Origin of the sequence: Bradyrhizobium sp. (genome assembly GCF_016219575.1) — a bacterium.
Taxonomy (GTDB): Bacteria; Pseudomonadota; Alphaproteobacteria; order Rhizobiales; family Xanthobacteraceae; genus Bradyrhizobium.
The window spans coordinates 113,138-228,480 of the sequence record NZ_JACRMG010000001.1 but is presented as its reverse complement, the minus strand read 5'-3'; the positions used below and the strand labels follow the sequence as shown (position 1 = coordinate 228,480).

Below are 115,343 nucleotides of genomic sequence, written 5' to 3'. Positions count from 1 at the left end.
AAATCGGCGGCCTTCAGCGGAAATTTTGGCGCGCTCCAGCGCTGCGGCAAGTCCGCCAGCTGGCGCCAGTTGCCGGCATCGCCGCCCCCTGCCCGCGCCCAGGCCAGCATCAGGCGATCGCGGTAAGCCTCCGCGCCGAGGCGGTAGAGCCGGCGCTTCGCCGTCGCCTCGTCCATTCCGGCCAGCCGCCACCAGCGATGGCCCATGGAATCGAGCGCCTTTGCCTCCGCATTGGACAGCCGCAGCCGCGATGCGACGCGCCTCGCATCCTCCGTGACCGCCACCGCAAGCGCGGCTAGCCGGCGCATCGCATCGGCCGGAAAGCCAAGCATCCGTTCGACGTCGATCATGGCGCCGAGCGGCCCGGTATAGGCAACGCCGCCGACGATCTGCTGCAAGAGCCCGCTCTCCGCCATCGCCGATATCGAACCCGCAGCACCCCGAGCCACCATCAGCTTCAGCATCTCCATGCGCACGCGTTCGGCCGACAGGGTCGCAAACCCGGCGCGCCCGCCGATGCAGGCGAGATAACCGGCGCGATCCGGCTCGCCCGCGCCGTAGGCGGCGTGGATGCGGAAGAAGCGCAGGATGCGCAGGTAATCCTCGGCGATGCGCTCGGTGGCATTGCCGATGAAGCGGACGCGCCGCTCGGCGATGTCGGCAAGCCCGCCGACATAGTCGTGCACCAGGCCGGCGGCATCGACGGAAAGCCCGTTGATGGTGAAATCGCGCCGCTCGGCGTCGCGCATCCAGTCGCGGCCGAACGCGACCTTCGCCTTGCGGCCGAACGTTTCGGTATCTTCGCGCAGCGTGGTGACCTCGAAGGGATGCTTGTCGAGCACCAGCGTCACCGTGCCGTGGTCGATGCCGGTCGGCACGCTCTTGATGCCGGCGGCCTCGGCGCGGCGGATCACCTCTTCCGGCAGCGCCGTGGTGGCGATGTCGATGTCGGCGACGGGCAGGCCGAGCAGCGCATTGCGCACGGCGCCGCCGACCACGCGCGCCTCCTCGCCGCCGTCATTGAGCAGCGCCAGCACGCGCCCCGCGGGGCCCGACTTGAGCCACGGCGCATTGGCCAGCACCCGCGCCTCGGTCATTTCGCGGCCCCCGGCCGTTCGACGCCCGGCACCAGCTTGCCACCTTCCATGTGGGCGGGCTCGTAGGTCGATTCCGGCGGCGCTCCGGAGAACTCGGCGAGGAACAGAAAGCTGATGATGACGAGCAGCAGCGAGCCCAGCACGAGCTTGGCGACGAGAGGCAACGGCCAGGAGGATTGGTCGAACACGCCGGAGCGCGTTGCGATCAGGAACATCGCATAGACCGCAAAGGGGATCAGGAAGATTCCGATTTCGGTCAGGACCGGGCGGATCATGCGAGATAGATCCGCTCGTAGAGCACGCGCAGGATTCCGGCGGTGGCGCCCCAGATGTAGCGCTCCGCGAACGGCATCGCGTAGTAGGACCGCTCCATGCCGCGGAACTCCTTCATGTGGACCTGGTGATTTTCCGGATTCATCAGGAAGGCGAGCGGCACCTCGAAGGCGTCGTCCACCTCGTATTCGTTGATGGTCAGCTTGAAGCCGGGCTTCACCCTGGCGACCGTCGGCAGGATGCGGAAGCCGAAGGCGGTGCCGTAGACGTCGAGATAGCCGATCGGCTCGATGAACTCGCGCTTCAGCCCCACTTCCTCGTCCGCCTCGCGCAGCGCGGCATCCATCGGCGAGGCGTCGCCGGCATCGATCTTGCCGCCGGGAAAGGCGATCTGTCCCGCGTGGCTGCTCAGATGCTCGGTGCGCTGGGTGAGAAGCACCGTCGGCTCCGGATGATCGACCACGGGGATCAGCACTGCGGCGGGCCGTACCGGCTGCTCCTGCGCGACGATCTCCAGCATGCGATCATTGCCGGAATCGCCGGTGCGCGGAACGATGTTGGGATCGATCAGCCCTGGCGGCACGTCGAAGCCGAGCCGCGTGCGCGCGCGGGCGAAGAACTCCTCCGCGTGGATGGTCGCTGGCCTTGCCTGCAGCGCCTGCTCGTTCAACGCGCGTTCCTCACCTGCTCCGCATCGGCCATCGCGAAGAATTCGCCGCCGGATTCGACCCCGAACATGTCCTCGCCATCGATCATCCGCTCCTCGCCCATGTCAACCAGATCGTAGTAGAGCGCGCGGGTCACCTTGGCCCAGAGGTCGGCGCGGACATGCAGATAGGGCGTGAGCCCGCCATCCGCCGCCCGCTCGAAGCGCAGGGCGTGGCCCGGCTCGCACGCCACCCAGTCGTCGACATTGGTGCGAAAGCGGAGCAGCCTGCCGCGCGCATCGGCCTCTATCCGCATTTCTACGGCCATGAAGGGCGCATCGTCGACCCGGATGCCGACTTTCTCGACCGGCGTGACCAGAAAGTGCTTGCCGTTCTCGCGTTTGAGGATGGTCGAGAACAGCCGCACCAGCGCCGGCCGGCCGATTGGCGTTCCCATGTAGAACCACGTACCATCACCGGCGATTCGCATGTCGAGATCGCCGCAGAATGGCGGGTTCCACAGGTGCACCGGCGGCAGCCCCCGCCCGGCAGGCGTAGCGTTGGTTGCTTCGCGCGCGGCGATGGTCAGCCCTTCGAGGTTGGTGCGGGTTTGCCCTTGGTTCGCCATGGTTTACCCCAAAGGTTTCATCAGCCGATTTGGCACGATTGGTGCAAGTCCGGGTTGGTCAGGCGAAACGCGAATTCTCGCCACAACGTGATGCGGTTCATACCCCCAATACCGATAATGTGGGGATAGTTTAATTCAACAAATACATGGCCTTCGCATACGTTTAGCATGAGGTCCATGACATGACGACCGAACGGATGGCACTTCCATTCGACAAGTAAGCCTCAAAGGAGCTGACGGGAATGGCAGGTTCAGAGAGTGTCGAGAAACTCGAGGATGGCATCGTCCGTTCCGCCGAGCAGGTTTCCGGACAGATTCGCGCGGCGAAGGAGGCTATTTCCACCGTCATTTTCGGCCAGGACCGCGTCATCGAAAACACGCTGGTGACGATCCTTTCAGGCGGCCACGCGCTCCTGATCGGCGTGCCCGGCCTCGCCAAGACCAAGCTGGTCGAGACGCTCGGCATTACGCTCGGGCTCGATGCCAAGCGCATCCAGTTCACGCCGGATTTGATGCCCTCCGACATCCTCGGCGCCGAAGTGCTGGACGAGAGCAGCGCGGGAAAGCGCTCCTTCCGCTTCATCTCGGGCCCTGTGTTTGCGCAGCTGTTGATGGCGGACGAGATCAACCGCGCCAGCCCGCGCACCCAGTCGGCGCTGCTGCAAGCCATGCAGGAACAGCACATCACCGTTGCAGGCGCGCGACATGACCTGCCAAAGCCGTTTCACGTGCTGGCGACGCAAAACCCGCTGGAGCAGGAAGGCACCTATCCCCTTCCCGAGGCGCAGCTCGACCGCTTCCTGATGGAAATCGACGTCGACTATCCCGATCGCGACGCCGAGCGGCGCATCCTGTTCGAAACCACCGGCGCCGACGAGACGCTCGCCAAGGCATCGATGAACGCCGACACATTGATCGCGGCGCAACGGCTGGTGCGCCGGCTGCCGGTCGGCGACTCCGTGGTCGAGGCGATCCTGTCGCTGGTGCGCGCCGCGCGCCCGAGCGGCGAAGGCGAGAAGCTGATCGCCTGGGGGCCCGGTCCCCGCGCCAGCCAGTCGCTGATGCTGGCGGTGCGCGCCCGCGCGCTGCTCGACGGGCGGCTTGCGCCTTCCGTCGACGACGTGCTCGATCTCGCCGAGCCCGTGCTGAAACACCGCATGGCGCTGACCTTCACGGCGCGCGCCGAGGGGCGCACCATTCCCGACGTTATCAGGCAACTGAAGACGCGGATCGGTTGATGGCCGCACCCGACAAGAACGAGGCCCTGGAGATCACAGCAATCCGACGTGCCGATGGCGAAAGCCGTACGCTCGCCGCTTCGCTGCCGCGCCTCGTCCTTGAAGCCCGCCGCATCGCCGCCAACGTGATCCATGGCCTGCACGGCCGCCGCCGCGCCGGCGCGGGCGAGAACTTCTGGCAATACCGCCGCTTCGTTTCCGGCGAGCCCGCCGCGCGCGTCGACTGGCGCCGCTCGGCGCGCGACGATCATCTCTATGGCCGCGAGCAGGAATGGGAAGCCTCGCACACCGTGTGGATCTGGCCGGACCGTTCGCCCTCGATGGCGTTTGCCTCGCGCGAGGCGCGCGACAGCAAGCTGGAGCGCGGCCTCATCGTCGCCTTTGCGCTCGCCGAGCTGCTCGTCGCCGGCGGCGAGCGCGTCGGTATTCCCGGGCTGATGAACCCGACCGCAAGCCGCGCCGTGATCGACAAGATGGCGCAGGCGATGCTGCATGACGATGCAACGCGCGCCAGCCTGCCGCCGTCCTTCGTGCCATCGGCGCTGGCCGAGATCGTCGTGCTGTCCGACTTCTGGTCGCCGATGCCGGAGATCAGGGCGATGCTGGCGGGACTGTCGTCGTCGGGCGCGCACGGCACGCTGATCCAGGTCGTCGATCCCGCCGAGGAGACCTTCCCCTATTCAGGCCGCGTCGAATTCGTCGAGCCCGAGGGCGGCGAGACCATCACGGCCGGCCGCGCCGAAAGCTGGATGAACGACTATGTCGCGCGCGTCGCGCTGCATCGCGACGAAATCCGCGCCGAAACCAACCGGCTCGACTGGCTGTTCTCAACCCACACCACCAGCCGCTCGGCGGCGGAGCTGCTCTTGTTCCTGCACGGCGGCATGATGGTGAGCAAGGGCGGCACGCGCTCGACCGTGAAAGTGGGGCGAAGCGCATGATGGGCCTGCCCCTCACCTTCGCTCAACCGTTGCTGCTGCTGGGGCTGTTGAGCCTGCCGGTGCTGTGGTGGCTGCTGCGCGTGATGCCGCCGCGCCCGCGCCGCATCGAATTCCCGCCGACCAGACTGCTGTTCGAGATCGCGCCGAAGGAAGAGACGCCCTCGCGCACGCCGTGGTGGCTGACCTTGATCCGCCTCGCCGCCGCGGCGCTGCTGATCATCGCCGCCGCGGGCCCGATCTGGAATCCCGCAACCGGGCTCGGTGCCAGCAATGCCCCGGCCGTGATCCTGCTCGACGACGGCTGGAGTTCGGCCGCGAGCTGGGAGACCCGCATCAAGGCCGCCGACGAGCTGATCGCGAAGGCCGACAACGACCGCCGCGGCGTGGCGCTGGTCGCGCTCTCCGAGACTGCGCGCGACATCACGCTGCTGCCGGCCGGCACTGCGCGCGTGGCATTGCGCCAGATCTCGCCAAAACCGTGGTCGGTGGAGCGCGTCGAGACGCTGCCCGCGATCGAACGCTTCCTGAAATCGACCGGCGATGCCGAGATCGCCTGGCTCACCGACGGCACCGATACCGGCCGCGGCAGCGAATTCCTCGAAGGCCTGTCGAAGACCATCGGTGAGCGCTCGCTGACGATCTTCGAGGGTGCGCCGGCGCCGCTGGCGCTTGCCGCCGCCGAGAACGCAGCCGCCAAGATGACCGTGAAGGTGCTGCGCCCTGCCGGCCGCGCTTCCGTCGGCACCGTGCGCGCGGTCGATGCCAAGGGCTCGCCCATCGGCGAAGCACGCTTCGTCTTCACGGGCAGCGATCGCGAGACCGAAGCTTCCTTCGACCTGCCGGTCGAGCTGCGCAACGACATCGCGCGGCTGGAGATTGCGGGCGAACGTTCCGCCGGCGCGGTGCAATTGCTCGACAAGCGCTGGCGGCGGCGCGCCGTCGGCGTGGTGTCCGGCGCGACCAGCGACACCGCGCAGCCGCTGCTCGCCGCCAACTTCTATCTCGCCCGCGCGCTCTCGCCCTTTGCCGACGTGCGGCTGGGCGATCGCGGCGCGCCGCAACAGGCGATTGCGCAGTTCCTCGACCAGAAGCTGCCGATGATCGTGATGGCCGACGTCGGCACGCTGTCGCCGGAAATCCGCGAGCGGCTCAACACCTGGATCGAACAGGGCGGCGTGCTGGTGCGTTTCGCAGGGCCTCGCCTCGCGCAGGCCGACGACGACATGGTGCCCGTAAAATTGCGCCGCGGCGGCCGCACGCTCGGCGGCAGCCTGACCTGGGAGAAGCCGCAGCACATGTCGGCCTTCGCCGGCGACGGACCGTTCGCGGGGCTGGCCGTGCCGAAGGACATCACCGTCAGCCGCCAGGTGCTGGCCGAACCTGACGCCGCACTCGCCACCAAAACCTGGGCGCTGCTGGAAGACGGCACGCCGCTCGTCACCGGCGAGCGCCGGGCCAAGGGCGTGGTTGCCCTGTTCCATGTCGGCGCCGACATGCGCTGGTCGGACTTGCCAATGTCCGGCAGCTTCGTCGAGATGTTGCGGCGGATCGTCGACATGTCCGGATACACATCGACGCCGGGCGCCGGTGCCGCAGGCGAAGGCGCCGTCGAGATGGTGGCACCCTTGCGCACGCTCGACGGATTTGGCGCGTTCGGGCCGCCGCCCTCGACCGCCAAGCCGATGCGGGCGGATTATCGCGACCGCGCCACGCCGGAACATCCGCCCGGTCTCTATGGTCCGGCGGAGGGCCCGATCGCGGTGAATACGCTCGCCGCCGCCGACCGCCTCGCCGCGCTCGATACGTCTGCGCTGCGCGCGCAGCGGGCGACCTACACCAATGCCGAGCCGCGCGACTTGCGCGGCATCCTGCTCGCCTCCTCGCTCGCGCTGTTCCTCATCGATGCCGTGATCGTGGCGCTGCTCGGCGCCGGCCTTGCCGCGCTGCTGCGGCGCTGGCGCGCGGCACCGGCCTCGCTCGCGCTGGCGCTGGTCTTCGCGCTGACAACTGTCTCGCCCTCGCAAGTGCGCGCCGACGCCGCCAGCGACGACTTTGCGATGCGCGCGGTCTCGCAGACGCGCCTGGCCTATGTCGTGACGGGCAATGCCGACGTCGATGCAATCGTCAAGTCCGGGATGGCCGGGCTGACGCTGTTCCTCGCCCAGCGCACGGCGCTGGAAGCCGGCGATCCCGTCGGCGTCGATCCCGCGCGCGATGAGCTTGCCTTCTTCCCGCTGATCTACTGGCCGGTGATGCCCGGTGCGGCCAAGCCTTCGCAGGACACCCTCAACCGCATCGACGCCTACATGAAGCAGGGCGGCACCGTGCTGTTCGATACCCGCGACGCCGTCGAGGCGCCCCCCGGCGAGAACGGCGCGACGCAGACGCCGGGCATGCTGACGCTGCGCAACATCCTGTCCTCGCTCGACGTGCCCGAACTCGAGCCGGTGCCGCGCGAGCATGTGCTTACCAAGACGTTCTACCTGCTGCGCGATTTTCCGGGCCGCTATACCACCGGCCAGACCTGGGTGGAAACCCTGCCGCGCAGCGACGACGACGAGGCGGCCTCGCGTCCGGCACATGGCGGCGACGGCGTCTCGCCGATCATCATCACCTCCAACGACCTCGTCGGCGCCTGGGCGCTGCGTCCCGACGGCCAGCCGATGCTGCCGGTCTCGGGCGGCGACATGCGCCAGCGCGAATTCGCCTTCCGCGCCGGCGTCAACATCGTGATGTACACGCTGACCGGCAACTACAAGGCCGACCAAGTGCACGCGCCGGCGCTGATCGAACGGCTGGGGCAGTAGCGATGCAACTGCGCGCCCACCACAACAAGATCGTCATGCCCGGGCTTGTCCCGGGCATCCACGTCTTCTTTCTTGCCGAGCTGCAAGTCGTGGATGGCCGGGCCAAGCCCGGCCATGACGATGGGGAGGGCTTGGCGTAATGCAGTACGGTATCGCGTTCACCCCCCTCGTCCCGACGATCGTGCTGTGGATCGCGCTCGGCGCCATCGCCGTGATCGGCACGTTGCTGCTGCTCGGCCGCTCGCGCGGCGCCGCGGTGCGCGTGTTCGCGCTGGCGCTGGTGCTGCTGGCGCTCGCGAACCCGTCGTTCACCCGCGAGGAACGCGAGCCGCTGTCCTCCGTCGCCGCCGTCGTGATCGACAAGAGCCCGAGCCAGAATTTCGGCGAGCGGACAAAGGAGAGCGCGCAGGCGCAGGAGGCCCTCGTCGATGCGCTGAAGAAAGTGAAGGGACTGGAAGTCCGTCTCGTCGAGGCCGGCCAGGCCGACGGCGAGACCGACGGCACAAAGCTGTTCGGCGCTCTCGCCTCGGCGCTGTCGGACGTGCCCGTCGACCGCGTCGCCGGTGCCTTCCTGATCACGGACGGCCGGGTGCACGACATTCCCGCCAATGCGGGCGCAGTCGGCTTCCAGGCGCCGGTGCATGCGCTGGTCACCGGCCGCAAGGACGAGCGCGATCGCCGCATCGCGATCTCGGCCGCGCCGCGCTTCGGCATCGTCGGCCAGCCGCAGACCATCACCTACCGACTCGACGACCAGGGCGTCACCGGCGAGCGCGCCAGGATCACCGTGCGCCGCGACGGCGAGGTGATCAACGAGCGCACGCTGGCGAGCGGCCAGACCGCCAATGTCGAGGTCGACATCAAGCATGCCGGCCCCAACATCGTCGAGATCGAGGCCTCGCCGCTCGAGCGGGAGCTGACGCTGGTCAACAACCGCGCCGTGGTCGCCATCGACGGCGTGCGCGACCAGCTACGCGTGCTGCTGGTCTCAGGCGAGCCGCATTCCGGCGAACGCACCTGGCGCAACCTGCTGAAGTCCGACGCCGGCGTGGGCCTCGTGCATTTCACCATTCTGCGGCCGCCGGAGAAGCAGGACGGCACGCCGATCAACGAGCTGTCGCTGATCGCGTTCCCGACCCGCGAGCTGTTCCAGCAGAAGATCAACGAATTCCAGCTCATCATCTTCGACCGCTATGCGCGGCAAGGCGTGCTGCCGATCGCCTATTTCGACAACATCGCGCGCTATGTGCGCGGCGGCGGCGCGGTGCTGGTGTCGGCGGGTCCCGACTACGCCTCCACGACGAGCATCTGGCGCACGCCGCTGGATACAGTGCTGCCGGCCGAACCCGTCGGCGTGACGGAGAAGCCGTATTACGCGCACATCTCCGACGCCGGAAAGCGCCATCCGGTGACGCGCGGCCTGGAAGGCTCCGCCAGCGAGCCGCCGCGCTGGAGCCGCTTCTTCCGCACCGTCGACACCCGCAACGCTATCGGGTCGCCCGTGATGACCGGCGCCGACGGCAAGCCGCTGATGCTGCTGTCGCGCTTCGGCGAGGGCCGCGTGGCGCTCTTGCTCACCGACCACATCTGGCTGTGGGCGCGCGGCTATGAAGGCGGCGGGCCGCATCTCGACCTGCTGCGCCGGACCTCGCACTGGCTGATGAAGCAGCCGGATCTCGACGAGGAAGCACTGCGGCTGCAGATCGCGGGCAAGGATCTCGCTGTCATCAGGCAGACCATGTCCGACACGGTTGCGCCGGTGACGGTGACCTCGCCGAGCGGCGCCACGCGCGAACTGACGCTCTCGCCCGGCGAGCCCGGCGAATGGCGCGCCACGCTGCCGGCCGGAGAGCTCGGCCTGTGGCAGGCGACCGACGGCACGCTGAAGGCGCTGATCAATGTCGGCCCCACCAACCCGAAGGAATTCTCGGAAGTCACGTCCACCACCGACATGCTGAAGCCGTTGGCGCAAGCCACCGGCGGCGACGCAAGGCGCGTGATCGACGGCGGCAGCCTCGACATGCCACGCATCGTGCCGGTGCGCGCGTCCAGCTTATTCCGCGGCGATGGCTGGATGGGCGTGAAGATGCGCGACGCCAGCGTGGTCAAGGGCGTCGGCGTGCTGCCTGTCTTCACCGGCCTGATCGGCCTGTTGCTGCTGCTCGGCGCCTTCGCCGCGACCTGGCTGCGCGAGGGGCGGTGAGGCGCAATCGCGCCCGGGCGTTGCCTCGATCCCACACCTTCAGTTGATCTGACACACCGTTAGCCGCCTTGCGGTTGACAGCGTCGTCCCCGTCCGATGTTATAATGTAACATCGGTGATCCCATGAAGTGGTTCCGGCGACATATCAAGACAGGTTCGCGGCTGGCGCTGTTCGCGCTGGCGCTGCAATTCGTGCTGTCGTTCGGGCATTTCCATTTCGATGCCGCGCAGGCGGCGGCCGCCATTCAAGGCCAGGCCGATCTTGCTCACGCGCAAGCTCCCGCCCCTGACGCGGCGAGCCAGGCGCAACGGCAGCCGTCCGGCCACGACGACGGCCAGCCGGCGAACGAGCCGTGCGCGATCTGCGCCGTCATCTCGATGGCAAACCAGATGCTGGTCGCGGCGCCGGCGGTGCTGCCGCTGCCGGATGCGGCCGAACAGGCTTTCCTGCTAGCCGGCGCCGAGTTTGCGCTTCCGGGCACTCCGCGGCCGGCGTTCCAGCCCCGCGCTCCTCCCGTTTCCTGACGATTGATCGACGTCCTCCGGCGATCGCTGCGCCAACTGCGCACGATTCCCTCAAGGACAATTCGCAATCGTCCGTCGCCAGCGCGACGGCATCGGAAACGGGACAATGAGAATCCTATCGACCAAGACACTGCTCGCCGCCGGCGCTAGCTGGCTGGTGCTGAGCGCGGAGGCGCTCGCGCAAGGTGCGCCGGCGGCGCTCCCCGACGTCAACGTCACCGCGCCGAGCCCGATCGTGAAACGAAAGCCCGTGGCGGTACAGCGACCGGCCCGCATCGCGCGCGCCGGCACCGGCACCAATCGCGGCGCTGCCGCGCAGGCGCAGCCGGCGCCATCGGCGCCGTCGCCGCAACAGGGCGTGCAGCCCGTCGTCACCGACCAGTTCGCCACCGTCACCGTGGTGCCGAACGAGGAACTGCGCCGTTCCGGCGGCGCCACGCTCGGCGATCTCCTGTTCGCCAAACCCGGCATCACCGGCTCGAGCTTTGCGCCCGGCGCCTCCAGCCGGCCAATCATTCGTGGCCTCGACGTCAACCGCGTCGGCATTGTCGAGAACGGCACCGGCGGCGGCGGCGCCTCCGATCTCGGCGAGGATCATTTCGTGCCGATCGATCCGCTCTCGACCAACCAGATCGAGGTGGTGCGCGGCCCCGCCGCGCTACGCTATGGCTCGACCTCGATCGGCGGCGTGGTTAGCGCCAGCAACAACCGCATTCCCGAGGCGTTGCCGGTTTGCGCGACGCCGTTCAAGGCCTATGGATTGCCGGCAAAGGCGCCGCTGGCGGATGCTTCGTCGGCGCCTTGCGTGACGGCCGAGACGCGCACCGCGGTGAGCTCGGTCGATCGCGGCACCGAAGGCGGCATCCTGCTCGATGCCGGCGGCGGCAACTTTGCAATTCACGCCGACGCCTATGGCCGCAGGTCCGGCGACTACAACATTCCGGCCTATCCCTATCTGTTCGACCAGACGCGGCCGGTGAGCGGCCGCCAGCCGAATTCCGCGGCACAGACCGACGGCGCCTCGATCGGCGGCTCCTACATTTTCCACGGCGGCTTCATCGGCGCTGCGGTCACGCAGAACAACTCGCTCTATCGCATCCCCGGCATCGACGGCTCGGACCATCAGACCCGGATCGATGCGCATCAAACGAAATTCACCGCCAAGGGCGAATACCGCCCGGATGCGGCGGCCATCGAGGCGGTGCGCTTCTGGGCCGGCGCCACCGACTATAAACACAACGAGATCGGCCTTGCCGATGCGGCCGATCCGTCCTCGCTCGGCGTGCGGCAGACCTTCACCAACCGCGAGCAGGAAGGCCGGCTCGAGGTGCAGCTCGCGCCGTTCGACGCGCGCTTTGCAGCGATCACCACCGCGTTCGGCGTGCAGGCTGGCCATCAGGAACTGAACGCGCCCGGCGATGCTCCCGGCACGCTGTTCAACGGCCTGTTCGATCCGAACCGGAACAACCGCGTCGCAGGCTACGCATTCAACGAGTTCAAGTTCTCGGACACGACGAAAGCGCAGATCGCCGGCCGCATCGAGCATGTCGATTTGCACGGCGCGACGCCGAACTTCCCGGCAGACTTCCTGCCGAACGGCGATCCGCAATTCGCGGTCGCGCGCAACCGCTCGTTCACGCCGAAGAGCGGCAGTGTCGGCCTGATCCAGAACCTGCCCTGGGATCTCGTCGCCAGCGTCACGGCGCAATATGTCGAACGCGCGCCAAAGCCGGCAGAGCTGTTTTCGCGCGGGCCGCACGATGCGACGGCGACGTTCGACATCGGCAATCCGAACCTGACCATCGAGACCGCGAAATCGGTCGAGATCGGGCTGCGCCGTGCGAGCGGTCCGTTCCGCTTCGAGGCCACGGCCTACTACACGCGCTTCAACAACTTCATCTATCGTCGCCTCACCGGCGTGATGTGCGACGAGGATTTTGCTTCATGCGGTACACCCGGCGCGGAGCTGAACCAGGCGGTCTATTCGCAGAAGGACGCCACTTTCCGCGGCGGCGAGTTCCAGAGCCAGCTCGATGTCGGCCCGCTCAACGGCGGCATCTGGGGCGTCGAGAGCCAGTTCGACGTCGTCCGCGCCACCTTCGCCGACGGCACCAACGTGCCGCGCATCCCGCCGGTGCGCGCCGGCGGCGGCCTCTTTTGGCGCGACGCAAACTGGCTGATGCGCATCAACCTGCTGCACGCGTTTGCGCAGAACAACATCGCGCCGATCGCGGAGACGCCGACGGCGGGCTACAATCTGCTGAAGGCGGAGATCAGCTACAAGACGAAGCTCGATCCGAGCTGGTTCGGCGCGCGCGAGATGACGGTCGGCCTCGTCGGCAACAATCTGCTGAACGAAAGCATCCGCAATTCCGTGTCCTACACCAAGGACGAGGTGCTGCTGCCGGGCCTCGGCGTGCGGGCGTTCGCGAATTTGAAGTTCTGACTCCAGCTGTCATCGCCCGCGAATGCGGGCGATCCAGTATTCCAAAGACCGATCGAGACTCCCTGGGAAGCCTCGGCGTACTGGATGCCCCGCTTTCGCGGGGCATGACAGGAGAGAGTGCGCGGCGACCTACTTCGCCTTGCTCCAGTCCGGCCGGATCGCGCCGGAGACGCCGTCGAATGCGCCGTCGACGAGTTCGGCGACCAGCAGGCGGCTGTAGTCGACCGGGCCGGGCATGGTCGCCCTGCCCTTCGGCACCGCCTTGAAGCCGACGCGGCCGTAATAGGGTTCGTCGCCGACGAGGAGGACGAGGCGATGTCCCGCCTTCTTCGCATCATCAAGCGCACGGTCGAGCAGCGCGCGGCCGACGCCTCGCTTTCGGAACGGCGGCTCGACCGTCAGCGGACCCAGCATCAGCGCCGGCGTGTCGCCGATGCAGATCGGCAATTGCCTAACCGAGCCGACGAGAAGCGTGCCGATCCGCGCGGTAAAGGACAGGTCGAGCAGATGATCGACATGCTCGCGCAGCCGATAGGCGCTCAGCACGAAACGGCCGGGCCCGAAGGTGCGCTCGTGCAGGCGCTCGATCGCGTCGGCGTCGTTGGGCTTTTCCGGGAGGATGGTGAGGGAGAGATCGTTCATGGCAGGGCGTTTTCAAGCGAAGTGGGCACCGGTTCGCGTCAAGAAAACGCGTCAGACGAGGTTCTGGGGGATAGCATCTGCGGCGGGCCGGGTCCATCGCCCCGCACGTGCCGATTTGGGTTCAGCGCTTGCCGACCGGCGGCTGGGACAGATAGGCGAGCAGCTTGATCTCGCGCCGGCCGCGCGTGACGGTATCGAGCACGAGTCCCGATGAGACCGACAGCATGGCAACGATCATCAGGCCGGTCGACAGCACTGCCGTCGGCAGCCGCGGCACGACGCCCTCCTCCAGCCAGGTGATGACGATCGGGATCGCGAGGCCGATCGACACCAGCATCAGGAATACGCCGATGGCCGAGAAGAAGCGCAGCGGCTTCTCCGACCGGTAAAGTCTGAGGATGGTGCCGAGGATGCGAAAGCCGTCGCGCCAGGTGTTGAGCTTGCTGAACGAGCCCTCGGGCCGCGCGTAATATGGTGTCGAGATCTCGGCGACCGGCAGCGCGAGCTCGAGCGCGTGCACGCTGAGCTCGGTCTCGATCTCGAAGCCATCAGACAGCACCGGGAATGATTTCACAAAGCGGCGCGAGAACACGCGGTAGCCGGACAGGATGTCCTTGAATGCCTCGCCGAACACCGAGGCAAGGAACGTCGTCAGCATCCAGTTGCCGGTGCGGTGGCCGGGCCGGTAGGCCGCGACCGACTGGTCGACGCGAAGGCCGACCACCATGTCGAGATGCTCGGCGAGGAGCTTTTCGATCATCTTCGGGGCGCTGGGTGCGTCATAGGTGGCGTCGCCGTCGACCAGCACATAGATGTCGGCGTCGATGTCGGCGAACATGCGGCGCACCACATGGCCCTTGCCCTGGTGCGTCTCGCTGCGCACTTCGGCGCCCGCCTCGCGCGCCACCGCGACGGTGCGGTCCTTTGAATTGTTGTCGTAGACGTAGATGGTCGCGGCAGGCAGGGCTTTGCGGAAATCGGCGACGACTGTCGCCACCGCCGCCTCCTCGTTGTAGCACGGCACCAGCACGGCAATGCGCAAGCCTGCCGCCGTCATCGCCCTGCCACCATCGAATCAGCCCTTTCCATGGACGCTTATACCGCAATCAGGCTTTGGCCGGTTGCGCAGGCGCGGGGTTATCCGCGGCCGTCTCGCGCGGCGCGAGGGTGGCGAACAGGAGGCTCCACAGCGACAGCATTGCGATCGGGACGGTGTAGTACGGCGTGAACACCGGGTGGGTCATGAAGAAGATGATGTTGACGGCAAGATTTGCGGCCACCACCAGCACTGCCGGCCGCGCACCGCGCCGGCGCCAGATCGCGACGGTCCAGGCGACGGCGGCGACGAGCAGGAAGAACTGGACGTCGACCAGATAGGACCGCAGCACCGTCATGTCGATCCCGGGCGGCACCGCGTCGACGCCGCCATATGTGGTTGCGAACGGGCTGCCCGCATTGACCCAGTTCGATGCCAGCGTCGGCGCGATCCCGACCAGAAGGGCGACGCCGAAGGCAAGCCCCTCGAAGAATGTCTGCCTGCTGCGCGCGAGCAGGAATGCCGCAAGGAAGAAGATGCAGTAGCCCGCCGATAGAAACAGGTTCGGCAGGCGGAAGGTGGCGGAGAGCCCGATCAGGAAGCCGACGACAGCCGCAAGCCACAGCCGTTCACGCCAGGCGGCGGAAGCGAACAGCCTCGCGGTGAAAAAGCCGGCCAATGCGCAGACGATCATGGTCGGCGCCATCGAATAGCTTGCCTTGGTCGGGTTGATCATCAGATAGAGCGCAGCGAGACCGAAGATCGCTGAGAGCGCCAGCGTCGCCGGCGAGGACGCGCGGAACAGCGCCACCAGCGCCATGGCAAACACGGCGAGGCTCGCCGTGACATAGAGCGGTATCACCTGGAATCCGGCCGGAAACAGCGCCAGCACGGCGCCCGTCCCGGGCGGATATTGCAGCACGTTCCTTTGCGTCCGCTCGATGAAGGGATGGCAGGGCGCCATGGTGGGAACGTTCCACTGGTCGAACCCGATCTCGCGCAGCTTGCCGGCAAGATAACGGTCATCGTCCCTGGTGACGTTGGTGTCGAATCCGGCGAGGCCGAAGCGCTGGAACAAGTGAGCCTGCCTGAGATAGCAGACGTCGTCATAGACGCCGCGGCTCTCGTTCCAGCGCGAGATCGCGAAAATGTTGCTCGCCAGCACCGCAAGGAAGAGGACGCCGACGATGATCTTGGCAAGCTTCATGGCTCGGTTCCGGCTACGTGCCGCCAGCTTCTAGGGGCTGCATCCGCCCGGCGCAATGGCTTCAGCGCCAGGTCGAGATTGGAGTCTTGCCGTGGACCACTTCGGCAATCCGCCGCTGCGTGCCCTCGGTGGTGTCAGCCGGCAGCGCATCGACCGCGAAGAAGCCGCAGGCCGAGATTTCACGGTTGGGCTCGGGCATCCGGTCCTGGCGGAATTCCCTGATGACGTAGATGGCGACATGGTCGCGGCGCGAGACGTGGCTGTTGAAGAACAGCCCGTGCAGGACAGGCTCGGCCAGAACCTCGATCCTGCCCTCCTCCATCAATTCGCGCCTGAGCGCATCCAGGAGGGTCTCGCCCGCTTCGACGCCGCCGCCCGGCAACTGCCAGCCGGAGACATAGGTGTGATGGATCAGGAATACCCTGCCCTCGGCGTCGAGCACGACGCCGCGCACCCCCAGCGTCATGCCGCGGGCCAGTCGCCAGTAGAGATGGAATATCCGGCGCAGCAGCGGCTCAAGCCGCCTGCGCAAGGCCGCCAGGTTCATGTCGGGCGCATTCTCCGGTTACCTTGCGATTGATCCTTGCGCGAAGCGGGCCTCCTTGCCAATAGAGGGGGAGAGCAATCCGGCCGGACTTTCAGCCAATGGCGTTCACACTGGCGCATTTGTCGGATCCGCATCTGCCGCCATTGCCGGCGGCGCGGCTGCGCGATCTCGCGAGCAAGCGCGCGCTGGGCTATCTGAACTGGACGCGCAACCGCCACAAATACCATCGCCGCGAGGTGCTGGACACGCTCGTCGCCGACATCCGCGCGCAAGCCCCGGACCACATCGCCGTCACCGGCGATCTCGTCAACCTGGCGTTGGAAGCGGAATTCGCGCCGTCCAGGGCCTGGCTGGAAAGCGTCGGCGAAGCCGAGCGCGTCACCGTCATCCCCGGCAACCACGATGCCTATGTGCGCGCCATGAGGCATCGCGCGGCGGAAGCGTGGGACGATTATCTGCGCGGCGATGTCGATGGCGGCAATGGCGCCTTCCCCTTCGTGCGCCGGCGCGGGCCGGTGGCACTGATCGGCGTATCGTCGGCGGTGCCGACGCCGCCCTTGATGGCGACGGGCAGCATCGGACAGGCGCAGATGCAGGCGCTCGACAATATCCTGGCGCAGCTCGCCTCCGAGCAGGCCTTTCGCGTGCTGCTGGTGCATCATCCCCTGCACTCGACGTCGCGGGTGAAGCGGCTCACCGACAGCCGGCAATTGCGCGCGCTGATCGGGCAGCATGGCGTCGAACTGGTGCTGCATGGGCACGACCACATCCACTCGACGATGTGGCTGGAGGGCCCGCGCGGCGAGATACCGGCGATCGGCGTGCCGTCGGCGTCGGCGGTTGCGCATCGGCACTATCCGGGAGCCGCCTTCAACATGTTCCGAATCGAGCGCACCGACGGCGCATGGCGCGTCGAGCAGACCGTGCGCGGAATCGACCGGGATATGCGGGTGAAGCAGATACGCCAGGTCCGGCTGATTTAGAAGTTGCGCAGGCTCGCATACAACGCGACGCCGAACAGCGCGGCGGCGCCGAGCAGGAAGCCGAGCAGGAACATGCCCCAGCCGCGGCGCGGCTTGGCCTTCGCTTCCGGTTCGGGCTCGGGCGTGGCGACGAGGGCGTGCTCGCGCTCGATCATGCGGCGGGCCACATAGTCCGTCACCGCATCGACAATGGCGTGCACGTCGTGCGATTCGGCGAGCACCATGCGGCCGTAGCGGGTGTCCTGCACGAACCGGTAGATGCGCTTGTCGCGGCCCATCAGCACATGGGCAACGACATCGATCCACAGCCGCGGCGTTTCACCCTGGCTGATGCCGCGGTCGAACAGGTCGACCTTGTCGGGCACCAGCGCGAACAGGGGATCGAGCGCATCGTTGAGGATTTCCAGCCGCGCGACCTCGGCATCGCGGAGATCGACGACCACGCCGGTGCGGTCGGCCGCCTCGATGCGCGCCCTGCGCAGCGCATCGCGCAGCCGCATCGGGCTTTCGCTGGGGCTGGCGGCGTTTTGCGCATCGGACATGAGCGGGCCTTGTAACTCGGGGACTTCGTGACGTTAACCTAGCAGTAACCAATGGTTCCGCAAAGGGCGTTTTCTTTCAAGGGGTTAGAGGAAGCTTCACAGCGCCATGGGCCCCAACATGCACTCGGCCCCGCCTGGCTTGCGCCGGACGGGGCCGATTTGCCCTTGGACGTTATTGGCTTGCGAGCGCAGAGCCGATCAGGCTTTCGCCGAGCGATCGGGCTCCTCGACGATGGTGTAGCGGACGCCTGCCTTGTGGCGGTTCTCTTCCGAGACTTCCTTCCAGCAGTCTTCCGCTTCCTTGCGGCTCTTGAACGGACCTTTGACCTGGGCCGAGCCTTCCACGAGCTTGTGGAAGTTCATCGAGCCGAACTCGCCGCCAATAACCCAGAAAAGGCTGCCCTTGGTCATTCCGTCGTCTCCTGTTGTCCGAGTAGCTGGTCAGCTTGTAACCGACCAGCCCCGGACTTATCAATTCCGCCGTTAGCCGAACTGGTTCATCGTGTTGTGGGCACCGCCCGCCTTCAGAGCGGCTTCGCCGGCGAAATATTCCTTGTGATCGTCGCCGATGTCGGATCCGGCCATGTTCTGGTGCTTGGCGCAGGCGATGCCCTGACGGATCTCCTGACGCTGAACATTCTTCACATAGCCCAGCATGCCCTGCTCGCCGAAATAATCCTTCGCGAGGTTATCAGTCGACAGGGCTGCCGTGTGATAGGTCGGCAACGTGATCAGATGGTGGAAGATGCCGGCACGCTTCGATGAATCGGCCTGGAAGGTGCGGATTCGCTCGTCGGCTTCGATCGCCAGCGGCGTATCGTCGTATTCCGGCTTCATCAGCTCGGCGCGGTTGTACTTGCTGACATCCTTGCCGGCTTCCTTCATCGCGTCGTACACCTGCCAACGGAAGTTGAGCGTCCAGTTGAACGACGGCGAGTTGTTGTAGGCCAGCTTGGCGTTCGGAATGACCTTGCGAATGCGGTCGACCATCTTGGCGATCTGCTCGATATGCGGCTTCTCGGTCTCGATCCACAGGAGATCGGCGCCGTTCTGCAGCGAGGTGATGCTGTCGAGCACGCAGCGGTCTTCGCCCGTCCCGGCACGGAACTGATAGAGGTTGCTGGGCAGCCGCTTCGGACGCATCATCTTGCCGTTGCGGTTGATGATGACATCGCCGTTCCTGGCGTTGGCGACCGTCACTTCCTCGCAATCCAGGAAGCTGTTGTACTGGTCGCCAAGGTCGCCGGGCTTGTGGCTGACCGCGATCTGCTGCGTCAGGCCGGCACCCAGCGAGTCCGTGCGGGTGACGATGATACCGTCTTCGACGCCGAGCTCAAGGAAGGCATGGCGGCAGGCCCGGATCTTCGCCAGGAAGACCTCATGCGGCACGGTCACCTTGCCGTCCTGGTGGCCGCACTGCTTCTCGTCGGAGACCTGGTTCTCGATCTGCAGGGCGCAGGCGCCCGCCTCGATCATCTTCTTGGCGAGCAGATAGGTCGCCTCGGCATTGCCGAAGCCGGCGTCGATGTCGGCGATCACGGGCACGACATGGGTCTGGAAGTTGTCGACCTTCTCGATCAGTTCCTTTTCCTTCGCCTTGTCGCCTGCCTTGCGGGCGGCGTCGAGCGCGCGGAAGATATCGTTGAGCTCGCGGGAATCCGCCTGACGCAGGAAGGTGTAGAGCTCTTCGATCAGCGCCGGCACCGAGGTCTTCTCGTGCATCGACTGATCGGGCAGCGGTCCGAACTCGGAGCGCAGTGCGGCGATCATCCAGCCGGAGAGATAGAGATAGCGGCGATCGGTCTTGCCGCCGAAGTGCTTCTTGACCGAAATCAGCTTCTGCTGCGCGATGAAGCCGTGCCAGCAACCCAGCGACTGGGTGTACTTGGTGGGATCGGCGTCATAGGCAGCCATATCGGCGCGCATCAGCGCCGCGGTGTAGCGGGCGATGTCCAGGCCGGTCTTGAAACGGTTCTGCAGGCGCATGCGCGCCACGGCTTCGGCGCTGACGCCGTTCCAGGTCGGCTGGGTCTTGAGCAGCGCTTCAGCAGCCTTGACCTCGCTCAGATAGGTCGCCGGTCCCTGGATGATCCCACGTGGCTGGTAGTTCATGTGCGTGATTCCTTCTCTTCGCCCTGTCTTGCGACATTCTTGACAGTGCATTGCGAAATACGTGGCGAGAGCTAAACGCCAGATTCCTTAGGCCGTATAGAGGGCTTGTATTTTATTGGTGATGTTGTGTAACATCTGAACTTGTAATAGATGTTATTTTGTAAAGTTAGTCACAAAATTGGGTCAGAATGGCTGACGTGGTTCCGCGCGGTTTGGACGGAGCTTTTGCGATTTCCGCCCTATCCGCGTCGTCATCCGGGCTTGTCCCGGGCATCCACGCCTTCCCTGGCTCGCGGCAGCAAAGACGTGGATGGCCGGGACAAGCCCGGCCATGACGGAAACCTGGGAGGCCCGCCATGGCATCCGACTCCGGAAAGAAACTGTTCGTCGGGCCGAGATTCCGGCGCATCCGGCAGCAATTGGGGCTGTCGCAGACCCAGATGGCCGAGGGGCTGGAGATTTCGCCGAGCTACATCAACCTGATCGAGCGCAACCAGCGCCCGGTGACGGCGCAGCTCCTGCTGCGGCTGGCGGAGACCTACGACCTTGACCTCCGCGACCTCGCCACCGCCGACGAGGACCGCTTTTTCGCCGAACTGAACGAGATCTTCTCCGACCCGCTGTTCCGGCAGATCGACGTGCCCAAGCAGGAGCTGCGCGACCTCGCCGAACTCTGCCCGGGCGTCACGCACTCGCTGCAACGGCTCTATGCCGCCTATACCGAGGCCAGGCGCGGCGAGACGCTGGTGGCGGCGCAAATGGCCGACCGCGAGGGCACCCAGTTCGAGGCCAACCCGATCGAGCGGGTACGCGAGCTGATCGAGGCCAACCGCAACTATTTTCCGGAGCTGGAGACGGCGGCGGAGAATTTGCGCGACGAGCTGAACGTCGCCCCCGACGCCCTGTTCGCGGCGCTGTCCGAGCGGCTGCGCGAAAAGCATTCGGTCGTGACCCGCATCATGCCGGTCGACGTGATGCGCGAGACCTTGCGCCGCTTCGACCGGCATCGCCGGCAGCTGCTGATCTCGGAACTGGTGGACGGCGCCGGGCGCACCTTCCAGCTCGCCTTCCAGATTGCGCTGGCCGAATGCGGCCCCGCGATCGAGGGGATCGTCAGCAAGGTCGGCCCGCTCGACGACACCGCGCGGCGGCTCTACCGCATCACGCTCGCCAATTACTACGCTGCGGCTGCGATGATGCCCTATGCGGCGTTCCATGCGGCGGCGGAGGCGCTGAGCTACGACGTGCACGTGCTGGCGCAGCGCTTCAACGCCGGCTTCGAGCAGGTCTGCCACCGCCTCACCACCTTGCAGCGGCCGAACGCCCGCGGCGTGCCGTTCTTCCTGCTGCGGGTCGACAATGCCGGCAACGTGTCGAAGCGATTTTCCTCGGGCACCTTCCCGTTCTCGAAATTCGGCGGCACCTGCCCGCTGTGGAACGTGCATTCGACCTTCGATACGCCGGATCGGCTCTTGAAGCAGGTGATCGAGCTGCCGGACGGCACGCGCTATTTCTCGATCGCCCAGATGGTGCGCCGGCCCGTCGCTCCCCATCCGCAGCCGCAACCGCGCTTTGCCATCGGGCTCGGCTGCGAGATCCGCCATGCGGCCAAGCTGGTCTATGCCACCGGCATGGACCTGGAGAAGGCGGAAGGCACGCCGATCGGCGTCAACTGCCGGCTCTGCGAGCGCGAGAACTGCAGCCAGCGCGCCGAGCCGCCGATCACGCGCAGCCTGATCCTGGACGAGAACACGCGGCGGGTGAGTTCGTTTGCGTTTTCCAATGCAAGGGAGCTGTAGGGCTTCCGTCAACGGCCGAAATTCTCCAGCGCCCGTATCATCGCCGTGCTGAAGGCGCCGTCGATCGGCCCTTGATAGATGCGCTTCTCCGCCAGCTTCTGCTGCAACAGCCGGCGCGTTTCGAGGCTGACCTGCTTGCCGCGCTGGTCGATGAGAATGTGCCGGCAGGCGAGCTGCTTCTGGCGGAAGCATTCGAGAAAGAGATCGGCTGCCTCGTTGGGATCGCGCGCCGTGCCGCGTCCGGCATCGACCAACAGCGCGAGGAGCTGCATGCCATTGGCATTGCCCGCGCGGCGGAAGAGCGCCGCGGCCTGCGCATCGTCGCGGGGAACGCCGCGCGCGCCCGCCAGCATGATGCCGTAATTGGTCATCGCATCGGGATGGCCGAGCTCCGCACCGCGACGGTACAGCGACGCGGCACGCACATCGTCGCGCGGGACGCCGTTTCCGGTGGCGTAGAGATTGCCGAGATTGTTGGCGGCATCCGCGGTGTAGGGACCTTGCGGAAAATCGTCGAGGAAGCGCTGCCATTCCCACGCGCTGTTCGAACCTGCAGCCGCCGCCCAGCGGCTCGCCTGCACATCCAGTCCCGCCGCCGGGGTCCGCGTCTCCGGCGCGACGGCTGCGGCCGGTGGGGCGGCAGGCGCCGGGGCAATCGCGGCCGGCGGCGCAGGCTCGACCGTGAGGGTGCCCTCGAATTTGAAATAGAAGCGCCCGGTGAGCGAGGAAGTGTCCCACGGCACCTGCTTGCCGTTGGTGGTACGGATCACCTCGTTGCGCACCTCGATCATCAGGTCGGACAACGACAGCCCGGCCTGGTCGATGAACTTCAGCAGCGCCGTGGTGAAGGGACTGTTGCGGCCCTCGCCGTCCTGCGCAACGCTGTCGGGCGCGGTCGCATAGGCAATGTAGGTGCCCGAGATCGAGCGCATCGGGCTCAGCCCGCGACCGAGCGCGCCGATCGCGCGCGTTCCCATCGAGCGTGACAGCCCCTGCGAGAACGGATTGTCGCGGCAGGCATCGAGGATCGCGATGTTGACGCGGCTGCCGCGCGACAATTGCTGCATGACGATCGACATCGGCACCAGCGAGATGTCGAGTTCGGCCTCCGACTGGACCGATGCATCGACCGGCACCAGATAGTTCTGTCCGTTCACCTGCAGGCCGTGACCGGCATAGAACACCACGGCGACGTCGGCATTCTCGGCGGCCCGCCCAAAGGCGGTCACGGCCGAGATCATGGCGGCGCGGTCGAGGTCGGCGCCGCCGAACAGCTGGTAGCCGAGGCCGCCGAGCTTGCCGCGGACATCGCCGGCATCGTTCTTCGGATTGGCCAGGCGCGGCACATGGGCGTATTCGCTGTTGCCGATGACGAGGGCAACGCGTTTTTCGGCGCGTGCGGGCGATGCCGTCGACGCCAGCATCAGCACGGCAAGGGCAAGGAGAGAGACAGCAAGGCGACGCATGATATCCACCGATCGGAACAAGCCGCAGCCTAGCAGCCATGCCCCGTCCCGCGTTTGAGCCGCGTCAAGGTCGGCATGCCCGCGCGACGGACCGGGTCTTATTCCCGGCACAATCCGCATGCTTCCCCGTACCATCTTCGTCCGCGTTTCAAGGAAACTTGCTGCCGGCAGCAACAGCCAGGTGGCCTGGCACGCCCTCAGAACCCGACGCGCACGCCGCCCTTGCCGGCGACGCTGTAGGCGGCATCGTTGGTCGCCATGGCTTCGCCGCTAAGGAAGAAGCTGACATTGCTCTTGGGCCGCCAGTCGAGGCCGGCATTGATGACGCCGCCATAGGCCTCGCGGCGGCCCGGGGTGGTGAAGGCGAGGTTTTGCGCCAGCAGCACGGCGTTTACATTGTTGTCGCCGAGGCGCTGCAGGCCGACCGCGGAGAAATCGACGCTGCCGCGCACGGTGCCGGCGCCGAGCGCGGTGATCGTGGCGAACTCGATGCCTAGCCGTTCCTCGATGTCGCTGAAATGGCGGCTGCCGATCACGAGCCCCTGCGCCGAGCCGGTCTCGGTGTAACCATCGAGCGTGCCGCCGACATAGCGTACGCGCGCCTTCGGCGTCACCGTGCCGAGCGCGTTGTACATGCGATAGCCGAAGGTGACGTCCGGGCTCACGAACCAGCCGTTGTAGCTGGCGGTCGCGACCTCCAGGCCGTTGGCGACGAGGTTGTTGGCGACCTGGCGCGTGCTCTTCGAATTGAGCCCGCCGGCAAACAAAGCAAAGTCGACATAATAGTCGCGGCGGTCCCAGCGGCCGTAGCCGCCGCCAAAGCCGTATTCGCTGTCGACACTCTGCACGTCGAAAGCGGCGCGCAGCTTCGAGGCACCGCCGCCGGCGAACAGGCCGAACCGCAGCTCCGGCGTAAACTGCCGGTCGACGCCGATCGTGCCGCCGTAAGCAGTGTCGCGCGCCGCCTGCACGGGCTCATAGCCACTCTGCCGGCGCTCGCCGCCGAAGCCGGAGGTCCACACCGTGATGTCGTAGACCGGCACGGCGGCCACCGGCGCCTTGGTGTACGCCGCGTTGGCGTTGCGCAGGCGGCTATCGTCGCTCGCATAGGACATCGACAGCGACGAAAGGCCTGCGAAGGCATCGTGCGCGGCATCGAGGCGGGCAGCGGTATCGGGCGCCAGAGAAGGCGCAAAGGCAAGCGGCGTTGCGCGGCCCGCGCCGCCGGGAATGACCATTCCGCCAAAGCGGTCCTGCAGCATCGAGGAGACGCCGGCGGTGAAGTTCATCACCGAGCGGTCTTCGAGCGCCAGCACCGTGGGATCGAGCACCGCGACCGTATTGCCCGACACCACGAACGGCGCGCCGTGGGTATTGATGTTGACGCCGCTGAGCGAAGCGAGCGTGTAGAGATAGTTGCCGCCGATGAATTCGAGCGTCTTGTTGTTGGGGCCGGTTATCGAGATCGATCCTGATATCCGCGAACCCGCGATGTTCGTCAGCGTGGCACCGGCCGAGGCCGAATTGACGTTTACGCTGCCGCCGATGAAGCCCGCATTCGTGATGGTGGCAGTGCCGTTGGCGCTGTTCACCTGGACGTTCGCACCGGGACCGATCGAACCTGAATTCGTCAGGTTCACATTGCCCGCCGCACTGTTCACCAGGACGGTCGAGCTGCCGATCGAGCCCGAATTGGTGAAGCTCACATTCCCGGTGGCACTGTTGGCCTGGACGATGTTGGTGTTGCCGATCGAGCCCGAATTCGTGAAGCTGACGCTGCCAGTGGCGCTGTTGGCAAGGACGGACGTGTTGTTGCCGATCGAGCCCGAATTGGTGAAGCTCACATTGCCGGTGGCACTGTTGGCCGTGATGTTCGAGTTGCTTCCGATGGAGCCTGAATTGGTCAGGTTCGCATTGCCGGTGGCACTGCTCGCCAGGACGGTCGAGCCGCCGCCGATCGAACCCGAATTGATCAGGCTCGCAGTGCCGTTGACGCTGTTGGCCGTGACGTTGGAGCCGCCGCCGATCGAACCGGAGTTGGTCAGGCTCGCGCTGCCAGTGCCGCCGATGGAGTTCGCGGCGACGGTCGAGTTGCCGCCGATCGAGCCCGAATTGACCAGGCTCGCATTGCCGGTGACGCTGTTGGCCTGGACGCTCGATCCGTTGCCGCCGATCGAGCCCGAATTCGTCAGGCTTGCATTGCCTTGCGTCGCACTCGCCAGGATATTCGAGGTGCTGCCGATCGAGCCAGAATTCGTGATCTCTGCGGTGCCCGCTATTGCGATGGCCTGGATGATCGCGCTGCCGCCGATCGAGCCGGAATTGGTCAGGCTCGCATTGCCCGTCGGACTTGCGATGGCCTGCACGATGGATTGGGTGCCGATGCTGCCGGAATTGGTCAGGCTGGCGTTGCCGTTGGTTGTGATGGCGGAGACGATCGACTGGTTGCCGATGCTGCCCGAATTCGTGACGATGGCGTTGCCGGGACCGGTGATGGCGCCCACGATCGAGTTGTTGCCGATCGAGCCGGAATTGGTCGTCGTCGCGGTGCCGTTGGCGGTGCTGGCCTGCAGGATGGTGTTGTTGGCGAGCGCGCCGGCGTTGGTGCAGGTAACGTCGGTCCCGACCGTGACGCACTGCGCCAGCGCGGGGGAAACAAGGACGGTGCCGAAAACAGAACCGAGCAAGGTGGCCGTAAGAACCTTAAGAGTATGCGGCGGCACCGGAATTCTCCAACAACCGGGTTGGCAATATGTGGCCAGAAATATCATGCAGGCTCCGGCAGCGCTGTGACCGGCAGGGCACAGCTGCAACTTTCTGCACGGAACCGGGCACAACTGCCGGTAGGCGAAACACACGCGGTTGTTGGTGGGCTGCCGTCCGGGCCGGCAGCGAATCGCCGACTCAATCCCGGCACAATCGCCCGCGTGCGCCGTGTTATCTTGGCCGGCGAATCAGGGAAAATCGCATGGCCGACAGCGACAGCCGGATTGCCTGGCACCGGGCGCAATTGAAGAAGAACCGCGAGGCGCTGAAGGCGCTGGAAGTCTCGCGCTTCCGCGGCCAGCACGACAAGGTCGGCGACACCGAGAAGGCGATGGCCGAGCTCGAGCGCAAGGTCGCGGAGTCCGAGAAGTGCATCGCCGCCTACGAGCGGCAGAAGCGCCGACCGCTGGCGACGGATTTTTCCAGCCTCAAGAACGTGAGCTGGAAGAACTGGAGTGCGCATAAGTAAGGGGCGCGTTGCTGCCAGGACTCCCTCGCCCCGCTCTTGCGGGGAGAGGGATGGGGTGAGGGGCTTTCTCGACATCGGGACTCGCGGAGGGTCCCCCTCACCCGCCGCGCTGGCGCGCGTCGGCCTCTCCCCGCATCCGCCTTCGCCCGAAGGCGGGCTTCGGCGGACAAGAGAGCGGGGCGAGGCGAACCGGGGGCGCCGAAGCAGTTTGCATAACCTAAACACACGTCATTATCCCCGCGGCGCGTTTTGCCCGGGTTGTTGCGGTCTCGTCGGCCCTCTCCGGAAGAAAGGGCGCAGGGAAGGCCGGGCGCCGACTGCGCCCGCAGCACCGTGTGCGAAGAGTGCTACAGAAAGTGCACACGGCTTTGACAGGTACAGCCGGGACATCCCGGCCTTCCCCGCGCAATGGCTTTACGGCTTATGTCGTGCTCTCCCCGGGGAACGGCCTGTCTTGCCCCCGTTGCCAGGCCCGCACAGGCGGGCCGGATAGACGCCAGGGTCGCGGCGCCAGGACCACACGATTTTGCCGTACGCTGCGAACGTTTTCGTCCGGCATGTTGTTTGGGCGTGATCCTTGCCGGAAAACCGGATTCCACTTTTCCGGGATCACGCCGCCACGCCTGACGCCGCAGCGTCCATCGCATCCCACCGCACGGTCCGTGACGATCGCGAGCCGCCCCTTTGCCGGGTGGGACAAGCGGGTTATGGCACGGAATCTCTATTCTGAAAAGCGGAATATTTTTCGCCGCGGGGCTTGACCGGCCGATGGTGTATTCGGCCTTTCAGAAACACTAGCCCTCGTTTCGTGCGGCCCCGCCGTCAGCGGGCGAGCGGCAGATGCGGGGCCATGGTTGCGGAGTTGTCCGCCTGGAAGCCGTTGACCAGCAGGAAGGAGCCGGCCAGGACGACGGCCACCAGGCAATAGATCAGCCAGGAAGACCGTCCGGACTTGCGTTCGCTCATGTCGTTGGATCCTGTCCCGGCCAACCGGCCGCTCAGCTCTTGGTGGCTGTCTTGGAGAGTTCGGCTTCGACGCCGGCGGCGCAGGCCCTCGCCAAGGAATAGTCCATGCTGTTGGCGGCAACCGTCTTCACGTACTCGCCGATGACGTTGTCCCGCGAATAGGAACTCGCCGCCTTGAACCTGGTGACGGCGCCGTCGGCCGCCGTGAACTGCGCAACGCACATCGGCACCAGCACCGACATCCGGCCGCTGCTCTCCGCCATGGCGGTCATGCTTCTGGCGGTGCCGCCGGTGACCCAGCCGCCCCAGAAAAATCCGATCGTCATCGCCGCAACGGCGCCGACGGCGATGCCTTGAAATAATCGTGTGCGAGACTCACCCTGCAGGATTGCGGGCATATTCATGATGGCCTCCTTGTTGGCGCACGGATGCGCGATCGCAGCCGCGAGATGCCGCAGGCATCCGCGCTTGGTGACGTATCGGGCTTGTCAGATTGCGCCTTCCGATGGCACGCCAGCTGCCGCTACGATGGCAAGCAGCGACTTCGGACGTCGCCGCTTCATGGACAGCTTTTGGGTGAGCAACTGTCACCCTGTCGCGCGACGGTAGACTGTTGTCCTGGTGGTGTACAGCACGTTCTCGTCTTCGGGCGGAAACGGGCTGGGCGAACGATCGCGGCATAGACCGCAGCCCTAGCGTCATCCCCGCTGCTCACAGCCACATCTCGTGCGTTGCGCCCGCGAGCGGCTGCGGCTGTAATCGCACCCTGGAACACGACCATGGGCACCAAATCGCGCGAGAGAATCTGGGGCGGGGCGCTGATCGGCGCCGACATCCGCGCCCGTGCCGCGCGCGAGCAGGCCATGGCCGCAATCCGCGCCGCCGATCGCGCCGAGGCGGAAGCCTGGTCGATCCGGATGGAAGGTTTTGGCGGGCCGGCACAGCCCTCGCCGACGCTTGGCCAGTGCCTCAACGGCGGCCTCGGCTTTCTGGAAGTCGAGTGCAACCGCTGCAACACCCGCGCCAGCCTGCCGCTTTCCGCCATCCGCCGCCCGCGCGACACGCCGCTGTGGAAGCTGGAAGCCTCGCTGAAATGCCGCGCCTGCCGCAACGGCCGCCACGCGCCGCCGGTGCACATGATCAAGCTGAGAACCGCGAGATCACGCCGTACAAGTGGGTGCATCCGACGGAGGATAGGTGAGGCCCAATCCCTGCATCGAACGATTGCGCTCGTCGCACCCGCTTTAGTTGCAATCGTATCGTATCCGACCTATGATATTTGTAGGACGTTGGTCCGCGGGGGCCTGATGCGAACGAAAGCAAGGCAGAGAACTTTTCGCGAGAGGCGAGACCGTTTGTCGTTTTCAAATTCTAATATTTGGAAGAGCTATAAATCAGGGAAAGATGGCCTCAGTCAGCATCGCAACGCAGCGGAATTGCTCGCCTCAACGCTTTGGCATTTGGAACTCGCGCACCTACTCGGTCGCGAAGTGTGGCCCGATGGTTCTCAGTTCCCTAACGAAACGATGGATGAATATCGGCGTAAGCATTGCGAAGAACAGAGCAAAGACCTGCCTTGGTATCTGTGGTCAAGACAGCAACGCGAACCGACCGTCAAGATCGATCAGGTCTCCTCACGCCTAAGCATTGACTACCAGTTCGACAGCCCCATCGATCACTCGTTTGCATACCTCCTTCAGTCGACTTTGATTGCGGATGCCGCGCTCAGACTTGCTGCGGCCAGAGAGGTACTGAGGGCACTCCGAAACCGTCCCGGCTCACCACCTATTAATCCCACATCACCAAACGAACTCGATGTACTCTATGCGGATAGGGAACTTGATAATCTGGCAGAGCAGCAACCCAATGATGGCCTAGCTTTTCTGGTAAGGGTCATCATCGCATTTCGCGATCGATACATGCATGCTGAAATTGCAGACAAAGAAGGCACCCGATTCCAAAAATATCGAGAGACGATGCATTTGACACTGAGCCTGCACGATGTGTACGAGGCCTGCCTGGTCGTATGGGACGTCTTATTCGAGGCATGTTCTGAATACATCAAGACATCTGCGGCACAGGTTGGGCAGGGCGATGCGATACCCGCCGACGAGCGGACAATCGAGATCTCGAAGAGCGCCCAGTTTGCGATTCCTGCCTTCGAGTACGACGATCCGCTCGTTCGCGGAACGCTGGCCGATCAGCGCTTTGGGAATGTCGGAGCCGCATTGCACCTTTTGAAACTGGTCTGCGATCGCGGCCTGTCCGCACGCCAGCCAGATCGCAGCCAGCGGCCACGCCATCTTCTTCATGTTTGCTCCAGCCCGACTCAGCCGGCCGGCTTTGGCGCGATCTCCCGCGGCAGGATGATGGCGGCGGCGATCACGAACAGGCAAAGCGCGGCAAAGGCCTGCAGCATAGTGGCGAAGCCACCGCGTTCATAGAGCCAGGCGACGAGGCCGACCGAGGCGCCGGCCGCCGTGAAGCCGACGAAATAGCGCACCGCATAGGCGCGCGAGCGCCACTCCTCCGGGGTGTACTTGCCGACCAGGGCATCATTCACCGTGACCTGGCCGAACGCGCCCATGATGATGCCGATGGTGGCAACGATCAGCGGCAGGTTCGAAAGCGTCGCGGCGAGATACATCAAGGGCGCCAGCAGGAAGGACAGCGGCAGCATCACCGTCTTCAGCGAATGGCGGTCGAGCAGCTTGCCGACGGTGTACTGCGTCATCGCGCCGAACACATAGACGCCGGCCGCGATCACGCCGAGCAGCGCCGGGCTCCTGGTCAGATCGGCGAGCCGCTCGGCAAACAGTTTCGGCAGCGCCACCGTCACCGCATTGAAGGTGGTGGAGATCGCGACCACCACGATCATCAGCGCCAGGATCAGCCGCCACACGTCTTCCCTGGCGATGCGCGCTTGCGCCGCGGCCTGCTTTGTCCCTTTGCGATCCTCATGCACCACCATCATCGCGAAGGCGATGCCGAGCAGCACGGTGACCGCGCCGGGAATGAAGAAGGCATAGCGCCAGCCGAGATATTGCCCGATCACGCCGGTGACCAGCGCCGAGGAGGCCACGCCGAGATTGCCCCAGACGCCGTTGATCCCCATCTCGCGGCCGAGCTTGTCGGCATAGGACACGATCATGGCGGTGCCGACGGGATGATAGATCGAGGCGAAGATGCCGATGGCGAGCAGCGCCGCGCCGAGCTGCAGCGGCGTTTGCACGAAGCCGACCGAGATCATCGCAAGGCCAATGCCGACGAAGAAGATCACCATCATGTGCCGCCGGCTCCAGCGGTCGCCGAGCCAGCCGGTGACGAGCGAGCCCGCGCCGAACGCCACGAATCCGGGCGTCGCATAGGGCAGAAGCTCCGAATAGGCCATGCCGAGCGCCGGCCCCATGATGATCACGGCAGCCGCGAAGATCAGCATCGAATAATGGTCGATGAAATGGGCGGCGTTGACGAAGCTGATGACCCGGCTGGGGCTGTTCATTTCCGGTTCCCTGGCGATTTCCTTGGCGATTCCCGCATTTCGCAAGAATAGGTTATAGGTTCTTGCGCTGACGGGATGCAGCCAATGAATATCTTGGAAAAGCCAATCGCTGCCATCGAGGGGAGCCATCGCACCACCGGCGACGGGGTGCACATGGTGGCGCGCCATGCGCGCAAGGGCACCCGTCTCGATTCCCACATGCACCGCGAGTCGCAGCTGGTCTATGCCGCCGCCGGCACGATGCAGGTGACCACCCCCAAGGGCCGCTGGCTGGTGCCGCCGGACCGCGCGGTATGGGTCCCTGCCCGGCTCGTCCATGCCATCGACGTGCTCGCCGACATCGAGATGCGCACGCTGTATTTCGACCTCGCCTGGCTCAAGCGCGAAGGCCACGGCAGGAGGCTCGCCAAGGAATTCGTGGTGCGGGTGTCGCCGCTGCTGCACCAGACCATCCTGGCGCTGTTCGACGACCGCAACGAGCCCGAGCGCACGGCACTCCTCGTCCGGCTCGCGATGCTGGAGCTCGAGCGCGCCGAGGATTCGGCGACCTTCATCCCGGTGCCGCAGGAGCCGCGCTGCCGCCGCGCCGCCGATATCGTGCTGGGCGATCCGACCGCCGATCACGAAATCGAGACGCTGGCGCGCGCCGTCGGCACCTCGGCGCGGACGCTGTCGCGGCTGTTCGCCGCCGAGACGCAGCTTTCCTTCAAGAGCTGGTGCCAGCGCGCCCGCATTGCCGCCGCGATCCAGCGGCTATCGGTCGACGCCGGCCTGTCGGTGAAGCAGCTTGCCTCCGATCTGGGCTATGCCAGCGTGCCGGCCTTTTCCCATGCCTTCCGCCAGGTCACCGGCAAGACGCCGACGGAATTTGCGGGGAAGGAGTGAGCTTATACCTTCGCGGGGCATGACATATTTCCGTACCGGAAATACGCTTGATTCCGGTCTGCACCGTCATAGATCCTGACTACGATTCGGCATCGCTGGAGGCCCATGGCCAACGCCTTTTTCTCAGACCTTCTGTCGACGATTTCCGAACGCAGCCGCACGCTGCTGCGGCGGGGCGAGCCCGCCGACGGCAAGCACGAGGCGGCCGAGCTCTTGCAACTCTGCGAGGCGCTGCTGTCGGGCCGCGGCGAGGCATCCGGCACCGCGATGGCTCGCGAAGTGCTGGACGGCTATCACGATCTCGACGCCGAAGGCCGGCTCGCCTTCTTCGAGGAGCTGGCGCGTCATTTCGGCCCGGATCGCGAACGGCTCAAGCAGGCGATCGAGGCCTGGCACGATGAGCCGTCGGACGCGGACGACAGCGACCTGCATTTCGCCTCCGAGCCGCGACGGCAGGAATTGTTTCGCCGGCTCAACCGCGCGCCGGGCGGCACCGGCGAACTGGTGCAGATGCGCGCCGACCTGCTCGACCTCCTGAAAGGCCGCGGCGAGCTCGTCGCGCTCGACCGCGACGTCGTGCATCTGCTCTCTTCTTGGTTCAACAGGGGATTCCTAGTGCTGCGCAGGATTGACTGGTCGACGCCAGCGAACATTCTGGAACAGATCATCCGCTACGAAGCGGTGCACGAGATCCGCGACTGGAACGACCTGCGCCGCCGCATCGATCCCGCCGACCGCCGCTGCTACGCCTTCTTCCACCCGGCGATGCCCGATGCGCCCTTGATCTTCGTCGAGGTGGCGCTGACGGAGACCACCCCCGGCGCGATCGCGCCGCTGCTCGCCGAAGGACGCCAGCCGGTGGCGATCGAGCGCGCCCGCACCGCCGTGTTCTACTCGATCTCCAACACCCAGCGCGGCCTCGGCGGCATTTCCTTCGGCAGCTTCCTGATCAAGCAGGTAGTGGAGGAATTGCAGCGCGAGCTGCCCAAGCTCGACACCTTCGTGACACTGTCGCCGGTGCCCGGCTTCATGCAGTGGGTGAATGAGGGCAAGGACGTTCCGCTCGCCGACGACGAGCGGAAGTTCCTGGAAAATCTCGACAAGCCCGACTGGTTCGAGAATGCGGAGCTCACCGCGCAGCTCCGCGCCGTGCTGGAGCCGCTCGCCGCACATTATTTCCTGAAGGCGCGCACGCCGAAGGGCCGGCTCATCGACTCCGTGGCGCGCTTCCATCTCGGCAACGGCGCCCGGCTGGAGCGCATCAACTGGCTCGGCGATCTCTCGCCAAAAGGCCTGCGCGAGTCCGCCGGCATCATGGTCAACTACCTCTACCGCCTCGACGATATCGAGAAGAACCACGAAGCCTATGCCAACGACGGCGAGGTCGTCGCATCGAGTGCGGTGAAGAAGCTGCTGAAGGGCGAGCGAAGGCTGCTCGATATGCGGCTGGGCTCGTAGCGAACGATAACGCCGAGAGACTTTCGCCGCCAGCCCTTCATCTCCTAACAGCTGCCGGGCTCAGATCTTGTATTCGTAGAGCAAGCGGGCGCGAATGGTGCCCTCCAGAGACCGGATGTCTGCCAGCACGCGCTGGCCGTCGGCTGCGGAGGCATCGGCATCGAGGACCACATAGCCGACGTCGTTGTGGGTCTCGTAATATTGCGCGGCAATGTTGACGGAGTGGCGCGCGAGCACTTCGTTCAAACGTCCCAGCATGCCCGGCAGGTTGCGCTGTACCTGAATGAACCGCGTGCCCGATGGCCGCGGCGGCAGCTGGACCTGGGGGAAATTGACAGCACCCATCGTCGAGCCGGAATCGCTGTAGTCGACCAGCTTGCGCGCTACTTCGGCGCCGATGCGCTCTTGCGCCTCTTCGGTCGAGCCCCCGATGTGCGGCGTCAGGATGACGTTTTCCAGACCCTGCAGCGGCGACACGAAGCGATCCGCATTCGAACGCGGCTCGACCGGAAAAACGTCAACCGCGGCGCCACGAAGCCTGCCTTCGCGCAGCGCGTCGGCGAGCGCCTCGAGGTCGACCACCGTACCGCGACTGTTGTTGATGAAATAGGCGCCGGGCTTGATCGCGCCAATCTCCTCGCGTCCGATCATCCCATGCGTGGCCGATGTTTCCGGCACATGCAACGTCACGACGTCGCTTTGCGCCAGAAGCTCATGCAAGGTCGCGGTCGGCTCGGTGTTGCCATGGCGAAGCTTGTCGGTATGGTCGTAGAAAATGACCCGCATTCCCAGCGCTTCGGCAAGATTCGAAAGCTGCGAGCCGATATTGCCGTAGCCAATGATGCCGAGCGTCTTGCCCCTCACCTCATAGCTGTCGTTTGCCGATTTATCCCATTGCCCCCGATGGGCCGCGTTGGAACGCGCAACGATCCGGCGCAACAGCATGACGATCTCGCCGATCACCAGTTCCGCCACGCTTCGCGTATTGGAAAACGGGGCGTTGAACACGGGAATCCCGTTCCGCCGCGCGGCGTCGACATCGACCTGATTGGTGCCGACGCTGAAGCATCCGATCGCAATCAGCCGGTCCGCGGCCTCGAGTACATCCGGGGTGATCTGCGTGCGGGAACGGATGCCCACGAGATGCACGCCCTTGATGGCTTCCTTGAGCGCATCGCCCTCCAGCGCCCTGGACAGGCGCGTGATGCTGGAATATCCGGCAGCCTCGATAAGCTGCACGGCGCTGTCGTTGACACCTTCGAGGAGCAGGACCCTGATCTTGTCCTTTGCGAGCGAGAGTTGGGGAAGGGAAAGTTTGCTGGGCACGATCGCGGCGTCCTTCAGAGATAGATGATCGGTGAACCGATGGCCTGGGAACCACACTCAGGCCGCCAGCGCCTTCATTTCCATGTAGAGATCGGATTTTCCCTCGAACCCGATGCCCGGCAGATCCGGCATGACGATGTGGCCGTTCTCCACTCGCACGCCATCGGGAAAACCGCCATAGGGCTGAAACAGATCCGGATAGCTCTCATTGCCGCCGAGCCCAAGCCCCGCCGCGATGTTCAGCGACATCTGGTGCCCGCCATGCGGGATGCAGCGGCTCACCGACCAGCCGTGCGTATGCAGCACTGCCAGCGTGCGCTGATATTCGCACAGCCCGTACGATAGCGCGCAGTCGAATTGCAGCCAGTCGCGGTCCGGTCGCATGCCGCCATGGCGGATCAGGTTCCGCGCATCCTGATGGCGGAACAAATTCTCGCCCGTCGCCATCGGCGCCGGATAGAATTCGGCGAGTGCCGCCTGCAGCGCATAGTCGAGAGGATCGCCGGCCTCCTCGTACCAGAACAGCGGATACTCCCGCAGCATCTTGGCGTAGGCGATCGCGGTCTCCAGATCAAAGCGGCCATTGGCGTCGACCGCGAGCTGCGCGTCGTTACCGATCTCCTGCAGCACCGCCTCGATGCGCTCGCGGTCCTCCGCGATCGGCGCACCGCCGATCTTCATCTTCACGACGTTGTAGCCGCGGTCGAGATAGCCGCGCATCTCGCCACGCAGCATCGAGAGGTCCTTGCCGGGATAGTAGTAGCCGCCGGCGGCATAGACGAACACGCGCGGATTGGCCTCGCGCTTGTGCCGTTCGGCCAGCAGGCGGAACAGTGGCTTGCCCGCGATCTTCGCCACCGCATCCCACACCGCCATGTCGATGGTGCCGACCGCGACCGAGCGCTCGCCATGGCCGCCGGGCTTCTCGTTCGCCATCATCGCGGACCAGACCTTGTCCGGATCGAGATTGTCGCCGGTGGCATCGAGCAGCGACTTCGGATCGGCCTCGAGCAACCGCGGCGCGAAGCGCTCGCGGATCAGACCGCCCTGCCCGTAACGGCCGTTGGAATTGAAGCCATAGCCGACCACCCGCCTGCCGTCGCGCACCACGTCGGTGACGACGGCAACGAGGCTCGTCGTCATCTTGGTGAAGTCGATATAGGCGTTGCGGATCGGCGAAGAGATCGGCTTTGTCACTTCGCAGACGTCAGTGATGCGGACGGACATGGGGTCCCCTTCGGGCGAACATCTATCCATTCGTCATGCCCGGGCTTGACCCGGGCATCCACGTCTTCCCTTCCATCGGAGGCAAAGACGTGGATGGCCGGGACGAGCCCGGCCATGACGAGGTGCGTGGTTCACGCTTTGTCGCGGAAATACGGCTCGACCGGTCCGTGGACCTTGATGGTCAGCGGGTTGCCGTGGCGGTCCTTGGCGTTGCCGGCGGTGACGCGGACCCAGCCCTCGCTGACGCAATATTCCTCGACATTGGTCTTCTCGACGCCCTTGAAGCGGATACCGACCTCGCGCGACAGCACGTCGGCATTGTAGTAGGGGCTGCGCGGATCGACCGAGAGGCGGTCGGGCAACTGGTCGCTGGCTGGCTTGTCGTTCTCGCTCACAATAGTGCCTCTATCTCTTTCGTCAGGTTTTCCGGCCGCACCGTCGGCGCGTACCGCCCCACCACCTTGCCCGAACGGTCGACCAGGAATTTGGTGAAATTCCATTTGATCGAGGAGCCGAGCAGGCCCGATTTCTCCCGCTTCAGATAGTCGAACAACGGATGCGCATGGCTGCCATTGACGTCGATCTTGGCGAACATCGGAAAGGTGACGGCATAGTTGCTTTTGCAGAACTCCTCAATCCGGCCGGCGTCGCCGGGTTCCTGCGCACCGAACTGGTTGCAGGGGAAACCCAGCACCGCAAAGCCGCGCGGCGACAGCTTCTGGTGCAGCTCCTGCAGCCCCCTGTATTGCGGCGTGAAACCGCAGGCGCTCGCCGTATTGACGATCAGCAGCACCTGCCCCTCGAATCGCTTCAGCGGCACCTCTTCGCCTGCCAGCGAGTTCGCCGTGAAATCGTGGATCGCAGCCATCGCGCGTCAGCTTGCGGGATCGACCGGCGAGGCCGGCACGCCGCCCGCCTCGATCGCCTCGCCGGCGGCAAGGCAAAGGTCCTCGCGATAGCGGCCGGACACCACCTGCACGCCGACCGGCACGCGACCGACCAGCCCCGTGGTGACCGTCAGGCCCGGCAGTCCCATGAAGGGGATAGCGATCTGCGTCAATTGCGCCTTCCACACCCGCGCAAAGGACGCATCGTCCTTGCGGTCGAGGTGATCGGGGAACGGCAATTCGCCGGACACCGGCATGACCAGCACCGCATATTTTTCCAGGAACAGCAGCCATTCGCGCGCCAGCGTGGCGCGGCGCACCAGTGCCTTGGAGAAAGAAGCCGCATCGAACGGAAACACCTTGGCCTTGTTGCCGCGGAGGCATGCGAGCGCGCCGGGATCGCCTTCGCGTTCGGCCGCCGCAAGCTGCGCCTCATAATTGTCGCCGAGCCAGAGCTTGGTCTGCCAGTCGGCGGCCTCGCGCAGCGGCGGGATGGCGGTGACCTCCTCGACGGTCCACCCCGCGCGCGCCAGCCGCTTGCCGGCATCGGCAACCGCAGCCTTCACTTCCGGCACCGCATCGAGCCCGTCAGGGTCGAGACAGATCGCGGCGCGCTTTTCTCGCTTCATGCCCTCCAGCGGTGCCGGCACCCACCAGGGGTCGCGGGGATCGAAGCCCGACATCGCGGCGAGCGAAATTCTGAGATCGGCAATGGTGCGCGCCAGCGGTCCGGACACTGCGCTGATCTGCGCCGCTATCGTGCGCTCGGGCAGCGCGGCGTTGAAGGCTGCGATGCGCCCGACCGTGGGCCGCAGGCCGTGCACGCCGTTGGCATAGGCGGGATAGCGGATCGAGCCCGCGATATCGGTGCCGTGCGCGATATGGCCGATGCCGGCCGCGACCGCCGAACCCGCGCCGCCCGAGGAGCCGCCCGGGGTGATGCCGGGATCGCGCGGATTTTTGGTATCGCCATGCACGAGATTGGTGGTGAACCAGCGATAGGAGAACGCAGGGCAATTGGTGCGGCCGAGAATGACGGCGCCGCATTTGCGCACATTGTCGATGACCGGACTGTTGTCCTTCGCGATCGCATCCTTCTGGATCTTCAGCCCGTTGGTGGTGGCAAAGCCTGCCTGGTCGATATTGACCTTCACCGTGACGGGCACGCCGGCGAGCACGCCCGGGTCTTCGCCGCGCGCGATCTTCGCGTCGACAGCGGCCGCCTCCGCCAGCACCTCGGCCGGCTTGTGATCGACCACCGCGTTGAGTTTCGGGTTGACCGCATCGAGCCGCGCCAGCGCCGCAGTCGCCGCTTCCTTGGCCGATACCTTCTTCGATTTGATCAGGGCAGCCAAATCCGTGGCCGACAGACGCCAGAGGTCCTGCATTACCAGCTCCGTGTTCTCAGCGGTCTTGTAACGCCGGATCGAGGGCAAGGCCAGCGGGGCCGGCCGCGCCATCTGCCTGTGCGGGAAGCTGGACGGGAATTGAGCTTGCTGGAGCTTGTTCGCTTCCGATTGAATCAGAACCGAAGCTCTAGATTCTTGATTTGACGCGTTTTCTTCACGCGAACCGGTATCCACTTCGCTTGAAAACGCTCTAATGCTTCGTCATCGAGGCGTTGCCGCCGTCGAGAAGCGCTTCCGCAAAGGGAAATTCCAGCACGATCTCGCCGTCGTCGTCGGTCACTTCGACGGTGGCGTTGAGCAGGCGCTCGTCGGTACCTTCGCTGCGCAACAATTCCAGGATCATGGCGCGGGCCATTTCCCAGGCACGGTCGGGGTTGCGCAGTTCCTCGCCTTCGGGGTCGGCAATCAGCTCATCGCCGATCCGCGTATGGAAATAATATCTGGGCATGAAATGGAACTGACCTTCGGCTTGAACGCGTGTCGGGCGCAGGATTGTCACACCCAGCTTATTGGAGGGCTAGGATGCCCGCGCCACCTGGACATCGCCATTACCAATCCGTCCGACAACCCGTGAAATACCTGATCTCACGCCATTTTGAGCCAAATGCCGCACTCGATCCAGCAAATTGTTTCGCGCCGCAACATGAACACGCAGAGGTTTATGACACAAAGATTCCACTGGCGAACTTTCCGATCCGCGATACCTTATCTGTCAGGGCGCACGTCGTCCGGTTCAATAAGGAGAGCCTAATGGCCTGGAAAGCACCCAAGATCGTCGAAGTGCCGGTCGGCATGGAAATCAACATGTATGCGTGCGCCGCCCGCAAGTAAGCGGAAGCGCTTCCTTCACGTTTTGACGCAGGTGGATTTCCGGGCGTGACACGTTCCCGAATGCGAGGGCGTGGCTCAGCCGGGTGTCCACCTCGAAACGTTTCTGAAGCCGGATTTCTGGAGCCGAGGGACGGGTCATGCTTCGCATCGTCGTCCTCGGTGCGGCCGCAGGCGGCGGTGTTCCGCAGTGGAATTGCGGATGCCGGGTTTGCCGGCAGGCGCGAAACGGGAATCCGGAACTGACCAGCACACAGGCATCGATCGCGTTCAGCCGCGACGGCGCGAACTGGTTTCTGGTCAATGCATCGCCCGATCTGCGCCAGCAACTGACCGCGACACCGCAGCTGCATCCCGCAGCGGGAAAGCTGCGCCACAGCCCGATTGCCGGCGTGATCCTCACCAATGGCGAGATCGATGCCGTCGCGGGCCTGTTGTCGATGCGCGAGGGCTCGCCGTTCTCGATCTATGCGCACGGCCGCGTGCTGGCGATTCTCGCGACCAACAGCATCTTCAATGTGCTGGGCGAGAACAACGTGGCGAGGCGGCCGATCGAGGTGAACCGGCCGTTCGAGCCCACCCTGCGCGACGGCTCGCCGTCCGGCATCGAAGTGCTGCCTTTCGAGGTCACCGGCAAGGGCGCCTGGTATCTCGAGGGCAAGCCGCATCCGGCGGGAGCCGACGGCGTCGGCGACACGCTCGGGCTTCGCATTGCCGACAAGACGAGCGGACAATATTTCTGCTTCGTCGCCGCCTGCGCCCGCGTCACCGACGACCTGAGGGCCCGCCTCAGGGGCGCACCGCTGGTCTTGTTCGACGGCACGGTGTGGCGCGATGACGAACTGATCGCGGCCGGCCTCGGCCAGAAGACGGGGCAGTCGATGGGACACCTGTCGATGTCGGGCGATCATGGCGCGATCGAGAGCCTGGCCGGTCTGGACATTGCGCGGAAGGTGTTCTTGCATATCAACAACTCCAACCCGGCGTGGCTGAAGGGTTCCGACGAGCGCAAGGCCCTCGAACGCGCCGGCTGGCAGATTCCCGCCGACGGAACGGAGATCACGCTGTGAACGTGGTGCCTACAAGTGGAATGACCGCCCTCTCCATCGGCAAGGGCATCCGGCTCGATACGCCGGAGGATCTGGAGGCGACGCTGCGCCAGATCGGCGCCACGCGTTATCACAGCCTGCATCCGTTCCATCGGCTGCTGCACGGCGGCAAGCTTGGCAAGGGCCAGGTGCAGGCCTGGGCGCTGAACCGCTACTACTATCAGAGCACGATCCCGCTGAAGGACGCCGTCGTGATCTCGCGCTTCCGCGACCGCGCCATCCGCATGGAATGGCGCCATCGTATCGAGGACCATGACGGCTATCCCGACAGCGAAGGCGGCATCGAGCGCTGGCTCAAGCTCACCGAAGGCCTCGGCCTCGACACGGCCTACGTGGAATCGACCGAAGGCATTCTGCCGGCGACGCGCTTTGCGGTCGAAGCCTATGTGCATTTCTGCCGCGACCGCACGCCGCTCGAAGCCATCGCCTCCTCGCTGACCGAACTGTTCGCGCCGAGCATTCACGAGGAGCGCATCGCCGGCATGCTGAAGCATTATGATTTCGTGAACCCCGACATCATGAGCTACTTCAGCCGCCGCCTGACCCAGGCGCCGCGCGACGCCAACTTTGCGCTGGATTTCGTCAGGAAGAACGCGAGGACGCAAGCCGAGCGCGAAGCCGTCTGCAATGCGCTGATCTTCAAGACCAACGTGCTCTGGGTGCAGCTCGACGCGCTCTACCACGCCTATGTCGAGGGCCACATTCCGCCGGGCGCGTTCGTGCCCAAGACAAGCTGAGACGAGAGCGATGGCGGGCCGCAACATAGAGGTCAGCGAAGCCAGCCGGGCGGTGCTGCCGCGTCACGCCAGGCTGAAATTCGACGAGACGCGAAAGGTCTGGGTGATCCTCGCGCCGGAACGCGTGCTGGTGCCGGACGAGGTCGCCGTCGAAGTGCTGCAGCTCTGCGATGGCCGGCGCAGCGTTGCCGATGTCGTCGACCTGCTTGCCGCCAAATATGCTGCGCCCCGCGAGGCGATTGCGACTGACGTCATCGCCATGCTGCAGGACCTCGCCGACAAGGGTTTTCTGACGGAAGCCCGCGAGAAGACGTCATGAGTGCGGCCACGACCGACATCAAGACAACGGGTGCCGACGGGCTGGCGGCGCTGGAATCGCGCTCGGCTGCCGAAACCTTCGGCATTCCGCTCGCGGTGCTCGCCGAACTCACCCACCGCTGCCCGCTGCAATGCCCCTATTGCTCGAACCCCGTCGAGCTCGACCGAGCCGGCAGCGAGCTCACGACCGAGGAGTGGAAGAAGGTCTTGAGCGAACTAGCCGAGATCGGCGTGCTGCAAATCCATTTCTCCGGCGGCGAGCCGACGGCGCGCAAGGATCTGGTCGAGCTGGTGCAGCACGCGACCGATGTCGGACTCTACACCAACTTGATTACGTCGGCGGTGCTCCTCACGAAAGACAAGCTCGCGGCTCTGGCGGAGGCAGGCCTCTGCCACGTCCAGATCAGCTTTCAGGGCAATGAGCCCGTCATCGCCGACCGCGTCGCCGGACTGAAGAATTCGCACGAGAAGAAGATCGAGGTCGCGAAGTGGACGCGCGAACTCGATCTGCCGCTGACGGTGAACGCGGTGATGCACCGGCAGAACCTGCACCAGCTTGCCGACATCATCCAGATGGCGGTCGATCTCGATGCCGACCGGCTGGAAGTCGCCAATGTGCAGTATTACGGCTGGGCGCTGAAGAACCGCGCCGCGCTAATGCCGACGCTGGCGCAGATCGAGGAGACCAGCCGCATCGTCGAGGAGGCGCAGGCGCGGCTCAAGGGCGTGCTGACCATCGACTATGTCGTGCCTGACTATTACGCATTGCGGCCGAAGAAATGCATGGGCGGCTGGGGCCGGCAGTTCTTCAACATCTCGCCGGCCGGCAAGATCCTGCCCTGCCACGCCGCGGAGACCATCACGGGCCTCGAATTCGAGTCGGTACGATCAAATCATTCCATTGCCTGGATCTGGCAGAACTCCGAAGCCTTCAATCGTTACCGCGGCACCGGCTGGATGCCGGAGCCGTGCAAGTCCTGCGAATTCCGCGAGGCCGATTTCGGCGGCTGCCGCTGTCAGGCCTTTGCGCTGACGGGCGATGCCGGCAATACCGATCCGGCCTGCTCGTTCTCGCCGCTGCACGAGAAGATCTTCCATCAGGCCGAGCAGGACGCTTCGTCCGGCCAGAACCTGTTCCTCTATCGCAATTTCGCCGGCGGCACGCCGGAGACGGAAGGCGGCCATGGCGCCTGACGTCGATGTCGGCCGATCGCGCACCGATCCGTTTGCCCCGTTGACCTCCGAATATCTCGCGGTCGGCGACGGCCACGAGGTCTATGTCGAGAGCGTCGGCCGCGTTGGCGGCATTCCCGCGGTCTATCTGCACGGCGGACCCGGCAGCGGATGCCAGGCGGATCATCGCCGCCTGTTCGATCCAGAGCGCTTTCATGCCGTGCTGTTCGACCAGCGCGGCGCCGGCCGCAGCCGCCCGAAGGGCGGGCGCGAGCACAACACCCTGCCGCATCTGATCGCGGACATGGAAGCAATCCGCGAAAAATTCGGCTTCGAGCGCTGGATGATGGTCGGCGGCTCCTGGGGCGCGACGCTGGCGCTGGCCTATGCGCAGGCCCATCCCGACCGCGTCAGCGGCATCGTGCTGCGTGCGACCTTTCTCGGCACGGTCGAGGAGATCGCGGACGGATTCCTGAATTCGCTGCCCCGCCTCTATCCCGGCCTTGCCGATGATTTTCTAAGCCTGCTCACGCCGGACGAGCGCGCGGAACCGCTGCACGCCTATTTCCGCCGCATCCTCGATCCCGACCCGGCCATCCACGGCCCGGCGGCGCGGGCTTGGCACGATACCGAGCGCATCCTGAGCGAACACGGACCGAGCCGCACGAGGCTCGATCTCGAGGCGCTGCATTCGTCGCGTGCCCTGCCGGCGTCGCCGTTCATGGAAGCGCATTATTTTTCCAACAACTCCTTCATGAAGCCGAGCCAGCTGATGGCGGAAGCGCACCGCCTCGCAGGCATTCCCGGCATCATCGTGCAGGGCCGCTACGATCTGCTGTGCCCGCCAAAAACCTCGCACGCCCTTGCCTCGGCATGGCGCGACGCCGAAATCCGCATCGTCGAAGGCGCCGGCCATACGCTGTACGATCCCGGCGTGCGCGACGCGGTGATGCGGGCGATTGCGGACATGGCGTCGAAAATCAAATAGCAGGAGCGACCAATGCCGATGGCTGGAAAGGGCATGCTGCTGACGTCGATGGATATCGATGCCGCTCATGAAGCCGAGTTCAACCGTTGGTACGATCGCGAGCACCTGGAGGAGCGCGTTGCGATCGACGGCTTCCTCGAAGCCCGGCGCTACGTCGCCCAGATCGGCAAGCCGAAATATCTCAGCCTCTATTCCACCGCGACCTTCGAGGTGCTGGACAGCCCGGCCTATCGCTCGGCACTGGCGAACCAGACGGCGTGGTCGAAGGCCAATATCAACAGGTTCAAGAACATGATCCGCGCGGTGGCGCGCGTCACCGTCAGCCACGGCGTCGGCCGGGCGGCAGCGCTCGGCATCATCCGCCTGCGCCCCGGCGGCGGCAAGGACAAGCTGCGCGCCGCGCTTGATGCCCTGCTCGATCCCGCCGATCTCGACGGCATCATTTCCATGCACCTGATCGAGAGCGATCCTGCCCTGTCGAAGCCGCTGACCAGGGATGCCGCGGCATCCGATCCCGGCGCCGGCGACTGGTTCGTGCTGATCGACGCCACCAGCGTGCATGCGGTTCCAAAGGCCACGGCGCGCATCGTCGAAAATGCCGCGATCAAGCCGCTGCTGGTAACCAACGGCGTCTATCGGTTGCTGTTCGATCTCGCCAAAAGCGACTTGCCCACACGCTGATTTGCAGTGCAACGGGTATGTTGCAGTGCCGCAAGTGCGTGCCGACACGAATGTTTGAGCACTACAGCCATGAAAACTGGAGATGAGACAAAATTGCCCTTTGTACGGCGTGTTGAATGGCTCTAATAAGATAAGCCTATGATCCAATTCAGAAACGAGAAGAACGCAGGCCAAGCGTTCGAAGCCTAGACAAGGCCGCGCCGTCCTTGAAACGGCGCGGGCAAGGGAAGAATGAAACCGACCGACATCTCGGCGCCCGACTACTTCCACAAGGTGGTCGATTGCCAGTGGGCTTGTCCCGCGCACACCCCCGTTCCTGAATACATCCGCTTGATCGCAGAAGGCCGCTACAGCGACGCCTACATGATCAATTGGCGATCGAACGTGTTTCCCGGAATCCTGGGACGCACCTGCGACCGGCCGTGCGAGCCCGCCTGCCGCCGCGGCCGCGTAGAGGAAACACCAGTCGCGATCTGCCGCCTGAAGCGCGTCGCCGCCGACTTCAAGGACGACGTCAGGCATCGCATGCCCAGGCCCGGTCCGAAGAACGGCAAGCGCATTGCGCTGGTCGGTGGCGGTCCCGCCTCGCTTGCGGTGGCGCGCGATCTTGCGCCCCTCGGCTATCACTGCACCGTGTTCGATTCCGACCCCAAGGCCGGCGGCATGATGCGGAGCCAAATTCCGAAATTTCGCCTGCCCGACGCCGTGATCGACGAGGAGACCGACTACATCCTCAACCTCGGCATCGAGTTCAAGGGCGGTCACCGCGTCGACAGCCTGAAGAAGCTGCTTGCCGAGAACTACGATGCGATCTTCGTCGGAAGCGGCGCGCCGCGCGGCCGTGAACTCGACATTCCCGGCCGCAAGGAAGCGGCCAAGAACATCCATATCGGAATCGACTGGCTCTCCAGCGTTTCGTTCGGTCACACCGAAAAGATCGGCAAGCGCGTGATCGTGCTCGGCGGCGGCAACACCGCGATGGATTGCTGCCGCACCGCGCGCCGCCTCGGCGGCGACGAAGTCAAGGTCGTGGTGCGCTCCGGCTTCGAGGAAATGAAGGCCTCGCCCTGGGAAAAAGAAGACGCCATGCATGAGGACATTCCGATCCTCAACTTCATGGTCCCGGTCGCCTTCATCCACGACAACGGCAAGCTCACCGGCGTCACCTTCCAGAAGGTGAAGGCCGAATATGATGCCATGGGCCGCCGTAACCTCATCCCCTCGGGCGAGCCGGACGAGACTATCGAGTGCGACGACGTGCTGGTCGCCGTCGGCCAGGAGAACGCCTTCCCCTGGATCGAGCGCGATTGCGGCATCGAGTTCGACAAGTGGAACATGCCGAAGGTCGATCCGAAGACCTTTGCCTCGACCAATCCGAAAGTGTTCTTCGGCGGCGACGCGGCGTTCGGTCCGAAGAACATCATCTGGGCGGTGGCGCACGGCCATGACGCCGCGCTGTCGATCCACAAGATGATCTCCGGGGAGGACATCAACGAACGGCCGCTGCCGGAAGTGCATGTCACCTCGCAGAAGATGGGCATCCACGAGTGGAGCTACGACAACGACATCTCCACCGACCAGCGCTTCAAGGTGCCGCACCGCGACAAGGTGATCGCGCTAAAGGACATCCGCGCCGAGGTCGAACTCGGCTATGACGTCAAGCTCGCGCTTGGCGAGGCGCACCGCTGCCTGAATTGCGACGTGCAGACCGTGTTCTCTGCACCGCTCTGCATCGAGTGCGACGCCTGCGTCGACATCTGCCCGATGGACTGCATCACCTTCACGGAGAACGGCGAAGAGGATGATCTGCGGCAGCGGCTGAACGCACCGGCGCCGCATCACGACCAGGCCCTCTATGTCCAGGACGGGCTGAAGACCGGCCGCATCATGGCGAAGGACGAGGACGTCTGCCTGCATTGCGGCCTGTGCGCCGAGCGCTGCCCGACCGGCGCCTGGGACATGCAGAAATACCTCATCGATATGACTCACGCGGGATCCACATGCCAGAGCAAAGCCCGATCAGCAGCGTAAACGACTTCGTCGTCCGCTTCGCCAACGTCAACGGCTCGGGTTCGGCCAGCGCCAACGAGCTGTTCGCGCGCTCGATCCTGCGCCACGGCGTGCCGGTCTCCCCGCGCAACATCTTCCCCTCCAACATCCAGGGCCTGCCGACCTGGTACGAGGTGCGCGTCACCGAGGCCGGCCATCTCGGCGCTCGCGGCGGCGTCGACCTTATGGTGGCGATGAACCCGCAGACCTGGGACAAGGACGTCGCCTCGATCGAGCCCGGCGGCTATCTGTTCTACGATTCCACCAAGCCGATGCCTTCGTCGAAATTCCGCGCCGACATCAACGTGATCGGCGTGCCGCTGACTGCCATCACCAATTCGACCTACTCCGATCCGCGCCAGCGCCAGCTGTTCAAGAACATCATCTATCTCGGCGCGCTGTCCGCCCTGCTCGAGATGGACCCGAAGGTGATCGAGCAGCTGATCGGCGAACAGTACAAGGGCAAGGAAAAGTTGCTCTCCTCCAACGTTCACGCGCTGCATCTCGGCCGCGACTGGGCGCTGCAGAATTTGAAGTGCCCGATCGGGCTGCGCGTCAAGAAGGCCGACAAGGTCGGCGACCGCATCTTCATGGAAGGCAATAGCGCGGCTGCGCTCGGCGCGGTCTATGGCGGCGCCACCGTCTGCGCCTGGTATCCGATCACGCCGTCGTCGTCGGTGGCGGAAGCCTTCACCAGCCACTGCAAGAAACTGCGGCACGATCCCGAAACCGGCAAGGCGAAATACGCCATCGTGCAGGGCGAGGACGAACTCGCCTCGATCGGCATCGTGATCGGCGCTTCCTGGAACGGCGCCCGCGCCTTCACCGCGACCTCCGGCCCCGGCATCTCGCTGATGACGGAATTCATCGGTCTGTCCTACTTCGCCGAAATCCCGGCCGTCATCATGAACATCCAGCGCGCCGGCCCCTCGACCGGCATGCCGACGCGGACCCAGCAATGCGACATCATCGCCTGCGGCTATGCCTCGCATGGCGATACCAAGCATGTGATGCTGTTTCCGGAGGATCCCGCGGAAGCCTTCGAGTTCGCGGCGCAGTCCTTCGACCTCGCCGAGCGGCTGCAGACCACGATCTTCGTGATGCTCGACCTCGACATCGGCATGAACCACCGGCTGTGCCGCCCGCTGAAGTGGGACGACGCAAGGCAATATGACCGCGGCAAGGTGATGACCGCGGAGATGCTGGAAGAAGGCCGCGACTTTGGCCGCTATCTCGACGTCGACGGAGACGGCATCCCCTACCGCACCTATCCCGGCACGCATCCGACCAAGGGCAGCTATTTTACCCGCGGCACCTCGCGTGACCGCTATGCGCGCTATTCGGAAGAAGGCGCGGTCTATGTCGACAACATGCAGCGGCTGGTGCGCAAGTTCGAGACCGCGCAGGACATGGTGCCACGGCCCTTGCAGGCCAACGCCGGCAAGCCGACCAAATGCGGCGTGATCTATTTCGGCTCGACGTCGCCGGCGATGGACGAGGCGATCGGCCTGCTGGAAGCGAAAGGCCATCATCTCGACCGCCTGCGCATCCGCGCCTTCCCGTTCCACTCCAGCGTGGCGAGCTTCATCGCCGATCACGACTTCGTCTATGTGGTCGAGCAGAACCGCGACGCGCAGTTGCGGCAGCTGATCGTCAACGAGAACGGAATCGATCCGGTGCGGCTGGTGCCGATCCTGCATTACGACGGCACCCCGATCACCGCGCGCTACATCGCCAATGCCATCGGCGACCACCAGGACCACCTCAAGGTGACCCCCCTCCGCAAGGCCGTGTCATGACCTATATCGCCAAGCCGAAATTCCATCATCCGGGCCTGCCCAAGAACGAGCTGGGCTACACGCACCGCGACTATGAAGGAAAGATCTCCACGCTGTGCGCCGGCTGCGGCCACGACTCCATCACCGCCTCGATCATCGAGGCCTGCTACGAGCTGTCGATCGAGCCGCACCGGGTGGCGAAAATCTCCGGCATCGGCTGCTCCTCGAAGACGCCGGACTACTTCCTCGGCAATTCTCACGGCTTCAACTCGGTGCACGGCCGCATGCCGTCGGTGCTGACCGGCGCCAATCTCGCCAACCGCGAGCTGATCTATCTCGGCGTCTCCGGCGACGGCGACTCCGCCTCGATCGGCTTCGGCCAGTTCGCGCATTCCATCCGGCGTGGCGTCAACATGACCTACATCGTCGAGAACAACGGCGTGTACGGCCTGACCAAGGGCCAGTTCTCGGCCACCGCGGATTTCGGCTCGAAGTCGAAGAAGGGCGTGACGAATACCGACAACGCGATCGACCTCGTGGCGATCGCGCTGCAGCTCGGCGCCACCTTCGTCGCGCGCAGCTTCTCCGGCGACAAGACCCAGCTGGTGCCGCTGATCGCGGCCGCGATCCGCCACAAGGGCGCCTCCTTCATCGACGTCATCAGCCCCTGCATCGCCTTCAACAATCACGCGGGCTCCACCAAGAGCTTCGACTATGTGCGCGAGCACAATGACGCGGTGAACCGCCTCGACGTATTGGTCGGCCGCGATCCGATCTCGGTCGATTACGCGCCGGGCACGGTGCAGGTGGTGGAGCAGCACGACGGCACCAGGCTTGCGCTGCGCAAGCTCGATGCCGATTACGATCCGCATGATCGCCTGGGCGCACAGAATTTCCTGCAGAAGCACGCCGCCAAGGGCCAGATCGTCACCGGCCTGCTCTATGTCGATCCGGAAGCCGACGACCTGCACGCCCATCTCAACACCGTCGAGACCCCGCTCAACACGATGGACGAGAGGGCGCTCTGCCCCGGCTCCGCGGCGCTGGAAAAGATCAACGCCAGTTTGCGCTGAGATAAGCGCACACTGTTTGTGACTTGGTCATGGCCGGGCTCGTCCCGGCCATCCACGTTCTTGGAGCCGCTTCCAGGAAAGACGTGGATGCCCGGGACAAGCCCGGGCATGACGATGTGGACAATGGGGGGCTCTACCCCGCCGCCGGCTCGTGGCGGTGATTCTTCAGCCGGAACGCCAGCGCGACGAAGCTGATGCCGAACACGATCGAGTAGGCGGCGATCGCCCAGACCAGGCCGAGTGCGCCCGCGCCGGGCGCGATCAGCACGACCAGGCCGAACAGCACCGAGATCGCGCCGGAGAGGATCAGCATCCACTCATTGTCGATTTCCTTGCGGAGCTGGATGGCGCCGATGATCTCGAAAATGCCGTGCACCAGCGCTCAGGCTCCCATGAACAGGACCAGCAGGATCGCCGTGATGCCGGGCACCATGAAGGTGACGATGCCCGCGGCAATGCCGAGCAGTCCGACGATGACCAGCCACCAGGTCGGCGTCGGCTTTGCCCCGCCGGTGAAGGCCGCCACCAGCGCGATGACGCCGTCGACCAGCGCAAAGGCGCCGTAGAACAGCACCAGCGTCACCAGGGTGAGGCCGGGCCAGGCAAAGGCGAGCACGCCGAACACGATGGCGGCGATGCCGCGGAGCAGCAGCAGCCACCAGTTCTTGGCCAGCGCATGCAGCATCGGGCGGGGGGTGGTTATCGTTGACGATGTGGACATGGCGATCACCTCGGGGAAGCGAGCGCGGGACGCGGATACCTCGGCGCCCGGAAGTCGCTCAGGGCTCAACGGCAGGTAGCACAGGCAGGATATCCGATTGATGCGGACCCGTCGACGGCCGCCGCTGTCTCGAAAGCGGACAGCCCCATGTCGCGGCGACCGCCCGCGCCAATTGAACGCCCGCCCGGCGGGATGCGACTAACCGTCAAATCGTTGCTGTTTTCCGGGGATTGACGATGTGCACACCCCTGCGGCTCGCCTTGGCGGTGCTGGCCCTCCTTGCCAGCGCCGATGCTGCACTTGCGCAAGCGGAAATCGACAAGGCCCGGGCCACAGCCTTCGACAGGCGGCTGTTTGCCGGGCCGCTGGCGCCGAAGACGACCTATGCCTGCTTCGTGCGGACCTATGACGCCGAGCACCTGGCAAAACATCCGAAGCAGAAGGTCGCGGCGATGAAGCTATTGGTGACCGCCGAACATCCGCCGGACGAGAAGATCACCAACTATTCCTTCCGCCTCGGCGTGAAATTCCGCCACCGGTCGGGCAACTTCGACTCCTCGGGTTCCTGCAGTCATTTCATTCCGGAAGATGCCGGAGACGAAATCCGCCTCGGCTGCGGCGTCGACTGCGACGGCGGCGGCCTCAGTGTCGCGGTCGCCCGGGACGACAATTCGGCGGTGATCCGGCTCGAGCGCGTCCGTATCTGGCAGAACAACAAGCCGGATGACGAGGCGGAACACTCGCTGGTGGCCGGCGCCGATGATAAGATGTTCCGGCTCGACCGCACCGACACCAGGGAATGCGCGTCGCTGGTCACCGACCGTCAGGAACTCGCCGCTATCAGGCGCAAATGAAGGGGAATGCCATGCATCGACGCAACCTGTTGTGGGGAGTGCTTTCGGCGGTCGGCGGCGCGTTCGCGGCTTCGCCCGCAAGGGCAGCGACGGAAACGCCCGCGGCCGGGAAGCTGAAGGTGGTCTACCACCTCAACGACCTCGACAAGGTCAATTTCGTGCTCGGCAACATCCAGAACCATTTTGACGGCGTCGGCGGGCCCGACAACGTCACCATCGCACTGGTCATTCACGGCCAGGCGCTGAAGGCGTTCCATGCGGCCTCCGCCAATCCCGATGTCACAAAGCGGGTCGGGCAGTTCTCCAAGGCGGGCCTCGAGATGGCCGCCTGCGGCAACACCATGAAGTCGCAGCAGGTCACCGTGAACGAGCTGTTGCCGGGCTTTATCGCGGCCGAGAAGGGCGGCGTGGTGCGCATCGCCGAACTGCAGTCGCAGGGATATCTGTACCTGCGGCCGTGAAGCCAGCCGCGGGCCGGCGGCTGCGGCAACTCCTCAGCGGCCGGCGGTCTCGCCCGGCTTGAAATAGACGTCGACCTTCATCCCCGTCAGGGACTGACCTGTCTCCGTCAATTCGATCATCACCTCCACGACATTGACGTCGGATTGATTGCGCGGTCCCGATGTCTCCATGCGGCCGGGGCCGACCAGCGGCGCGATCGAAACGACCTTGCCCGTGAGTTCCTTGTCCGGAGACGCGGCGGCGCGCACCGATACAGCCTGCTTCATCCCGACGAAGGCGAGGTCGCGCTCGTCCAGTTCGGCACGCACGCACAGCGCGGAAATATCCGCAAGTTGCAGCAACGGCTGCGGCGACCCAGGCGAAACCGATTCCCCCGCGTGCACGTTGACCTGCAGCACGGTACCGTCGGCCGGCGCGCGCACCGTCATGTTGTCGAGGGCAGATCGCGCCACGGCGTATTCCGACCTGGCAATGCTGAGCTGGCCTTCCAGCACCGTGGGCAGCGGCGCATCGTCCTCGAGCGCCTGAAGCTCCTCCTCGCGTTTGGCAAGCTCGACCTTCGCTCCCGCCAATGCTGAGCGCGCCTTCGTCAACGCTTCGCTCGATCCGCCCTTGGCCCGCCATTCGGCAGCGGTTCGATCGACGATCGCGCGTACGGCATACACCTTCTCGTCGGCATCGGCTCTGGCGTCCCTTGCCTTGCGTAGCGTCCCTGCCCTTCCCGTCGCCGATTTCTCGTCGCGTGCGCGCTTGCGCAAGGCCACTTGCGATTCGGCTGCGGAGAGGCGCCCGGCGAGTTCGCCGTCGGCGAGACGGATCAACGGCTCGCCGGCGAACACACGGTCATTGGCCTTGACCAGCACCTTGTCGACGACCCCCGCAACGACAGCCCCGAGCTTGATCTGGCCGGAACAGGCTTCGATGCGGCCGGGCGCAACAGCCTGCCACCGCTTCTCCTCCGACCGGGCCGTCATGCCGCCCGCGGCCACCAGGACAAGGCCGGCGGCCCCCAATGCCGCGATTGCGAGCAGGGTTTTCCGGCATCCCGTCATGGATTCACGCTCCCGGCGGCTTTCAGATGAAATCATGATTGTTTGACGCCGTAGCGCTCCTCACGAACGATCCGTCCGTCCTCGATGTGAACGATCCGGTCGGCGAAGGGAAGCAGACGCGGATCGTGCGTCACGATCAGCACCGCGCGCCGTTGCTCCCTGGCAATCCCGCCGAGAATCTCCATGATGGCGCGGCCGTTCTCACCGTCCAGCGCCGCGGTCGGCTCGTCCGCGAGGATGATTGAGGGATTTCCGACGATGGCGCGGGCGATCGCGACGCGCTGCTGCTCACCGCCGCTGAGCTGGCGCGGGAATGCCTTCGTCTTGTGCGCGAGCCCGACCTTGGCCAGCGCCTCCCGCGCCCGGACTTTCGCCTTTCTGAAGCGCTCGCCGCGCACGTCGAGCGCCAGCCGGACATTGTCCGTTGCCGACAATGTCGGGAACAGATGGAATGACTGGAAGACAAAACCGACATGTTGCCGCCTGAGAAGCGCGAGATCCTCCGGTTCGGCGCCGGCGGTCGAGCGGCCGCAGATGCGGATCGTCCCCTCCGTCGGAGTCAGCATGCATCCGAGAATGGAAAGCAGCGTGGTCTTGCCGCTGCCGGAAGGCCCCATCAGCAAGGTCAGCTCGCCGCCGTCGAGGCTCAGGGTGACGCCCTTCAGCGCCGCCACCTTCCCGGCGCCGCTGCCAAGAACCTTCGCCACACCCTTTGCTTCGATCAGGGAGGCCGTCATCGCGAAAACACCATGGCAGGATCGATGCGTGTGACCTGAACGATAGCGGCGATCGCCGAGGCGATGCACATCGCGACGGTCAGTGCGAACAGCCCGATCATCAATCCCTGCGTGATGACGATCGGCAACGCCGTTGCCGCCGTCAGCTGCACGACGGCCTTGCCGACAAGTGCTGCGATGGAGAAGCCGATGACGGCATTGAGCAGCGCCTGACAGACGATCACCGCATAAATGTACCGCGAGGAGGAACCGATGGCGCGCAGGGTCGCGAATTCGGGGAGATGTTCCTTGGTGCTCGAATAGAGCGTCTGCGCCACGATGACGGTGCCGACGATGATGCCCAGCAGCGCCCCGGCGAAGAGCGCCGCGCCGGCGCCCGTGCTGAACAGCCAGAAGGTGCGGCTGCGCTCGCGGAACTCGGCCGACGTCAACACCTCGACATCGCTGAGGCGCGAGAGGAGCTGGCGGCGGACGGCAGCCCTGTCGGCGCCCGGATCGAGGCGGACCAAAAAATACGTCGCCTTGCCGTTCGGCACGCCGGTATGCGCCCGCGCCCGATCGACGTCCATGAACACAAACGGCGTCGTGGTGAACGAACGGATGCCGTCAGTCACGGCTGCGACCCGCACGAGCTGCTGGCGGATCTCGGCGGTCGCCCCCAATCCCGAAATCCCGAGCCGGTCGAAATAGGACCTGTCGACCGCCACGGCTTTCGGCGCCGACAGCGCCTCGATCCGGCCCTCCACCAGGTTCCAGGGCTGCAGGCCGCCGGCGCGCAGATCCGAACCCACGACGAAGACGGGAGTAGTCGCGCCGGTCGGCATGCGCCAATCCGCAAATCCGATCACGACGGGAATCGCATCCGCGACACCGTCGATCGCCAGCGCGCGGTAGCGCTCCCGCGTCTCCAGCAGCGAGGGATCCTCGAAGCATTTCGTTCCCTTCGGCATGATCCAGAGATCGGCAGACGCATGATCGATCATCGTGGTCACCATGCGGCCAAACCCGAAATACAGGCCCATCTGGATCATGACCAGGACGATGGAGAAGACGATGCCGATGATCGTCGCAACAAGGCGAAGCCGGTCATAGAAGAGATTGCGGAAGGCAAGGGTAAAGACCAGGGGCATGTTGCTGCAGCTCGACCTATTTTCCGTCCGTCGCCGGTTCGCTGCTCATGCGCGGCCTGCTCCGCGCATCATCGCATGCGCTCGCGACAGCAGGGAAGCATGATTCCAGGCCACGGCAATGGTCCAGCTCGCGGCCAGGGTGCCGGCGAACACGATCGCGGCCTTGCCGACCGCAAACAGCCCGCTGCCAAGCAACGCATACTGCAGCCAGACGGCGAAGACATAGTGGATCAGGTACATGCGGTAGGCATTGGCGGACAGGCTGTCGAATGCCCGCAGGCGCCAGCGCGCGAAGCGAAGGCAGAGCGACAGCGCGCAAAGGCAGCCGGCCGCACAGGCAACGACAAAGCCGATACCGGCGGCAAGCTTCGCGATCGCGGGTGCCGCGGCCCAATCGGCCATCGTCATGGCGGTCGGCGCTGCCCACAGCAGGAACCCGACAACAGCCGCGCCCAGCCATGCCGGCCAGCGGCGCGCCAGCGCGCCGTCGCAATCAAGCAGGCCACGGTCCAGGCCGATTGTCCCGAGCGCCATGCCCGCAAGGAAATAGACGAGATAGTGCAGCGGCCGGCTGAGCTGAAACGAGACGGGGCCGAAGCTGGTCCACTCGAAGGGTGAAAAGGTCAGCACCAACGGGAGATAGGCCAGCGCCGATGCTGCCAGCAGCACGACGAGGAACCGCGCGGGATCGGTCCCGATGGTCGGCAAGAGCGCGGCAAGACGTTGTTTGCCTCCCGGAAACGTCCGGTGCAACACGGCCGCGAGAAAGCTGAAGGCCAGCAATTGAGCCAGGAACCATTGCGGTCCGCATGGCCAGAACGGCAGCGCCAGCCAATGTTGCCAAAAGGCGGCAAGGCCGGGGTCGACCGCGGTCGTCCGATACGCGGCATAGTAGGCAAGCGGGGCCAGGAAAACGACGGCTAACACGATGGGCACGCCGATCCGGACCAGCCGTTCCGCCAGGAACCCGAAGCTTCCCTTGCGCTCAAGGCTCGAGGGCACGAACAAGCCCGACAAAAGGAACATGAGGCTCATGAGCCCCACATCCTGCCAGGCGCAGAACAGGTCGAAGCCAAACCATCGCTGACGATCCACGACCGGAAACGCCAGCCATTGATAGGGCGGACGATCGAAGGGAAACGGTTCGGCCGGAAGGGAAGCGAGATAAGGAAGGACGGAATGGAACGCCAATACAATAAGGATAACGACCGCTCGCAGATTGGTGAGGGCAATACTAGACCTACTCATCGCCACCCAAGCCCACCAAGGCCCACGCTGATCCATCGATGCGCCGCCACGGTCATGTCATCGGCACCATCTATCTGCTGCGCGCGCCTGCCTTGATTTAGCGCAACCTGGCGGCGAAAATGGATATTTCGCGGCCGAATATGCGACACTTGTGCGGCTGCGATGGAGATTTCTTCCTCGTCGTGGCAATTTGCCGCCGATCCCGGGCGTATTCATGCGCTCCGGGGGAGTTATCCCATTGTAGCCGCGCTATTTCCTCCCATTGGCCGCCGGGGCTGGTTGACATTCCACCCTCCCCCCCAGAAAGCTGAAACCCGAAAAGCCACCGGGCCGGAACAATTCAAGGCAGAACAGGCAGCATGAACCCCGTCAAAGCACTCGAAACCCACGGCCAGGCGGTCTGGCTCGACTTCCTCGCACGCGGCTTCGTCGCCAGGGGCGACCTCAAGCAGCTGATCGATACCGATGCGGTCAAGGGCGTCACCTCCAACCCCGCGATCTTCGAGAAGGCGATCGGCAGTTCCGACGAATATGACGGCGATATCGCCAAGGCCCTCAGGAAGGGCGACCGTTCGGTGGCCGACCTGTTCGAAGCCGTCGCGGTCGAGGACATCCAGAACGCCGCCGACGTGCTGCGGCCGGTCTATGAGGCGACCGGCGGCGGCGACGGCTATGTCAGCCTCGAAGTGTCGCCCTATCTTGCCAACGATGCCAGGGGCACGATCGTCGAGGCCAGGCGGCTCTGGAAGGACGTCAACCGCAAGAACCTGATGGTGAAGGTGCCGGCCACCGAGGAAGGCCTGCCTGCCATCGAGGCGTTGATCGGCGAAGGCATTTCCATCAACATCACGCTGTTGTTCTCGCAGAAGGTCTATCGCGAGGTGGCGGAGGCCTATATCGCGGGGCTGGAGAAGCATGTCGCCAAAGGCGGCGATCCCTCGCGCGTCGCGAGCGTGGCGAGCTTCTTCGTCAGCCGCATCGACACTTCCGTCGACAAGCAGCTCGACGACAGGATCGCGAAGGCGAACGATCCATCCGAGAAGGAGCGTCTTGCCGCACTGAAGGGCAAGATCGCGATCGCCAATGCCAAGATGGCGTATCAGGATTACAAGAACCTGTTCGCCGGTCCGCGCTGGGAGAAGCTCGCGGCCAGGGGCGCAAGGCCGCAGCGACTGCTGTGGGCCTCGACCGGCACCAAGAACAAGGACTATTCCGACGTCCTCTATGTCGAGGAGCTGATCGGCCCCAACACCATCAACACCGTGCCGCCGGCAACGCTGGATGCGTTCCGCGACCACGGCAGGCTGCGCGACAGCCTGGAGGAGAATGTCGAGGACGCCGCCCGCGCGCTCGAGGAGCTGGAGCGATCGGGCATTTCGCTGGATGCGATCACGGCCGAGCTCGTGGTCGACGGCGTCAAGCTGTTCGCCGACGCCGCCGACAAGCTTTATGGCGCGGTGGCGTCCAAGCGCGCAACCGTGCTTTCCGCGCGTCTCGACGCGCAGAAACTCGCGCTCGGCGACGGGCTCGGCAAGGCGGTTGCGAAGAGCACGGAGGAATGGCGCGCATCGGCAAGAATTCGCCGGCTGTGGGCGAAGGACAAGTCGGTGTGGACCGGCGATGACGAGAACAAATGGCTTGGCTGGCTCGAAAGCCCCGCAAAGGCAGACATCGCCGATTACGAGGATTTTGCGCAGCGTGTGAAGGGACAGAAATTCACCGACGCGGTCGTGCTCGGCATGGGCGGATCAAGCCTCGGTCCGGAAGTGCTGGCGGAGACTTTTCCGCAGAAAGCCGGCTTCCCGAAGTTGCATGTGCTGGATTCCACCGATCCGTCGCAGGTGCGCTCGATGGAGAAGGCGGTCGACATCGCCAGGACGCTGTTCATCGTTTCCAGCAAATCCGGCGGCACCACCGAGCCGAACGCGATGAAGGATTATTTCTACGACCGCGTAGCCAAGGCGATCGGCAAGGACAAGGCCGGCCATCGCTTCATCGCCGTGACCGATCCCGGCTCGTCGCTGGAGAAAGTTGCTGCGAAGCAGGGCTTCGCGCGTGTCTTCCATGGCGAGCCGACCATCGGCGGGCGCTATTCCGTGCTGTCGCCGTTCGGTCTCGTGCCGGCCGCGGCCGCGGGCATCGACGTGCGAGCGCTGGTGACCAACGCGCTGTCGATGGTGCGCTCCTGCGGCACCGATGTGCCGCCGCATGAGAATCCGGGCGTGCAGCTTGGTCTCGCAATGGGCCTCGCCGGTCTGGAAGGCCGCGACAAGGTGACGATTTTCTCGTCGAAGAACGTCGCCGATTTCGGCGCCTGGGCGGAGCAATTGATCGCGGAATCGACCGGCAAGGAAGGCAAGGGCCTGATACCGATCGACGGCGAGACCATCGGCGGCGCCTCGGTTTACGGCAACGACCGCTTGTTCATCGACCTGCGCACCGCGGGCGAGGACGACGCGGACCATGACGGAAAGCTCGCCGCGCTGGAAAAGGCCGGCCATCCCGTGGTGCGGATCGTGATGCAGGGAACCGACCACCTCGGGCAGGAGTTCTTCCGCTTCGAACTCGCCACCGCCGTGGCGGGCGCGGTCCTCGGCATCAATCCCTTCAACCAGCCGGATGTCGAGTCCGCCAAGATCAAGACGCGGGAATTGACCTCCGCCTTCGAGAAGTCCGGAAAACTGCCGGCGGAGACGCCGGTAGTGTCCTCGGCGGAGGCCGATCTCTATACCGACGCACAGAACGCAGCCGAGCTGCGCAGGGCCGGCGCCAATGGCGACCTCGATTCCTGGATCAAAGCGCATCTTTCGCGTTCGGAGCGCGGCGACTATGTCGCGCTGCTGGCCTATATCGAGCGCGACGGCGATCACATCGAAGCGCTGCAAAGGATGCGGCTGGCGGTGCGGGACGCAAAACATCTGGCCACCTGCGCCGAATTCGGCCCGCGCTTCCTGCACTCGACCGGACAGGCCTACAAGGGCGGACCCGACAACGGCGTGTTCCTGCAGATTACCGCGGAGGAGAAGAAAGACCTCAAGGTGCCCGGCCAGAAGGCGAGCTTCGGCATCATCAAGGCCGCGCAGGCGCGCGGCGATTTCGGCGTGCTGACCGAGCGCGGCCGCCGCGCGCTGCGGGTGCACCTGAAGGGCGACCTCGCCAAGGGCCTGAAGGCGCTGGATGCGGCGATATCGGCGGCGCTGAACTAGGGCACAGCAGATGCAGCTCGGCATGATCGGCCTGGGGCGGATGGGCGGCAACATCGTCCGCCGCCTGATGCAGCGCGGGCATTCGACCGTCGTCTACGACAAGGACCGGAAAGCGGTCGCCGCGCTGGCGGCGGAAGGCGCGGTCGGGGCCGCGACGCTGGAGGAGTTCGTGAAAGCGCTGACGCCGCCGCGCACGGCATGGGTGATGCTGCCGGCAGGCGCGATCACCGAAGCCACGATCGGCACGCTTGCGGACCTGATGCAGAAGGACGACGCCATCATCGACGGCGGCAATTCATTCTGGCAGGACGATGTCCGCCGCGGCAAGGCATTGCGCGCGAAGGGGCTGCATTATCTCGACGTCGGCACGTCCGGCGGCGTCTGGGGACTGGAGCGCGGCTATTGCATGATGATCGGCGGCGACAAGGCCGCGGTCGACCGGCTCGATCCGATCTTTGCCGCGCTCGCGCCGGGGATCGGCGACATCCCGCGCACGCCGCATCGCGAGGGCCGCGACGTCAGGGTCGAGCAGGGTTATATCCACGCCGGCCCGGTGGGCGCCGGGCATTTCGTCAAGATGATCCACAACGGCATCGAATACGGGCTGATGCAGGCCTATGCCGAGGGCTTCGACATATTGAAGAATGCGAACATCGAGGCGCTGCCGGCCGAGCATCGCTTCGACTTCGACATCGCCGACATCGCCGAAGTATGGCGGCGCGGCAGCGTGATCCCGTCATGGCTGCTCGACCTCACCTCTTCCGCCCTCGCCGAGAATGCGACGCTCGATGGCTACTCCGGCCATGTCGAGGATTCCGGCGAAGGCCGCTGGACCGTGAATGCGGCGGTGGATGAAGCGGTGCCCGCGGAGGTACTGACCGCCGCGCTGTTTGCCCGCTTCCGCTCGCGCAAGGAGCATACGTTTGCGGAAAAGATTCTTTCGGCGATGCGTGCGGGCTTCGGCGGTCACAAGGAGCCGAACAAGCCCGGTCCGAAGGCGTGAGACTCCATGGCGAAGGGTAACGACGAAACACCCTGCGCCCTGATCGTGATGGGCGTCTCCGGCGCCGGCAAGAGCACGGTTGCGGAAGCCCTTGCCGAGCGTCTCGGCTGGCGCTGCGAGGACGGTGACAAATTTCACCCGGCGAGCAACGTCGCCAAGATGAGCGCCGGCCAGCCGCTCACCGATGAGGATCGCTGGCCCTGGCTGAAAGCCATCGCAGACGAGATCGACCGGCTGTGCGGCAAGGACCAGCGCGCCGTCGTCGCCTGCTCGGCGCTCCGGCGCGCCTATCGCGAAGTGCTCGTGCATGGCCGCGACGATGTCCGCATCGTCTTCCTCGACGGCACGCAGGAGCTGATCGCCGGACGCCTCGCCGGACGCGCCGGTCACTTCATGCCGCCGGGCCTGCTCGACAGCCAGTTCAAGACGCTGGAACGGCCGACCCTCGACGAAGGCGCGGTGAGCGTTTCGATCGATGCAACGGTGGAGGCCATCGTCGACGACATCGTCGGACAGCTGAAGCTCGCTCCCGCATGACCGCCATCAAGCTCGTGGTGTCCGACGTCGACGGCACCCTGCTCACACCGGACAAGCGGATCACCGACGCGACCAGGGCCGCGGTCCGGAGACTTCATGCGGCCGGTATCGGCTTCACCATCGTCTCCAGCCGGCCGACTGTCGGGATGGGATTTCTGATCGAGCCCCTGGCGCTGGCGCTGCCGTTCGGCTCCTTCAACGGCAGTTCGATCGTCGACCCGCAATTGAGGGCGATCGAGCATCACACCCTGCCGGCTTCCGTCGTGACCCGCAGCCTCGCGGTACTCGAACATTTCGGTACCGACATCTGGCTGTTCGATCACGACCGGTGGCTGATCCGCGATCCAGGCGGGGAATATGTCGGGCTCGAGCAGCGCGCGATCCGGCATGCGCCGACCGTTGTCGCCAATTTTGCGCCTTACCTGCACGGCGTCAGCAAGATCGTCGGCGCCAGCTCCGATCCGGCGTTGCTGCAGCGCTGCGAGGAGGCGATGCGCGAAGCCATCGGCAACGAGGCCACCGCGGTCCGCTCGCAGACATTCTATCTCGACATCACCCCGCCCGGCCGTGACAAGGGCACCTTCGTCGAGGCGATGGCGCAGCGGCTCGGCATCCCGACGGCCGCGGTGGCGACGATCGGCGACATGGAGAACGACCTGCCGATGTTCGCCAGGAGCGGCCTGTCGTTTGCGATGGGCGATGCGGCGGACGGCATCAAGCGTCAGGCCAGCCATGTCACGGCGTCGAACGAAGAGGACGGCTTTGCCGCCGCGATGGAGATCATCCTGAAACAACAGGGTTTTTGACCGTTTCCCGGGACCAGCGGCGCGATCCGCCTGCGGCCGGCCCCGAGCGCCGTCTCGCCGACCCAACTTTACAATGTAAAGATTTGATTGACGCGGACGGCCTTTCCGGACTATCGTTATCTTTACATTGGAAAGATTGCGCTGGCTCATCGCGGGAGGCCTCTCGCGCCGCTCGAATGGCCATCGCAGACCGCGACCGTAGAACGGGTCCGCGGCAACCGAGGGCCGGAGCATGAAGATCTTCCTCACGGTGAAACTGGCGCTGATCCCCTTTGCCGTGTTCTGGGCGCTGCTCGGCGCCCGCCACCCCGACTGGGCGATCTGGTCGGGGTTTGCGCTCTCGCTGGCCGGCAATTTGTGGCGTGCCTGGCGTCGCGATTTCATGACGCTGGAAGCCGGCGGGCTCGCCCTGTTCGCCTCGCTTGCCGTCGGGCAACTTGCCGCCCCGGACTGGGCCGCGACCAATGCGCTCTGGCTCTCCTTTGCCGGCCTCGGCGCGATCAGCCTGCTCAGCGCGGCATTCGGCCGGCCCTGGACGGCAGATTATTCCCGCGCGGCCTATCCGGACAGCGCCGGCACGCCACAGTTCCTCGTCGTCAATCTTGCGATGACCGGTCTGTGGGGAATCCTGTTTCTCGCCATCGGCATCTGCCGCTGGTCCGGGGTGTCGCCATGGGTGACGACCGCCATCGTGGTTGCGGGCGCGCTGCTGTCGATTTTCGGGCCGCGGCTGGCAATCCGCCATGCGCTGGAGCGGATGCGCGCCGCGCGCGAGACATTCCACTGGCCCGCCCCTGCCTTTGCGGCGAGAACCGCGGTGGATTGCGACGTGGCTATCGTCGGCGCCGGCATCGGCGGGCTGACGGCCGCGGCCCTGCTCGCGGACGCCGGCCTCAAGGTCAAGGTGTTCGAGCACCACGTGCTGCCCGGCGGCTTTTGCCACAACTACCTGCGCAAGGCGCATCACGACAACAAGCCCGTGATCTATCGCTTCGATGCGGGACCGCATGATTTCTCCGGCGTCTGGCCGGGCGGCACCATCACCGGCCTGCTGGAGCGGCTCGGCATCGCCGACCGCCTGCAATGGAAGCGCGTCAGCCACAGCTATCGCCTGGCCGGCAGGCGTATCGACGTTCCCGAGAACTGGCGCGACTACGTGGAGCTGCTGTGCAGGGAATTTCCGGAAAGCGCGGCCGGCATCCGCAGCCTGTTCGAAACCATCCACGCGATCTTCGAAGACATGTTCTCGACCGGGCACGGCCGCTCCGGAATTCCCGGCATGCCGGAAACGATCGAGGCGATGCTGGCGTTTCCCAGGGAACATCCACAGGCCTATCGCTGGATGAACGAGCCATTCGAGAAGCTCGTCGCCAGCCATGTCAGCGATCCCGCGGTGATCCGGATGCTCAACGCGCTGTCGGGTTATCTCGGCGACGGTGGCGAGCGCCTGACATGCGCGCAGATGGTCCCGATCTTCGGATACTATTTCAAGGGTGGGCATTATCCGCTCGGGGGCTCCGGCGCCTTCGCCGATGCCCTGGTGGAGGCAATCGAGCGGCGCGGCGGCGAGGTGCGACTGAAATCGAGGGTCGAGCGCATCCTCGTCGAACAGGGGCGGGCTGCCGGCGTGGTCCTCGGCATCGGCGAGACCGTTCGCGCCACGGCGGTCGTTTCGAACGCCGATATCAAGCGGACCTTTCTCGAGCTGGTCGAGCCTGAATGCCTGCCGGCCGATTTCCGCGACCGCATCGCCGCGGCAGAGCCCGCCAATTCCGCCTTCAGCGTTCATCTCGGCCTCGATTTCGATCCCGACATCCAGCCGGCAGTGCATGTGGATTCGCCGCGCGGCGTCGGGCTCGCCATGCTGTCCAAGCTCGATCCATCAGCCGCGCCAAAGGGGCATTCGACGCTGATGCTGATCTCGATCCTGCCCCATGCCAAGGCCAGGGACTGGTTTCCGCCCGAAGGCCGCCAGGACTGGAAGGATTGGCGGCGGTCAGAGGAATACGAGGCGCGCAAGCAGCAACTCGGCGACGAGATGATTACCGCAGCGGAAACCGCCATTCCCGATCTCCGGCGGCACATCGTCTATCGCACCGACGCGAGCCCCGTGACCTATGCGCGGTATGACTGGGCGAGCGCAGGCGCCATCTACGGAGTTTCGCGCTCAGGACGCCTGAAAGGTTCGAAATCGCCGCTGCGAAATCTCGTGATTGCCGGCGGCGGCAACGCCGGCGCAGGCGTGGAGGCCGTGGTCATCTCGGGCGCCGAGGCGGCGGAAGCGCTGGTCCCCGGGCTGCTGGCGCGGGCGCCGGTCCTGCGAGCCGGCAAGTCCCGCAAGGACGCCGCCCGACCGATGCTCGAAGCGCGAGCGGAGGTCCAGGCGGAGGATCTCAGGTCAGCGTGACAGCTCGTTGAGCAGAGCGACGACATCCCTGGATGCCGCATCGACCTTCTCTATCTCCGCAAGCGCCCCCGGCAAGTCGCCGGTCGCGAACAAGGCGGCCGCGCGCTTGCCGTGCCGATGCACGAGCTCGTGCGGCGTTTCGAGGTTCCTGAAGGCCGGGCGGTCGCGCAATCCGTTCGAACCGTCGCCGTAGTACCACTTGCCGAGGCGGCAGGAGTGATGGTCCGCCAGTTCATCGGCTTTCAGTGTGACGCGACCAACAGCCATGTCGGCGAGCCGCTTCTTCCAGATGACGTGATCCGCCTTCGCGAGCCGCACGATCTTGCCCTCGAACGACAGCTCCGAAAGCTCCTGAAGCTCGCGCCCCACATGGCCCTGGGCGAGATCGAGCTGCCCGGAGATGCCAACGACCTGGTCGACGCTTTGCCTGGTCTTGGCGGCAATGCCGGTAATTCCCTCGGCGATTTCGCGCACGGCTCCCGCCTGCTGATTGAGGATGCCGGAAATTTCTTCCATGCCGGTCGTGACCCCGGCGACGTGAGTCTCGACGCCGGCCATCGCATCGCCCAGCACGGCCACCACGCCTTCGCTTTCGACCGACGCCTTCGTGCACTCGGCCATTGCCTCTACGATGGCGTTGATCTCGGCGCGCAACTTGGCGATCAGGGCCGTGATATCCTCGGTCGCCTTGCTGGTTTGATGCGACAGGCTCTTCACCTCGGTTGCGACCACGGCAAAGCCGCGGCCTGCATCGCCGGCCCGGGCAGCCTCGATGGTCGCGTTGAGGGCCAGCAGGTTGGTTTGCCTCGCGATCGCGTCGATCGAGCTCACCATCGAGCCGATCGCCTCCGATGCCTGGCTGAGCGCCGAAATCCGCTCGGAGGCCTGATGGGCGGTCTGACCGACCCGCTTCATTGTCGTGACGGCGGAATCGACCGTCGTCCTGCCGTGGACGGCGCTGACCCGCATCTCGGCCGCATTGGAGGCCGCGCCTGCTGCGGTTGCGCGAATCTGGCCGATCGAGGCGACCATCTCCTCGCTCGCCGACGCGAGCGCCTGTGTCGACGAATCGATCTCGCGGGACGCCGACAGCAATCGCGCCGCCGAAATCGCGGTCTCGTTGCCCTGGATACTGATATCGACGGTCCGGTCCAGACGTGCCGACGTCATCTCCTTGATCTGCGTGACAAGATCCCGGCATGCCTGCGACAACGCATCGTCCCCATCGGGCGCGGGGCCCTGAAGATCGCCCCGCGCCAGCGCGCGGACGAATTCGATCAATCGCTCGTCACGCTGGTGAAGGGTGGCAAGCTCGGCTGTCAAGGCCGCGTTGGCGTCCAGATGCGTGGAAGAGTGCTGGCGGAGAGCCTGGCTGACGGACGAAAGTAGTGACATGGATTGCCGCGCGGAAAGGTATCTGCTGCGTCAGAAGGTCTCCGATTACGTTTAAGGATACCTTAAGTCATCGGCCGTTTGCTGTTCTTCGGCTCCGATTTTCCGGAATCCGTTAGGCCAAGCAACAGGCCGTTCAGTTTCGCTCGGACGATGCTGTGATAATGCGATTCATTGGCGTGTTCGACGTCTCCTGCCCGCAAACCATTCGCACCCGTTTCCACTCTTGTTCTTCGAGAAGCGGTGGATAAGCGCGCTACGAATTGCGCATCCGTTCGCGCATCGACGCTTTCAGCCCGGCAACGTCAACGCTCGCTGCGATCTCGTCGATGCACAGCGGCAGGCGGCGCCGCCAGTTCGGGTGCTGGTCGATGGTGCCGGGAATGTTGGGTTGCTCCTGGAGGCCCAGCAGGTCCTCAAGCGCAATCGCCATCAGGCGCGACCTGGTGCGCGCCAGGAATTCGGCGACGGCGTTGAGGCTGTTGTCGTGGATGCCGTGCTGGCCCAGCACCCGGTCGAGCATGGTCAGCGCGCGCCAGCGGTCGTCATCGGTTTCGCCGGGGTCGAAGCCGAGCGAGCGCTTCAGCTTGAGGTCGGCGAAATGACGCCAGCCGGCATAGGTAGCGAGGTCATGCGTGTTGAAGGTGACGAGCGCGTTCGGCTGGTAATGGTCGATGCCGCGGAAGGCGCCATGCTCGTCGCGCTCGAACATCATCACAAGATAGGACCAGATACCCCAGTCGCGGGTACGGTCGCGAAAGCCTTCTGGCACGGTGCCGAGATCCTCGCCGATCACGACGCAGCGGCTGGCGACGCTTTCGAGCGCCGTGACCGCGAGCATGGCCTCGAACGGCATCGGCACATAGACGCCGTCGCGCGGACCGAAGCCGCGCGGCACCAGATAGAGCCGCATCAGGCCCATGACGTGGTCGAGCCGGATCGCGCCGGCATGGCGCATCGCCGCCTGCAGCATCTGGCGGAACGGCTCGAAAGAACGCTGCTCAAGGCCGATCGCGTTGTACCCGGCGAGGCCCCAATCCTGGCCGGCCGGCGCGAGCGGATCGGGCGGCGCGCCGACACCGAGAAGACGTGAGATCGCGCCCTGCTCCTTCCAGGCATCGAAGCCGTTCGACTGCACGCCGACGGCGACATCGAGATAGAGCCCGACCTTCATGCCGAGCTGATCTGCGCGCGCCTTGCAGGCGGCGAGCTGGCGATCGGCATTCCACTGCACGAATTCGATGAACTCGATCTCGCCGGAGTCCGGGCCTGCGCGCAGCCTGGCGCAGGCGGCTTCATCCGGCACCCGCCACTCCTGCGGCCATTCCCACCACGGCTTCTTCAATTTGTGGCGCAGCACCTCGAAGCAGGCGAAGTGCGACAGCAGCGTGCCGCGGTCCGTGCGGAATTTCTTGAAATCATCCCGCCGCTCCGGCGTCGCTCCCGTCTTGAACGCCTTGAAGGCGGCACGCAGTGCAGGCCATTTCAATGCGGCGACGGCGACATAGTCGACCGTCTCGCTCTGCCGCAGCCGCGGCGTCGTGTTCGCCACCGCGCTGACCGCGTCCTCCGGATATTCCGGGATCGCATCGACGTCGACATAGAGCGCGTTGAGGAACAGCCGGCTGTTCGGCGAATAGGGGCTGCAATCCGCGGGCTTGTCGTCGAACAGCGCGTGCAGCGGATTGAGGCCGACGCCGTCGGCGCCGAAGTGATGCGCGAGCTCGATCAGCTCGGCGAGATCGGTGAAATCACCCATGCCCCAGTTGCGGGTCGAGCGGACGCCATAGAGCTGCACCGCCAGCAGCCAGCCGCGGTCGAAATCGCCGCCGAAGGCCTGCGCCGGCGCCGATACGAACGGCACCTCCTCGACCGTACCGGCCGCGTCGGAGAGTCGCAGGCGGTAGACGCCTGGCGGCAAATGGCCCGGCCATTCGATCGCCCCGTCGGCGGTCTCCCCCGCCACAGCGCTGGTGCCGCCGTCGATTTCCCACCGCACCGGAAAGCGCATGCCCGGCAACAGCTTGCCGTGCGCCCCGTGATTCGCCCCATGGCCCGGACGAACCACGACCGGCCCGTCGATCAGCCGGCGGGCGGCCTGCGGCGGCAAGGCATCGAAGATCGCCTTCAGGGCATCCGCCGCCGTCACATGGGGGTTTCCATGTCCGTCAATGAATTCGGTCTGGATGCCGAGGTCTTTGGCTCTGGCAAAAAGGTTCATTCGGCACGTTGCTTGCACGCGACTGTGACGGAAGTGTCGCGAAATTGTCCAATTACGGGAAGGAGATGGGAGGTGATCAACGCGGGCGGAAGGAAACGGTTCCGAGGGAACCATTGCCCTACCCACGGCTTTTTATTGGGGTGCAGTGCGCCTCCCTTTCCGCCGACGAAACGGGGCCGTCCCTCCTGTGGCAGTGGCATCACCGTGAACAAAAAAGCCGAACACGTCGAGGCCTCCCCGGCCGACATCGCCCTTCGCGCCGACGGGATGTTTCCGTCGATCGCCGGCCGCGACCGGTCCGGAAAGGAGAATGCAAGGGCGGTGCCAGCGGCCGAGGCAGCCGCCGACGAGTTCTGGTACAAGGACGCCATCATCTACCAGCTTCACGTCAAGGCGTTCTGCGACAGCAACAATGACGGCATCGGCGATTTCGCAGGCCTGACCGAGAAGCTGGACTATTTGCAGGATCTCGGCGTCACCACGCTGTGGCTGCTGCCGTTCTACCCCTCGCCCGGCCGCGACGACGGCTACGACATCGCCGATTACGGCGACATCAATCCCGACTTCGGCACGATGAAGGACTTTCGCCGTTTCATCCAGGAGGCGAAGAAGCGCGGCCTGCGCGTCATCACCGAGCTCGTCATCAACCACACTTCCGACCAGCACGACTGGTTCAAGCGCGCCCGCCGCAGCGATCCGAAATCCAGCGCGCGCAACTGGTATGTCTGGAGCGACAGCGACCAGAAATATCCGGGTACCCGGATCATCTTCACCGACACCGAGAAGTCGAACTGGACCTGGGACACCGAGGCCGGCCAGTTCTACTGGCATCGCTTCTTCTCGCACCAGCCGGATCTCAATTTCGACAATCCCAGGGTATTCAGCGCGCTGATCCAGGTGATGAAGCGCTGGCTCGACACCGGCGTCGACGGCTTCCGGCTCGATGCCATCCCCTATCTCTGCGAGCGTGACGGCACCAGCAACGAAAACCTGCCGGAGACCCACGCCATCATCCGGAAATTCCGCGCCGAGCTCGACGCCTACGCCAAGGGAAAGGTGCTGCTGGCGGAAGCCAATCAATGGCCCGAGGACGTGCAGGAATATTTCGGCCGCGGCGACGAATGCCACATGGCCTATCACTTCCCGCTGATGCCGCGCATCTACATGGCGATCGCGCAGGAGGACCGCTTTCCCATTGCCGACATCATGCGGCAGACGCCGGATATCCCGGCAAACTGCCAGTGGGCGCTGTTCCTGCGCAACCATGACGAGCTGACGCTGGAAATGGTCACCGACGTCGAGCGCGACTATCTGTGGTCGACCTACGCCAACGACCCGCGCGCCCGCATCAATGTCGGCATCCGCCGCCGGCTTGCGCCGCTGATGGACAACGACCGGCGCAAGATCGAGCTGATGAATTCGCTGCTGATGTCGTTCCCGGGAACGCCGATCATCTATTACGGCGATGAGATCGGGATGGGCGACAACATCTATCTCGGCGACCGCAACGGCGTCCGCACGCCGATGCAATGGACGTCGGACCGCAATGGCGGCTTTTCGCGCGCAGATCCCGCGCGCCTGTATGCGCCGATGATCATGGATCCCGTCTATGGCTATGAAGCGGTGAACGTGGAAGCGCAGTCGCGCAGCCTCGGCTCGCTGCTCAGTGCCACCAGGAAGCTGATCGCGGTGCGCAAGTCCACCGCCGCCTTCGGCCGCGGCAGCATGACCTTCGTGCGCCCGGAGAACCGGGCGGTGCTCGCCTATGTCAGGCAGTACCGCGACGAGGTCATCCTCTGCGTCGCCAATCTGTCGCGTTCGGCGCAGGCCACCGAGCTCGACCTTTCGGCCTGGAAGGATCGCATCCCGCTGGAGATGCTCGGGCGCTCGCGTTTTCCCGCGATCGGCGAACTGCCCTACATGATCACGCTGGGACCCTACGGCTTCTACTGGTTCCAGCTGCAGGCGCCCGACAAGTCCGAGCCGGTGCGGCCCCGCGCCGTCCCGGAGTTCGAGACGCTGGTGGTGCCGGTCGGCTCGACCTGGGTGTCGCTGGCGCGCGAACGCAGCGTATTCGAGCGCGACGTGCTGCCTGGGCACCTGTCTCGGACCCGCTGGTATCCGGAGCGTTCGCCGCGCGCGATCCAGCCGACGCTGGTCTCCGCCATTCCCTTCTGCGACATCGGCGACAACCGGCCGTGGGTCGCCTTCTTCGAGGCGAAACAGCAAGGCCAGACCGCGCGCTATGTGCTGCCGATGCAGATCGAATGGGTGCGCTTCGACCGCGAGCACTACAATCCGCGGGCGCTCGCCGCCGTGCGGCAGGGTGCGCGCGAGGGAACGCTGCTGGACGTTGCGACCGATCCCATCTTCATCGGGCTGATGCTGCGCAATTTGCGCGAACGGCTGACTGTGAACGAAAGCGAGCAGGGATTGAGGCTGGAATTCCGCCCGACCAGCAAGTTCGACGACAATCTGGTGCGCGAGCCCGGCCGCGTGCGCGGCTTCGAGAGCGAATTCCCGGCCAGCTCTGCGCTGGTCGATCACAGCTTCGCGTTCAAGCTGTTCCGCAAGCTCGAACCCGGCATCCATCCGGCCATCGAGATGGGCCGTTTCCTCACCGACGTCGTGGACTTCGCCAAAGTGCCTGATCTGCTCGGTACCGCCGAGCTGATCGAGCCAGACGGCAGCCGCAGCGCGCTCGCGACCCTGCATGCGCAAGTGCAGAACCAGGGCGATGCCTGGACGGTGACGTCGGGCTATCTCGATCGCTTCGTCGAGGAACGGCGCTTCCTGCAGGATGGCGACGGCGAGGAACAGACGCCGCTGCGGCAGATGGCGCAGATCGGAAAGCGGCTGGCCGAACTGCATCTGGCGCTGGCGGCCGACACGGTGGAGCCCGATTTTGCACCCGAACCGATCCGCGAAGGCGACTGGCAGCGCTGGACGCAGGAGATCGTGGAGAGTGCCGACCGCGCGCGGGACGTGCTGAAGCTCTATCGCAGCAGCCTGGCGGAGGCCGACCGTCCGCTGATCGAGCAATTCGCGGCGCAGGCGGTGAACCTTCGCGACGCCCTGAACCGGCTGCCGCCGCACGACCGCGAGCCGGCGGCCATCCGCCAGCACGGCAATTTCGCACTCGGACAGGTGCTCATCGTCAAGGACGACGTCTTCATCACCGGATTCGAGGGCGAGGCGGGCCGCACGCTGGCGCAGCGCCGGCGCAAGCTGCCGGCGGCGCGCGATGTCGCCGGCCTGATCCATTCCATCGATGCCTCGGCGGAAGCGGCGCTGCAGCGCGCACTGAAAATCGCCCCCGACGACCGCGGCCGGCTGGCATTGCGGCTCGGCGAATGGCGCGACCGTTCGGTCGAGGCTTTCCTGTCCGGCTACCGCGAGACCATGCACGACGCCCGGCTGTGGCCGGACGATCCCTGGGCCGCGCAACGGCTGATCGACTTCTTCCTGCTGGAAAAGGCGCTCTATGAAATCGAGCACCAGGCACCGCACCGGGCGGACCGGCTGCGCTTCCCCCTCGCCGCCATCCTCCGTATGCTGTCGCAGCAACCGTCCGAAGAGTGAATGACAAAGCTCCCCGCCGAGGCCTACGCGATCGTCGAAGGCCGCCATTCCGATCCCTTCCGCTACCTTGGCCTGCACAAGGAAGGCGGCAAGACCATCGTGCGCGCCTTCCTGCCGGAGGCCACCCAGGTCGACGCCGTGGGCGAGCACGGCAAGGCCGCCAGGCTGACGCGCATTCATGAAGCCGGGCTGTTCGCCGGCGCTGCGCCGGAAGGCGCCGAGCGTTACCAGCTGCGCGCCCGCTTCGGCAACAACGTGGTGGAGCTGGACGATCCCTATCGCTTCCCGCCGGTGCTGAGCGATTTCGATCTCCATCTGCTCGGCGAGGGCACGCACCAGCGCATCTACGACAAGCTCGGCGCGCATCCGCTGACGCTCGACGGCGTCGAGGGTGTCGCCTTCGTCGTGCTGGCGCCGAATGCGCGGCGGGTCAGCGTGGTCGGCGACTTCAACTACTGGAATCCGCGGCGGCATCCGATGCGCCTGCGCGGCAACGGCTATTGGGAATTGTTCATCCCGCGCGCCAGGCCCGGCGATCACTACAAGTTCGACGTCATCGGTCCGCGCGGCCAGCACCTACCGATGAAGTCCGACCCGGTCGCCTTCGCCGCCGAGCTGCGGCCGAAGACGGCCTCGATCGTGATGGACATGGCCAGGCTGCCGCAGCCGCGGCCGGCGCCGCACGACATCAACGCCCGCCACGCGCCGGTCTCGATCTACGAAGTGCATCTCGGATCATGGCGGCGCAAGGACGGCAACCGCTGGCTGACCTATCGCGAGCTTGCCGAGCAATTGCCGGGCTACGCCCGCGACATGGGTTTTACCCATGTCGAATTCCTGCCTGTCAGCGAGCATCCGTTCGACGGCTCCTGGGGCTATCAGCCGACCGGGCTGTTCGCGCCGACCAGCCGCTTCGGCTCTCCGGCCGATTTCGCCGCGCTGGTCGATGCCTGCCATGCCAAAGGCCTTGGCGTGCTGCTCGACTGGGTGCCCGGCCATTTCCCCGACGATCCGCACGGGCTCGGCCATTTCGACGGCACCGCGCTCTACGAGCATGCCAATCCCAAGCAGGGCCGGCATCTCGACTGGGGCACGCTGATCTACAATTACGGCCGCACGGAAGTGACCAATTTCCTGGTCTCCAACGCGCTGTTCTGGCTGGAGCGCTACGGCATCGACGGCCTGCGCGTCGATGCCGTCGCCTCCATGCTGTATCTCGACTACAGCCGGCCCGCGGGCGGCTGGATTCCGAACCAGCATGGCGGGCGGGAGAATCTGGAGGCCATCGCCTTCCTGCGCCGCTTCAATACCGAACTCTACGCCCGCTTTCCGCAGGCCATGACGGCGGCGGAAGAATCCACTGCATGGCCGCAAGTGTCGCGCCCGGTCGACCACGGCGGGCTCGGCTTCGGCTACAAGTGGAACATGGGCTGGATGCACGACACGCTGAAATATGTCGGCAAGGATCCCGTGCACCGAAAGCACCATCACGGCGACATCCTGTTCGGCCTGCACTACGCTTTCTCCGAGAATTTCATCCTGCCGCTCTCGCATGACGAAGTCGTGCACGGCAAGCGCTCTATCCTCGGCCGAATGCCCGGCGATGAGTGGCAGCGCTTTGCAAACCTGCGCGCCTATTACAGCTTCATGTTCGGCCATCCCGGCAAGAAGCTGCTGTTCATGGGCTGCGAGTTTGGCCAAGAGCGCGAGTGGAATCACGATCATTCGCTGGACTGGCACCTGCTAGACAACGAGAACCATGCCGGCGTGCGGGCCCTGATCGCCGATCTCAACCGGCTCTATCGCACCGTTCCCGCGCTGCATGAACTGGATTGCGAGGCATCCGGTTTCGAATGGCTGGTCACGGACGACGCCAACGGCAACGTCTTCGCCTGGCTGCGCAAGGGATTTGCCGAGCGCACAGCCTGCGTGGCCGTCGTGAACTTCTCGCCCAATGTCTATTACAACTATCGCGTCCGCGTACCCTTCGGCGGCAAGTGGCGCGAGGCGCTCAACTCGGACTCTGCCCATTATGGCGGCAGCAATGTTGGCAATGCCGGCGGCGTCGAGGCGTTGCAAGGCAGCGGCCACGAACTTAATCTCACCATACCGCCGCTGGCTGCGATCTTCCTCGTGCCCGAAAGCTGATTGATGCGCCTGTCCGCCGGATCGCCGTCACGCCTCGGTGCCAGCTGGGACGGAAGGGGCACCAATTTCGCGCTGTTCTCGGCCCATGCGGAGAAGGTCGAGCTCTGCCTGTTCGATGCCCAGGGCCGGCGCGAGCTCGAGCGCATCGAGCTGCCGGAGCGCTCCGAGGACATCTGGCACGGCTATCTCAACGACGTCTCGCCCGGCCAGCTCTATGGCTATCGCGTGCACGGGCCCTATGCGCCCGAGTGCGGCCACCGTTTCAACCCCAACAAGCTGCTGCTCGATCCCTATGCGCGGCGGCTCGCCGGGCGGCTGGTGTGGAGCGATGCGCATTTCGGCTTTCGCGTCGGCAGCCCGCGCGAGGATCTGTCCTTCGACCGGCGCGACAATTCGCGCGGCATGCTGAAGGCGGTCGTGGTCGACGAGACGTTCGTGAACCGGCACGAAGCGCGGCCCAATATTCCCTGGGAAGACACTATCATCTACGAGGCCCACGTCAGGGGCCTGACGCAGTTGCGCGCAGACGTGCCCCCGCAGCTGCGCGGCACCTATGGCGGGCTGTGTTCGCCTGCTGTCATCGATCACCTGAAACGGCTCGGCGTCACCACGATCGAGCTCCTGCCGATCCATGCGCTGATCGACGATCGCGTGCTGGTGGAGAAGAAGCTCGTCAATTACTGGGGCTATAACAGCATCGGCTTCTTTGCAGCCGAACCGCGCTACGCCCAGGAAAATGCACGGGACAATGCGCTCGATTCCTTCCGCACCGCGGTGGCGCGGCTGCACGACGCCGGCATCGAGGTGATGCTCGACGTAGTCTACAACCACACCGCCGAAGGCAATCATCTGGGCCCCACACTGTCGTTCCGCGGCATCGACAACGCCTCCTATTACTGGCTGAAGCCGGAGAACCCACGTTACTACGACGACTTCACGGGCTGCGGCAGCTCGCTGAATCTCACCCATCCGCGCGTGCTGCAGATGGTGATGGATTCGCTGCGCTACTGGGTCGAGGTCTGTCATGTCGACGGCTTCCGCTTCGACCTCGCCACCACGCTGTCGCGCGGGCCGGACGGATTCGACCGCCATAGCGGTTTCCTCACCGCGATCCGGCAGGATCCGGTGCTGGCGCAGGTCAAGCTCGTCGCCGAGCCCTGGGACGTCGGCATGGGCGGCTACCAGGTCGGCGCCTTTCCCTCGCAATGGTCCGAGTGGAACGACCGCTACCGCAGCGCGATGCGGCGCTACTGGAGCGGCGAAGGCAGCCTGATCGGCGAGGTATCGCGCCGCATGACGGCGTCGTCCGACCTGTTCCGGCATGACGGCCGCACCCCGCGCGGCTCCGTCAACCACATCACCGTGCATGACGGCTTCACGCTCGCCGATCTCTTCTCCTACAATGCGAAGCACAATCTGGCGAACGGCGAGGACAATCGCGACGGCGCCAACGACAACCACAGCAATAATTGCGGCCATGAGGGCCCGACCGGCGACCCCGCCATCGTCGCGCTCAGGCACCAGCTGCGCCGCAACCAGCTCGCCTGCCTGCTGCTCGCACAGGGGCTGCCGCTGCTGCTCGCCGGCGACGAAGCCGGCAATTCGCAAGGAGGCAACAACAATGCCTATTGCCAGGACAACGAGATCGGCTGGGTGAACTGGGACAATCTCGGCCGCGAGGCTGAGGATTTCACCGATTTCATCGGCCATCTCACCGCCTTGCGCCGCCGCTTCCCGCAAATCCGCAGCCACCGCTGGCTCGACGAACGGCGTGCCGACGGCTCGTACAGCGTGCTGTGGCTAACACCGGCGGCGGAGGAAATGAAGGAGCACGACTGGAATTTTCCCGAAGGACGGTTCCTTTCCTACGTGCTCGGCCCCGCCGAACCCGGCGGCGCGCCGATCTTCATCGTGCTCAACGCCGCGCCGGCGGCGATTGCCTTCCACTTGCCGAGGCTGCCGGAATATGCGCGCTGGCAGCAGGTGCTGAGCACGGCCGAGCTGAAACAGACGCCGGCGGAATACGCCTCCGGCGCCGGGATCGAAGCCCCGCCGCGCACGGTGCTGGCCTTCGCAGGCTCTCCGTAGCTACTTCTTTGTGAGCAGCAGTCTGCCGCGTTCGCGGATCGCCGCCTGCGCCATTTCTGCGAAGCGCTGCAGCAGGAACGGCAGCGTCACCTCGACCTTGACGTGATCCTCGGCGACGTCGACATGGCCGTGCGCGGCCTGTCCGAGCGCTCGCACGCGAAAGCTCATGCGGCTGTCTTCCCAGCGCTCCTCGTCGACGCTGAGCACCGGCACGTGCGACGCCGCGCGCGACAGGCCGGACTTCAGGCGGCGCATCGCCTCCTCGCGGCCCAGGCTGTGCGGAATGGATACGATCAGCGGCGCGGACATCTCTTTCCTCCGTCAGGCCAGCTCAATGTAGTTCCGTTCGGACGAAGCGAAAGGGCTGCGATAAGGCGTCGCAAAATGCGGAACTTTCATGGTCCCCATCGGTTTCCCCGGACGCAAGAGCGATTGCGCCCCGCGCGGGCTGAGGAGAGACGTCATGTCCATCGGTACCATCATTCTGATCATTCTGATCATCGCCCTGCTCGGCGGATTCTCCGGCGTCGGCGGCGGTCTGTTCTACGGCACCGGCTATTACGGCGGCGGCGGGCTGGGGCTGATCATCGTGATCCTGCTGATCCTGCTGTTGCTGGGAAAGCTTTAGAGAACGTCGCGACTTCGTAGGGTGGGCAAAGGCGCGAAGCGCCGTGCCCACCTTCGCGCGCCCGGTGCAAGACAGGTGGGCACGCGGAGCCCGTCATCGGGCGCGCATTCGCGCGACCCGTTGGCTTTACCCACCCTACGGCATGGTGATGGCGGCTATAATTTCTCCACCAGCTTCCCGATCGCCGGCCTGATCGGGCCGGCCGCATCCTCGTAGCCGTCCCACGCCTTGCTCCTTGCGAGCAGCGCCGGCACCGTGCGTACAGTATAGCGCCTTGGGTCGAGATCGCCGCGCACCTGCGCCCAGGTCAGCGGCATCGACACAGTCGCGCCGGGACGCGCGCGCGGCGAGAGCACGGCCACCGCCGTCGACATGCGGTCGTTGCGGAGATAGTCGAGGAAGATCTTTCCCTGCCGCTTCTGCTTGGACATGTTGAGCAGATAGCGGCCGGGATCGTCATTGGCCATCCACTGGCAGATCCCCTGCGCGAACGCCTTGGCTTGCTTCCAGTCCACCCGTTCTTTCGCACCTGACAACAGCGGCGCCACGACGTGCAGCCCCTTACCGCCGGTGGTCTTGCAGAAGCTTTCGAGTCCCACTGCGGAAAGCCGCTCGCGCATGTCCTTGGCTGCCTCGATCACCGCGGCAAAATCCACATCGGGCGAGGGATCGAGGTCGAACACCAGCCGTCCCGGCACATCGGGCGCATCGGGCGCGCAATTCCAGGGATGCAGCTCCACTCCGCCGGACTGCGCCACCGCCGCCAGCCCCTCGACGCGATCGATCTGGATGTAGGGCTTGCGGTCGCCGGAGACCTTGACGAGTTCCAGCAGCTTCGAGGTGCCGGTCATGGCGTGACGCTGGAAGAAGGTTTCGCCGCCGATGCCGTCGGGCGCGCGCACCACCGAGCACGGCCGGCCCTTGAGATACCCGATCATCCACTTGCCGACCGCCTCGAAATAATGGGCGAGATCGAGCTTGGTCACCGGCCTGCCGTCGCCGCCATCGGGCCACAGCGCCTTGTCGGGGTTGGAGATGACGACGCCCATCACCTCGGCGCCCTTCTTCGCCGGCGACTTGACCACGATGGGCTTTGCGACCTTGACCATGGAAGGCTCCTCCGCTTCCACCTCGCGCGCCGGCTTGTCCTCCCGCAGGCCCTTGAAGGCTGCCTGACGGATATTGTTGTCCGCCGTCCAGCCGGCGAATTCGATCTCGGCGACGAGCGTCGGTTTCAGCCAGTGCACGTCGCGTGCCTTCTTCGGCGCGTTCTCGCCACTGAAGGGACTCTGGCTGGATTCGTTTGCCCTGAGATGCGGCATCAGCCGCCGCACCGTGTCGGCGCCAAAGCCGGTGCCGACGATGCCGACAAAGGCGAGATGCTTGCCGCGATAGACGCCCGCCATCAGCGAGCGGAACTTGCCGCCGGTGGTCTTCCAGCCGCCGAGCACGACCTCGTGCCCGGCACGCACCTTGGCCTTGGTCCAGCTCTCGCTGCGGCCGGAATGATAGCGGGCATCGAGCTTCTTGGAGATGATGCCTTCCAGCGACAATTGCCTCGCTGACTCCAGCACCGACTCGCCGTCCTCCTCGAAATGCTCGACATAGCGGATCAGCTTTTCCTTGCCCTTGCGCGCGTCCAGCATGCGCTTGAGCCGTGCCTTGCGCTCGCGCAGCGGCAGCGCGCGCAAGTCTTCGTCACCTGCGAACAGGAGATCGAAGGCGAAGTAGATGAGATTGCCGGTCTTGCCGTCGGCGATGGCCGCCTGCAGCGCGGAGAAATCCGGCAGGCCCTTGTGATCGACGGCGACGATCTCGCCGTCGATCAGCGCGGCCGGCAGGCTGCGCGCCTCCTTGGCGATGGCGGAAAACCTGTCCGCCCAGTCCAGCCCCTTGCGCGTATTCAGCGCGACACTGCCATCCTCGACACGAAGCTGCACGCGATAGCCGTCGAACTTGATCTCATGGCACCACGCGGTGCCGCGCGGCGGACGCTCGACCGACGCGCAGAGCTGCGGGGGCACGAAGTCCGGCATCGCTGAGGCCTTCTTCGCTCTGGCCGGCGCACGCGACGCCTTGGTCTTGGCACGCACCTCGGCGGCGCTGCCGCGGCTGGAATCCCAGGTCGCATCGGCTCTGGTCTTGCCGCCCTTTGCCAGCATGAACGGCTTTGGCGCCCTGCCCTTGCCGGCCTTGATCTCGGCCATCGTCCGGCCGGAAGCGACCGAGCGATCCTCCTCGAGGATGCTGCTCCCGTCGCCCTCGCGGGCGTATTCGTCGCGATGCTTGATGAGAAGCCAGTTGGTGCGCTTGCCGCCAAAGCGGTCGCCCTTCATCCGCACCAGCACCCAGCTGCCATGCAGTCTGTCGCCATGCAGGTTGAATTTGAGGTCGCCCTTGGCAAAGCCGCGGTCCGGATCGGGAGAATCCCAGGTGCCGCGGTCCCAGAGCTGCACCGTGCCGCCGCCATACTGGTCTTCGGGAATGGTGCCTTCGAAATCGCCGTAGTCGAGCGGATGGTCCTCGACCTCGACCGCCAGCCGCTTGTCGTGCGGATCGAGCGAAGGGCCGCGCGTCACCGCCCAGGACTTGAACACGCCATCGAATTCCAGCCGCAAGTCGTAGTGCAGCCTCGTCGCCGCGTGCTTCTGGATGACGAAACGCCGCTCTCTCGACGGCGCCACCCTGGCGTCGCCCGAGGGCTCCGCGGTTTTGCCGAAATCACGCTTCTTGCGGTAAATGGAGAGCTTTGGCGAAGGCACGGCCGTCCTGCACGGTCAACATTTCGGCCATCATGCTCTAAATGGCGCGAGAACCAAACCCTCAAAGGCTAATCCCGTTCCCGAGGGCGGCCGCCGCGGCTTGCATTGACGCAAGACGGGAGGCATTTTGGCCTTCAAAATATTGACGACAAGACCGGCGCCCTGCCCGTGCACGCCGGCCCTCGGGAGGACAAGATGGCTTTGACAATATCGCATGTTGCGGGACCGACCGTGCCCACAGTGCGGGAAATGACCTTTGGCGACCTGCTGCGCAAGGCGGCCGAGTCGGCGCCCGATCGCCTCGCTTTGATCGCGGGCGTGCCGGACCCGGCGCTGCGGCGAAAATGGACCTACACCGAGTTGTACCGCGAGGCGCAGCGCACCGCCCGCGCGCTGCTTACCCGCTTCAAGAAGGGCGAGCGCATCGCGGTATGGGCGCAGAATATCCCGGAATGGATCATGCTGGAGTTCGGCGCGGGCATGGCGGGCATGGTGCTGGTCACCGTGAACCCGGCCTTCCGCGCCAACGAAGTGCAATATGTGCTGAAGCAGTCGCGCGCGGCCGGCGTGTTCGTCGTCAACAATTTCCGCGGCAACCCGATGCTGGAGACGGTGCAGGCGGTGAAGCCGAATTGCCCCGAGCTGCGCGAGGTGATCTGCTTCGACGACTGGAACGCCTTCATCGCCGCCGGCGACGATGCGAGCATCAAGCTTCCCGACGTCAGCCCCGACGATCCCGTGATGATCCAGTACACCTCGGGCACCACGGGCTTCCCGAAGGGCGCGCTGCTGCGCCACCGCGGGCTTCTCAACAACGGCGCCGATACGGCCGACCGCATGGGGGTCGATCCCGGCGATGTCTTCATCACCACCATGCCGCTGTTTCACACCGGCGGCTGCGTCTGCTGCGTGCTGGGGGCGGTCTCGAAGGCGGCGACGCAGGTGCTGATCGAGGCATTCGACCCGGCGCTGGTGCTGGAAATGTTCGGGACCTATCGCGGCAATGCGATGGTCGGCGTGCCCACCATGCTGATCGCCATGCTGGAGCATCCCTCTTTCCCGACCACCGATCTCACCTCGGTCAAGGCGATCTGTTCCGGCGGCTCCACCGTGCCGGCGCCGCTGGTCCGACTGTTCGAGGAGAAGCTCGGCGCGCCCTTCACCATCGTGTTCGGCCAGACCGAGTGCTCCCCCGTGGCGGCGCAGACCCGCACCAATGACAGCGTCGAGGACAAGGCCGGCACGATCGGCCTGCCGCTGCCGAACATGGAGACCAAGATCATCGATCCCGCCACCGGCGAGACGGTGCCGATCGGCTCCGTCGGCGAGTTCTGCACTCGCGGCTACCACGTCATGCTCGGCTATTTCGAGATGCCGGACGCCACCGCCGCGGCGGTCGACAAGGACGGCTGGCTGCACACCGGCGATCTCTGCGCCATGGACGCGCGCGGCTACTGCACCGTCGAAGGCCGGCTGAAGGACATGATCATCCGCGGCGGCGAGAACATCTATCCGCGCGAGCTGGAAGAGCTCTTGTTCAAGCATCCGAAGGTCGGCGAGGTCGCCGTGATCGGCGTGCCGCACGAGCGATGGGGCGAAGAGGTCGCGGCCTTCGTCCGGCCGGCGCCGGGAGCTTCCATCGACAAGGAGGAGCTGGTCGCCTACATGCGCGAGTCACTCTCCCCGCACAAGACGCCGAAGCACTGGTTCGTGGTGGAGGCGTTCCCGCTGACGGGATCGGGTAAGATCCAGAAGTTCAAGCTGCGCGAAGCCTGGACCAAGGGCGAGATGAAGGCGATCTAGGGACCTCCGGATGCGAACGTTCTTGCAGGGGAACGGAAGGTGACGTCACCAAGGTCCGCCGCTCCGCGCGACCAGCTGGAGGAAGCCGACCGGCTGCGCCAACAAGGCAAACTCGACCGGGCAGAAGCGATCTGCAACGCGCTGACGCGGCGCTATCCGGATTATGTTGCCGCCTTGCACACGCTCGGGCTCGTCTATCTGGACAAGCGGAATTACGATCTCGCACTGAATTGCCTGGTGCGCGCATCCATGCTCGATCCGGAAAACTGGATGACGCTCACGGCGTTGAGCATGGCGTATCTGCGGCTCGGCGCCACCGAAATGGCCGCACAGACGCTGGAACGCGCGCTGGCGATCCGGCCGGGCGATGCGGCAATTCTGGCGACCCTCGGCGAAATCCGCCGCGAAGAGCGCGAATACGAACTGGCGGAACCTTGCTATCGCGAGGCGCTCGCCGTCGACCCGCACCTTGAAACCGCGGCAGCCGGCCAGGCCCTGTGCCTGGCGGCGATGGGCCGGAACCTGGAAGCCGCACATGTGCTGGAGGCCGCCTGGCGGCAGGGCCATCGCTCCCTGAACTTGCTGCACGTGATGACAACGCTGCCGGCCGGCGTCCTCGGCATCGATCTGTTGGCTGCTCTCGATGCGCTTGCCGCCCGCCAGGGCGAGGCAGAACCTGAGTTCAGGAACACCTTTGCCTTCGTCCGCGCGGCGGCGCTGGACAAGGCAGGCCGTTATGCCGAGGCATGGGAGCATCTGGTGATGGCGAACCGTACGATCGCCGCCCGTTGCCAAACCGATCTCAAGGCAAGCGTCGTCCGTCAGGAGAAGTCCCTGGCCTGGCTGCGCAACGCCAGGTTCGCGTCGATCGAGCCGGGCAGCGAGACCCCGATTTCCCTTTTTATCCTCGGCCCGTCGCGGTCCGGCAAGACTAGCCTGGAACGGCTCATCGGTTCGCTGGATGGCGTAAAGGCCGGATATGAGAACCCCATCATCGAAAATGCCGTGCGTCGAACCTACCGGGCGGCCGCGATGCCGGCGAGCACCTATCTCGAAGAGCTTCCGGCAGTGCTATGGCCCGCTTTCCGGGAAAACTACCGTAAGGATTTGCTTCGACGGGCCGGGCAAGCGCGTGTTTTCACCAACACGCTGCACGGGGGCATCCACGATGCCGCGATCGTTGCAAGGCTGGTCCCGAACTCGCGCTTCCTCATCATGAAGCGCGATCCGGACGATGTGGCCCTGCGGATGTACATGACGAAGTATCTGGCGGCGAATTCCTACGCCTACGACATGCGCTCGATCCGCGACTATCTGCGCTGGTACGACCAGATGGCCGATCTCACGGTGGAGAAAATACCCGGTATCTGCCGGATCGTGCACTACGAGGCCATGGCCGGCGACCCCGGGACGACGCTGCGCCAGGCCGCCGAACTTTGCGGTCTCGCCGCGGGTGACATCGGGGCGACGACATGCGGCGACGACCGCGGTTGTGCCACCCCATATCTGGAGTTGATGCATCGCCCGTAGTCGGCGATCAGTGTTGCACGAACGCCACAATTCGGCCGGAAATCGGCCAATCGGCCCGCCCCCGCTTGTCATTCGGCGGTTCCCGTGCGGAATCTGGTCCCCGCCTGGGCGAAATGACTTCCCGCCTGGGTCGTTGGGGGTGGGCCGTTTCGATGTTACGCAACAAGCTGCTTCTTCTGGCCGGAACGGCCCTTGGCTTGGGCATCGCCATGGATGCCGAGGCGGCGCCGGCCGTTTCATGGACCGGCTTCTACGCCGGCGGCAATGTCGGCTACAGCTTTGGCAGGGTCGACACGACCGTTGATGTAAGCCCCTTCTTCTACGCTCCATTCGGCTACAATTTTCCGGGCACCTCCAGCTACTTGCCATTGAAGCCCAATGGAGGCATTGGCGGCGTTCAGGCCGGATACAATTGGGAGTTTGCTTCGCGCTGGTTGGCTGGACTCGAGGCCGACTTGCAATGGTCCGGCCAGCGTGATTCCGCGACCCGCAGCGTCGCCGGCGTCAACACTTCTTGCACTTTCATCACTGCCGGATCCTGCAGTTTCCTCAACACCAGCGACATCACTGCAAAGCTGAGCTGGTTCTCCACCGTGCGCGGTCGGGTTGGCGTGTTCGCCGCCCCCAACATCCTGTTTTACGGCACCGCCGGCGTTGCTATCGGTGAGATCAATGTCTCCGGCACCAACAGGCTCACCCTTAGCGCGACACCCGGGGGAACAGCGACCTTCGTGACCCCCTTCAGCTATTCCTCCACCCAGGTGGGATACGTCGTCGGGGCCGGGGTCGAAGGCCGGTTTGGAACGAGCGGATGGACATGGAAGGTTGAATACCTTCACATCGACTTCGGCTCGATCGGAACGGGCCGGTTCGGAACCGTTCCGGTGGTGACGGTCACGACCGGCAATTTCACCGACGATATCGTCCGCGTCGGCTTCAACTATCAATTCTCCGGCAGACCGTTTCCGTGATCGTCCGATAACGGACGATGCGCGGGTGCAAGAACGTGTGGCGGTAAAGCTGCGCTGCCATCCGCTAACGTGTCTCGACCTTACCTCTGCCTTCGCGATACTCCACCCGACCGAATCCATCGGGGATCCGGAGAGCGTATCGGCGCACCAATGTTTTGCCTGTCGGCGTCCCGAGGTTGTGCCGTCATGAAATCCAGGGCGCCGCCGGCCGCACCGGGATGAGGGAGGGAAAACGAATGGACTTGCAGAACAAGATCGCGCTCGTCACCGCCGCGGCTTCGGGCGCAGGCCGCGCCGGCGCAATCATTCTGGCACGGGAAGGCGCGGCGGTCGCGGTCGTCGACCAGAACGAGACCGGCGTGAAGGCGGTAGCGGAGGAAATCCGCAAGCGCGGCGGCCGCGCCTTGGCGCTGGCCGGCGACCTGCGCGATGACGCGTTTTCGCGCGAGATTGTTGCAGCCACGGTGAAGGAATTCGGCCGGCTCGACTGCCTGTGGAATCATCTCGGCATTCCCGGCCCCTCCGTGATCGACGACCTCGACGGCTGGGATATGAGTATCGATCTCAACCTGCGCTCCCAGCTGATCACCACCAACGCGGCGCTGGCGCACATGACGGCGCAGCGCTCCGGCAGCATCCTGTTCACGGCATCCACTTCGGGCCTGACCGGCTCGCCCTGGAGCCCGACCTATTCGGCGGCAAAGGCCGGCGTGATCGGGCTTGCCCGCAGCCTCGCCAAGCGGCACGCCAAGGACGGCATTCGCGTCAATGCGATTTGCCCCGGCGCGATCGACACGCCGATGCTGCGGGTGTTCGTCAACCGGCCGGACCAGCCGGGCCACAACGAGGCCGATCCGGAAGCGCTGATCAAGGCCGCGGTGACCCGCAATCCGATGGGCCGCGCGGCCCGTCCCGAGGAGATCGCGGAGGTCGCCGTGTTCCTGTTGTCCGACAAGGCCTCGTTCGTGACCGGCATCGCCATGCCGGTCGATGGCGGGACGCTGGCATAGCAGGCCGGCAACCGGTCAATCCGCCGCGCGCAGCCGGTAGCCGATGCCGGTCTCGGTCAGCACGAATTGCGGTCGTTCCGGATCGGCCTCGATCTTCTGGCGCAGCTGGCGGACATAGACACGCAGATATTGCGCGTCGGTGAGTTCGTCCCACAGCTCCTTCAGCAGAAAGCGATGGGTGAGCACCTTGCCGGCGTGCTGCACCAGCACACGCAGCAGATCGTATTCCTTCGGCGACAATTTTATCTCGCGATCGCCGACCTTGACGACACGGCGGACGAGGTCCACGGAGAGGTCGCCGGTGCGAAAGATCGGCCGCTCCCCCTGCACCTGCAGCTGGTGACGCAGCGCGGCGCGCATGCGCGCCAGCAGCTCGTCCATGCCGAACGGTTTTGTCAAATAATCGTCGGCGCCGAGATCGAGCGCCTGCACCTTGCCGGCCTCGTCGCCGCGGCTCGACAGCACCACGATCGGCACGCTCTCGTTGCGGGCCCGGATCATGCGCAGGAGATCGTGGCCCTGGATATCGGGCAGGCCGAGATCGAGGATGATCAGCGCCGGCCCCTCGGCGAGCCTTTCCAGCGCCAGCTTGCCGTTGGAAGCTTCCAGGATGTCGTAGCCCTGCGTGCTCAGCCCCATCCGCAGCAGCTTGCGGATCGGCGGCTCGTCGTCGATGACCAGGACCTTGATGGCGGGAGCATTCATGCGGCGGTGTCCAGTTCTAGAATTTCGGTTCTGATTGCATCAGATCCGAAGCTCCAGCTTTGACGCGTTTTCTTCACGCGAACCGGCATCCACTTCGCTTGAAAACGCTATGTTGGCTTCCGCCGGCACCGGCAGACGGATGGTGAGCACCGCGCCCGGGCGGTCGATGCGGTTGGCCGCCGAGATGGTGCCGTGCATCGCCTCGATGAAGCCGCGTGAAATCGCGAGCCCCAGGCCGGTGCCGGGACGCACGTGATCGCCCTTCTCCACGCGGTAGAACTTGTCGAACACGCTGTCGAGCTCGGCCGGCGGAATGCCGCTGCCTTCATCCATGACCTGCAGCAGGATCGCATCCCTGTCCCGCGCACCGTGGATCGAGATCGTGGTTCCCGCCGGGGCGTATTTGGCGGCATTGTCTAGCAGGTTGAAGATCACCTGCTCGAACAGCACGGCATCGAGCTCCAGCATCGGCAGATCGGCGGCGAGCTCGAGCTGCACCCTGTGATGGGCGAGGATCTTGCCGGCGCGCCGCAACGCGCTGCCGACGATCTCGCCGACGTCGAGGCGCGCCGTGTTCGGAACGATCGCGCCTGACTCCAGCTTGGTCATGTCCAGGAGATTGGCGATGAAACGGTTGAGCCGTTCGGACTCGTCGATCACGGTGGCGAGCAGATCGCGTTTCTGCGCATCGCTCAGGCCATCGCCGAGATCCCGCAACGTGGAGGCGGAACCCAGCACGGAAGCGAGCGGCGTCTTCAGGTCGTGCGAGATCGAGGTGAGCAGCGCGCCGCGCAGGCGGTCGGATTCCACCGTGCGCTTGACGCGGTCCATGTCCTCGACCAGCAGCACGCGCTCGATGGCGAGCCCGCCCTGGTCGACCAGTGCATCGAGCAGACGCCGCTGGTCCGGCGTGAACAGCGGTCCGGTCTTGTCGCTGTCGATACCGATGGCGCCGATCAGCCCGCGCCCCGTGCGCATCGGCAGGAACAGGCGCTTGGCGCCCGGCAGCGTATCCGCTCCGCGGCCCGCCGGGCGGTCGTTCGCCCAGGCCCAGTTCGCCGCCGCAAGGTCCGCCTGGTCGAGCTCGTCCTCCGGCGGGTAGCCCGCCATCACGGTCAGCACGCCGTCTTGCGGCAGCAGCAGCACCACCCTCACCTTCAGCATCAGCGCAATCTGGTAGGCGGTCGCCCACAACACGTCATCGAGCGTCGCGGTGCCCGCCAGCTTGCGGCTGAAAGCATAGAGCGATTCCGTGGTGCGGACCCGGCCGATCGCGGTGTCGGCCTGCGAGCGGACGCGCCCGGCGACATTGGAAACCAGGATCGCCACCAGCATGAACAGGAAGAACGCCGCAACGTTGGTCGGGTCAGTGATGGTGAAGGTGTAGACCGGCGGCAGGAAGAAGAAATTGTAGCTGAGCGACGCGGCGACGGTTGCCAGCAATGACGGCCACAGGCCGTAGCGAACGGCGACACCGACCACCGCGGTCAAGAGCACGAGGTCGACATTCTCGATGCCGAACCATGGCTGGATCAGCACGGCGATGCCTAGCCCGATCCCGACGATCAAGAGCGACATCAGATAGGGCTTCGGATCGAACGCGTCGGCCCGCGCCGCGGTCTGCACCGCGGTCTTTCCCATCGGCTGCTCCTCGCCGGCAATGACGTGAACGCTGATATTGCCGGCGCGCCGCACCAGATCGTGCACGACGGAGCCGTGCGTCAGCTCGAACCAGCGCGAGCGGGTGGATTTGCCGAGGACGATCTGAGTCACGTTGTTGGAATGGGCGAAGCCGATCAGGTCGTCGGCGATGCGGCGGCCGACGCTGGGAATGGTGATGGCTTCGCCGCCGAGCGCCTCGGCGAGCCGCATCGTATCGGCAAGGCGATCCCGCTGCTCGTCGGTGAGCTGCAGGGTACGCCGCGTCTCGATGGCGATTGCAGTCCACGGCGCATGCAGCCGGTCGGCAAGCCTCTTGGTGTAGCGCACGAGGCCCGCGGCGCGCGGATCCTCGCTGACGCAGACCAGGATGCGCTCGCCTGCGGCCCAGGGGCCGGCGATGGCATTGGCCTGCATGTGAGTGAGCAGCTGCTCGTCGACCCGCTCGGCGGTCCGCCGCAGCGCCAGCTCGCGCAGCGCGGTGAGATTTCCGGGCGAAAAGTAATGGTCCAGCGCACGCTCGGCCTGCTTGGGAACATAGACCTTGCCGTCCTTGAGGCGCTGGATCAGGTCGTCGGGCGTGAGGTCGATCAGCTCGATGGCGTCGGCACGGTCGAACACGGAATCCGGCACCGTTTCGCGCACCCGCACATGGGTGATCTGGGCAACGACGTCGTTGAGGCTCTCGATGTGCTGGATATTGACGGCGGTATAGACGTCGATGCCATGCGACAGCAACTCCTCGACGTCGAGATAGCGCTTGGGATGCCGGCTGCCCGGCGCATTGGTATGGGCTAGCTCGTCGACGAGGGCGAGCTGCGGTCGGCGCGCGATCAGCGCGTCGATGTCCATCTCTTCGAGCGTCTGCTCCTTGTAACTGATCCGCTTGCGCGGCAGGACTTCCAGGCCCTGCAGCAGGGCTTCCGTCTCGGCGCGCCCGTGGGTCTCGACGACGCCCACCACCACATCGACGCCCGCCTTGAGCCTGGCATGGGCGCTTTGCAGCATCTCATAGGTCTTGCCCACGCCGGGGGCGGCACCGACGAAGATCTTCAGCTTCCCGGTGCGCACGTCCTCGCGCCGGGCCGCTTCCAGCAGGGCTTCCGGCGAGGGACGTTGCGTGGAATCGCGATGCTGCTGGGCCATTACGACATTATAGTCCCCTGCTCCGCCCCAGCCTAGGCAGGCGGCCTACTTCGAAGCCGCACGATCCAGAGCCAGATTGAGCGCCAGCACGTTGACGCGCGGCTCGCCGAGCAGGCCCGCAAAGCGGCCCTGGGTGCTCATGGTCACCATCTGGCGGAGGGTGTCCTCGGACATGTTGCGCGCCTTGGCGATGCGCGGCACCTGGAACAGGGCTGCTTCCGGCGAGATGTCGGGGTCGAGGCCGCTGCCGGAGGTGGTGACGAGATCGACCGGCACCGCCGCGCTCGGGTTCTCCGCCTTCAGCTTCTCGACGTCCTCCTTGAGGCGGTCGGCCAGTGCCTTGCTGGTCGGGCCCATGTTGGAGCCGCCGGAATTCGCGGCATTGTACGGCACGGACGTGGTCTTGGTGGAATCGGCCGGGTCCGGCCCGACCGTCGCCGACGGCCGGCCATGGAAATACTTGTCTTCCTTGAATTCCTGGCCGATCAGCGTCGAGCCGACCACCTTGCCGTCCTTCTCGATCAGGCTGCCTTGCGCCTGCTTCGGGAAGATGACGCCGGCGACGCCGGTCATGGCGAGGGGGTATGCGAGGCCCGTGATCAGCGTGAGCATGACCAGGACTAGGATCGCGGGACGGATTTCTCTCAACATGACAGGTCTCCTCAGGCCAGATTCAGGGCCGCGACGACGAGGTCGATGGCCTTGATGCCGATAAAGGGAATGATGATGCCGCCGAGGCCGTAGACCAGCAGGTTGCGGCGGAGCAGCGCACCGGCACCGACGGCGCGGTAGGCCACGCCCTTCAGCGCCAGCGGAATCAGCGCGATGATGATCAGCGCGTTGAAGATGATCGCTGACAGGATGGCGCTCTGCGGACTGGCAAGGTGCATGACGTTGAGCACCTCGAGTTGCGGATAGAACGCGAGGAACATCGCCGGGATGATGGCGAAGTATTTCGCCACGTCGTTGGCGATCGAGAACGTGGTCAGCGCGCCGCGGGTCATCAGCAGCTGCTTGCCGATCTCGACCACCTCGATCAGTTTCGTGGGGTTGGAGTCGAGGTCGACCATGTTGCCGGCCTCGCGGGCGGCCTGCGTGCCGGTGTTCATGGCGACGCCGACGTCAGCCTGGGCGAGCGCGGGTGCGTCGTTGGTGCCGTCGCCGCACATCGCCACCAGCTTGCCCTTGGCCTGCTCGTCGCGGATCAGCTTCAGCTTGTCCTCGGGCGTGGCCTGCGCCAGGAAATCGTCGACGCCGGCTTCCGCCGCAATGGCGGCCGCGGTCATCGGGTTGTCGCCGGTGATCATGATGGTGCGGATGCCCATCCGGCGCAGCTCGGCAAAGCGCTCGCGGATGCCGCCCTTGACGATGTCCTTGAGCTGGATGACGCCGAGCAGCCTGCCGTCTTTCGCTACCGCAAGCGGGGTGCCGCCCGCCTTGGCGATCTCGTCAGAGATCGCCTGCAGCTCGCGGGCCGCATCGGAACCCAGCCCCGGCTGCATGGCGCGCACGACATTGCCGCTCGCGACCGGCTGCGCCGCGCCGCCGATAAAGTTCAGGATCGCATCGACCGCACCCTTGCGCACCGAAGAGCCGCCGGCATCGATGCCGCTCATGCGGGTCTGCGCGGTGAAGGGCACGAACGTGGCGGCAAGCTCCTTCATGTCACGGCCACGGATGCCGTATTTCTCCTTGGCCAGCACGACGATCGAGCGGCCTTCCGGCGTCTCGTCGGCGAGCGAGGCGAGCTGCGCCGCATCGGCGAGCTCCTGTTCGGTCACGCCCTTGACCGGTCGGAAAGCAGTGGCCTGCCGGTTGCCCAGCGTAATGGTGCCGGTCTTGTCGAGCAGCAGCGTATCGACGTCGCCCGCAGCCTCCACCGCGCGGCCCGACATCGCCAGCACGTTGAAGCGCACCAGGCGGTCCATGCCGGCAATGCCGATCGCCGACAACAGCGCACCGATGGTGGTCGGGATCAGCGTGACGAACAGCGCCACCAGGACCACGACCGAGATCGAGCCGCCGGCATAGGCCGCGTAGCTCGGGATGGTCACGGTCGCAAACACGAAGATGATGGTGAGGCCCGCGAGCAGGATGTTGAGCGCGATCTCGTTCGGCGTCTTCTGCCGCTCGGCGCCCTCGACCAGCTTGATCATGCGGTCGATGAAGGTCGAGCCCTGGGCGGCAGTGATGCGGACCTTGATCCAGTCCGACAGCACCTGGGTGCCGCCGGTCACCGCCGAACGGTCGCCGCCGGATTCGCGGATCACGGGGGCGGATTCGCCGGTGATGGCGGCTTCGTTGACGGAAGCAACGCCTTCGATCACCTCGCCGTCGGACGGGATATTGTCGCCGGCCTCGACCAGAACGATATCGCCGACCTTCAGGCTGGTGCCGGGGACGAGGCGATAGGTCTTGCTCAATCCCTGCAGCAGCTTGGCCTGGCTCTCGGTACGGGTCTTCTTCAGCGATTCAGCCTGCGCCTTGCCGCGGCCTTCGGCGACGGCCTCCGCGAAGTTGGCGAACAGCACAGTGAACCAGAGCCAGAGAATGATCTGGAAGGTGAAGCCGAGATTGGCGCCGCCGGTGAGGAGATCGCGGACGAAGATCACGGTGGTCAGCAAGGCCACGATCTCGACCACGAACATCACCGGGCTCTTGATCATCAGCCGCGGATCGAGCTTGACGAAGGCCGACCGGATCGCGGGCACCACGATCTTCGGATCCAGCATTGCTGCAACCGGCATCCGCTTGTTCATTTTATGTACGGGTTCCATGGATGTTGCTCCGAATGCAATCGATCAGAAGACGGTGTTGGCGTTCATGGCGAGGTGCTCGACGATCGGGCCGAGTGCCAGCGCCGGGAAGAAAGTAAGGCCGCCGAGGATCAGGATGACGCCGACGACAAGGCCGACGAACAGGCCGCCGGTGGTCGGGAAGGTGCCGGCCGAGGCCGGAACGGACTTCTTCTCGGCCAGCGAGCCTGCAATCGCCATCGCCGGCACGATCATCATGAAGCGGCCGACGAACATCGCAACCGCGCCGGTGACGTTGTAGAAGAAGATGTTGCCGGTGAGGCCGCCGAAGGCAGAGCCGTTGTTGGCGGTCTGCGAGCTATAGGCATAGAGCACCTCGGAGAAGCCGTGCGGGCCGGCATTGGCCATCGAGGCGGTCGCGGTCGGGTAGACCACGGCGACCGCGGTCCAGCCGAGGATCATCAGCGGCAGGATCAGGATGGCGAGCATCGCCATCTTGACCTCGCGCGCCTCGATCTTCTTGCCGACATATTCCGGGGTGCGGCCGACCATCAGCCCGGCGACGAAGATCGCAAGGACAATGAACAGCAGCATGCCGTACATGCCGGCACCGACGCCGCCGACGATGATCTCGCCGAGCTGCATGTTGATCAGCGGGATCATGCCCCCGAGCGCGGTGAAGCTGTCATGCATGGCGTTGACCGCGCCGCAGGAGGCGGCGGTGGTGATGACGGCGAACAGCGAGGACGCCACGATGCCGAAGCGGACTTCCTTGCCCTCCATGTTGCCGCCGGTCAGGCCAAGGCTGCTCAGGGTCGACGTGCCATTGGCTTCCGCCCAGTAGGCGATGGCGACGCCGGCGATGAACAACACGCCCATCACGGCGAGGATCGCCCAGCCCTGGCGCTGGTCGCCGACCATGCGGCCGAACACGTTGGTGAGGGCTGCGCCGAGCACGAAGATCGAGAGCATCTGCACGAAGTTCGACAGCGCGGTCGGGTTCTCGAAGGGATGCGCGGCATTGGCGTTGAAGAAGCCGCCGCCATTGGTGCCGAGCATCTTGATGGCAACCTGCGAGGCGACCGGACCGACGGCAATGGTCTGCTTGGCACCTTCCAGCGTCGTTGCCTCGACATAGGGGCCGAGCGTCTGCGGCATGCCCTGCCAGACCAGGAACAGCGTGAAGACGATGCAGATCGGCAGCAGCACATAGAGGGTGCAGCGCGTGACGTCGACCCAGAAATTGCCGACAGTGCGCATCGAGGAACGCGCGAAACCGCGGATCAGTGCGACCGCCAGCACGATGCCCGTGGCCGCCGAGAGGAAGTTCTGGTGCGTGAGCCCGATCATCTGGGTCAGATAGGAGAGCGTGCTCTCGCCGCCGTAGTTCTGCCAGTTGGTGTTGGTGATGAAGGAGATCGCGGTGTTGAACGACAAATCCTCCGCGACTGCCGACATCTCGGCCGGATTGAAGGGTAGCGATGCCTGCAGCCGCATCAGGCCATAAATGATCAGGACGCCGCCGACATGGAACAGCAGCATGGCGACCGTATAGGTCAGCCAGTGCTGCTCGCGCCTGGCGTCGACGCCGCCGATCCAGTAGATCGCGCTTTCGATCGGGTGGAGCACCGGCGACAGGAAGGTGCTCTCGCCGTTGAACACGCGCGTCATGTACCAGCCGAGCAGCTTGGCCAGCGCGGCGACGATGACGCAGTAGAGGATGATCTGGGTCCAGCCGATGGCGGTCATGGGGTCAGGCCTTTCGAATTTTCTTCGAACGCAGGAGGACGGCCAGAAGGCCGAACAGCGCCGCGCTCAAGAGCGCGTACGCCAGCAAGAGTTGCACGAGAATCATCACGGCTTCAGAAGCGCTCGGGGCGCAGCAAGGCGTAGGTGAGATAGAAGAGCAGACCGAGCGAAACGAGGCCGGCGAGCGAATAATCGAAGATCATGGTTCTCTCCTCACAGGCGTTCGCAGACATAGGCGTAGCCGATGCCCACGGCGAACAGGCCGGCGGCAATGGCGAGCATGAGAATGTCGAGCATGGGGTGTTCCTGTGCGCCAAATGCGGGCCGCACGCACGGCCCGCTTCGTTCGCTCGTTCAGGTGCCACCCGGCGCATAGGTTTTCGAGATGCGGCCAACAGGTGCGTTATAGGAATCCCATAAGCGTTCCTCCGCTGTCGTCCCGGCCAAGCCAACGGGTCGCGCGAATGCGCGCCCGATGACAGGCTCCGCGCGAGCCGGGACCCATAACCACCTCACCTTGTTGTGATGCCAGGCTGGGGCCGCAGCCTGCTTCAAGTGAGACATCGGTGGCTATTGGTCCCTGCTTTCGCAGGGACGACAGGAAGTCTGCCGCCGCGTCGTAACGTTTATGCAATTCCTATATCGCAGCCGTTCTCCCACCCTCGATTTAATATGCAATCGGACCGAACTCTCGCTCGCGTGGTCGAAAATCGCGACTAAAACGAACGGAGATGGACATGCATACGCCGGCGGTCGCCCACGAAAAGCGGACCACTATTGCAGGATGGATGTCGGAAAAATCCCTGCGAGCCCTGATGCTGGTCTCCAGCCTTCTGGCTATCAGCCTGGCAGTCAACGCGTCGATAATCCTCATTGCAGGCACTAGGTTCTAGCCTGGCTGCACACACGCCGAAGGAGTCATGGCAATGACAGACGTTGAATCGAAACTGCAACCGGCCGCCATCGAGACCGCCGACGCCGACCCCTTGAATCCGGTGTGGGTGCGCTATCTTGCTGCGGTTGCGATGACTGCTGCTGCAACGCTCGTCGCCGTCGTCGTCGAAGCCAAGGTGAGCATTCCCAATCTTTCCCTTGTTTTCGTCATCCCGGTCATCGTCGCCGGCGTCGGCCTCGGCCTCGGTCCGTCGATCTGCTCGGCAATACTCGGGGCCCTGGCTTTCAATTTCTTCCTCACCGACCCTCGCTATTCGCTGGCCATCGACGACCCCTCGAACATCTGGGCAATGGCATTGCTGTTCGTGGTCGGCCTCATCGTAAGCGGCGTTTCATTTACTTCCCACCGGCGAGCGGCCGAAGCGTCCACGTTGAGGAGGCAGGCAGCCGTGTTGCAAGGCTACAGCCGGGACGTTGCATCGGCCGGCAATGTGGACGCGATTGCTTCGATCACGTGCCAGGCGCTTGCCGCCCTGTTCCGCGTCCCCGCAGTCGTAATGCTGGTGGTGGAAGGACAGGTGACTTCGATCAAGCGCACCGGCGACCTGGAGCCCGCAGAGGCGGACCTGGAAGCAGCACAATCGTCCCTGGCGACGGGCACTGCCTTGCACGGCGGCATCTATCCGCATCCCTCGTCCCGGTTCGATTTTTGGCCTGTCCGCACCGCGGATGGCCGCAACGCGGTGGTTGGACTCGCGTTCGATCCCGACGAACGTCCTGCGGAACCGGATACGCAGGTTGCGGTCGTGACGGGCATTTTGGCCCTGGCGCTCGATCGTCGGCCGTCGGCAGCCGCATGAGATCGGCCGAGGCATCGAATTCGCGGTTCGCCTTCCAGAACCCATTCAATGAGCAAGATCAACCGATTGAGGGCGGATTTGCGCCCTCTTCTCAGAATCCGAATTGCCTCTTGACAATTCCGTAAAACAGAACTAACTTCCTGCCATCCGCGCCCGTCAGGAGGGGCGTATCGCCATCGTCACGACACGTTGGGCGCGGGATGCGATGGACGCGGCGGTCTCAAAGGCGATTGAGATGGCAGCGTACGGCGAAGTCGTGTGGTCCTGGCGCCGCGACCCTGGCGTCTATCCGGCCCGCCTGTGCGGGCTTGGCAACGGGGGCAAGAAAGGCCGTTCCCCGGGGAGAGTACGTATAAGCCGTAAAGCCATTGCGCGGGGAAAGCCGGGATGTCTCGGCTGTACCTGTCAAACCCGTGTGCACTTTCTGTAGCACTTTTCGCACACGGTGCTGCGGGCGCAGTCGGCGCCCGGCTTTTCCCGCGCCCTCTAATCAGGAGGGAGCAACGAAATGGCAGAACCCGGGCGAAAACGAGTCGCGGGAACGAGAACGCATGTTAGCTCCGTGGAGACAGGTCGATATGAACCGCCCCAGCGGCGTCAACGACTAAACGCATGTGTAACGAGATGGCCGTCTGTCCCAATACAACCGGCCGATGATACCCTGACCCACGCATGCGACCGTCACTGCCACACCCGAAGTCGAACCTGAAGCCGGGCGTCGCCCGCCTGAACGCAGCACGAGCCGCAAGACCAGCATGATCTTCGATCGAGCCTACCGCCAGCGCCTCGAAACCGATCTCGCGCGATGGGAGGCCGATGGCGTGGTCGCGCCTGCGGCCGTCGCCGCCATCCGCGCCGCGCTTCCGCCGGTCTCGCCCGGCGTCAACATCGCGGTGGTGGTTGCCATCGTCGGCGGCCTGCTGATCGCCTCCGCATTTCTCGCCTTCATCGCCGCGCACTGGACCGAAATCGCCCGTTTGTCCCGCCTGGCTATTCTGTTTGCCGGCATCGTCGTTACGCACGGCATCGGTGCCTGGTTTGCCCGCACCGAGCGCCCGATGCTGGCCGATCTCTGCGCCAGCGTCGGCGCGATCATCTTCGGTGCCGGGATCGCGCTGGTGGGCCAGATGTATCATCTGGGCAGCGACTTCGCCGGCGGCCTGCTGCTGTGGGCCGTGGGGGCGCTGGTCGCAGCCGCCTTGACCGGCTCGCGCGGCGCGCTGGCAGTGGCGCTGGTGGCGGCGAGCATATGGAGCAGCATGCGCGTCGTTGAAGCGCAGGATGCTCCACATCTGCCATTCCTGATCATCTGGTTCGTCGCCGCCGGCCTTGCGCTTGCCTGGAACTCGCGTGTGGCGGCGCATCTGGTGGCGCTGGCCGTGCTGCCCTGGTGGATCGCAGCGGCGGCGATGCACACCGATCATGACGCGATTTTCATTCTCGGCGGTGGCGCAGCCCTTCTGTTCGGCGGAGGTCTCGCGCTCACCATCACGCCGTGGCAGCGGCTGGCTTCCGCCGGTACCGTCCTGTCCGTCTATGGAGCCTTTTCGCTCGCCACGGTCGCTGTTGGCGGGGTGGCGACGGTCAACGATTCCTTTTTCGGAAGCGCTCCGGCAGCCGGCCCGCCGCTGTGGGCGATCGGTTGCAGCGTGGCGGGAGCCCTCGTCGCCTTCGCGGCCGGCACGGCAGCGCGCCGGGCAGGCATATTGGCAGCCGGAATCGGGATTGCGCTCGCGCTCGTGGCGACAGGGGCATGGAAGCAGGCGCCGACCGGTGAGCCCTGGCTGCTATACGCGGCTTTTCTCTGCGCCATGGTCTGCATTGTCGTCTCCGGCATCCTGGATAGCTCCCGGCCGCGCATCGTCGCCGGCTGGCTTGGAATCGCCGGCGTGATCGGGGCCATCACATGGGCGGTGAAAGGTTCGCTGCTCGGCCGCTCGGTGTTCCTCGCGGTGGCCGGCGCCATTGCGGTCGCGCTCGCGCTGATGCTCAATCGTCTGCTGCCGAGAACCCAGCCATGATCAGCGCCGCCGCATCCTTCGCTGAGTTTTTCGGACGCATTCCGAAGGCGGTGCTGTTCGGCGCCGCCGTGCTGGTTCAGATCGCGCTGCTGGCGGTGATGGTTTTCGATCGCGTTCAAATCCTGCGCGACGGAACGGACGTGACGCTGCGGACCCGTCCGATCGATCCGCGCGACCTGCTGCGCGGCGACTATGTCGTCCTCGGCTACGACATCTCGGAACTGCCGTCCGGTGCGCTGAAGAACCAGCCGGCGCCCTCGTACCATCCGACGGTGTTCGTCAAGCTCGCACCCAATCGCGACGGATTCCATGAAGCGGTCTCGGTGCATACCGAGCCGGTCGCGGTCGCAAGCCCCGAGGTGCTGATCCGCGGCCGGGTCGCCTACGGGGCCAGCTGCGGCGCTTCGGGCAAGCCCGCCTTCTGCGACAAGCTGCGGGTTCGCTACAATCTGGAAAGCTATTTCGTCCCCGAGGGCGAGGGCAAGAAGCTCGAGGAGGCGCGCAACGCGCAGAAGGTGACGGTGGTCGCTGCCGTCACGCCATCGGGACGCGCCGCCATCAAGCGGCTGCTGCTCGATGGCCAACCCGTCTACGAGGAGCCGTGGTTCTAGAGCATGATCCCGAAAAGTGGGAACCGGTTTTCGGAAAAGATCATGCTCCAAGAGATAGAGCCTACTCGGCCGCGACCCGCTGCGCGACCTTCTCGGCCTTGACCGCACAGAACTTGAATTCCGGAATCTTGCCGAACGGATCGAGCGCCGGATTGGTCAGGAGGTTCGCCGCCGCCTCCGCGTAGCAGAAGGGCATGAACACCATGTTCTCCGGCACGTCGCGATCGGAGCGCGCCTTGACCTCGACGGCGCCGCGCCGGGTCTGCAGCCGGATGAAATCGCCGGGCCACACGTTGAGCCGCCGCATGTCCTTCGGCGACATGAAGGCGACCGCCTCCGGCTCGATCTGGTCGAGCACGGCGGCGCGGCGGGTCATCGAACCCGTGTGCCAGTGCTCGAGCACGCGGCCGGTCGAGAGCACCATCGGATATTCGGCGTCCGGCAATTCGTCCGGCGGCATCACCTTGGCCGGCACGATCTTGCCGCGGCCGCTCGGGGTCGGGAAGCCGGTGGTGAAGATGATCTCGTTGCCGGGCTTGTCGGGATCGTCGACCGGATAGGTCACCGCGCCCTCGCGCACCAGGCGCTCCCAGGTGATATTGTGCAGCGACGGCATCACCTGCGTCATCTCGGTGAACACGTCGGCCGGGCCATCGTAGTTCCACGGCAGGCCCATCCGCTTGCCGATCTGCTGGATGATCCAGAGATCCTGCCGTGCGTCGCCGGGCGGCTTGACCACCTCGCGCGCGAGCTGCACGCGGCGGTCGGTGTTGGTGAAGGTGCCGGATTTCTCCGCAAATGCAGAGGCCGGCAGGATAACGTCGGCGTGGAACGCTGTTTCGGTGACGAACAGATCCTGCACGACGAGATGATCGAGCTTTGCCAGCGCCCCGCGGGCGTGCTGCAGATCGGGGTCCGACATCGCCGGGTTTTCACCCTCGATATACATGCCCGTGATCTCGCCCTTGTGGATCGCATTCATGATCTCGACCACGGTGAGCCCGCGGACGGGATCGAGGCTCTTCTGCCACAATTCCTCGAACTTGCCGCGCAGGTCGACGCGGCCGACCGGCTGGTAATCCGGCAGGAACATCGGGATCAGGCCGGCATCGGAGGCGCCCTGCACGTTGTTCTGGCCGCGCAGCGGATGCAGGCCGGTGCCGGGACGGCCCACCTGCCCCGTGGTCAGGGCCAGCGCGATCAGGCAGCGCGCATTGTCGGTGCCGTGGACGTGCTGGCTGATGCCCATGCCCCAGAAGATGAGCGAGGCGCGCGAGCGTGCGTAGGTCCGCGCCACCTCGCGCAGGGTTTCGGCGTCGATGCCGCAGATCGGCGCCATTTTCTCCGGCGTGAATTCCCTAATCTTCTCCGCGAGCTCGTCAAAGCCCTCGGTATAGCCCGCGATGTATTGCTGGTCGGTCAGGCCCTCGGTGACGATGGTGTTGAGCATCGCGTTCAGCATGGCGACGTCGGAGCCGGGCTTGAAGGCGAGGTGCTTCCAGGCATGGCGCGACAGCGCCTGCCGGCGCGGATCCATCACGATCAGCTTGGCGCCGCGCTTGGCCGCGTTCTTGAGGTAGGTCGCCGCGACGGGATGGTTCACGGTCGGGTTGGCGCCGATCACGATGATGACGTCGGCATCCATGGCGGCGGCGAACGGCGCCGACACCGCGCCGGAGTGCAGCCCCTCCATCAGCGCCGCCACCGACGAGGCGTGGCACAGCCGCGTGCAGTGATCGACGTTGTTGGAACCGAAGCCGGTGCGCACCAGTTTCTGGAACAGATAGGCCTCCTCGTTGGAGCCCTTGGCCGAGCCGAAGCCGGCCAGCGCCTTGACGCCTTTCCCGTCGCGGATTTTCACCAGCCCCCCGGCCGCGATATCCAGCGCCTCTTCCCACGACGCCTCGCGGAAATGCGTGAAGGGATTGGCGGGATCGACCTGGTCGTTGGCGTCCTTTTTCGCATTCGGCAGCCGCACCAGCGGCTTGGTCAGGCGATGCGGGTGGTGGATGTAATCGAAGCCGAAGCGGCCCTTGACGCAGAGGCGGTTGTGGTTCGCCGGGCCGTCGCGGCCTTCCGCATAGATCACCTTCTCGTCCTTGACCTGATAGGTAACCTGGCAACCGACGCCGCAGAACGGGCAGAGCGAATCCACCTTCCTGTCGGCATAGACGACGCGGGTCTGCCTGTCGTCGAGCATCACCGCCGGCATCAGCGCGCCGGTGGGACAAGCCTGCACGCATTCGCCGCAGGCGACGCAGGTCGATTCACCCATGGGATCGTCGAAGTCGAACACGATCTTGGCATCGGCACTGCGATAGGCCATGCCGATGACATCGTTGACCTGCACCTCGCGGCAGGCACGCACGCAAAGGCCGCACTGGATGCAGGCGTCGAGATTGACGCGCATCGCCGGATGACTGGCGTCGCCCTCCCAGCGCTGCGCGGCAGGGAAACGGCTTTCGGTGACGCCGACCGTCTCGGCCCAGTTCCAGAACTTCGAGTCCGGATCGTGCGAGGTCTCGCGCGCCGGCTGGTCGGAGACCAGAAGCTCCATCACCATCTTCTGCGCGGCGACCGCACGCGCGCTCTCCGTCTTCACCTTCATGCCGACGGTCGGCGTGCGCTTGCAGGACGCGGCCAGCACGCGCTCGCCCTCGATCTCGACCATACAGGCGCGGCAATTGCCGTCGGGGCGATAATCGGGCGCCGGCGAATAGCAGAGGTGCGGAATGTCGCGCCCCCCGCGCTTGGCCACCTGCCAGATGGTCTCGCCCGGTTTGGCTTCGACCTGCTTGCCGTCGAGCTCGAACGTAATCTTCGTCATTCGGCCGCTTCCTTGAACTCGTCGGGAAAGTATTTGATCACGGATGTCAGCGGGTTCGCCGCCGCCTGGCCGAGGCCGCAGATCGAGGCATCCCGCATCGCCTGGCTCAATTCTTCGAGCAGCGCCCGGTTCCACACCGGACGTTCCATCAACAGCGCCGCCTTCTGCGTGCCGACGCGGCACGGCGTGCACTGCCCGCAGCTCTCGTCCTCGAAGAAACGCATCAGGTTCAGCGCCGCCAGCCGCACGCTGTCCTTGTCGGAGAGAATGACGACGGCGGCCGAGCCGATGAAGCAGCCGTATTTCTCCAGCGTGCCGAAATCGAGCGGGATGTCGCTCATCGACGCCGGCAGGATGCCGCCCGACGCGCCGCCCGGCAGGTATGCACGGAACTTGTGGCCGTCGGCCATGCCGCCGCAATATTCGTCGATCAGTTCGCGCACGGTGATGCCGGCCGGCGCAAGCTTGACGCCGGGATTCTTCACACGTCCAGAAACAGAATAGCTGCGCAATCCATGACGTCCGTTGCGCCCCTGGCTGGTCCACCACGAAGCGCCTTGCTGGACGAGGTCGCGTACCCAGAACAGCGTCTCGAGATTATTGATCAGGGTGGGCATGCCGAACAGCCCGACCTGAAAAGGATATGGCGGCTTGTGCCGCGGCAAGCCACGCTTGCCCTCGAGACTTTCGAGCAGCGAGGATTCCTCGCCGCAAATATAGGCACCGGCGCCGCGCCGCAGATGGATGCGCGGACCGCCCGGCGGCAGCTTGGCAATCTCGATCGGCAGCAACTTGTGGGCGGCCGGATATTCGTCACGCAGATAGATGTAGACATCTTCCGCATCGATGACATGCGCCCCGATCAGCATGCCTTCGAGGAAGCGGTGAACGTCACGCAACAGGTAGAAGCGATCCTTGAAAGTGCCGGGCTCACCCTCGTCGGCGTTGACAACCATGACTCGCGGGCCCGGCTCGCCGAGCACGGCACGCCATTTTCGCCCCGTGGGAAAGCCGGCACCGCCGAGCCCGCGCAGGCTGGAATCGTCGAGAACCTTGAGGATGTCTTCCTTGCTGACGCGCCCTGCCCGCAGATCGCCGAGCAGCTTGTAGCCGCCGTCCTTCACATAGGCTTCGTAGTTCACAAAAGCTGGAATGATCGGATCGGTCTTGCCGCGAGCCGCGATATCGAGGACATCGGATGCCTTTGCGTTGAGGACATAGCGGTGCCCGACCTCCGCTACCGGCGCACTGTCGCAAAATCCGACGCAAGGCGCGCACACGACCCGTACACCGGGACCTGCACCGCGCTTCAGTTCATCCAGTAACTGTTCCGCGCCCATCATGGCACAGGTCAGCGAGTCGCAGACCCGAATCGTGAGTGGTGGGATGGCCGGATCGCCCTCCTTCACCACGTCGAAATGCGCGTAGAAGGTCGCGGTCTCGAACACCTCGGCAAAGCTGAGCTTCATCTCGTCAGCGAGTGCGGCAAGATGCGCGGCCGAAATCTGGTGATACCTGTCCTGGATCAGGTGCAGGTGCTCGATCAGGAGGTCGCGGCGGCGCGGCCGGTCGCCGAGCAATTGCTCGATCTCCTGCGCGGCAGCCGGATCGATCTGGCGGCCTTTCGGCGTCGCCTTCGCGCGCTGGCGTCCCTGCCCGGGATGATCGAACACGCGAACCTGTTGCACGTCGTGAGCCATTGAAAAACGTCTCGTTTCCTAGCCTTGATTTTCGTCGACCTTATTCTCTGGCATGCCAGATGCCAAGAGAATTATCGCGCTCGGATAAGGATTTAAGGGAACCGGCATTCCGGGCCGATGTCCGGGAAAAGGTCCACTTCCGACCGCGGGCGCGCAAGCCATTGGACCGCCGGAATGGCAGCCTCGCTGCTTCGTATTCATATCGCAGAACTTTTCGCTGTCGATCGATCGGCGGAGTCTACCGGCACAGCGCAGCAAACCAAAACTCAATTATGCGTCGATGACGCAGTATCGGTTTTGCCTATCGGGCCATTGGTCTTCTCGATCAAGAAAACGATGCGGCTTTCACTGCGCTCGGTGATCTCGACCTTGTCGCCGGTCTCGCGAATGAGGTTGGGAATGTCGATCACCGAGAGCGGATCGGTGCACAGCACTTCCAACCGGTCGCCGGCGGCGAGCGATTTCAGCGCCTTGCGCGTCTTCAGTGCCGGCAGAGGGCATTTGAGGCCGGCGAGATCGAGCCTGGTCGTGGTCATGCGATGAAGATGGCGAACGGAATTGGCACCGTCAACTTTCGATCAATTGATCAGGCTGGCGTAAGACAGAAAGCCGATGGAATCGCCGGGCGAGACCTGCGTGACATCCTCGCCGAGTTCGGCAAGGCCGTCAGTATCGGCGAGCGAGGACAATAGCCCCGCACCCTCGCGCGGAAATTTGGCCGCCTCCAGCACGCCGTCCGTACCCTGCCGCAGGGAGACGCGGACATATTCGCGGCGCGAGATCTTCTTCCTGTAGGAGAACGCCGCGCGCACCGGCATCGGGGTCAGCTTCTCCGGCTGCGCGCCCGACAGCGCCAGAATGGTCGGCCGCACCACATGCACGAAGGTGACAAAGCTTGCCACGGGATTGCCGGGCAGCCCGATGAAGGGCGTGCCGCCGATGATACCCATCGCGACGGGACGGCCGGGCTTGATCGCCATACGCCACAGCACGAGCTTGCCGGCGCTCTCCACCGCCGCCTTGACGTGATCCTCTTCGCCGGTCGAGACGCCGCCGGTGGTGAGCAGAAGATCGTGCTGGCCGGCCACCCGCTTCAAGGCGCTCGCGAGCGTGTTCGGCTCGTCGCTGAAAATACCGAGATCGCCGGCCTCGCACCCGAGCCGGCGCAGCATTGCCATCAGCATGAAGCGGTTGGAATCAAAGAGCTGCGGCGCGGCGCGCGCCTCGCCCGGCGACACCAGCTCGTTGCCGGTGGAGAACACCGCGACGCGGATGCGCCTGACCACATCGACATGCGTCAGGCCGAAGGCTGCGATGAGCGCAACATCCTGTGGCCGCAGCCGCCGGCCGGCCTTCAGCGCAGCATAACCAAGCGGAATGTCCTCGCCGGCCGGCCGTACATTCGCGCCGGGCTTGAGCCCTGCCGGCAACACGACATTGCCGCCATCGAGACGAACATCCTCCTGCATGAAGACGGTGTCGGCCCCGACCGGCATCGGCGCACCCGTGAAGATGCGCACGGCGTGGCGCGCCTTGATCGCGTCATCAGGCGATGCACCGGCCTGCACGCGGCCGAGCACGGGAAATGCCTCCGCTTCGGCCTTCGGCAGATCACCGCTTGCCACCGCATAACCATCCACCGCCGAATTGGTGAACGGCGGCAGCGGCAAGGGCGCAGCGATATCATGCGCAAGAATGCGGCCGTCGGCCTCGGCAAGAGCAACGGTCTCGACGTCCGCAACCCTGCTGACGCGTGCGGAAATGAGACCAACGGCCTCGTCCACCGACATCATCGGGCCGCCGAAGGCAAAGCAATCATCAGACAGTTGCGCCATGCGAATCCGGTCCCTCTAGGCGGTCGCTTCCGAGAACAGATCCTTGATCGAGATCGCCGACCGCTTGATCAGGGCGGCGACCGCATCGATGTCGTCGAGATGAACGGCCGGCAGCCTAAACTCGACCTTCGTGTCGGTCACGATGCCGACGATGCCGGGGTCGTCCGGAAACAGCCACGGCTTGCCGTTGGCGGCGCGGTGCACCTCGATCTTGCGATGCGGCTCGCGCTTGAACCCCTCGACCAGGACGAGGTCGACCGGCGCCATCTTGGCCAACAGCTCCTGCAGCCTCGGCTCGGCTGCGCCGCGCAATTCGTGCATCAGCGCCCAGCGACGGCTCGAGGACACCAGCACCTCCGAGGCGCCGGACTGGCGGTGCACCCAGGAATCCTTCCCCGGAACGTCGACGTCGAACTCATGATGGGCGTGCTTGATCACGGAGACGCGAAGGCCCTCCTTGAGCAGCTGCGGAATCGTGCGCGTCAGCAGGGTGGTCTTGCCGGCGCCGCTCCAGCCCGCGATGCCAATCACTTTCATCGTCGTCTCCACAGACCGGCCGGAACCGGCCTTAAATCCAGACCCTTGTTGCATTATATCGGAGCGCAGGGAAAGTCATGCTAACGTCGCGGCCATGATGAAGATCGAAAAGGCCCCCATCCCCCTGATCGTGCCGAATCCGGACGATCCGCGGCTGACCGAGCGCGTCCGCGGCACCGACCAGCACGGGGCCGCGGTCGAGATCAAGGTCCCCGTCGAGCGGCCGCTGACGCTGTATCTGAACGCCCAGGAGATCGTCACCATGATGACGATCGGCGACTATCCGGAATATCTGGCGCTCGGCTACCTGCTCAACCAGAACATGCTCAAATACGGCGACGTCGTCACCGAGGTCGAGTATCACGACGACCTGCAGGTGGTTGTCGTTCGCACCGAGCACAACACCGATTTCGAGCAGAAGCTGAAGAAGCGCACGCAGACCTCCGGCTGCGCCCAGGGCACGGCGTTCGGCGATCTGATGGAAGCAGTCGAGAGCGTGGCGCTGCCGAAGGCGGAGCTGCGGACATCGTGGCTCTACCAGATGACGCATGCCATCAACACCATGCCCTCGCTTTATCTCGAGGCCGGCGCGATCCATGGCTGCGCGCTGTGCAAGCAGGGTGCGCCGATCTGCTACACCGAGGACGTCGGCCGTCACAACGCGGTCGACAAGATCGCGGGCTGGATGTTCCAGCACGGCGTCGATCCCGCCGACAAGATCATGTACACGACCGGGCGGCTGACATCGGAGATGGTGATCAAGACGGTGCGGATGGGGATCCCGATCCTGGTCTCGCGCTCCGGCTTCACCGCCTGGGGCGTCGAACTGGCGCGGCAGGTAGGACTCACGCTGGTGGGCCGCACGCGCGGCAAGCGTTTCATCGCGCTGTCCGGCCAGGAGCGCCTCGTCTATGACCAGAACCTCGATTACGTCGAGGAAGAATCCGCGCGCCACAAGCGCAAGGGCGAAGCGCGTGACGACTGACGCCGCGCGCGAAGGCGCCCCGAAAATCCCGGGCGTGCTGCTTGCCGGCGGTCTCGCGCGGCGGATGGGCGGCGGCGACAAGCCGATGCGCACAATCGCCGGCCGCACCATCCTGGATCGCGTGATCGCGCGCCTTGCGCCGCAATGCGACGGGCTGATCATCAACGCCAACGGCGATCCCGCGCGTTTTGCCCCGTTCGGATTGCCTGTCATCGCCGACAGCGTCGCGGACTTCCCTGGTCCCCTTGCCGGCATTCTGGCGGCACTGGACTGGGTCGCAGCGAACCGGCCCGATGTCTCGCTGGTGCTGAGCGCTGCGGCGGATTGTCCGTTCCTGCCGCGCGATCTCGTTTCGCGGTTGCACGCGGCGCTCATCGCCGAGAACGCACAGCTCGCCGTCGCCGCGTCCGACGGACAATCGCATCCGGTAATCGGCCTGTGGAACGTGAGCTTGCGCGACGAGCTCCGCCATTCACTGGTGATCGAGGACATCAGGAAAATCGACCGCTGGACGGCGCGCTACCCTCTGGCCACCGTCACGTGGCCGGTCACGCCGCTCGATCCGTTCTTCAACGCCAATACGGTCGAGGACATCGCGGAGGCCGACCGGCTGGCGGCGCTCGATGGGGAATAATCACGCCGCGAGCGGCACCGTCCACGCATCATACCCATAGACCCAGTCGGCGTCGGTCCGCTGCCTCAGCCACGTATTCGCGCGCGAAGTCGCCTGCACGCGCGAGGTGCGTTCCTTGCGCGTCGCTTCGAAGCGGCGGAACGCGTCCGCCACGCCGTCGCGGCCGACGCCGTCGAGGCAGCGCGACAGCACGGCGGCGTCCTCGATGGCCATCGCCGCGCCCTGCGCCATGTAGGGCGTCATCGGGTGGCAGGCATCGCCGAGCAGCGTCACCTTGCCCTCGGCCCAGCGATCGAGCGATTCCCGGTCGACGATGGCCCATTTGTGCACGTCGGGACAGGCCGCCAGCACCTGCTCGACCTGACGGTCGAAGCCGGCGAATGCCTTGCGCAACTCCCCGACGTCACCCTTGGCCGACCATGACTCGATGCGGAAATCCGGTTCGGGCTGGCTGGTGACCAGATAGATCTCGCTGCGGTCCGGCTTCACATAATAGATGACGATGTGGCGGTCCTCGCCCCACCATTTGGTGCAGTCGTCGATTTTTTCGCCATTGAGCAATGCGGCCGGATAGGTCGTGCGATAGGCGATGCGCCCGGTGTAGTTCACGGGTGCCGTGTCGAACAGAATGTCGCGTACCACCGAATGCACGCCATCCGCGCCGACCACCGCATCGGCGGTCACGGTCGCACCATCGGCAAAGGTCAGACGCACGCCATCGGCCGCCTCATCCAGCCCGACCAGCTTGTGGTTCAGCCTGACGCATTGCTCGGGCACGGCGCTCGCCAGCGCCGCATGCAGGTCGCCGCGATGGGCGAGCAGGTAGGGCGCGCCGAACTTCTGCTCGGCGCTCTCGCCGAAGATCATGTCGAACTTGACCTCGCCGGTGCACCAGTCGCGGTTGTTCCAGGAACGCGGATAGAAGGAATGGCTGCGCATGCGCTGCTCAAGGCCGAGCCCGCGCAACACCTTCATGGCATTGCAGCCGACCTGGATGCCGGCCCCCAGGCGCGCGAACTGCCTTGCCTGCTCATAAACGGTGACGTCGATGCCGACCTTGCGCAGTGCTGCCGCGGTCGCCAAGCCACCCATGCCCGCGCCGATGATCGCAACATTGAGCGGCCTTGCCATCGTTTCCCCTTATACGGGTCTGAAGCCCGCTTGTTCCAGAGCCTTGCGGCCTGCCTCCGACGCCAGCGCATCGAGAAACGCCTGCACGGCCGGCCGCTGCTCGCGCGCCTTCACCAGCGCGAAATCATAATGCTCCTCGGCATAGGGAATGAAACCCAGTTCCGTTGCATGCGCGACCGGCGCAATGGTCATGCCCCAGTCGGCGCGATGCTGCGCAACGGCTGCCGCCACCGCGTTGTGCGAGCGCGGCTGATTCCAGTAGCCGTCCGGACGAGCGCCATCGAGCAGGCGGTCGATCAGGATGCGGGTGCCCGCCCCCTGGTTGCGGTTGACCATGATGCAGGCGGCATCCGCAAGCGCAGCGCGCACGGCGTCTTCCGTACTCCGTCCCTCGAAGCGGGCGTCGCCCTTGCGGAACACGATGCCCTGCATGCGGCGCCAGCCCGGCACCAGTTCGAGGCCATCGGCCAAATACGGCGTGTTGTAGGTCTCGCTCTTCTCGTCGAACAGATGGATCGGCGCCAGATCGCACTCGCCGCGCTTGGCGGCCGCCAGCCCGCCGAGGCTGCCGACCGCGATCGAGCGCACGACGAGACCTGCATGCGCCATCGGTGCGGTGACGAGATCGAGGCCGGTGCAGTGGCTGCCGACGATGACGAGGTCGGGCACCCGCACATGCGGCGTGAACAGCGTGATCTCGGTCTCGGAGTTCGCCGGCAACTGATCGGCCAGCGCGTCGATCTTGAGAAAGCCGTCGGCCTGCGCGAACGAGGTGATGGCGCCCGAGCCCTTGCCCGTAGGGTAGGCGATCAGGCCGTCGGCGCCCTCGACCAGCGACACCATGACGAATTCGGTGCGGCCGAGTTCGGAAGCAACCCGCACCGGCACGCGCGCGGAAATCTTCGCGTCGCTGCGCGGCGGCAGGCCGGCCATCCTGCGCAGCACCGGCACGATCATGTCGTGGAGGGTGAACATCGCCGAGGTTGGAAATCCCGGCAGGATCACCACCGGCTTGCCATCGCACACGGCCAGACACAGCGGCTTCCCCGGCTTCAGCGCCACGCCATGGGCAATGATGCCGGGTTTGCCGAGCCGGCCGATGATGCGGTGAGAAATGTCGCCGGCGCCTTTGGACGTGCCGCCCGACAGCACGAGCATATCGCTCGCCGCCAGCGCGCTGCGCATCGCGGCTTCCAGCGCCTGCTCGTCGTCGGGGACAGCACCGAGGAAATTCGTCTCGCCGCCATTCTCGGCAATCGCCGCGGTGACCACGGCGCCGTTGGTGTCATAGATCGCGGCAGGCCGCAGCGGCACGCCCGGCTGCACCAGTTCGTCACCGGTCGACAGGATCGCCACGCGCAGACGGCGCGCCACCAGGACTTCGGCGATGCCGCATGCGGCCAGCATGCCGATCTCGCGCGAACCGATCACGGTGCCCGCGCGCAGCAGCGCCTCGCCGCGCGCGATGTCCGAGCCGGCATAGGAGACGAACTGCCCCGGCGAGGCGGCGCGGCGGACGTCGATGGCGCGGTTGCCGGACGGCTGGGTGTGCTCGACCATCACGACGGCATCCGCGCCGCGCGGCACCGGACCGCCGGTCGCGATCGGCGTTGCAGTGGCCGACAGCACCGGCCGCATCGGCGCTATGCCGCAGGCGATCACTTCGTCGTTGAGGATCAGGCGCACGGGCGCCCCCTCGCCTGCGGCGGCGAGATCGACGGAGCGCACGGCGAAGCCGTCGACATTGGAGCGGTCGAAAGGCGGCACGTCGATGGGCGCCATCACGTCTTCCGCCAGCGCGCAGCCGAGCGCATCCGCAAGCCTGCGGCGCTCGCCCGGTACGGCCCGCGGGAACAGCGCGGCCTCAAAACGCGCAATCGCCTCTTCGCGCGACAGGATGGTCAGGAACTGGCCCTGGTCGATCCCATCGCTTGCCGCCGGCAATGGTGCTTTGGCGTTGGTCATGCCTACGTTCTTATCATTCCCTCAGCATATAAGCATCGACCGGCGTGCCTGCTGCAAATCCTTCCGAACCTCCGGGCACGACGAGCCAAGCTTCCGCGTTGGCAATCGCTTCCAGCGAAAGCTCGCCCGTGGCGAGCGTCACCCAGGCGCCATCCTTGCGCTCCAGCAGCACGACTTCTGCGAGGCCTACGCCGGAGGCTATCTTGCGCACCAGCGGCAGACGGACCGTCTTGCGCGGCCGGCGGCCCGACAGGCGGTCCAGCACCGGCAACGCCAGCGTCCACCACGCAGCAAGGGCCTGGTCCGGCGCACCCGGCAGCACCACGACGGGCGTCTCGCCGATGCGGCCGACCGCCGCGGTACGGCCGGGCTGCAGGGCAATGCCGTGGGCGATCACCTCGCCGCGCGCGGCCAGCGCAAGCAGCGTCGAATCGCGGCGGCCAACGCCGCTGCCACCGATCGTAATGAGGAGATCGCAGCCTCTCGTATCAAGCATGCCCGCAAGCGATGCCGCATCGCGTCCCGGCGCTTCGATGGCGTTCGCCTCGGCCCCGGCATTCCCCGCGCTTTCGGCGATTAAATTCGCCGTCAGCACACCGCCCGGAATATTGACGATGCGCAGGCGCGGCCGGCGCACGCGCAGCTTCGTCAGCCCCGCGGCGCCCGCGATCAGGAGATCGTGCGGCAGGATGCGCCGGCCGGCCGCCACACATTGGCTGGCTTCGCCGATATCGCTGCCGGCGCGGCGAACCCCCTGCCCCGGCACGGCTTCCGCAATGGCCTGGGCAATCGGCCCTGACGCATCGACCGCGTCCGCATCCACCACGCAATCGCAGCCATCCGGCATGGCCTCACCGGCCTCGACCCAGCGCGGCGCGGAAATCAGCGGCAATGGGGAATAGGACGACGCGCCGACGAGATCGTGGGCGCGAAATGCAAAGCCGTCCGTGGCGGCGACGTCGCGCGGCGGGTACGCCGCAAGCTGCGGCATCTCGGCCGCAATGCACCGTCGTGCCTTCGCCAGCGCCAGTTCCACCGGCGCCACCGGTTCCACCCCCTTCAGCAATGCGATGAGCGCGACATCGAGCCGCGTGAGCGAAGCCGGCAGGCGCTGGAGCGAGGTCATGGTTCGCCTATGCCCTGAATCGGGGCGGAAATACAGAACCAAATACCGCTTCCGCTTCGCCGCAGGCGCGCCGCCGAACCGGCCGGCGATGTCCCCAGTTGTAGGGACAGACAGCCGGCGGCCCCCGCAGTATCCGGGATGGGCCGCCCCAGCGGATTGCAAATTAGTTGCAAATGAGACCATTTAGCGCTATCGAGCCGGCGCACAAGTGCAAGAAACGGCCAAAGCGCCGGTGCTCCAGGGAGGGATTGGAATGTTTTCCGGGAAGTTTTCCGCAGCTGCGGCGTACGCAGTGGTGATGCTCGCATCATCGGCCGCGCTCGCGCAGGTTTCCGACGACGTCGTCAAGATCGGCGTGCTCACCGACATGAACGGGCCGGCCTCGACGCCGACCGGCCAGGGCTCGGTGACCGCGGTGCAGATGGCGATCGACGATTTCGGCGGCAAGGTGCTGGGCAAGCCGATCAGCGTGGTGGTCGGCGACCATCAGCTCAAGCCCGATATCGGCGGCGGCATCGCGCGGCGCTGGTATGACGTCGAGCAGGTCGACGTGATCGTTGACGTGCCGGTGTCGGCGGTCGGCCTTGCGGTGCAGAACATCGCCAACGACAAGAAGAAGATGCTGATCGTGCATTCGACCGGCACGGCCGACTTCCATGGAAAATTCTGCTCGCCCTATGCGCTGCAGTGGGTGTTCGACACCCGCGCGCTGGCGGTCGGCACGGCGCAGGCGGTGGTGAAGCGCGGCGGTGACAGTTGGTTCTTCATCACCGACGACTATGCCTTCGGTCAGTCGCTGGAGCGCGATGCCTCGGCCGTGGTCACCAGGCTCGGCGGCAAGGTGCTCGGTGCAGTGCGCCCGCCGCTGGCGACGCCGGACCTGTCGTCCTTCGTCCTGCAGGCGCAGGCCTCGAAGGCCAAAATCATCGGCATCGCTGCCGGTCCTCCCAACAACATGAACGAGATCAAGACCGGCGCCGAGTTCGGCGTGTTCAAGGGCGGCCAGCAGATGGCGGCGCTGCTGGCGCTAATCACGGACATTCATTCCCTGGGCCTGCCGGCGGCGCAGGGCCTGCTGCTGACGACCTCGTTCTACTGGGACATGGACGACAAGACCCGTGAGTGGTCGAAGCGCTTTTTCGCCAAGATGAACCGCATGCCGACGATGTGGCAGGCCGGCGTCTACTCCTCCACGATGTCCTATCTCAACGCCATCAGGGAAGCCGGCACCGACGAGCCGCTCAAGGTGGCGGCGAAGATGCGCGAGAAGCCGATCGAGGATTTTTTCTCGCGCAACGGCAGGCTGCGCGAGGACAATCTGATGGTTCATGATCTCTGGCTGGTGCAGGTCAAGAAGCCGGAAGAATCGAAATATCCGTGGGACTACTACCAGATCCTCGCCAGGATTCCGGGCGACGAAGCGTTCGGCCCGCCGAATCCGGAATGTGCGTTGGTGAAGAAATGAGACAGGCGAATGGCGAATTGCGAGTAGCGAATGGGAACTTCCATTCGCTATTCGCCACTCACCATTCGCATCACTTAACTACCCCAATCTCCCGCAAATACCTCATCACGCCGGGATGGATCAGCTCCTGCTTCGGCGCGGCGGCCACGGTGCTTGCGGCCGTTGTTTCGCAGGCCTGCGGCAATTTCTTGCAGAGCGCGGCCTCGACACCGTGCAGCGTTCGCGCGAGGCGATAGGCAATGTCGTCGGGCAGGTCCGCGCGCGTCAGGACGAAGCTCCAGGAACCGACCGAGTTGATGGCTTCCGCCTGGTTCGGATAGCTGCCGGCAGGCACCGTCAGCGGCTTCAGGAACGCATGCTTGGCGCGGATGCGCGCGATCTCGCCTGCATCGGGCGCGATGAAGCGCGCGCCGCCGGGGCTCGATGCCACCGCGGCAAATCCGGGCCAGCCGATGCCGGCGCCCCACAGCGCAGCCGCGCGGCCATCCTGCACCATCGCCGGGCCGTCGCCGGCGCGATCGAGATAGATCGACTTGAAGTCGTCGTCCTGCTTCAGTCCGATGCCGTCAAGCACATAGCGCGACAGGATCGGCAGGCCCGAACCCCTGGCGCCGAACGCCACCGGCTGGCCTGCGAGATCGCGGATGGTCCTGTAGGGGCTGTCGGCCCGCACCACGAACATGCCGGGGCTCGAATACATCGCGGTCAATATCTTCAACGGCGTCGCCGGCCGGCCGATGCCCATGAAGGCCTCATAGGCGGGCTCGCCGGCCACCAGCGCGATGTCGAGTTCGCCTTTTTCAAGCAGCGGGATGTTCTCGTTGCTGCCCTTGGTGTTGCGCGGCTCGATGGCGATCGACGGATCCGCCGCATTCATCGCCTCTGCGAAGGCGTTGCCATAGAGCGGGAAGCCGCCGCCGGGCGTAGCGGTTCCCAGGCTGATTGCCGTCCTTGAAATGGTCTTGCCTCCCTCTTGCGCCGCGGCAGGGCCTGCGGCGAGGAGCACCGCCGCGCAAATGATCCAGGCGAGATTCATCTTTTCGTTCCCTGCGCGCCAAAGTGCCTCATCATCGCGCAACCGGGCTTGAAGACAAGCCCCCGATTGTGGAAGCATGCCCACCAAACCAATGACAAGAACGGGAGGCTCCATGACCCGCTACTGGCGTTTCGCATTTTTCGCTCTCGCCTGCGCTTTCGGCTTCGCCTCGATCATTTCGCCCTGCTCCGCCGCCGATTATCCGAACCGGCCGGTGCGCTGGATGATCGGATTCACCGCGGGCGGCCCGGTTGACACCGTGGCGCGGATCATGAGCCAGTGGCTGTCGGACCGTTTCGGACAGCAATTCGTGGTCGAGAACCGCACGGGATCCGGCGGCAACATCGCCGCCGCTGCCGGCATCAGTTCGCCGCCCGACGGCTACACCCTGATCTTCGTTGCACCCAACAATGCGATCAGCGCCTCGCTGTACAAGAAGCTGCCTTACGACTTCATCCGCGACACCGAGCCGGTTGCGAGCATCATGCAGCTCACCAACATGCTGGTGGTCGCCAACGACGTGCCGGTGAAAACCGTCCAGGAGTTCATCGACTACTGCAAGGCCAATCCCGGCAAGATCTCCTATGCGTCTTCCGGCAACGGCACTTCGGTGCACATGTCGGCCGAACTGTTCAAGGCGATGACCAAGTGCGACATGCTGCACGTGCCCTATCGCGGTTCGGCGGCGGCGATTCCCGACATCATCTCCAACAAGGTGCAGCTGATCTTCGACAATCTGCCGACCGCGCTGGAGCAGGTGCGCGGCGGCACGCTGCGCGGCCTCGGCGTCACCTCGCCGAAGCGCTGGCCGAGCGTGCCGGATATCCCGACGATCGCCGAGACCGTGCCCGGATTCGAATCGGTCGGCTTCTACGGCATCTCGGTGCCCAAGGGCACGCCGCCGGAGATCATCGCCACGCTGAACAAGGCGGTCGGGGATGCGCTGAAGGACCCGAAGCTGGTCGCCCGGCTCGCCGAGGTCGGCGGCATTCCGAAGCCCATGACCCCGGCCGAATTCGGCAAGCTGGTCAAGGACGAGACCGAGAAGTGGCGCAAGGTGGTCGAATTCGCCGGGGTTTCGGTGGATTGAGGCTTGCTCTCCTGGAGCATGATTTATCGGAAAACCGGTGCCCGCTTTGCGCCAATGCGGCCATTCGGGTACGGATCATGCTCGAGCATTGCGGGACCAGCGGGTACCCTGTAAACGATGGCGGCACCGTTGCCGGCCGCTTCGCGCAGCCGCCTGCGGCGGGGCCTGTAGCTCAATGGTTAGAGCCGGCCGCTCATAACGGTCTGGTTGCAGGTTCGAGTCCTGCCGGGCCCACCAAAGAAATCAGCAACTTATCAGGCGCCATTTCGTCTGATTGGAATCACCGCACCAGAAACCGCACCAGATACGTGCGCTTTTCGTTCGCCGGCTGGATCGCGCTTGGCGATTTTGTCGACGGCATCGGACAAATAATCGGGATGGTGATGGCCATAGGTGTTGAGCAGCACCTCAAGCGACATTCCGAGATAGCCGGCTGCCTGCCAAGGATCCGCGCCTCTCTGCATAAGCCAAGTCGCTGCGGTGTGTCGCAGTGTATGAGGGGAGATTCCCGGACCAAGGCCTGCAAGCCTCACGGCACTCTTGAATGCCGTTTTGACCGAGGTAACGGGCCTTCCGTTGTACTCGACGAAATGCTTCGCCTCTGGATCAATCTGGTGCCAGCGCCGTAGGTGAGCAAGCAAGCGCAAGGGTATCGGGACGGTTGGCTGCCGCTTGTTTGTTTTGGCACTGCCCTGTTTTAGACGGTAATAGCGGCCGCGCTCCAAGTCGACGTAAGAGCGACCGATCGCTGGAATGGGAGATGCGGCTGCAATAGCTCCTGCCCGGGTTCCGCTGTAGATCCCCAACAAGATGAACCGAGCAAGATGGCGCAGGGGACGCTTGCTTGTGGGGACCTTCACGTCGTCCTTCGGCCGACGCGAGCGCTTCTGCATTTCGCGATAGCGCCAGCAGGTCCAAACCAATTTGGCCGCATCGCTGCGCGTCAGCCACTTGTCTCGCGGTTGGCCCTTCTCTGGCAGCGAGACCTTGACGATTTCCCGATGAAATCCTTCGGCTCCATGGTGACCAACGGCAGCACGGAGATCTTCAAGGTCTCGGCGCGCGCCTCCCTTCTTGCCGCGCTTCTTGGCGTAGGAGCGACATGCCTCCCCATTGACCTCGCCCAGCATTTTTGCTCCCCACCACTCGTTCAACCGTTCGATTCGCTTCTTGAACTTGCGGATATCGGGGACGGTATCTTCGCTTTCGCTATTGATGTTGAAACGACTGCGAAGCTTATCCAGCTGCGCATCCAAATAAATCGAGAGGACATCCGCGATTGCGATATCGTCTATGTGGCGGATTCGTCTCTTCGGGGTGTGTTTAGAGGTTATGTAATCCCTTAGTTTTTCCTCTGCGACCGCAATCTCATCTGCAGCGCAGCCTGTGCTGACATCCCGGCCGTTGTCTCTGATGATCCAGGTTGCTTGGTGAGTGACCTTTCCGCTCTTGTTTCTGCGAGCGGCCTTGAGCTGAAGTCTGGCTCCCTTGCTTCTTCGCGGCATAGCTCTCGCATCCGTTCGATATGAGCCAGCGTTGTAAATTCTTTGCCGGCAATCTTCTCAATAACCAATCGATTACGATCGCGCTCACGACGCAAACCCGCGACCGTCATTCCTCCTAAAGGAAACGCGATCTTCACGGCATCAGCAAGGCGAAGCGGCGTGTCTGGCGAAATTTCTGGTTGTGGTGTACACGTCATGGACGGTCGCAGCGTCGCGATAAAACCTAACAATCATGATGGCAGCCCTGGCTGTCGCGTAAAGGCAGCAACCTTCTCCTACGCAGGAACGGCGGCCATATCGCAAAATCGGGCAGACACTGAACAGGATGCCAGCCGAAACGCATGACCCACGTCGGGTGAACTAAACCATCTCCATTGAGCAAAGAGGGACGAGGCACGTGAAGTTTGATATGAGAAACGCAACCGGAAAGGCGGGTGTCGGGGGTTCGAGTCAGTAGACCGCTACCGCTTCTCCCCACACGACGCAAATCTGCGATATTTGCTCCGATCGTCCGCCTGAATCGGGGGCCCACTTTCAGTGCTTATTAACATCGTTAGCACCGGGCATGCTTGCGCCAGCGATCTCACACTCCCTTTCAAGCGCTTCGAGACGATCAAGTATGTTCGTGCGTTCATCCGCGCGGCATCGCCTTGAAGCTTATAGTATTCCGATGTCCCTTTGGCGGGACTATCGATGGGGACCGGAACGACGCGTGAATACGTCCCAGTTGGTGTCACGTACGCGAGTGCTCTGCCATTATCGCGCCCGACTGTCCCATGCGCTTACGCACTACAACTCTGCAGCTATACAGAACCGCGCTGCCTCTCAATTAGATTTGTCGACGATCCAGAGCACCCGGCAATGAAGGCAGCAAACGCATCGGCTGCGTTTTCCAACGAGGCACGCGAAGCGCCCGCGCGTGCTTCGACTGCGAGCCAGGAAATCAGGCTGACGCAAAGTTGCGTCAGCACTAACGCGGCGTTTGCCGATAGGCCGCGCTGTGCCGTCAGCATGCGTTGCGCAAGGGCTTCGCGAATTTCCAGCCGCGCATCTTCAATTGCGGCGCTCACGGCCGGATGCGAACCGGGTACCGGAGGCATGACGGCCAGGAGAAGGCAGCCGCTCGGCGCGGGGGGTTCACGCGAATAGATCGAAATGAAGTGCCGAAGCATGCTCTGGAGGGCTTCCTGCAGCGGCTCCCTGGAAAGATGGCACAGCGCAGAACCAATCCGGGATCGATAGCGCTCGATGACTGCACAAATGAGGCTGTCGCGTTCTCCAAAGGCCAGGCGCAGGCTCGGCCTGTTCACGCCGGACACAGCGCTCAGTTGCGCCATGGTGGCGCCTTCAAGGCCGCTCGCAAGCAACACATTGGTCATGCGGTCAAGCACGTCGGAGCGATTGAATTGACGAGGCCGCCCGCGCCGCCGCTTTGGCCCTTCGCCCGCACCGAATTTCACCGCCACCGCACTCATTCGTCCGGCCCGCTTGCGGTCATGTCGTTCGCGGCGGCGGGGGTGCGCTGCAACGCTGGCCCGTCGTAGTTCATTGATCTCGCCAGGCCGTTCCTGATGGGGAAGTGACCGACGTCCAGGATGAAGGATTCATTTGGACCTGTGAACGCCTTGGCCTGCAGGTAAGCGTAGACTGCCATTGCATCGCTGGCACCGAAGATCGAGCGAATTGGCGTTTGGGATCTCACCTAACGACACGCTGTCGTCGCGTGTGGCAAGCCATCGCGCCGCGTCGCATCCCAGTGCCGAGGCCATGACAGCCGGCTCTGCAAGTGTCCTGACGATGGACCCGATGTGCTCGTCATCGCGGTGGATGGCTTCGCGGTCTAGATTGCTACGGCTGCACCAGGGTGCGCCAGTGTAGCGACAAGTTCCGAAGTAGTAGTAATGGCATGCGCGAAGGTCGGGCCGTTTAGGTCGTGGGCGGCATGCATATGCTCGTGGCTGAATGCGGCCGTCGCATCGCGAACCAGAGTAACATGATAGCCCATTTCCATAGCGAAGCGTGCCGTGGACTCGATGCATG

96 protein-coding genes, 2 tRNA genes and 2 pseudogenes (2 of these 100 running past the window's edge) are annotated in these 115,343 nt (G+C 65.0%); 48 read left to right on the top strand and 52 right to left on the bottom strand.

From position 1 onward, the window contains the following. The 4 genes in view from HZB49_RS01055 to HZB49_RS01040 are tightly spaced (each overlapping or abutting the next) and all read right to left on the bottom strand, a layout consistent with a single transcriptional unit that may run on beyond the window. Positions 1 to 1,097 carry the 5' portion of a CCA tRNA nucleotidyltransferase gene (locus HZB49_RS01055; RefSeq protein ID WP_291608589.1) on the bottom strand. The gene continues 157 nt to the left of window position 1, outside the view, so 1,097 of the gene's 1,254 nt are visible here — the first part of the coding sequence; it begins with the start codon at positions 1,095 to 1,097; its stop codon lies off the left edge, out of view. After that, positions 1,094 to 1,372 carry a DUF6111 family protein gene (locus HZB49_RS01050; RefSeq protein ID WP_291608588.1) on the bottom strand — a complete coding sequence of 93 codons (279 nt, stop codon included), beginning with the start codon at positions 1,370 to 1,372 and terminating at the stop codon, positions 1,094 to 1,096. Before HZB49_RS01050 ends, HZB49_RS01055 begins: the two co-directional genes overlap by 4 nt. Then, positions 1,369 to 2,040 (bottom strand): CoA pyrophosphatase, encoded by a 672-nt coding sequence (locus tag HZB49_RS01045; protein ID WP_291608587.1) that lies wholly within the window; start codon positions 2,038 to 2,040, stop codon positions 1,369 to 1,371. Before HZB49_RS01045 ends, HZB49_RS01050 begins: the two co-directional genes overlap by 4 nt. Further along, a complete protein-coding gene (locus HZB49_RS01040; RefSeq protein WP_291608585.1) occupies positions 2,037 to 2,645 on the bottom strand; it encodes a DUF1285 domain-containing protein in 609 nt (202 codons plus the stop codon). Before HZB49_RS01040 ends, HZB49_RS01045 begins: the two co-directional genes overlap by 4 nt. A 242-nt stretch (positions 2,646 to 2,887) precedes the next feature. Here HZB49_RS01040 and HZB49_RS01035 point away from each other — a divergent pair, with 242 nt between their 5' ends. The 7 genes from HZB49_RS01035 to HZB49_RS01005 all read left to right on the top strand — a co-directional run bounded on the left by HZB49_RS01035 (position 2,888) and on the right by HZB49_RS01005 (position 12,805). Beyond that, positions 2,888 to 3,883, top strand: coding sequence for a MoxR family ATPase (locus HZB49_RS01035; protein WP_291608584.1), 996 nt, complete (start codon positions 2,888 to 2,890; stop codon positions 3,881 to 3,883). Beyond that, positions 3,883 to 4,824: a DUF58 domain-containing protein gene (locus tag HZB49_RS01030; RefSeq protein ID WP_291608583.1), complete on the top strand. Its 942-nt coding sequence runs from the start codon at positions 3,883 to 3,885 to the stop codon at positions 4,822 to 4,824. Before HZB49_RS01035 ends, HZB49_RS01030 begins: the two co-directional genes overlap by 1 nt. After that, positions 4,821 to 7,631, top strand: coding sequence for a DUF4159 domain-containing protein (locus HZB49_RS01025; protein WP_291608582.1), 2,811 nt, complete (start codon positions 4,821 to 4,823; stop codon positions 7,629 to 7,631). Before HZB49_RS01030 ends, HZB49_RS01025 begins: the two co-directional genes overlap by 4 nt. A 2-nt stretch (positions 7,632 to 7,633) precedes the next feature. Next, complete coding sequence (locus HZB49_RS01020; RefSeq protein ID WP_291608581.1) at positions 7,634 to 7,771, top strand: ABC transporter; 138 nt, start codon at positions 7,634 to 7,636, stop codon at positions 7,769 to 7,771. After that, a complete protein-coding gene (locus tag HZB49_RS01015) occupies positions 7,771 to 9,834 on the top strand; it encodes a hypothetical protein (RefSeq protein ID WP_291608580.1) in 2,064 nt (687 codons plus the stop codon). Before HZB49_RS01020 ends, HZB49_RS01015 begins: the two co-directional genes overlap by 1 nt. A gap of 123 nt (positions 9,835 to 9,957) precedes the next feature. Next, positions 9,958 to 10,359, top strand: coding sequence for a DUF2946 family protein (locus tag HZB49_RS01010; RefSeq protein WP_291608579.1), 402 nt, complete (start codon positions 9,958 to 9,960; stop codon positions 10,357 to 10,359). A 106-nt stretch (positions 10,360 to 10,465) separates the two neighbouring features. Then, the gene (locus tag HZB49_RS01005) at positions 10,466 to 12,805 is read left to right on the top strand and encodes a TonB-dependent receptor (RefSeq protein WP_291608578.1); all 2,340 of its coding nucleotides are present in this window, start codon (positions 10,466 to 10,468) and stop codon (positions 12,803 to 12,805) included. 129 nt (positions 12,806 to 12,934) lie between these two features. Here HZB49_RS01005 and HZB49_RS01000 read toward each other — a convergent pair whose 3' ends face one another. The 4 genes from HZB49_RS01000 to HZB49_RS00985 all read right to left on the bottom strand — a co-directional run bounded on the left by HZB49_RS01000 (position 12,935) and on the right by HZB49_RS00985 (position 16,237). Continuing rightward, positions 12,935 to 13,447: an N-acetyltransferase gene (locus tag HZB49_RS01000; protein WP_291608577.1), complete on the bottom strand. Its 513-nt coding sequence runs from the start codon at positions 13,445 to 13,447 to the stop codon at positions 12,935 to 12,937. Positions 13,448 to 13,568: 121 nt separating this feature from the next. Beyond that, positions 13,569 to 14,504, bottom strand: coding sequence for a glycosyltransferase family 2 protein (locus HZB49_RS00995; protein WP_291608576.1), 936 nt, complete (start codon positions 14,502 to 14,504; stop codon positions 13,569 to 13,571). A gap of 49 nt (positions 14,505 to 14,553) precedes the next feature. Then, a complete protein-coding gene (locus tag HZB49_RS00990) occupies positions 14,554 to 15,690 on the bottom strand; it encodes a hypothetical protein (RefSeq protein ID WP_291608575.1) in 1,137 nt (378 codons plus the stop codon). A gap of 61 nt (positions 15,691 to 15,751) precedes the next feature. Then, entirely contained in the window at positions 15,752 to 16,237 is a 486-nt protein-coding gene (locus HZB49_RS00985; protein ID WP_291608574.1) for an NUDIX domain-containing protein, read from the bottom strand. A 98-nt stretch (positions 16,238 to 16,335) separates the two neighbouring features. Here HZB49_RS00985 and HZB49_RS00980 point away from each other — a divergent pair, with 98 nt between their 5' ends. Continuing rightward, positions 16,336 to 17,220, top strand: coding sequence for a metallophosphoesterase (locus HZB49_RS00980; RefSeq protein WP_291608573.1), 885 nt, complete (start codon positions 16,336 to 16,338; stop codon positions 17,218 to 17,220). On the opposite strand, the gene HZB49_RS00975 is transcribed toward HZB49_RS00980, so the two are convergent. From HZB49_RS00975 to HZB49_RS00965, 3 genes are all read right to left on the bottom strand, one after another. Then, entirely contained in the window at positions 17,217 to 17,762 is a 546-nt protein-coding gene (locus tag HZB49_RS00975; RefSeq protein ID WP_291608572.1) for a hypothetical protein, read from the bottom strand. The genes HZB49_RS00980 and HZB49_RS00975 overlap by 4 nt on opposite strands. Positions 17,763 to 17,960: 198 nt before the next feature. After that, positions 17,961 to 18,173, bottom strand: coding sequence for a hypothetical protein (locus tag HZB49_RS00970; protein ID WP_291608571.1), 213 nt, complete (start codon positions 18,171 to 18,173; stop codon positions 17,961 to 17,963). A 72-nt stretch (positions 18,174 to 18,245) separates the two neighbouring features. Next, entirely contained in the window at positions 18,246 to 19,874 is a 1,629-nt protein-coding gene (locus tag HZB49_RS00965; protein ID WP_291608569.1) for an isocitrate lyase, read from the bottom strand. A 356-nt stretch (positions 19,875 to 20,230) separates the two neighbouring features. Between HZB49_RS00965 and HZB49_RS00960 the strand changes: the two genes are divergently transcribed. After that, entirely contained in the window at positions 20,231 to 21,673 is a 1,443-nt protein-coding gene (locus HZB49_RS00960) for an XRE family transcriptional regulator (protein WP_291608567.1), read from the top strand. Positions 21,674 to 21,681: 8 nt separating this feature from the next. Here the strand turns inward: HZB49_RS00960 and HZB49_RS00955 are convergent, their stop codons facing one another. Then, positions 21,682 to 23,139: a caspase family protein gene (locus HZB49_RS00955; RefSeq protein ID WP_291608565.1), complete on the bottom strand. Its 1,458-nt coding sequence runs from the start codon at positions 23,137 to 23,139 to the stop codon at positions 21,682 to 21,684. 197 nt (positions 23,140 to 23,336) lie between these two features. After that, on the bottom strand, positions 23,337 to 25,862 hold the full coding sequence (locus tag HZB49_RS00950) for an autotransporter domain-containing protein (protein WP_291608563.1): 2,526 nt from the start codon (positions 25,860 to 25,862) through the stop codon (positions 23,337 to 23,339). A gap of 245 nt (positions 25,863 to 26,107) precedes the next feature. Between HZB49_RS00950 and HZB49_RS00945 the strand changes: the two genes are divergently transcribed. Beyond that, positions 26,108 to 26,374, top strand: a complete 267-nt coding sequence (locus HZB49_RS00945) for a hypothetical protein (protein WP_291608561.1) — start codon at positions 26,108 to 26,110, stop codon at positions 26,372 to 26,374. Between the two features lie 822 nt (positions 26,375 to 27,196). Here HZB49_RS00945 and HZB49_RS00940 read toward each other — a convergent pair. Beyond that, positions 27,197 to 27,340 (bottom strand): hypothetical protein, encoded by a 144-nt coding sequence (locus HZB49_RS00940; RefSeq protein ID WP_291608560.1) that lies wholly within the window; start codon positions 27,338 to 27,340, stop codon positions 27,197 to 27,199. Between the two features lie 32 nt (positions 27,341 to 27,372). Next, on the bottom strand, positions 27,373 to 27,744 hold the full coding sequence (locus HZB49_RS00935; RefSeq protein ID WP_291608558.1) for a hypothetical protein: 372 nt from the start codon (positions 27,742 to 27,744) through the stop codon (positions 27,373 to 27,375). A gap of 375 nt (positions 27,745 to 28,119) precedes the next feature. Here HZB49_RS00935 and HZB49_RS00930 point away from each other — a divergent pair. Together HZB49_RS00930 and HZB49_RS00925 are read left to right on the top strand one after the other, a co-directional pair. Beyond that, positions 28,120 to 28,541, top strand: a pseudogene (locus tag HZB49_RS00930) (hypothetical protein). Positions 28,542 to 28,695: 154 nt separating this feature from the next. After that, positions 28,696 to 29,784 carry a hypothetical protein gene (locus tag HZB49_RS00925; protein WP_291608556.1) on the top strand — a complete coding sequence of 363 codons (1,089 nt, stop codon included), beginning with the start codon at positions 28,696 to 28,698 and terminating at the stop codon, positions 29,782 to 29,784. Here the strand turns inward: HZB49_RS00925 and HZB49_RS00920 are convergent. Further along, the gene (locus HZB49_RS00920; protein ID WP_291608554.1) at positions 29,670 to 30,842 is read right to left on the bottom strand and encodes an MFS transporter; all 1,173 of its coding nucleotides are present in this window, start codon (positions 30,840 to 30,842) and stop codon (positions 29,670 to 29,672) included. The genes HZB49_RS00925 and HZB49_RS00920 overlap by 115 nt on opposite strands. An 84-nt stretch (positions 30,843 to 30,926) precedes the next feature. Here HZB49_RS00920 and HZB49_RS00915 point away from each other — a divergent pair, with 84 nt between their 5' ends. Further along, the gene (locus HZB49_RS00915) at positions 30,927 to 31,727 is read left to right on the top strand and encodes a helix-turn-helix transcriptional regulator (RefSeq protein ID WP_291608552.1); all 801 of its coding nucleotides are present in this window, start codon (positions 30,927 to 30,929) and stop codon (positions 31,725 to 31,727) included. Between the two features lie 105 nt (positions 31,728 to 31,832). Then, positions 31,833 to 33,185, top strand: coding sequence for a malonyl-CoA decarboxylase (locus HZB49_RS00910; protein WP_291608550.1), 1,353 nt, complete (start codon positions 31,833 to 31,835; stop codon positions 33,183 to 33,185). 60 nt (positions 33,186 to 33,245) lie between these two features. Here HZB49_RS00910 and serA read toward each other — a convergent pair whose 3' ends face one another. The 6 genes from serA to HZB49_RS00880 all read right to left on the bottom strand — a co-directional run bounded on the left by serA (position 33,246) and on the right by HZB49_RS00880 (position 38,482). Continuing rightward, positions 33,246 to 34,514, bottom strand: a complete 1,269-nt coding sequence (gene serA / locus HZB49_RS00905; RefSeq protein ID WP_291608642.1) for a phosphoglycerate dehydrogenase — start codon at positions 34,512 to 34,514, stop codon at positions 33,246 to 33,248. Positions 34,515 to 34,568: 54 nt separating this feature from the next. After that, positions 34,569 to 35,738, bottom strand: a complete 1,170-nt coding sequence (locus tag HZB49_RS00900; RefSeq protein ID WP_291608548.1) for a mandelate racemase/muconate lactonizing enzyme family protein — start codon at positions 35,736 to 35,738, stop codon at positions 34,569 to 34,571. A gap of 131 nt (positions 35,739 to 35,869) precedes the next feature. Next, on the bottom strand, positions 35,870 to 36,133 hold the full coding sequence (locus tag HZB49_RS00895; protein ID WP_291608547.1) for a DUF3297 family protein: 264 nt from the start codon (positions 36,131 to 36,133) through the stop codon (positions 35,870 to 35,872). Continuing rightward, positions 36,130 to 36,606 carry a glutathione peroxidase gene (locus tag HZB49_RS00890; RefSeq protein ID WP_291608546.1) on the bottom strand — a complete coding sequence of 159 codons (477 nt, stop codon included), beginning with the start codon at positions 36,604 to 36,606 and terminating at the stop codon, positions 36,130 to 36,132. Before HZB49_RS00890 ends, HZB49_RS00895 begins: the two co-directional genes overlap by 4 nt. Positions 36,607 to 36,612: 6 nt before the next feature. Next, complete coding sequence (locus HZB49_RS00885) at positions 36,613 to 38,013, bottom strand: amidase family protein (protein ID WP_291608545.1); 1,401 nt, start codon at positions 38,011 to 38,013, stop codon at positions 36,613 to 36,615. 211 nt (positions 38,014 to 38,224) lie between these two features. Next, positions 38,225 to 38,482 (bottom strand): hypothetical protein, encoded by a 258-nt coding sequence (locus HZB49_RS00880; protein ID WP_291608544.1) that lies wholly within the window; start codon positions 38,480 to 38,482, stop codon positions 38,225 to 38,227. 302 nt (positions 38,483 to 38,784) lie between these two features. Here HZB49_RS00880 and pqqA point away from each other — a divergent pair, with 302 nt between their 5' ends. The 10 genes from pqqA to HZB49_RS00830 all read left to right on the top strand — a co-directional run bounded on the left by pqqA (position 38,785) and on the right by HZB49_RS00830 (position 48,768). Then, positions 38,785 to 38,865: a pyrroloquinoline quinone precursor peptide PqqA gene (gene pqqA, locus HZB49_RS00875; RefSeq protein WP_012029362.1), complete on the top strand. Its 81-nt coding sequence runs from the start codon at positions 38,785 to 38,787 to the stop codon at positions 38,863 to 38,865. 137 nt (positions 38,866 to 39,002) lie between these two features. Further along, entirely contained in the window at positions 39,003 to 39,932 is a 930-nt protein-coding gene (gene pqqB, locus HZB49_RS00870; RefSeq protein ID WP_291608543.1) for a pyrroloquinoline quinone biosynthesis protein PqqB, read from the top strand. 20 nt (positions 39,933 to 39,952) lie between these two features. Next, positions 39,953 to 40,708 (top strand): pyrroloquinoline-quinone synthase PqqC, encoded by a 756-nt coding sequence (pqqC, locus tag HZB49_RS00865; RefSeq protein ID WP_291608542.1) that lies wholly within the window; start codon positions 39,953 to 39,955, stop codon positions 40,706 to 40,708. Between the two features lie 10 nt (positions 40,709 to 40,718). Then, positions 40,719 to 41,027, top strand: coding sequence for a pyrroloquinoline quinone biosynthesis peptide chaperone PqqD (pqqD, locus tag HZB49_RS00860; protein WP_291608541.1), 309 nt, complete (start codon positions 40,719 to 40,721; stop codon positions 41,025 to 41,027). Continuing rightward, on the top strand, positions 41,024 to 42,220 hold the full coding sequence (gene pqqE / locus HZB49_RS00855) for a pyrroloquinoline quinone biosynthesis protein PqqE (protein ID WP_291608540.1): 1,197 nt from the start codon (positions 41,024 to 41,026) through the stop codon (positions 42,218 to 42,220). The genes pqqD and pqqE overlap by 4 nt, the downstream gene beginning before the upstream one ends. Continuing rightward, on the top strand, positions 42,210 to 43,187 hold the full coding sequence (gene pip / locus HZB49_RS00850) for a prolyl aminopeptidase (RefSeq protein ID WP_291608539.1): 978 nt from the start codon (positions 42,210 to 42,212) through the stop codon (positions 43,185 to 43,187). The genes pqqE and pip overlap by 11 nt, the downstream gene beginning before the upstream one ends. A gap of 12 nt (positions 43,188 to 43,199) precedes the next feature. Then, complete coding sequence (locus HZB49_RS00845; RefSeq protein ID WP_291608538.1) at positions 43,200 to 43,868, top strand: DUF4286 family protein; 669 nt, start codon at positions 43,200 to 43,202, stop codon at positions 43,866 to 43,868. Between the two features lie 231 nt (positions 43,869 to 44,099). Further along, positions 44,100 to 45,899 carry an FAD-dependent oxidoreductase gene (locus tag HZB49_RS00840; protein WP_291608537.1) on the top strand — a complete coding sequence of 600 codons (1,800 nt, stop codon included), beginning with the start codon at positions 44,100 to 44,102 and terminating at the stop codon, positions 45,897 to 45,899. Further along, positions 45,869 to 47,716: a 2-oxoacid:acceptor oxidoreductase subunit alpha gene (locus HZB49_RS00835; protein ID WP_291608536.1), complete on the top strand. Its 1,848-nt coding sequence runs from the start codon at positions 45,869 to 45,871 to the stop codon at positions 47,714 to 47,716. Before HZB49_RS00840 ends, HZB49_RS00835 begins: the two co-directional genes overlap by 31 nt. Then, complete coding sequence (locus HZB49_RS00830; protein ID WP_291608534.1) at positions 47,713 to 48,768, top strand: 2-oxoacid:ferredoxin oxidoreductase subunit beta; 1,056 nt, start codon at positions 47,713 to 47,715, stop codon at positions 48,766 to 48,768. The genes HZB49_RS00835 and HZB49_RS00830 overlap by 4 nt, the downstream gene beginning before the upstream one ends. 133 nt (positions 48,769 to 48,901) lie before the next feature. Here HZB49_RS00830 and HZB49_RS00825 read toward each other — a convergent pair whose 3' ends face one another. After that, positions 48,902 to 49,144: a DUF308 domain-containing protein gene (locus HZB49_RS00825; protein ID WP_291608533.1), complete on the bottom strand. Its 243-nt coding sequence runs from the start codon at positions 49,142 to 49,144 to the stop codon at positions 48,902 to 48,904. A 6-nt stretch (positions 49,145 to 49,150) separates the two neighbouring features. After that, positions 49,151 to 49,489 carry a DUF308 domain-containing protein gene (locus HZB49_RS00820; RefSeq protein ID WP_291608532.1) on the bottom strand — a complete coding sequence of 113 codons (339 nt, stop codon included), beginning with the start codon at positions 49,487 to 49,489 and terminating at the stop codon, positions 49,151 to 49,153. A gap of 236 nt (positions 49,490 to 49,725) precedes the next feature. On the opposite strand from HZB49_RS00820, the gene HZB49_RS00815 reads away from it, so the two are divergent. Together HZB49_RS00815 and HZB49_RS00810 are read left to right on the top strand one after the other, a co-directional pair. Next, positions 49,726 to 50,343, top strand: coding sequence for a hypothetical protein (locus HZB49_RS00815; protein ID WP_291608531.1), 618 nt, complete (start codon positions 49,726 to 49,728; stop codon positions 50,341 to 50,343). An 11-nt stretch (positions 50,344 to 50,354) separates the two neighbouring features. Further along, entirely contained in the window at positions 50,355 to 50,804 is a 450-nt protein-coding gene (locus HZB49_RS00810; protein ID WP_291608530.1) for a DsrE family protein, read from the top strand. Between the two features lie 33 nt (positions 50,805 to 50,837). On the opposite strand, the gene HZB49_RS00805 is transcribed toward HZB49_RS00810, so the two are convergent. Genes HZB49_RS00805 through HZB49_RS00790 form a run of 4 tightly spaced genes read right to left on the bottom strand, consistent with a single transcriptional unit; the run spans position 50,838 to position 54,972 of the window. After that, positions 50,838 to 51,857 carry an efflux RND transporter periplasmic adaptor subunit gene (locus HZB49_RS00805; RefSeq protein WP_291608529.1) on the bottom strand — a complete coding sequence of 340 codons (1,020 nt, stop codon included), beginning with the start codon at positions 51,855 to 51,857 and terminating at the stop codon, positions 50,838 to 50,840. Positions 51,858 to 51,889: 32 nt separating this feature from the next. Then, entirely contained in the window at positions 51,890 to 52,594 is a 705-nt protein-coding gene (locus tag HZB49_RS00800; RefSeq protein ID WP_291608528.1) for an ABC transporter ATP-binding protein, read from the bottom strand. After that, the gene (locus HZB49_RS00795; protein ID WP_291608527.1) at positions 52,591 to 53,724 is read right to left on the bottom strand and encodes an ABC transporter permease; all 1,134 of its coding nucleotides are present in this window, start codon (positions 53,722 to 53,724) and stop codon (positions 52,591 to 52,593) included. Before HZB49_RS00795 ends, HZB49_RS00800 begins: the two co-directional genes overlap by 4 nt. Positions 53,725 to 53,769: 45 nt before the next feature. Next, on the bottom strand, positions 53,770 to 54,972 hold the full coding sequence (locus tag HZB49_RS00790; protein ID WP_291608641.1) for an acyltransferase: 1,203 nt from the start codon (positions 54,970 to 54,972) through the stop codon (positions 53,770 to 53,772). A 359-nt stretch (positions 54,973 to 55,331) separates the two neighbouring features. Between HZB49_RS00790 and HZB49_RS00785 the strand changes: the two genes are divergently transcribed. The 5 genes from HZB49_RS00785 (at position 55,332) to HZB49_RS00765 (ending at position 62,931) form a co-directional block, all read left to right on the top strand. Then, positions 55,332 to 58,178, top strand: a complete 2,847-nt coding sequence (locus HZB49_RS00785) for a bifunctional transaldolase/phosoglucose isomerase (RefSeq protein WP_291608526.1) — start codon at positions 55,332 to 55,334, stop codon at positions 58,176 to 58,178. A gap of 10 nt (positions 58,179 to 58,188) precedes the next feature. Continuing rightward, a complete protein-coding gene (gnd, locus tag HZB49_RS00780; protein WP_291608525.1) occupies positions 58,189 to 59,181 on the top strand; it encodes a phosphogluconate dehydrogenase (NAD(+)-dependent, decarboxylating) in 993 nt (330 codons plus the stop codon). A gap of 6 nt (positions 59,182 to 59,187) precedes the next feature. Then, the gene (locus tag HZB49_RS00775) at positions 59,188 to 59,718 is read left to right on the top strand and encodes a gluconokinase (protein WP_291608524.1); all 531 of its coding nucleotides are present in this window, start codon (positions 59,188 to 59,190) and stop codon (positions 59,716 to 59,718) included. Then, positions 59,715 to 60,524, top strand: a complete 810-nt coding sequence (locus HZB49_RS00770) for a Cof-type HAD-IIB family hydrolase (RefSeq protein WP_291608523.1) — start codon at positions 59,715 to 59,717, stop codon at positions 60,522 to 60,524. Before HZB49_RS00775 ends, HZB49_RS00770 begins: the two co-directional genes overlap by 4 nt. Before the next feature lie 232 nt (positions 60,525 to 60,756). Further along, positions 60,757 to 62,931, top strand: a complete 2,175-nt coding sequence (locus tag HZB49_RS00765) for an NAD(P)/FAD-dependent oxidoreductase (protein WP_291608521.1) — start codon at positions 60,757 to 60,759, stop codon at positions 62,929 to 62,931. On the opposite strand, the gene HZB49_RS00760 is transcribed toward HZB49_RS00765, so the two are convergent. Together HZB49_RS00760 and malQ are read right to left on the bottom strand one after the other, a co-directional pair. Beyond that, positions 62,923 to 64,326, bottom strand: coding sequence for a methyl-accepting chemotaxis protein (locus tag HZB49_RS00760; RefSeq protein WP_291608520.1), 1,404 nt, complete (start codon positions 64,324 to 64,326; stop codon positions 62,923 to 62,925). The genes HZB49_RS00765 and HZB49_RS00760 overlap by 9 nt on opposite strands. Positions 64,327 to 64,579: 253 nt before the next feature. Next, the gene (gene malQ, locus HZB49_RS00755) at positions 64,580 to 66,544 is read right to left on the bottom strand and encodes a 4-alpha-glucanotransferase (RefSeq protein WP_291608519.1); all 1,965 of its coding nucleotides are present in this window, start codon (positions 66,542 to 66,544) and stop codon (positions 64,580 to 64,582) included. Positions 66,545 to 66,811: 267 nt separating this feature from the next. Between malQ and treS the strand changes: the two genes are divergently transcribed. Both treS and HZB49_RS30010 read left to right on the top strand, forming a co-directional pair. Next, on the top strand, positions 66,812 to 70,126 hold the full coding sequence (gene treS / locus HZB49_RS00750) for a maltose alpha-D-glucosyltransferase (protein WP_291608640.1): 3,315 nt from the start codon (positions 66,812 to 66,814) through the stop codon (positions 70,124 to 70,126). Next, positions 70,127 to 71,077, top strand: a pseudogene (locus HZB49_RS30010) (1,4-alpha-glucan branching enzyme); the annotation flags it as partial. It abuts the gene before it with no gap. A gap of 281 nt (positions 71,078 to 71,358) precedes the next feature. On the opposite strand, the gene HZB49_RS00740 reads toward HZB49_RS30010, so the two are convergent. After that, positions 71,359 to 71,452, bottom strand: a tRNA-OTHER gene (locus HZB49_RS00740). A gap of 12 nt (positions 71,453 to 71,464) precedes the next feature. On the opposite strand from HZB49_RS00740, the gene HZB49_RS00735 reads away from it, so the two are divergent. Further along, the gene (locus HZB49_RS00735) at positions 71,465 to 72,274 is read left to right on the top strand and encodes an alpha amylase C-terminal domain-containing protein (RefSeq protein WP_291608517.1); all 810 of its coding nucleotides are present in this window, start codon (positions 71,465 to 71,467) and stop codon (positions 72,272 to 72,274) included. Between the two features lie 3 nt (positions 72,275 to 72,277). Continuing rightward, positions 72,278 to 74,362, top strand: a complete 2,085-nt coding sequence (glgX, locus tag HZB49_RS00730) for a glycogen debranching protein GlgX (protein WP_291608516.1) — start codon at positions 72,278 to 72,280, stop codon at positions 74,360 to 74,362. On the opposite strand, the gene HZB49_RS00725 is transcribed toward glgX, so the two are convergent. After that, positions 74,363 to 74,671: a polyhydroxyalkanoic acid system family protein gene (locus HZB49_RS00725; RefSeq protein WP_291608515.1), complete on the bottom strand. Its 309-nt coding sequence runs from the start codon at positions 74,669 to 74,671 to the stop codon at positions 74,363 to 74,365. 154 nt (positions 74,672 to 74,825) lie between these two features. On the opposite strand from HZB49_RS00725, the gene HZB49_RS00720 reads away from it, so the two are divergent. Further along, positions 74,826 to 74,990: a DUF3309 family protein gene (locus HZB49_RS00720; protein WP_291608514.1), complete on the top strand. Its 165-nt coding sequence runs from the start codon at positions 74,826 to 74,828 to the stop codon at positions 74,988 to 74,990. Between the two features lie 155 nt (positions 74,991 to 75,145). Here HZB49_RS00720 and ligD read toward each other — a convergent pair whose 3' ends face one another. Next, positions 75,146 to 77,752: a DNA ligase D gene (ligD, locus tag HZB49_RS00715; RefSeq protein WP_291608513.1), complete on the bottom strand. Its 2,607-nt coding sequence runs from the start codon at positions 77,750 to 77,752 to the stop codon at positions 75,146 to 75,148. A gap of 195 nt (positions 77,753 to 77,947) precedes the next feature. On the opposite strand from ligD, the gene HZB49_RS00710 reads away from it, so the two are divergent. The 4 genes from HZB49_RS00710 (at position 77,948) to HZB49_RS00695 (ending at position 83,066) form a co-directional block, all read left to right on the top strand. Beyond that, positions 77,948 to 79,555, top strand: coding sequence for an AMP-binding protein (locus HZB49_RS00710; RefSeq protein ID WP_291608512.1), 1,608 nt, complete (start codon positions 77,948 to 77,950; stop codon positions 79,553 to 79,555). A 39-nt stretch (positions 79,556 to 79,594) separates the two neighbouring features. Next, positions 79,595 to 81,085, top strand: a complete 1,491-nt coding sequence (locus HZB49_RS00705) for a tetratricopeptide repeat-containing sulfotransferase family protein (protein ID WP_291608511.1) — start codon at positions 79,595 to 79,597, stop codon at positions 81,083 to 81,085. Between the two features lie 152 nt (positions 81,086 to 81,237). Next, entirely contained in the window at positions 81,238 to 82,056 is an 819-nt protein-coding gene (locus HZB49_RS00700) for an outer membrane beta-barrel protein (protein ID WP_291608510.1), read from the top strand. 236 nt (positions 82,057 to 82,292) lie between these two features. Next, positions 82,293 to 83,066 (top strand): SDR family NAD(P)-dependent oxidoreductase, encoded by a 774-nt coding sequence (locus tag HZB49_RS00695; protein ID WP_291608509.1) that lies wholly within the window; start codon positions 82,293 to 82,295, stop codon positions 83,064 to 83,066. Between the two features lie 15 nt (positions 83,067 to 83,081). Here the strand turns inward: HZB49_RS00695 and HZB49_RS00690 are convergent, their stop codons facing one another. From HZB49_RS00690 to HZB49_RS00665, 6 genes are all read right to left on the bottom strand, one after another. Next, the gene (locus tag HZB49_RS00690) at positions 83,082 to 83,771 is read right to left on the bottom strand and encodes a response regulator transcription factor (RefSeq protein WP_291608508.1); all 690 of its coding nucleotides are present in this window, start codon (positions 83,769 to 83,771) and stop codon (positions 83,082 to 83,084) included. Between the two features lie 39 nt (positions 83,772 to 83,810). Next, complete coding sequence (locus HZB49_RS00685) at positions 83,811 to 86,576, bottom strand: sensor histidine kinase KdpD (protein ID WP_291608507.1); 2,766 nt, start codon at positions 86,574 to 86,576, stop codon at positions 83,811 to 83,813. A gap of 45 nt (positions 86,577 to 86,621) precedes the next feature. Beyond that, complete coding sequence (locus tag HZB49_RS00680) at positions 86,622 to 87,227, bottom strand: K(+)-transporting ATPase subunit C (protein WP_291608506.1); 606 nt, start codon at positions 87,225 to 87,227, stop codon at positions 86,622 to 86,624. 11 nt (positions 87,228 to 87,238) lie between these two features. Then, the gene (gene kdpB / locus HZB49_RS00675) at positions 87,239 to 89,353 is read right to left on the bottom strand and encodes a potassium-transporting ATPase subunit KdpB (RefSeq protein WP_291608505.1); all 2,115 of its coding nucleotides are present in this window, start codon (positions 89,351 to 89,353) and stop codon (positions 87,239 to 87,241) included. A 24-nt stretch (positions 89,354 to 89,377) separates the two neighbouring features. After that, entirely contained in the window at positions 89,378 to 91,081 is a 1,704-nt protein-coding gene (gene kdpA, locus HZB49_RS00670) for a potassium-transporting ATPase subunit KdpA (RefSeq protein ID WP_291608504.1), read from the bottom strand. Positions 91,082 to 91,194: 113 nt separating this feature from the next. Beyond that, positions 91,195 to 91,284: a K(+)-transporting ATPase subunit F gene (locus tag HZB49_RS00665; RefSeq protein ID WP_016846764.1), complete on the bottom strand. Its 90-nt coding sequence runs from the start codon at positions 91,282 to 91,284 to the stop codon at positions 91,195 to 91,197. A 723-nt stretch (positions 91,285 to 92,007) separates the two neighbouring features. Between HZB49_RS00665 and HZB49_RS00660 the strand changes: the two genes are divergently transcribed. The 3 genes from HZB49_RS00660 to HZB49_RS00650 all read left to right on the top strand — a co-directional run bounded on the left by HZB49_RS00660 (position 92,008) and on the right by HZB49_RS00650 (position 95,467). Continuing rightward, entirely contained in the window at positions 92,008 to 92,835 is an 828-nt protein-coding gene (locus tag HZB49_RS00660) for a DUF4118 domain-containing protein (RefSeq protein WP_291608503.1), read from the top strand. Positions 92,836 to 93,590: 755 nt separating this feature from the next. Further along, a complete protein-coding gene (locus HZB49_RS00655; RefSeq protein ID WP_291608502.1) occupies positions 93,591 to 94,856 on the top strand; it encodes a DUF2157 domain-containing protein in 1,266 nt (421 codons plus the stop codon). Beyond that, positions 94,853 to 95,467, top strand: coding sequence for a GDYXXLXY domain-containing protein (locus HZB49_RS00650; protein WP_291608501.1), 615 nt, complete (start codon positions 94,853 to 94,855; stop codon positions 95,465 to 95,467). Before HZB49_RS00655 ends, HZB49_RS00650 begins: the two co-directional genes overlap by 4 nt. A gap of 61 nt (positions 95,468 to 95,528) precedes the next feature. On the opposite strand, the gene fdhF is transcribed toward HZB49_RS00650, so the two are convergent. The 5 genes from fdhF to mobB form a co-directional block, all read right to left on the bottom strand. Further along, the gene (gene fdhF / locus HZB49_RS00645; protein WP_291608500.1) at positions 95,529 to 98,294 is read right to left on the bottom strand and encodes a formate dehydrogenase subunit alpha; all 2,766 of its coding nucleotides are present in this window, start codon (positions 98,292 to 98,294) and stop codon (positions 95,529 to 95,531) included. Then, a complete protein-coding gene (locus HZB49_RS00640; protein ID WP_291608499.1) occupies positions 98,291 to 99,994 on the bottom strand; it encodes an NADH-ubiquinone oxidoreductase-F iron-sulfur binding region domain-containing protein in 1,704 nt (567 codons plus the stop codon). Before HZB49_RS00640 ends, fdhF begins: the two co-directional genes overlap by 4 nt. A 266-nt stretch (positions 99,995 to 100,260) precedes the next feature. Beyond that, a complete protein-coding gene (locus HZB49_RS00635; protein ID WP_291608498.1) occupies positions 100,261 to 100,530 on the bottom strand; it encodes a sulfurtransferase TusA family protein in 270 nt (89 codons plus the stop codon). A 42-nt stretch (positions 100,531 to 100,572) separates the two neighbouring features. After that, entirely contained in the window at positions 100,573 to 101,829 is a 1,257-nt protein-coding gene (glp, locus tag HZB49_RS00630; RefSeq protein ID WP_291608497.1) for a gephyrin-like molybdotransferase Glp, read from the bottom strand. Between the two features lie 15 nt (positions 101,830 to 101,844). Then, a complete protein-coding gene (gene mobB, locus HZB49_RS00625; RefSeq protein WP_291608496.1) occupies positions 101,845 to 102,366 on the bottom strand; it encodes a molybdopterin-guanine dinucleotide biosynthesis protein B in 522 nt (173 codons plus the stop codon). Positions 102,367 to 102,460: 94 nt separating this feature from the next. Here mobB and fdhD point away from each other — a divergent pair, with 94 nt between their 5' ends. After that, on the top strand, positions 102,461 to 103,351 hold the full coding sequence (fdhD, locus tag HZB49_RS00620; RefSeq protein ID WP_291608495.1) for a formate dehydrogenase accessory sulfurtransferase FdhD: 891 nt from the start codon (positions 102,461 to 102,463) through the stop codon (positions 103,349 to 103,351). Continuing rightward, the gene (mobA, locus tag HZB49_RS00615; protein WP_291608494.1) at positions 103,341 to 103,985 is read left to right on the top strand and encodes a molybdenum cofactor guanylyltransferase MobA; all 645 of its coding nucleotides are present in this window, start codon (positions 103,341 to 103,343) and stop codon (positions 103,983 to 103,985) included. Before fdhD ends, mobA begins: the two co-directional genes overlap by 11 nt. Here the strand turns inward: mobA and HZB49_RS00610 are convergent, their stop codons facing one another. From HZB49_RS00610 to HZB49_RS00600, 3 genes are read right to left on the bottom strand one after another with little or no spacing between them, the layout of a single operon-like run. Then, the gene (locus HZB49_RS00610) at positions 103,986 to 105,116 is read right to left on the bottom strand and encodes an FAD-dependent monooxygenase (RefSeq protein ID WP_291608493.1); all 1,131 of its coding nucleotides are present in this window, start codon (positions 105,114 to 105,116) and stop codon (positions 103,986 to 103,988) included. Between the two features lie 9 nt (positions 105,117 to 105,125). Further along, entirely contained in the window at positions 105,126 to 107,081 is a 1,956-nt protein-coding gene (locus HZB49_RS00605) for a molybdopterin biosynthesis protein (protein ID WP_291608492.1), read from the bottom strand. 13 nt (positions 107,082 to 107,094) lie between these two features. Next, positions 107,095 to 108,207: a molybdopterin-binding protein gene (locus HZB49_RS00600; protein ID WP_291608491.1), complete on the bottom strand. Its 1,113-nt coding sequence runs from the start codon at positions 108,205 to 108,207 to the stop codon at positions 107,095 to 107,097. Between the two features lie 253 nt (positions 108,208 to 108,460). Here HZB49_RS00600 and HZB49_RS00595 point away from each other — a divergent pair, with 253 nt between their 5' ends. Then, positions 108,461 to 109,672 carry an ABC transporter substrate-binding protein gene (locus HZB49_RS00595; RefSeq protein WP_291608490.1) on the top strand — a complete coding sequence of 404 codons (1,212 nt, stop codon included), beginning with the start codon at positions 108,461 to 108,463 and terminating at the stop codon, positions 109,670 to 109,672. A 70-nt stretch (positions 109,673 to 109,742) separates the two neighbouring features. Here the strand turns inward: HZB49_RS00595 and HZB49_RS00590 are convergent, their stop codons facing one another. Further along, positions 109,743 to 110,708: a TAXI family TRAP transporter solute-binding subunit gene (locus HZB49_RS00590; RefSeq protein WP_291608489.1), complete on the bottom strand. Its 966-nt coding sequence runs from the start codon at positions 110,706 to 110,708 to the stop codon at positions 109,743 to 109,745. A 223-nt stretch (positions 110,709 to 110,931) separates the two neighbouring features. Here HZB49_RS00590 and HZB49_RS00585 point away from each other — a divergent pair, with 223 nt between their 5' ends. Together HZB49_RS00585 and HZB49_RS00580 are read left to right on the top strand one after the other, a co-directional pair. Continuing rightward, complete coding sequence (locus tag HZB49_RS00585) at positions 110,932 to 111,798, top strand: tripartite tricarboxylate transporter substrate binding protein (protein ID WP_291608639.1); 867 nt, start codon at positions 110,932 to 110,934, stop codon at positions 111,796 to 111,798. A 161-nt stretch (positions 111,799 to 111,959) separates the two neighbouring features. Further along, a tRNA-Ile gene (locus HZB49_RS00580) sits at positions 111,960 to 112,035 on the top strand. 17 nt (positions 112,036 to 112,052) lie between these two features. Here HZB49_RS00580 and HZB49_RS00575 read toward each other — a convergent pair. From HZB49_RS00575 to HZB49_RS00560, 4 genes are all read right to left on the bottom strand, one after another. Further along, positions 112,053 to 113,303, bottom strand: coding sequence for a site-specific integrase (locus tag HZB49_RS00575; RefSeq protein WP_291608488.1), 1,251 nt, complete (start codon positions 113,301 to 113,303; stop codon positions 112,053 to 112,055). A gap of 803 nt (positions 113,304 to 114,106) precedes the next feature. Beyond that, on the bottom strand, positions 114,107 to 114,778 hold the full coding sequence (locus HZB49_RS00570; protein WP_291608487.1) for a hypothetical protein: 672 nt from the start codon (positions 114,776 to 114,778) through the stop codon (positions 114,107 to 114,109). Continuing rightward, a complete protein-coding gene (locus HZB49_RS00565; RefSeq protein WP_291608486.1) occupies positions 114,775 to 114,957 on the bottom strand; it encodes a hypothetical protein in 183 nt (60 codons plus the stop codon). The genes HZB49_RS00570 and HZB49_RS00565 overlap by 4 nt, the downstream gene beginning before the upstream one ends. A gap of 186 nt (positions 114,958 to 115,143) precedes the next feature. Continuing rightward, positions 115,144 to 115,343 carry the 3' portion of an isochorismatase family cysteine hydrolase gene (locus HZB49_RS00560; protein WP_291608485.1) on the bottom strand. The gene runs 445 nt beyond the window's last position, so only the last 200 of its 645 coding nucleotides appear in the window; the start codon falls outside the window, past its right edge — the gene reads right to left on this strand; the stop codon is at positions 115,144 to 115,146.

Coding starts and splice junctions, on each gene's coding strand:
- HZB49_RS01050 (WP_291608588.1), bottom strand. CDS start 1,372: ATGATCCGCCCGGTCCTGACCGAAATCGGAATCTTCCTGATCCCCTTT.
- HZB49_RS01040 (WP_291608585.1), bottom strand. CDS start 2,645: ATGGCGAACCAAGGGCAAACCCGCACCAACCTCGAAGGGCTGACCATC.
- HZB49_RS01035 (WP_291608584.1), top strand. CDS start 2,888: ATGGCAGGTTCAGAGAGTGTCGAGAAACTCGAGGATGGCATCGTCCGT.
- HZB49_RS01030 (WP_291608583.1), top strand. CDS start 3,883: ATGGCCGCACCCGACAAGAACGAGGCCCTGGAGATCACAGCAATCCGA.
- HZB49_RS01025 (WP_291608582.1), top strand. CDS start 4,821: ATGATGGGCCTGCCCCTCACCTTCGCTCAACCGTTGCTGCTGCTGGGG.
- HZB49_RS01020 (WP_291608581.1), top strand. CDS start 7,634: ATGCAACTGCGCGCCCACCACAACAAGATCGTCATGCCCGGGCTTGTC.
- HZB49_RS01015 (WP_291608580.1), top strand. CDS start 7,771: ATGCAGTACGGTATCGCGTTCACCCCCCTCGTCCCGACGATCGTGCTG.
- HZB49_RS01010 (WP_291608579.1), top strand. CDS start 9,958: ATGAAGTGGTTCCGGCGACATATCAAGACAGGTTCGCGGCTGGCGCTG.
- HZB49_RS01005 (WP_291608578.1), top strand. CDS start 10,466: ATGAGAATCCTATCGACCAAGACACTGCTCGCCGCCGGCGCTAGCTGG.
- HZB49_RS01000 (WP_291608577.1), bottom strand. CDS start 13,447: ATGAACGATCTCTCCCTCACCATCCTCCCGGAAAAGCCCAACGACGCC.
- HZB49_RS00995 (WP_291608576.1), bottom strand. CDS start 14,504: ATGACGGCGGCAGGCTTGCGCATTGCCGTGCTGGTGCCGTGCTACAAC.
- HZB49_RS00990 (WP_291608575.1), bottom strand. CDS start 15,690: ATGAAGCTTGCCAAGATCATCGTCGGCGTCCTCTTCCTTGCGGTGCTG.
- HZB49_RS00985 (WP_291608574.1), bottom strand. CDS start 16,237: ATGAACCTGGCGGCCTTGCGCAGGCGGCTTGAGCCGCTGCTGCGCCGG.
- HZB49_RS00980 (WP_291608573.1), top strand. CDS start 16,336: ATGGCGTTCACACTGGCGCATTTGTCGGATCCGCATCTGCCGCCATTG.
- HZB49_RS00975 (WP_291608572.1), bottom strand. CDS start 17,762: ATGTCCGATGCGCAAAACGCCGCCAGCCCCAGCGAAAGCCCGATGCGG.
- HZB49_RS00970 (WP_291608571.1), bottom strand. CDS start 18,173: ATGACCAAGGGCAGCCTTTTCTGGGTTATTGGCGGCGAGTTCGGCTCG.
- HZB49_RS00965 (WP_291608569.1), bottom strand. CDS start 19,874: ATGAACTACCAGCCACGTGGGATCATCCAGGGACCGGCGACCTATCTG.
- HZB49_RS00960 (WP_291608567.1), top strand. CDS start 20,231: ATGGCATCCGACTCCGGAAAGAAACTGTTCGTCGGGCCGAGATTCCGG.
- HZB49_RS00955 (WP_291608565.1), bottom strand. CDS start 23,139: ATGCGTCGCCTTGCTGTCTCTCTCCTTGCCCTTGCCGTGCTGATGCTG.
- HZB49_RS00945 (WP_291608561.1), top strand. CDS start 26,108: ATGGCCGACAGCGACAGCCGGATTGCCTGGCACCGGGCGCAATTGAAG.
- HZB49_RS00940 (WP_291608560.1), bottom strand. CDS start 27,340: ATGAGCGAACGCAAGTCCGGACGGTCTTCCTGGCTGATCTATTGCCTG.
- HZB49_RS00935 (WP_291608558.1), bottom strand. CDS start 27,744: ATGAATATGCCCGCAATCCTGCAGGGTGAGTCTCGCACACGATTATTT.
- HZB49_RS00920 (WP_291608554.1), bottom strand. CDS start 30,842: ATGAACAGCCCCAGCCGGGTCATCAGCTTCGTCAACGCCGCCCATTTC.
- HZB49_RS00915 (WP_291608552.1), top strand. CDS start 30,927: ATGAATATCTTGGAAAAGCCAATCGCTGCCATCGAGGGGAGCCATCGC.
- HZB49_RS00910 (WP_291608550.1), top strand. CDS start 31,833: ATGGCCAACGCCTTTTTCTCAGACCTTCTGTCGACGATTTCCGAACGC.
- HZB49_RS00900 (WP_291608548.1), bottom strand. CDS start 35,738: ATGTCCGTCCGCATCACTGACGTCTGCGAAGTGACAAAGCCGATCTCT.
- HZB49_RS00890 (WP_291608546.1), bottom strand. CDS start 36,606: ATGGCTGCGATCCACGATTTCACGGCGAACTCGCTGGCAGGCGAAGAG.
- HZB49_RS00885 (WP_291608545.1), bottom strand. CDS start 38,013: ATGCAGGACCTCTGGCGTCTGTCGGCCACGGATTTGGCTGCCCTGATC.
- HZB49_RS00880 (WP_291608544.1), bottom strand. CDS start 38,482: ATGCCCAGATATTATTTCCATACGCGGATCGGCGATGAGCTGATTGCC.
- pqqA (WP_012029362.1), top strand. CDS start 38,785: ATGGCCTGGAAAGCACCCAAGATCGTCGAAGTGCCGGTCGGCATGGAA.
- pqqB (WP_291608543.1), top strand. CDS start 39,003: ATGCTTCGCATCGTCGTCCTCGGTGCGGCCGCAGGCGGCGGTGTTCCG.
- pqqC (WP_291608542.1), top strand. CDS start 39,953: ATGACCGCCCTCTCCATCGGCAAGGGCATCCGGCTCGATACGCCGGAG.
- pqqD (WP_291608541.1), top strand. CDS start 40,719: ATGGCGGGCCGCAACATAGAGGTCAGCGAAGCCAGCCGGGCGGTGCTG.
- pqqE (WP_291608540.1), top strand. CDS start 41,024: ATGAGTGCGGCCACGACCGACATCAAGACAACGGGTGCCGACGGGCTG.
- pip (WP_291608539.1), top strand. CDS start 42,210: ATGGCGCCTGACGTCGATGTCGGCCGATCGCGCACCGATCCGTTTGCC.
- HZB49_RS00845 (WP_291608538.1), top strand. CDS start 43,200: ATGCCGATGGCTGGAAAGGGCATGCTGCTGACGTCGATGGATATCGAT.
- HZB49_RS00840 (WP_291608537.1), top strand. CDS start 44,100: ATGAAACCGACCGACATCTCGGCGCCCGACTACTTCCACAAGGTGGTC.
- HZB49_RS00835 (WP_291608536.1), top strand. CDS start 45,869: ATGCCAGAGCAAAGCCCGATCAGCAGCGTAAACGACTTCGTCGTCCGC.
- HZB49_RS00830 (WP_291608534.1), top strand. CDS start 47,713: ATGACCTATATCGCCAAGCCGAAATTCCATCATCCGGGCCTGCCCAAG.
- HZB49_RS00820 (WP_291608532.1), bottom strand. CDS start 49,489: ATGTCCACATCGTCAACGATAACCACCCCCCGCCCGATGCTGCATGCG.
- HZB49_RS00815 (WP_291608531.1), top strand. CDS start 49,726: ATGTGCACACCCCTGCGGCTCGCCTTGGCGGTGCTGGCCCTCCTTGCC.
- HZB49_RS00810 (WP_291608530.1), top strand. CDS start 50,355: ATGCATCGACGCAACCTGTTGTGGGGAGTGCTTTCGGCGGTCGGCGGC.
- HZB49_RS00805 (WP_291608529.1), bottom strand. CDS start 51,857: ATGACGGGATGCCGGAAAACCCTGCTCGCAATCGCGGCATTGGGGGCC.
- HZB49_RS00800 (WP_291608528.1), bottom strand. CDS start 52,594: ATGACGGCCTCCCTGATCGAAGCAAAGGGTGTGGCGAAGGTTCTTGGC.
- HZB49_RS00795 (WP_291608527.1), bottom strand. CDS start 53,724: ATGCCCCTGGTCTTTACCCTTGCCTTCCGCAATCTCTTCTATGACCGG.
- HZB49_RS00790 (WP_291608641.1), bottom strand. CDS start 54,972: ATGAGTAGGTCTAGTATTGCCCTCACCAATCTGCGAGCGGTCGTTATC.
- HZB49_RS00785 (WP_291608526.1), top strand. CDS start 55,332: ATGAACCCCGTCAAAGCACTCGAAACCCACGGCCAGGCGGTCTGGCTC.
- gnd (WP_291608525.1), top strand. CDS start 58,189: ATGCAGCTCGGCATGATCGGCCTGGGGCGGATGGGCGGCAACATCGTC.
- HZB49_RS00775 (WP_291608524.1), top strand. CDS start 59,188: ATGGCGAAGGGTAACGACGAAACACCCTGCGCCCTGATCGTGATGGGC.
- HZB49_RS00770 (WP_291608523.1), top strand. CDS start 59,715: ATGACCGCCATCAAGCTCGTGGTGTCCGACGTCGACGGCACCCTGCTC.
- HZB49_RS00765 (WP_291608521.1), top strand. CDS start 60,757: ATGAAGATCTTCCTCACGGTGAAACTGGCGCTGATCCCCTTTGCCGTG.
- HZB49_RS00760 (WP_291608520.1), bottom strand. CDS start 64,326: ATGTCACTACTTTCGTCCGTCAGCCAGGCTCTCCGCCAGCACTCTTCC.
- malQ (WP_291608519.1), bottom strand. CDS start 66,544: ATGAACCTTTTTGCCAGAGCCAAAGACCTCGGCATCCAGACCGAATTC.
- treS (WP_291608640.1), top strand. CDS start 66,812: ATGTTTCCGTCGATCGCCGGCCGCGACCGGTCCGGAAAGGAGAATGCA.
- HZB49_RS00735 (WP_291608517.1), top strand. CDS start 71,465: ATGACGGCGGCGGAAGAATCCACTGCATGGCCGCAAGTGTCGCGCCCG.
- glgX (WP_291608516.1), top strand. CDS start 72,278: ATGCGCCTGTCCGCCGGATCGCCGTCACGCCTCGGTGCCAGCTGGGAC.
- HZB49_RS00725 (WP_291608515.1), bottom strand. CDS start 74,671: ATGTCCGCGCCGCTGATCGTATCCATTCCGCACAGCCTGGGCCGCGAG.
- HZB49_RS00720 (WP_291608514.1), top strand. CDS start 74,826: ATGTCCATCGGTACCATCATTCTGATCATTCTGATCATCGCCCTGCTC.
- HZB49_RS00710 (WP_291608512.1), top strand. CDS start 77,948: ATGGCTTTGACAATATCGCATGTTGCGGGACCGACCGTGCCCACAGTG.
- HZB49_RS00700 (WP_291608510.1), top strand. CDS start 81,238: ATGTTACGCAACAAGCTGCTTCTTCTGGCCGGAACGGCCCTTGGCTTG.
- HZB49_RS00695 (WP_291608509.1), top strand. CDS start 82,293: ATGGACTTGCAGAACAAGATCGCGCTCGTCACCGCCGCGGCTTCGGGC.
- HZB49_RS00690 (WP_291608508.1), bottom strand. CDS start 83,771: ATGAATGCTCCCGCCATCAAGGTCCTGGTCATCGACGACGAGCCGCCG.
- HZB49_RS00685 (WP_291608507.1), bottom strand. CDS start 86,576: ATGGCCCAGCAGCATCGCGATTCCACGCAACGTCCCTCGCCGGAAGCC.
- HZB49_RS00680 (WP_291608506.1), bottom strand. CDS start 87,227: ATGTTGAGAGAAATCCGTCCCGCGATCCTAGTCCTGGTCATGCTCACG.
- kdpB (WP_291608505.1), bottom strand. CDS start 89,353: ATGGAACCCGTACATAAAATGAACAAGCGGATGCCGGTTGCAGCAATG.
- kdpA (WP_291608504.1), bottom strand. CDS start 91,081: ATGACCGCCATCGGCTGGACCCAGATCATCCTCTACTGCGTCATCGTC.
- HZB49_RS00665 (WP_016846764.1), bottom strand. CDS start 91,284: ATGATCTTCGATTATTCGCTCGCCGGCCTCGTTTCGCTCGGTCTGCTC.
- HZB49_RS00660 (WP_291608503.1), top strand. CDS start 92,008: ATGACAGACGTTGAATCGAAACTGCAACCGGCCGCCATCGAGACCGCC.
- HZB49_RS00655 (WP_291608502.1), top strand. CDS start 93,591: ATGATCTTCGATCGAGCCTACCGCCAGCGCCTCGAAACCGATCTCGCG.
- HZB49_RS00650 (WP_291608501.1), top strand. CDS start 94,853: ATGATCAGCGCCGCCGCATCCTTCGCTGAGTTTTTCGGACGCATTCCG.
- fdhF (WP_291608500.1), bottom strand. CDS start 98,294: ATGACGAAGATTACGTTCGAGCTCGACGGCAAGCAGGTCGAAGCCAAA.
- HZB49_RS00640 (WP_291608499.1), bottom strand. CDS start 99,994: ATGGCTCACGACGTGCAACAGGTTCGCGTGTTCGATCATCCCGGGCAG.
- HZB49_RS00635 (WP_291608498.1), bottom strand. CDS start 100,530: ATGACCACGACCAGGCTCGATCTCGCCGGCCTCAAATGCCCTCTGCCG.
- glp (WP_291608497.1), bottom strand. CDS start 101,829: ATGGCGCAACTGTCTGATGATTGCTTTGCCTTCGGCGGCCCGATGATG.
- mobB (WP_291608496.1), bottom strand. CDS start 102,366: ATGAAAGTGATTGGCATCGCGGGCTGGAGCGGCGCCGGCAAGACCACC.
- fdhD (WP_291608495.1), top strand. CDS start 102,461: ATGATGAAGATCGAAAAGGCCCCCATCCCCCTGATCGTGCCGAATCCG.
- HZB49_RS00610 (WP_291608493.1), bottom strand. CDS start 105,116: ATGGCAAGGCCGCTCAATGTTGCGATCATCGGCGCGGGCATGGGTGGC.
- HZB49_RS00605 (WP_291608492.1), bottom strand. CDS start 107,081: ATGACCAACGCCAAAGCACCATTGCCGGCGGCAAGCGATGGGATCGAC.
- HZB49_RS00600 (WP_291608491.1), bottom strand. CDS start 108,207: ATGACCTCGCTCCAGCGCCTGCCGGCTTCGCTCACGCGGCTCGATGTC.
- HZB49_RS00595 (WP_291608490.1), top strand. CDS start 108,461: ATGTTTTCCGGGAAGTTTTCCGCAGCTGCGGCGTACGCAGTGGTGATG.
- HZB49_RS00590 (WP_291608489.1), bottom strand. CDS start 110,708: ATGAATCTCGCCTGGATCATTTGCGCGGCGGTGCTCCTCGCCGCAGGC.
- HZB49_RS00585 (WP_291608639.1), top strand. CDS start 110,932: ATGATCGGATTCACCGCGGGCGGCCCGGTTGACACCGTGGCGCGGATC.
- HZB49_RS00575 (WP_291608488.1), bottom strand. CDS start 113,303: ATGCCGCGAAGAAGCAAGGGAGCCAGACTTCAGCTCAAGGCCGCTCGC.
- HZB49_RS00570 (WP_291608487.1), bottom strand. CDS start 114,778: ATGAGTGCGGTGGCGGTGAAATTCGGTGCGGGCGAAGGGCCAAAGCGG.
- HZB49_RS00565 (WP_291608486.1), bottom strand. CDS start 114,957: ATGGCAGTCTACGCTTACCTGCAGGCCAAGGCGTTCACAGGTCCAAAT.